The 115,343-nt window shown below is 66.4% G+C and carries 93 protein-coding genes (1 of these 93 running past the window's edge); 55 read left to right on the top strand and 38 right to left on the bottom strand.

Features of this window, described 5'->3' with window-relative positions:
• Together ACY65G_RS06570 and ACY65G_RS06565 are read right to left on the bottom strand one after the other, a co-directional pair.
• Positions 1-918: the 5' portion of a glycoside hydrolase family 88 protein gene (locus tag ACY65G_RS06570; RefSeq protein WP_464996565.1), read on the bottom strand. Its footprint begins 309 nt before the window's first position; the window shows 918 of its 1,227 coding nt (coding positions 1-918); its start codon is at positions 916-918; its stop codon lies off the left edge, out of view.
• Positions 919-1,299: 381 nt separating this feature from the next.
• Positions 1,300-2,151: an alpha/beta fold hydrolase gene (locus tag ACY65G_RS06565; protein WP_464996564.1), complete on the bottom strand. Its 852-nt coding sequence runs from the start codon at positions 2,149-2,151 to the stop codon at positions 1,300-1,302.
• A 110-nt stretch (positions 2,152-2,261) separates the two neighbouring features.
• On the opposite strand from ACY65G_RS06565, the gene ACY65G_RS06560 reads away from it, so the two are divergent.
• Complete coding sequence (locus ACY65G_RS06560; protein WP_464996563.1) at positions 2,262-3,113, top strand: LysR family transcriptional regulator; 852 nt, start codon at positions 2,262-2,264, stop codon at positions 3,111-3,113.
• Positions 3,114-3,148: 35 nt separating this feature from the next.
• Here ACY65G_RS06560 and ACY65G_RS06555 read toward each other — a convergent pair whose 3' ends face one another.
• A complete protein-coding gene (locus tag ACY65G_RS06555) occupies positions 3,149-3,391 on the bottom strand; it encodes a hypothetical protein (RefSeq protein WP_464996562.1) in 243 nt (80 codons plus the stop codon).
• Between the two features lie 119 nt (positions 3,392-3,510).
• Between ACY65G_RS06555 and ACY65G_RS06550 the strand changes: the two genes are divergently transcribed.
• A complete protein-coding gene (locus tag ACY65G_RS06550) occupies positions 3,511-4,911 on the top strand; it encodes an aminotransferase-like domain-containing protein (protein ID WP_464996561.1) in 1,401 nt (466 codons plus the stop codon).
• A gap of 129 nt (positions 4,912-5,040) precedes the next feature.
• Here the strand turns inward: ACY65G_RS06550 and ACY65G_RS06545 are convergent, their stop codons facing one another.
• Positions 5,041-5,925, bottom strand: a complete 885-nt coding sequence (locus ACY65G_RS06545; RefSeq protein WP_464996560.1) for an MBL fold metallo-hydrolase — start codon at positions 5,923-5,925, stop codon at positions 5,041-5,043.
• A gap of 122 nt (positions 5,926-6,047) precedes the next feature.
• Between ACY65G_RS06545 and ACY65G_RS06540 the strand changes: the two genes are divergently transcribed.
• Both ACY65G_RS06540 and ACY65G_RS06535 read left to right on the top strand, forming a co-directional pair.
• The gene (locus ACY65G_RS06540) at positions 6,048-7,007 is read left to right on the top strand and encodes a GlxA family transcriptional regulator (protein ID WP_464996559.1); all 960 of its coding nucleotides are present in this window, start codon (positions 6,048-6,050) and stop codon (positions 7,005-7,007) included.
• Between the two features lie 99 nt (positions 7,008-7,106).
• Entirely contained in the window at positions 7,107-7,742 is a 636-nt protein-coding gene (locus tag ACY65G_RS06535; RefSeq protein ID WP_464996558.1) for a PEPxxWA-CTERM sorting domain-containing protein, read from the top strand.
• A gap of 106 nt (positions 7,743-7,848) precedes the next feature.
• Here the strand turns inward: ACY65G_RS06535 and ACY65G_RS06530 are convergent, their stop codons facing one another.
• Genes ACY65G_RS06530 through ACY65G_RS06510 form a run of 5 tightly spaced genes read right to left on the bottom strand, consistent with a single transcriptional unit; the run spans position 7,849 to position 13,501 of the window.
• The gene (locus ACY65G_RS06530) at positions 7,849-9,198 is read right to left on the bottom strand and encodes a sigma-54-dependent transcriptional regulator (protein WP_464996557.1); all 1,350 of its coding nucleotides are present in this window, start codon (positions 9,196-9,198) and stop codon (positions 7,849-7,851) included.
• 28 nt (positions 9,199-9,226) lie between these two features.
• Complete coding sequence (locus ACY65G_RS06525) at positions 9,227-9,757, bottom strand: sensor histidine kinase (protein ID WP_464996556.1); 531 nt, start codon at positions 9,755-9,757, stop codon at positions 9,227-9,229.
• Complete coding sequence (locus ACY65G_RS06520; protein ID WP_464996555.1) at positions 9,733-11,154, bottom strand: cache domain-containing protein; 1,422 nt, start codon at positions 11,152-11,154, stop codon at positions 9,733-9,735. Before ACY65G_RS06520 ends, ACY65G_RS06525 begins: the two co-directional genes overlap by 25 nt.
• Before the next feature lie 35 nt (positions 11,155-11,189).
• Complete coding sequence (locus ACY65G_RS06515; RefSeq protein ID WP_464996554.1) at positions 11,190-12,188, bottom strand: porin; 999 nt, start codon at positions 12,186-12,188, stop codon at positions 11,190-11,192.
• Between the two features lie 26 nt (positions 12,189-12,214).
• Complete coding sequence (locus ACY65G_RS06510; protein ID WP_464996553.1) at positions 12,215-13,501, bottom strand: dicarboxylate/amino acid:cation symporter; 1,287 nt, start codon at positions 13,499-13,501, stop codon at positions 12,215-12,217.
• 484 nt (positions 13,502-13,985) lie between these two features.
• On the opposite strand from ACY65G_RS06510, the gene yddG reads away from it, so the two are divergent.
• From yddG to ACY65G_RS06450, 12 genes are all read left to right on the top strand, one after another.
• On the top strand, positions 13,986-14,891 hold the full coding sequence (gene yddG, locus ACY65G_RS06505; protein ID WP_464996552.1) for an aromatic amino acid DMT transporter YddG: 906 nt from the start codon (positions 13,986-13,988) through the stop codon (positions 14,889-14,891).
• Between the two features lie 338 nt (positions 14,892-15,229).
• A complete protein-coding gene (locus ACY65G_RS06500) occupies positions 15,230-16,624 on the top strand; it encodes a hypothetical protein (RefSeq protein ID WP_464996551.1) in 1,395 nt (464 codons plus the stop codon).
• 84 nt (positions 16,625-16,708) lie between these two features.
• Entirely contained in the window at positions 16,709-19,780 is a 3,072-nt protein-coding gene (locus ACY65G_RS06495; RefSeq protein ID WP_464996550.1) for a patatin-like phospholipase family protein, read from the top strand.
• Positions 19,781-20,051: 271 nt separating this feature from the next.
• Complete coding sequence (locus ACY65G_RS06490) at positions 20,052-20,963, top strand: LysR substrate-binding domain-containing protein (RefSeq protein WP_464996549.1); 912 nt, start codon at positions 20,052-20,054, stop codon at positions 20,961-20,963.
• Positions 20,964-21,074: 111 nt separating this feature from the next.
• The gene (locus ACY65G_RS06485) at positions 21,075-22,277 is read left to right on the top strand and encodes an aromatic ring-hydroxylating oxygenase subunit alpha (RefSeq protein ID WP_464996548.1); all 1,203 of its coding nucleotides are present in this window, start codon (positions 21,075-21,077) and stop codon (positions 22,275-22,277) included.
• Positions 22,278-22,286: 9 nt separating this feature from the next.
• Positions 22,287-23,732, top strand: coding sequence for an aldehyde dehydrogenase family protein (locus ACY65G_RS06480; RefSeq protein WP_464996547.1), 1,446 nt, complete (start codon positions 22,287-22,289; stop codon positions 23,730-23,732).
• Positions 23,733-23,754: 22 nt separating this feature from the next.
• Positions 23,755-25,149 carry an FAD-dependent oxidoreductase gene (locus ACY65G_RS06475; RefSeq protein ID WP_464996546.1) on the top strand — a complete coding sequence of 465 codons (1,395 nt, stop codon included), beginning with the start codon at positions 23,755-23,757 and terminating at the stop codon, positions 25,147-25,149.
• Positions 25,150-25,158: 9 nt separating this feature from the next.
• On the top strand, positions 25,159-26,487 hold the full coding sequence (locus ACY65G_RS06470; RefSeq protein WP_464996545.1) for an NAD(P)/FAD-dependent oxidoreductase: 1,329 nt from the start codon (positions 25,159-25,161) through the stop codon (positions 26,485-26,487).
• 41 nt (positions 26,488-26,528) lie between these two features.
• Positions 26,529-26,867, top strand: coding sequence for an ethanolamine utilization protein EutQ (locus ACY65G_RS06465; RefSeq protein ID WP_464996544.1), 339 nt, complete (start codon positions 26,529-26,531; stop codon positions 26,865-26,867).
• 40 nt (positions 26,868-26,907) lie between these two features.
• On the top strand, positions 26,908-28,077 hold the full coding sequence (locus tag ACY65G_RS06460) for an MFS transporter (protein WP_464996543.1): 1,170 nt from the start codon (positions 26,908-26,910) through the stop codon (positions 28,075-28,077).
• Positions 28,078-28,227: 150 nt separating this feature from the next.
• Complete coding sequence (locus ACY65G_RS06455) at positions 28,228-29,802, top strand: BCCT family transporter (protein WP_464996542.1); 1,575 nt, start codon at positions 28,228-28,230, stop codon at positions 29,800-29,802.
• Between the two features lie 89 nt (positions 29,803-29,891).
• Positions 29,892-31,103, top strand: coding sequence for a hypothetical protein (locus tag ACY65G_RS06450; protein ID WP_464996541.1), 1,212 nt, complete (start codon positions 29,892-29,894; stop codon positions 31,101-31,103).
• Between the two features lie 24 nt (positions 31,104-31,127).
• Here the strand turns inward: ACY65G_RS06450 and ACY65G_RS06445 are convergent, their stop codons facing one another.
• The gene (locus ACY65G_RS06445) at positions 31,128-31,691 is read right to left on the bottom strand and encodes a sugar O-acetyltransferase (RefSeq protein WP_464996540.1); all 564 of its coding nucleotides are present in this window, start codon (positions 31,689-31,691) and stop codon (positions 31,128-31,130) included.
• Between the two features lie 111 nt (positions 31,692-31,802).
• On the opposite strand from ACY65G_RS06445, the gene ACY65G_RS06440 reads away from it, so the two are divergent.
• Entirely contained in the window at positions 31,803-32,576 is a 774-nt protein-coding gene (locus ACY65G_RS06440) for a DeoR/GlpR family DNA-binding transcription regulator (RefSeq protein ID WP_464996539.1), read from the top strand.
• 52 nt (positions 32,577-32,628) lie between these two features.
• Positions 32,629-33,774, top strand: a complete 1,146-nt coding sequence (locus tag ACY65G_RS06435; RefSeq protein WP_464996538.1) for an MFS transporter — start codon at positions 32,629-32,631, stop codon at positions 33,772-33,774.
• 199 nt (positions 33,775-33,973) lie between these two features.
• Here ACY65G_RS06435 and ACY65G_RS06430 read toward each other — a convergent pair whose 3' ends face one another.
• Positions 33,974-36,991: a sensor histidine kinase gene (locus tag ACY65G_RS06430; RefSeq protein WP_464996537.1), complete on the bottom strand. Its 3,018-nt coding sequence runs from the start codon at positions 36,989-36,991 to the stop codon at positions 33,974-33,976.
• 794 nt (positions 36,992-37,785) lie between these two features.
• Between ACY65G_RS06430 and ACY65G_RS06425 the strand changes: the two genes are divergently transcribed.
• From ACY65G_RS06425 to ACY65G_RS06415, 3 genes are all read left to right on the top strand, one after another.
• On the top strand, positions 37,786-37,995 hold the full coding sequence (locus tag ACY65G_RS06425; RefSeq protein ID WP_464996536.1) for a response regulator transcription factor: 210 nt from the start codon (positions 37,786-37,788) through the stop codon (positions 37,993-37,995).
• A gap of 195 nt (positions 37,996-38,190) precedes the next feature.
• Positions 38,191-39,525, top strand: coding sequence for an amidase family protein (locus ACY65G_RS06420; protein ID WP_464996535.1), 1,335 nt, complete (start codon positions 38,191-38,193; stop codon positions 39,523-39,525).
• 228 nt (positions 39,526-39,753) lie between these two features.
• Complete coding sequence (locus ACY65G_RS06415; RefSeq protein ID WP_464996534.1) at positions 39,754-40,200, top strand: Rid family hydrolase; 447 nt, start codon at positions 39,754-39,756, stop codon at positions 40,198-40,200.
• Positions 40,201-40,661: 461 nt separating this feature from the next.
• On the opposite strand, the gene ACY65G_RS06410 is transcribed toward ACY65G_RS06415, so the two are convergent.
• Together ACY65G_RS06410 and ACY65G_RS06405 are read right to left on the bottom strand one after the other, a co-directional pair.
• Complete coding sequence (locus ACY65G_RS06410; RefSeq protein WP_464996533.1) at positions 40,662-41,198, bottom strand: gamma carbonic anhydrase family protein; 537 nt, start codon at positions 41,196-41,198, stop codon at positions 40,662-40,664.
• 115 nt (positions 41,199-41,313) lie between these two features.
• Entirely contained in the window at positions 41,314-42,702 is a 1,389-nt protein-coding gene (locus ACY65G_RS06405) for an MFS transporter (RefSeq protein ID WP_464996532.1), read from the bottom strand.
• A 318-nt stretch (positions 42,703-43,020) separates the two neighbouring features.
• Here ACY65G_RS06405 and andAc point away from each other — a divergent pair, with 318 nt between their 5' ends.
• The 4 genes from andAc to ACY65G_RS06385 are packed head-to-tail and all read left to right on the top strand — an operon-like array spanning position 43,021 to position 46,356.
• Positions 43,021-44,310, top strand: a complete 1,290-nt coding sequence (andAc, locus tag ACY65G_RS06400) for an anthranilate 1,2-dioxygenase large subunit AndAc (protein ID WP_464996531.1) — start codon at positions 43,021-43,023, stop codon at positions 44,308-44,310.
• A gap of 1 nt (position 44,311) precedes the next feature.
• Positions 44,312-44,788 (top strand): anthranilate 1,2-dioxygenase small subunit AndAd, encoded by a 477-nt coding sequence (andAd, locus tag ACY65G_RS06395; protein ID WP_464996530.1) that lies wholly within the window; start codon positions 44,312-44,314, stop codon positions 44,786-44,788.
• Positions 44,789-44,798: 10 nt separating this feature from the next.
• A complete protein-coding gene (andAb, locus tag ACY65G_RS06390) occupies positions 44,799-45,128 on the top strand; it encodes an anthranilate 1,2-dioxygenase ferredoxin subunit AndAb (RefSeq protein ID WP_464996529.1) in 330 nt (109 codons plus the stop codon).
• Positions 45,129-45,138: 10 nt separating this feature from the next.
• Positions 45,139-46,356 (top strand): NAD(P)/FAD-dependent oxidoreductase, encoded by a 1,218-nt coding sequence (locus ACY65G_RS06385; protein ID WP_464996528.1) that lies wholly within the window; start codon positions 45,139-45,141, stop codon positions 46,354-46,356.
• Between the two features lie 24 nt (positions 46,357-46,380).
• Here the strand turns inward: ACY65G_RS06385 and ACY65G_RS06380 are convergent, their stop codons facing one another.
• The 5 genes from ACY65G_RS06380 to ACY65G_RS06360 all read right to left on the bottom strand — a co-directional run bounded on the left by ACY65G_RS06380 (position 46,381) and on the right by ACY65G_RS06360 (position 50,750).
• A complete protein-coding gene (locus ACY65G_RS06380) occupies positions 46,381-47,373 on the bottom strand; it encodes an AraC family transcriptional regulator (protein ID WP_464996527.1) in 993 nt (330 codons plus the stop codon).
• 175 nt (positions 47,374-47,548) lie between these two features.
• Positions 47,549-48,367 (bottom strand): 3-oxoadipate enol-lactonase, encoded by an 819-nt coding sequence (gene pcaD, locus ACY65G_RS06375; protein ID WP_464996526.1) that lies wholly within the window; start codon positions 48,365-48,367, stop codon positions 47,549-47,551.
• A gap of 9 nt (positions 48,368-48,376) precedes the next feature.
• Entirely contained in the window at positions 48,377-49,297 is a 921-nt protein-coding gene (gene catA / locus ACY65G_RS06370; protein ID WP_464996525.1) for a catechol 1,2-dioxygenase, read from the bottom strand.
• A 36-nt stretch (positions 49,298-49,333) separates the two neighbouring features.
• On the bottom strand, positions 49,334-49,624 hold the full coding sequence (gene catC, locus ACY65G_RS06365) for a muconolactone Delta-isomerase (protein WP_464996524.1): 291 nt from the start codon (positions 49,622-49,624) through the stop codon (positions 49,334-49,336).
• A 16-nt stretch (positions 49,625-49,640) separates the two neighbouring features.
• Entirely contained in the window at positions 49,641-50,750 is a 1,110-nt protein-coding gene (locus tag ACY65G_RS06360) for a muconate/chloromuconate family cycloisomerase (RefSeq protein ID WP_464996523.1), read from the bottom strand.
• Positions 50,751-50,851: 101 nt separating this feature from the next.
• Here ACY65G_RS06360 and ACY65G_RS06355 point away from each other — a divergent pair, with 101 nt between their 5' ends.
• The 9 genes from ACY65G_RS06355 (at position 50,852) to ACY65G_RS06315 (ending at position 64,695) form a co-directional block, all read left to right on the top strand.
• A complete protein-coding gene (locus ACY65G_RS06355) occupies positions 50,852-51,772 on the top strand; it encodes a LysR family transcriptional regulator (protein WP_464996522.1) in 921 nt (306 codons plus the stop codon).
• A 238-nt stretch (positions 51,773-52,010) separates the two neighbouring features.
• Complete coding sequence (locus ACY65G_RS06350; protein ID WP_464996521.1) at positions 52,011-54,062, top strand: phosphocholine-specific phospholipase C; 2,052 nt, start codon at positions 52,011-52,013, stop codon at positions 54,060-54,062.
• A 102-nt stretch (positions 54,063-54,164) separates the two neighbouring features.
• Positions 54,165-55,397, top strand: coding sequence for a LacI family DNA-binding transcriptional regulator (locus ACY65G_RS06345; RefSeq protein ID WP_464996520.1), 1,233 nt, complete (start codon positions 54,165-54,167; stop codon positions 55,395-55,397).
• 2 nt (positions 55,398-55,399) lie between these two features.
• Entirely contained in the window at positions 55,400-56,347 is a 948-nt protein-coding gene (locus tag ACY65G_RS06340) for an ABC transporter permease (protein ID WP_464996519.1), read from the top strand.
• 8 nt (positions 56,348-56,355) lie between these two features.
• Positions 56,356-57,297 carry a carbohydrate ABC transporter permease gene (locus ACY65G_RS06335; protein ID WP_464996518.1) on the top strand — a complete coding sequence of 314 codons (942 nt, stop codon included), beginning with the start codon at positions 56,356-56,358 and terminating at the stop codon, positions 57,295-57,297.
• Positions 57,298-57,320: 23 nt separating this feature from the next.
• Positions 57,321-58,973 carry a type 2 periplasmic-binding domain-containing protein gene (locus ACY65G_RS06330; protein ID WP_464996517.1) on the top strand — a complete coding sequence of 551 codons (1,653 nt, stop codon included), beginning with the start codon at positions 57,321-57,323 and terminating at the stop codon, positions 58,971-58,973.
• Positions 58,974-59,102: 129 nt separating this feature from the next.
• A complete protein-coding gene (locus tag ACY65G_RS06325; protein ID WP_464996516.1) occupies positions 59,103-60,323 on the top strand; it encodes a glycoside hydrolase family 88 protein in 1,221 nt (406 codons plus the stop codon).
• Between the two features lie 93 nt (positions 60,324-60,416).
• The gene (locus tag ACY65G_RS06320) at positions 60,417-62,825 is read left to right on the top strand and encodes a TonB-dependent receptor (RefSeq protein ID WP_464996515.1); all 2,409 of its coding nucleotides are present in this window, start codon (positions 60,417-60,419) and stop codon (positions 62,823-62,825) included.
• A 109-nt stretch (positions 62,826-62,934) separates the two neighbouring features.
• A complete protein-coding gene (locus ACY65G_RS06315; RefSeq protein WP_464996514.1) occupies positions 62,935-64,695 on the top strand; it encodes a glycoside hydrolase family 35 protein in 1,761 nt (586 codons plus the stop codon).
• A 38-nt stretch (positions 64,696-64,733) separates the two neighbouring features.
• Here the strand turns inward: ACY65G_RS06315 and ACY65G_RS06310 are convergent, their stop codons facing one another.
• The gene (locus tag ACY65G_RS06310; RefSeq protein ID WP_464996513.1) at positions 64,734-67,694 is read right to left on the bottom strand and encodes a polysaccharide lyase family 8 super-sandwich domain-containing protein; all 2,961 of its coding nucleotides are present in this window, start codon (positions 67,692-67,694) and stop codon (positions 64,734-64,736) included.
• A 149-nt stretch (positions 67,695-67,843) separates the two neighbouring features.
• Between ACY65G_RS06310 and ACY65G_RS06305 the strand changes: the two genes are divergently transcribed.
• From ACY65G_RS06305 to ACY65G_RS06295, 3 genes are all read left to right on the top strand, one after another.
• On the top strand, positions 67,844-68,941 hold the full coding sequence (locus tag ACY65G_RS06305; RefSeq protein ID WP_464996512.1) for an ABC transporter ATP-binding protein: 1,098 nt from the start codon (positions 67,844-67,846) through the stop codon (positions 68,939-68,941).
• Entirely contained in the window at positions 68,938-69,774 is an 837-nt protein-coding gene (locus tag ACY65G_RS06300; protein WP_464996511.1) for a WD40 repeat domain-containing protein, read from the top strand. The genes ACY65G_RS06305 and ACY65G_RS06300 overlap by 4 nt, the downstream gene beginning before the upstream one ends.
• Positions 69,775-70,090: 316 nt before the next feature.
• Positions 70,091-70,687 carry a hypothetical protein gene (locus ACY65G_RS06295; RefSeq protein WP_464996510.1) on the top strand — a complete coding sequence of 199 codons (597 nt, stop codon included), beginning with the start codon at positions 70,091-70,093 and terminating at the stop codon, positions 70,685-70,687.
• Positions 70,688-70,886: 199 nt separating this feature from the next.
• Here ACY65G_RS06295 and ACY65G_RS06290 read toward each other — a convergent pair whose 3' ends face one another.
• The 3 genes from ACY65G_RS06290 to ACY65G_RS06280 form a co-directional block, all read right to left on the bottom strand.
• Positions 70,887-72,128 carry a metallophosphoesterase family protein gene (locus ACY65G_RS06290; RefSeq protein WP_464996509.1) on the bottom strand — a complete coding sequence of 414 codons (1,242 nt, stop codon included), beginning with the start codon at positions 72,126-72,128 and terminating at the stop codon, positions 70,887-70,889.
• A gap of 16 nt (positions 72,129-72,144) precedes the next feature.
• Positions 72,145-72,882: a hypothetical protein gene (locus tag ACY65G_RS06285; protein ID WP_464996508.1), complete on the bottom strand. Its 738-nt coding sequence runs from the start codon at positions 72,880-72,882 to the stop codon at positions 72,145-72,147.
• Between the two features lie 168 nt (positions 72,883-73,050).
• Positions 73,051-73,941 carry a LysR substrate-binding domain-containing protein gene (locus tag ACY65G_RS06280; protein ID WP_464996507.1) on the bottom strand — a complete coding sequence of 297 codons (891 nt, stop codon included), beginning with the start codon at positions 73,939-73,941 and terminating at the stop codon, positions 73,051-73,053.
• A gap of 93 nt (positions 73,942-74,034) precedes the next feature.
• Between ACY65G_RS06280 and ACY65G_RS06275 the strand changes: the two genes are divergently transcribed.
• The 14 genes from ACY65G_RS06275 (at position 74,035) to ACY65G_RS06210 (ending at position 92,327) form a co-directional block, all read left to right on the top strand.
• Complete coding sequence (locus ACY65G_RS06275) at positions 74,035-74,520, top strand: (2Fe-2S)-binding protein (RefSeq protein WP_464996506.1); 486 nt, start codon at positions 74,035-74,037, stop codon at positions 74,518-74,520.
• Positions 74,517-76,763 (top strand): xanthine dehydrogenase family protein molybdopterin-binding subunit, encoded by a 2,247-nt coding sequence (locus ACY65G_RS06270; RefSeq protein WP_464996505.1) that lies wholly within the window; start codon positions 74,517-74,519, stop codon positions 76,761-76,763. Before ACY65G_RS06275 ends, ACY65G_RS06270 begins: the two co-directional genes overlap by 4 nt.
• Positions 76,760-77,335, top strand: a complete 576-nt coding sequence (locus tag ACY65G_RS06265; protein WP_464996504.1) for a UbiX family flavin prenyltransferase — start codon at positions 76,760-76,762, stop codon at positions 77,333-77,335. Before ACY65G_RS06270 ends, ACY65G_RS06265 begins: the two co-directional genes overlap by 4 nt.
• A 15-nt stretch (positions 77,336-77,350) precedes the next feature.
• Positions 77,351-78,544: a CobW family GTP-binding protein gene (locus ACY65G_RS06260; RefSeq protein ID WP_464996503.1), complete on the top strand. Its 1,194-nt coding sequence runs from the start codon at positions 77,351-77,353 to the stop codon at positions 78,542-78,544.
• A complete protein-coding gene (locus ACY65G_RS06255) occupies positions 78,545-80,215 on the top strand; it encodes an ABC transporter ATP-binding protein (RefSeq protein WP_464996502.1) in 1,671 nt (556 codons plus the stop codon). It abuts the gene before it with no gap.
• Entirely contained in the window at positions 80,208-81,296 is a 1,089-nt protein-coding gene (locus ACY65G_RS06250; protein ID WP_464997051.1) for an ABC transporter permease, read from the top strand. Before ACY65G_RS06255 ends, ACY65G_RS06250 begins: the two co-directional genes overlap by 8 nt.
• Positions 81,281-82,213, top strand: a complete 933-nt coding sequence (locus ACY65G_RS06245) for an ABC transporter permease (protein WP_464996501.1) — start codon at positions 81,281-81,283, stop codon at positions 82,211-82,213. The genes ACY65G_RS06250 and ACY65G_RS06245 overlap by 16 nt, the downstream gene beginning before the upstream one ends.
• 25 nt (positions 82,214-82,238) lie before the next feature.
• Entirely contained in the window at positions 82,239-83,372 is a 1,134-nt protein-coding gene (locus ACY65G_RS06240; protein ID WP_464996500.1) for a BMP family ABC transporter substrate-binding protein, read from the top strand.
• Between the two features lie 17 nt (positions 83,373-83,389).
• Complete coding sequence (locus ACY65G_RS06235) at positions 83,390-84,814, top strand: amidohydrolase family protein (protein WP_464996499.1); 1,425 nt, start codon at positions 83,390-83,392, stop codon at positions 84,812-84,814.
• A gap of 312 nt (positions 84,815-85,126) precedes the next feature.
• Positions 85,127-86,059, top strand: coding sequence for an amidohydrolase family protein (locus ACY65G_RS06230; protein WP_464996498.1), 933 nt, complete (start codon positions 85,127-85,129; stop codon positions 86,057-86,059).
• A 25-nt stretch (positions 86,060-86,084) separates the two neighbouring features.
• Positions 86,085-86,999: an amidohydrolase family protein gene (locus ACY65G_RS06225; RefSeq protein ID WP_464996497.1), complete on the top strand. Its 915-nt coding sequence runs from the start codon at positions 86,085-86,087 to the stop codon at positions 86,997-86,999.
• 81 nt (positions 87,000-87,080) lie between these two features.
• Positions 87,081-88,445, top strand: coding sequence for a UbiD family decarboxylase (locus ACY65G_RS06220; RefSeq protein ID WP_464996496.1), 1,365 nt, complete (start codon positions 87,081-87,083; stop codon positions 88,443-88,445).
• Positions 88,446-88,700: 255 nt separating this feature from the next.
• Positions 88,701-89,972, top strand: coding sequence for a glucan 1,4-alpha-maltotetraohydrolase domain-containing protein (locus ACY65G_RS06215; protein WP_464996495.1), 1,272 nt, complete (start codon positions 88,701-88,703; stop codon positions 89,970-89,972).
• A 1,674-nt stretch (positions 89,973-91,646) separates the two neighbouring features.
• Positions 91,647-92,327: a DMP19 family protein gene (locus ACY65G_RS06210; RefSeq protein WP_464996494.1), complete on the top strand. Its 681-nt coding sequence runs from the start codon at positions 91,647-91,649 to the stop codon at positions 92,325-92,327.
• Positions 92,328-92,522: 195 nt separating this feature from the next.
• Here the strand turns inward: ACY65G_RS06210 and ppc are convergent, their stop codons facing one another.
• The gene (gene ppc, locus ACY65G_RS06205; RefSeq protein WP_464996493.1) at positions 92,523-95,495 is read right to left on the bottom strand and encodes a phosphoenolpyruvate carboxylase; all 2,973 of its coding nucleotides are present in this window, start codon (positions 95,493-95,495) and stop codon (positions 92,523-92,525) included.
• A 351-nt stretch (positions 95,496-95,846) separates the two neighbouring features.
• Between ppc and ACY65G_RS06200 the strand changes: the two genes are divergently transcribed.
• Positions 95,847-97,433, top strand: a complete 1,587-nt coding sequence (locus ACY65G_RS06200; protein ID WP_464996492.1) for a sensor domain-containing diguanylate cyclase — start codon at positions 95,847-95,849, stop codon at positions 97,431-97,433.
• A 24-nt stretch (positions 97,434-97,457) separates the two neighbouring features.
• Here ACY65G_RS06200 and ACY65G_RS06195 read toward each other — a convergent pair whose 3' ends face one another.
• The 4 genes from ACY65G_RS06195 to ACY65G_RS06180 are packed head-to-tail and all read right to left on the bottom strand — an operon-like array spanning position 97,458 to position 100,063.
• Positions 97,458-98,180, bottom strand: a complete 723-nt coding sequence (locus ACY65G_RS06195) for an MOSC domain-containing protein (RefSeq protein ID WP_464996491.1) — start codon at positions 98,178-98,180, stop codon at positions 97,458-97,460.
• Between the two features lie 13 nt (positions 98,181-98,193).
• Positions 98,194-98,949 (bottom strand): glutamine amidotransferase-related protein, encoded by a 756-nt coding sequence (locus ACY65G_RS06190; RefSeq protein ID WP_464996490.1) that lies wholly within the window; start codon positions 98,947-98,949, stop codon positions 98,194-98,196.
• 11 nt (positions 98,950-98,960) lie between these two features.
• On the bottom strand, positions 98,961-99,509 hold the full coding sequence (locus ACY65G_RS06185; RefSeq protein ID WP_464996489.1) for a peroxiredoxin family protein: 549 nt from the start codon (positions 99,507-99,509) through the stop codon (positions 98,961-98,963).
• Complete coding sequence (locus ACY65G_RS06180; protein WP_464996488.1) at positions 99,506-100,063, bottom strand: carboxymuconolactone decarboxylase family protein; 558 nt, start codon at positions 100,061-100,063, stop codon at positions 99,506-99,508. Before ACY65G_RS06180 ends, ACY65G_RS06185 begins: the two co-directional genes overlap by 4 nt.
• A gap of 231 nt (positions 100,064-100,294) precedes the next feature.
• On the opposite strand from ACY65G_RS06180, the gene ACY65G_RS06175 reads away from it, so the two are divergent.
• Together ACY65G_RS06175 and ACY65G_RS06170 are read left to right on the top strand one after the other, a co-directional pair.
• Complete coding sequence (locus ACY65G_RS06175; protein WP_464996487.1) at positions 100,295-101,830, top strand: family 43 glycosylhydrolase; 1,536 nt, start codon at positions 100,295-100,297, stop codon at positions 101,828-101,830.
• A gap of 170 nt (positions 101,831-102,000) precedes the next feature.
• Entirely contained in the window at positions 102,001-103,263 is a 1,263-nt protein-coding gene (locus tag ACY65G_RS06170) for a GGDEF domain-containing protein (protein ID WP_464996486.1), read from the top strand.
• Between the two features lie 7 nt (positions 103,264-103,270).
• Here the strand turns inward: ACY65G_RS06170 and ACY65G_RS06165 are convergent, their stop codons facing one another.
• The 7 genes from ACY65G_RS06165 to ACY65G_RS06135 form a co-directional block, all read right to left on the bottom strand.
• Entirely contained in the window at positions 103,271-103,783 is a 513-nt protein-coding gene (locus ACY65G_RS06165) for a ferritin-like domain-containing protein (protein WP_464996485.1), read from the bottom strand.
• 118 nt (positions 103,784-103,901) lie between these two features.
• The gene (locus tag ACY65G_RS06160; protein ID WP_464996484.1) at positions 103,902-105,353 is read right to left on the bottom strand and encodes an ABC transporter ATP-binding protein; all 1,452 of its coding nucleotides are present in this window, start codon (positions 105,351-105,353) and stop codon (positions 103,902-103,904) included.
• The gene (locus tag ACY65G_RS06155; RefSeq protein ID WP_464997050.1) at positions 105,350-106,183 is read right to left on the bottom strand and encodes an ABC transporter permease; all 834 of its coding nucleotides are present in this window, start codon (positions 106,181-106,183) and stop codon (positions 105,350-105,352) included. The genes ACY65G_RS06160 and ACY65G_RS06155 overlap by 4 nt, the downstream gene beginning before the upstream one ends.
• 5 nt (positions 106,184-106,188) lie before the next feature.
• Positions 106,189-107,157: an ABC transporter permease gene (locus ACY65G_RS06150; protein WP_464996483.1), complete on the bottom strand. Its 969-nt coding sequence runs from the start codon at positions 107,155-107,157 to the stop codon at positions 106,189-106,191.
• A complete protein-coding gene (locus ACY65G_RS06145) occupies positions 107,154-108,737 on the bottom strand; it encodes an ABC transporter substrate-binding protein (RefSeq protein ID WP_464996482.1) in 1,584 nt (527 codons plus the stop codon). The genes ACY65G_RS06150 and ACY65G_RS06145 overlap by 4 nt, the downstream gene beginning before the upstream one ends.
• 115 nt (positions 108,738-108,852) lie before the next feature.
• Positions 108,853-109,995 (bottom strand): branched-chain amino acid ABC transporter substrate-binding protein, encoded by a 1,143-nt coding sequence (locus tag ACY65G_RS06140; RefSeq protein WP_464996481.1) that lies wholly within the window; start codon positions 109,993-109,995, stop codon positions 108,853-108,855.
• 79 nt (positions 109,996-110,074) lie between these two features.
• The gene (locus ACY65G_RS06135) at positions 110,075-111,301 is read right to left on the bottom strand and encodes an acyltransferase family protein (RefSeq protein WP_464996480.1); all 1,227 of its coding nucleotides are present in this window, start codon (positions 111,299-111,301) and stop codon (positions 110,075-110,077) included.
• A 243-nt stretch (positions 111,302-111,544) separates the two neighbouring features.
• Between ACY65G_RS06135 and ACY65G_RS06130 the strand changes: the two genes are divergently transcribed.
• Positions 111,545-111,994, top strand: coding sequence for an FKBP-type peptidyl-prolyl cis-trans isomerase (locus ACY65G_RS06130; RefSeq protein ID WP_464996479.1), 450 nt, complete (start codon positions 111,545-111,547; stop codon positions 111,992-111,994).
• A 136-nt stretch (positions 111,995-112,130) separates the two neighbouring features.
• Here ACY65G_RS06130 and ACY65G_RS06125 read toward each other — a convergent pair whose 3' ends face one another.
• The 4 genes from ACY65G_RS06125 to sdhC form a co-directional block, all read right to left on the bottom strand.
• On the bottom strand, positions 112,131-112,841 hold the full coding sequence (locus ACY65G_RS06125; protein ID WP_464995882.1) for a succinate dehydrogenase iron-sulfur subunit: 711 nt from the start codon (positions 112,839-112,841) through the stop codon (positions 112,131-112,133).
• An 11-nt stretch (positions 112,842-112,852) separates the two neighbouring features.
• On the bottom strand, positions 112,853-114,631 hold the full coding sequence (sdhA, locus tag ACY65G_RS06120) for a succinate dehydrogenase flavoprotein subunit (RefSeq protein ID WP_464995883.1): 1,779 nt from the start codon (positions 114,629-114,631) through the stop codon (positions 112,853-112,855).
• Between the two features lie 3 nt (positions 114,632-114,634).
• The gene (sdhD, locus tag ACY65G_RS06115) at positions 114,635-114,997 is read right to left on the bottom strand and encodes a succinate dehydrogenase, hydrophobic membrane anchor protein (RefSeq protein WP_130188206.1); all 363 of its coding nucleotides are present in this window, start codon (positions 114,995-114,997) and stop codon (positions 114,635-114,637) included.
• 1 nt (position 114,998) lies between these two features.
• The coding region (gene sdhC / locus ACY65G_RS06110; protein WP_464995884.1) for a succinate dehydrogenase, cytochrome b556 subunit at positions 114,999-115,343 on the bottom strand (345 nt) is incomplete at its 5' end.

The raw sequence follows: 115,343 nt of genomic DNA, 5'->3' as shown, positions 1-115,343 counted from the left end.
GTCGAAGTCCCAGTAAGGTACCTTGTCCGCCGGCAGGCGCGGGTGGTTCATGATGAACGCGGCGATGCGGTGCGCCTGTTGCAGATACGCTTCCTTGCGGGTTTCACGGTACATCATCGTGTAGCCGTACAGTCCCCAGGCCTGGCCGCGCGCCCACGCCGAGGTGTCCGCCTTGCCCTGCACCGTAACGCGATTGCGCACGGCGCCGCTCTGCGGATCGTAGTCGACCAGGTGGTAGCTGGAATGATCGGGGCGGAAATGGTTTTTCAGCGTCGTATCGGCATGCGCGATGGCGATGTCGCGGTAATGCGGTTCGTTCGCCGCCCGGGACGCCCACGTCAGCAGCTCCAGGTTCATCATATTGTCGATGATGACGGGGAAGGCCCACGTGCTGTCCTTCCACAAGTCCCACGACTGGATGCTGCCCACCTTCGGATTGAAGCGGGTGATGAGCGTGGTCGCCCCGGCGAGCAGGGCATCGCGGTACGCAGGATCGCCGGTAAGGCGATAGCCGTTGCCATAGCCGGCACCCAGCATGAAACCCAGGTCGTGCTGCGTCTTGTCGAATTTCGCCGGTGCCGTGCGGGCCGTGTAGTCGATGGCGGCGGTGCGCCACCTGGCTTCGCCGGTCGCTTCGTGCAGGTACCACAGCGAGCCGGGGAAGAAGCCCGCGGTCCAGTCTTTCACGTCGACGAGGCGCACTTCGTTGTTTTCCACCGTGCGGGGGAGGCCGGGCTTCTGCTGCACGTTCGCCAGCAGCGCGCCGTAGCGGTTGGACGCGGCCGCGATGGTAGCGCCGACAAACTCGTCGGCTGGCTGTTCTGCTGTCGCCGCGCCTGCCATGCCGATGAGCGGCAAGGCAAGCCCGATGGCTTGCAGGGCCCTGGCGAACGTGCCGGTAAGCGGGGAATAAACCATGGTGATTGTCTCCTGTACGTTCTTCTGATGCATCGATCGTAGGCAGGGGACGGGGCGAAGTCAACTGGAACGGGTAAACGATTAACCTAAAGCAGACTGACTGTTGTATGCGGTACTAACACGATTGGAAACGATTCCCACCGCCACAATAACGGTGTATTATCGGAAAGTTAGAAAACGTTTTCGTTTCCTCGACCTGATGTTACCCGCTGTGAGGGGGCGGCCGGAATGCCGTGGGCGTTAAGGGAAGCAGCAATCTGCCACGATGATGCAGGTGGCAGGTTCCTGTGGACGAAAGATTACGGATGTGGGAGCGAAAGGGCAACCCGCAATCGGGGGATGGACGGGGCGGTTCGCGCGCTGCGCGGGTGGCCCCGGCTTTCAGGCTTCGACGAATCCCTGCACGAGCCGGCTGAACGCCGCCGGATGCGTGGCCACCATGCCATGCGATGCGCCCGCAATGGTGTGCTTCCCGGCGCGCCCGCACCATTCCATGAGCTTTGCGACATTGTCGCGATACATGCGCGGACTGCGCTCGCCTTCGATCAGGAGCACCCTGCAGCGCAGGCTGGCGGCGGCGGACTGCGTGTAGGCCGGCAGCGGGTCGCGGAACTGCTTGGGCAGCGTGGAGGCATTGTCGATCGCCATCGTGCGGAAGCCCGAAGGGCTCTTGCGCCAGGCACCGGGCATGCTGACGGAATCGACGAACAGTTCGAGCCCCGCGTCGATCTCGCCCGCCTCGATCAGTTCCGCCACCTGTGCGCGCACGGCGATCGTCGCTGCCGGCATCTGCGCTTCGGCAGTGCCATCGACCTGCAGCGGCCCGCCCGGATCGGCAAGCGTCAGCGACTTGACCAGGTGCGGATACTCGCGCGCCAGCTGGAAGGCCACGCAGCCACCGCGCGAATGGCCCACCAGGTGCACGGGGCCCGTGCCCATCATGGCGATGAAGTCGGCAAGCTCCTCGACATGCGTGCGCCAGCCGAATTCGCCGGGCATGCGGTCCTGGTCGTCCGGCCAGTAGTGGCTCAGGCTCACCGCCATGCAGAAGAACCGTTTCGACAGCGCGGCTGCCTGCGCATTCCAGTAGCGGTAGTCGCACAGCGAGCCGTGAATGAACACCAATGGTTCGCCGTAGCCGCTGGCCACGTACGGCACCCGCGTGCCGGACGGCAGCGTGGCGAAGTACACCTCGGGGGTGGAAAGACCTGGCAGGTTGGTTCGTGCGTTCATGGGTGGGCTCCTTTCCAATACTATGCACCACGCACATCTTCAAGAAAATCGCATAATATTGAAGGTGGCTATCAGGTTTTCTGATACCGATATCTTCGAATAAAGACCTCATGAAAGCACTCGACCTCGATGTCCTGGCGATGATCGTCGCCGTCGCCGATACCGGCAACATCAGCCGCGCGGCCGAAGTCGTGCACCGCTCGCAATCGGCGGTGAGCATGCAGATCAAGACGCTCGAGGCGGCGCTGGGCAAGCCGCTGTTCGTGCGCCGGCCGCGCAGCGTCACGCCCACGCAGGACGGCGAAGTGCTGCTCACCTATGCGCGGCGCATGCTGGCGCTGCGCGACGAGGCGTGGGCAGCAGTGGTGCGGCCCGACATCACGGGCCGCGTCGTCATCGGCGTGCCGGACGACTATGCTTCGTCGCTGTTCCCGTCGATCCTGAAGAAGTTTTCCGCCACGTATCCGAAGGTCGAGATCCAGGTGGTCGGACTGCCCAGCGTGGCGCTTGCACCGATGGTGAAGGATGGCTCGGTCGACCTGGTCTGCGCCACGCGCGTGAAGGGCCTGTCGGGAGAGTTCGTGCGCTTCGAACCGATGGTGTGGGCGGCGGCGCCCGGCGCGGAGGGCATCTGGCGCGAAAGGCCGCTGCCGATCGCCGTCTTCCTGCCCGGCAGCGTGGCGCGCGAAAACGCCATCCGCAGCCTGGAACGGGCGAAGATCGGCTACCGCACGTCGTTCGAAAGCCCGAGCCTGATGGGGTTGCTCAGCATGGTGGAAGCGGGCCTCGCCGTGGCGCCCCTTGCGCAATGCGCGGTGCCACGGCACTTCACCCTGCTCGGGCAAGGGCAGGGCTTGCCGGAGATCGACGCGCTGGAAGTCATCCTGGCGCGCAGCGCCAAGTCGAAGCGGCCGCCGTGCGATTTCCTGGCCGAGCGGATCATGGCCGAGCTTCGGCGCTGAAGGTCAGCTCGATACTGTCCGGCGATGCTTTGCCATCACGGGAAGTTCAAGTCGTTCCCGAGCATCCTGAGAAGGGCGAAGGCGACAAGCCCCAGCCCCAGCAGCAACAGCACGAAGATCGCGGCCACCTTGCCGGCCGTGCGCAGCACGGCGCGCATCTCCTCTTCCGTCTTGTTTTTCTTCTTCCCCTGGTCGTAATGCCATTTGACGGCGAAGAACATGCCTATGCCGAGCACGAGCACCTTGAAGGTAAAGGCAACTACAGGGAACCATTCCATGATTGAGTATCCAGGCTATGACTTGACACGATCCGCTTCGGGGAACACTACCTCGAAACGCCGTGCAGGGTCGTTCCGAGGCATACTACGCGAAAGCAATATCCATACATCGAGACAAAATGTCCCAGTTGAAAACCATACAAGATGACGATTTGCCCATCTGGTTGCCGCGACTGGCCGGGAACAAAGGGCCACGTTTCCTGCAAATCGCCGATGCGTTGCAGGCGGCGGTGGAAGACGGTTCGCTGAAGCCGGGCGACCGCCTGCCTCCGCAGCGCCGGTTGGCGGCGCAGCTGGACGTCGACCTGACGACGATCACGCGTGCCTACGACGAAGCCCGCCACCGCAACCTGCTGGAGGGCCGCGGCGCCCGGGGCACGTATGTCGCGGCGCCGAAAGTCGAATTGACCTCGATCCTCGACCTGAGCATGAATACCCCGCCACCGCCCGATGGCGTGGACTTCGACGACATGCTGAAACAGGGCTTGTCCCAGGTGCTGATGCGGGCGGACACGGCGTTGCTGATGACTTACCACCTGGGCGGAGGCAGCGACTCCGAACGCAAGGCTGGCGCCAGGTGGCTCGAGCCGATGTTTGGCCAACTGGATCCGGGGCACGTCGTCGTCTGCCCGGGTGCGCAGGCAGCGATCGCCGCGTTGATCCTGGCGCTGACGGCGCCTGGCGATGTCATCCTGGCGGAGCCAGCGACGTATCCCGGCTTGCGTGCGGCGGCGACCCAGTTCGGCCGGCGCATCGTTGCGGTGGAAGCGGACAGGCATGGCATGGTGCCCGGGATGCTCGAGCAGGCGTGCCGCCAGCACCAGCCCGCGCTGGTCTACCTCAATCCGACACTGCAGAACCCGACCGCCATCACCATGCCGGAACGCCGGCGCAGGGAGCTCGCCGGCATCGCGAAGCGTTGCAACGTACGCATCGTCGAGGACGATCCCTACTGGCTCCTTGCCGATGCCCCGCCGCCGCCCATTGCCACGTTCGCCCCGGACCAGGCGGTCTACATTTCGACGCTGTCGAAATGCCTGACGCCGGGCTTGCGGGTCGCCTTCGTGCTCCTGCGCGACCCGCACGATCGCGAACGCTTCCTGGCCGCACAACGGTCGTTCGCCCTGATGGTCGCGCCGCTGACGGCCGCACTGGCCACCCAGTGGATCCTCGACGGTTCGGCCTGCCGGTTGATGGAAGGCGTACGCAGCGAGGCGCGCCTGCGCCACCGGATGGCGCGCAATATCCTGGCGGGGCGGTACAGCGGCGCTGGGGATGGGCTGCATGTCTGGCTCGAGTTGCCGGCTTACTGGAACTCGTCGCAGCTGGCGCGTGAGGCTGAAGGTGAGGGCATCGCAGTCACGCCGGCGGAGGCCTTTGCCACCGGCAGCGGTTCGGTGAATGCCATCCGCATCTCGTTGGGCAGCATCAGGGACCGGGGGCGCCTGCAGGCGGGGCTGCAACGACTGTCGCATCTGCTTGCCCGGCGGCCCGAGTCGTTCGGTGCTGCCGTGGTTTGACCGGCCAGGGAACACGCTGTTTTATCCGGGACTTCCCGATGCGGTTCCACATGCGCCCGTGGCGGACAATGGCTCCGCTTCCGACTGGGCTGATCCGCCCCGGGATTCGGCGTCCAAGGAAACCGGCTCTCAGAACTTCAATATCTCGCCATCGGCAGGAATGCGCACGCGGTCGCCGATCTTGTGCTCTTTCACGTGGTCGCGCAGTTCCTTGCGGCTCAGCGTCATGTGGTTGATGGCATCCATGTGGGTGGCGATGATGGTCGCGTGGGGCATGGCCTGCCAGGCGTGCAGCACGTCGTCCTTGCCCATGATGATGGCGCCGGTGTAGCCCGGAATGCGCGCGTCGCCCGCGTTGAGGATGACCACGTCGGGCTTGAACCTGGCCAGCGTGCCATCGACTGTTGCGTTCCATACCGTGTCGCCCACGATATAGACGGTCTTGGCGCCCGGTGCCTGGAACACGACGCCCATTGCCTCGCCCAGCAGGTCGCCCAGCGGCTTGGCGCCGTACATCTGTTCGGTACCGTGCCGGCCACCCGTTCTGGTCAGGCGCACGCCCTCGAACTCGGTGCTGTCGGTCATGACGCGGACATCGGTATAACCCTGGCCGCGGATCACCCTGGCGTCGGCTTCATGCTGGACAAACAGCGGCATCGCTTTCGGGATGAACTGGTGGTCGCCGCCGTCCCAATGGTCGAGGTGGGTATGGGTGACGATCACCGCGTCCACGCCGCTCATGATGTCCTTCACGGGCAGTGGTAACTCGACTGTGGGGTTGCGCACCTCGCTGTGGAAGGTGCCTGGGAAGCCGGGGTAGGTTCCTTTCTTTGCCAGGAAAGGATCGACCAGGAAGGTCTTGCCGGCGTATGTGATCTTGGCCGTGGCATTGCGGATCTGCTGTACCTGGACCGATGCCTTGGCAGTGGCGACGCCAGTGGCGGCGTGGGCGGTGCCTGCCACATTGCCGGCAGCCAGTGCCATGACGACGACCAGGATGTTGAGGTTTTTCATTGTGTTGCTCCCGTAATGAGTATCGACAGGCCGCATTGTGGCGTGGGCGGTGCGAATGTGAAATCGACCCGGATGCCAACTATCGAAACTTTTGGGCCAAAACCGTCTATCATTCGACCACCATGCAAAAGAAGCCTCCCGTCGTTGCCCTCATCCTCTATGCCGATTTCAGTCCGTTTCACTTCTCGGTGCCTTACCTGGTATTTGGCGCCGGACAGCCTGAAGCACCGCTGTTCGATCTGCGCATCGTCTCGTCGGGTGCGGGGTCGCTGCGCGCCGAGCGTGCCTTGACGGTGGATCCCGATGGCGGGCTGGAAATGGCGGAAACGGCGGATATCCTGGTGGTGCCCGGGTGGCACGACCTGGACGCCCGTCCGGCTGACGATCTGGTGGGCGTATTGACGCGAGCCCACGCCAGGGGAGCGCACGTGGTCGGGCTATGTTATGGCGCCTATCCGCTGGCGTATGCCGGCCTGCTCGACGGCAAGCGGGCATCCACGCACTGGATGGCGGAGCAGGATTTCTCCCGACGCTTCCCGCGTATCAAGCTCGACATGAATGCGCTGTATGTCGACGAGGACAAGCTGATCACCTCGGCGGGCACCGGCGCCGGACTCGATTGTTGCCTCTACCTGGTGCGCGAATACTACGGTGCCCGCATCGCCAACAAGGTGGCGCGCACCATGGTCATCCCGCCTCACCGCGAAGGCGGCCAGGCCCAGTTCATCGAGCAACCGGTCGCCGCGTCCACCCAGGATGCGCAGCTCAATATCCTGCTCGACTATCTGCGCAACAACCTCGACCGCACACACAGCATCGACGACTTGGCCGAGCGCATCGCCATGAGCCGCCGCACCTTTACCCGCCACTTCAGCAAGGCAACCGGCATGACGCTGGTCGACTGGCTGGTCAATGAACGCCTCCGCCTGACGCGCGAACTTCTGGAAAGCACATCGCTGTCGATCGACAGGATTGCGGGGTTGGCGGGATTCCAGACGCCGACCTCATTCCGCCAGCACTTCAAGCGGCGGTTCCAGGTCAGCCCCAGCGACTGGCGCAAGACATTCAGTTCCATGCAATAGCCGGCATGCAGGAAAAGTTGTAAATCTTTCATCCGGCTGATTACAAAACTCGGCCTTGTGCGGTAAGTTAAGCCACCCATTACCTCATGAGGAACTGAAATGATCCGAAAAGTATTGCTGGCAATCGCCACCGCCATCCTGGCAAGTTCCGCAACCGCGGAGACGCTCGACTTCGAGTCGCAGGACGGCGGTTACGGCTTCTCGACGTACAGCTTTGTGGAAGACGGGTTCAACGTAACGTACTCCCCGGTCAGCATATTCGGATTCTATCTTCTCGATGATCCTGCGGACCACTTGGGACAGTGCAGTCCCGCGTGCGCGTCCAATGGCACGACCGCTTTTTATCTTTTCAACGAGAGCAGTGTCACGATCGATCGCGAGAACAAGGGCCTGTTCTCCCTGACATCGCTGGATGTCGCCAAGACTTTTACCGGAGACGGCGAACCCCTTACGCTGACGCTGACCGCGATGGGCGTGAATGGCGTCGTGACGACCACGATCTCCCTGGAAGCAGACCAGGGTGAAACCTTCTCGACTCATGCATTCAGCGACTTCGTCAACATTTCGTCCTTGACGATCGTGGGTGGGCAAGCGTTCCCTGAATTTGCCATCGACAACGTCATCCTCTCCCCGGCGCCAGTTCCAGAACCGGAATCCTGGGCAATGCTGATTGCCGGTCTCGGACTCGTCTGCAGCGCAGTTCGGCGCCGACGTTTAGCCGGCGGCTTTGCCTGACCAAACCTTGGTTCGGTAGTCGAATCGAACCTGCATTGCCCAGGCTTGCGTGGCGGACTGCCGGCAGCCGGTCTGCCACATCACCAAATCGCATCTATACCCGTAACTACCGATAATCCTCCGCCACCAGCCCATATTTCTGCATCTTGTGATACATGGTCTGCTTGGGCAGCGCCAGGGCCGTGCAAGCCGCGCTGACATTGCCGCCGGCATCGCGCAACGCGAGCTCGATGAGCGACCGTTCGAAGGCGCTGACCTGGTCCGCCAGCGACGCCGATGGCGGATCGGCGGTATCGGGCGAGGCGAGGGCGCCGGCAGCGCCGGGCAGGGCGCCGCCCAGGCCCAGCACATAGCGGTCGGCGGCGTTGCGCAGCTCGCGCACGTTCCCTGGCCAGTCATGCCGCATCAGCGCCTGCATGTGCGCGGCGGGTACCGTGGGGGCGGGTTTGCCGTAGCGGCTGGCGGCATCCAGCATGAAGTGCTCGAACAGCAGTGGAATGTCCTCGCGCCGCTCGCGCAGAGGCGGAATGCGCAGCACGATGAGGTTCAGCCGGTAGTACATGTCGGCGCGGAATTCGCCTGTCTTCACCAGTTCCTGCAAATCCGCCTTCGACGCGGCGATCACGCGCACGTCCACCGGCAACGGCTGCACCGAGCCCAGTCGCTCGATGTAGCGTTCCTGCAGCACGCGCAGCAGCTTGACCTGCATGGCCAGCGGCAGGCTCTCGATCTCGTCCAGGAACAGCGTGCCTTTCGACGCGTGCTCGATCTTGCCCACCTGGCGCTTCGCCGCGCCCGTGAACGCGCCGGCCTCGTGGCCGAACAATTCGCTTTCGAAGATCGTTTCCGGTATCGCCCCGCAATTGACGGCCACGTAGTGGTGCCGCGCCCGCTCGCTGAACTCGTGCAGGCAGCGCGCCACCAGCTCCTTGCCGGTGCCCGTCTCGCCGTAGACCAGCACGTCGGCGGGCTGGCTGGCCACTTCCAGGATCTGGCGGCGCAGCTCGCGCATGGCGGGCGCGTTGCCCAGCAGCGCGGCATCGATGCCCTGGCTGTGCGCCAGGCGCTCGCGCAGCGCGCGCACTTCCAGCTGCAGGCGGCGCTTGTCGGCCGCGCGCCGCACCACGTCGGCCAGTTGCGCGGACGAGTAGGGCTTTTCAATGAAATCGTAGGCACCGTCGTGCATCGCCTGCACCGCCATGGCGATGTCGCCGTGCCCCGTCACCAGGATCACCGGCAGGCCGGGATCGATGGCGCGCGCGGCGGCCAGCAGTTCCAGGCCGCTCATGCCGGGCAGGCGCACGTCGCTCACCAGCACCGCGGGGCAATGCGGGTGCAGCAGGTCGCGCGCCGGCTCGGCGCTGTCGAAGGCGCGCACGGCAAAGCCGGCCAGGTCCAGCGCCTGGGCGCTGCCCTCGCGCACGGCGGCATCGTCCTCGACGAGGATCACTTCCATCGCCGTCTCCATCACATTGTTTTTTATCTCATCCATCATGTTTGACCGATGCGGGTTTGAGTTCGATGACGAAGCATGCGCCGGTATCGGCCGACTCGGCGCGCAGGCTGCCGCCGAAGTCCCGGATGATCTGCTCCGAGATCGCCAGGCCCAGCCCGAGGCCTTCGCCCTGCGGCTTGGTGGTATAGAACGGCTCGAACAGGTGACTGCGCGCCTCGTCCGACAGGCCGGGGCCATTGTCGGCAACGCGGATCAGCACCGACCCGGGCGATTCCGCCACGCTCACGGCCAGTGCGCGGGGCGCGCCGCGCGCCAGCGTGCCCAGCGCGTCGAGCGCATTGCTCATCAGGTTCAGCAGCACCTGTTCCAGCCGGTTGCTGTCGCACAGCGCATAGATGTCGGCCTGGGGGATGTCGAGCGTGAACGCCACCTTGTCCAGCTCCAGGCGGCGTTCCACCAGCACCAGCGCATTCGACACCGCGGTGTGCACGGACGCGGGCGCCAGCCCGGCGCTGGACTTGCGCGCAAAGCTCTTCAGCTTGCCCGTGATGCCGCCCATGCGCGCCACGATCTGCGAGATCTTCGCCAGGTTCTGCCGCGCTCGTCCATGCGGCCCCGCTCGAACAGCAGCACGGCATTGTCGGCCATCGTGCGCAGCGCCGTCAGCGGCTGGTTCAGTTCATGCGTGATGCTGGCCGACATCTGTCCCAGCACCGCCATCTTGCCGGCCTGGTACAGCTCGTTCTGCGTGCGGTGCAATTGCTGCTCGGCCTGGCGCCGCACCGCCATCTCGTCGATCAGGCTCTGCGTGGTGCGCTCCAGCCGCGCGGTGCGTTCCGCGACCATCAGTTCCAGGTTGTTGTTGGCGTGAAGCAGTTGCGCCTTGGCCTTCAGGCGCTGCCGCACGTACAGGATGAGCAGCACCAGGAAGCCATAGGCCACGCAGGCGAACAGCGCGGCGGCGCGGGCGCTGGCCTGCACCTGTCCCAGGTCCGAGAGGTAGATGAACGTCCAGTCGCGTGGCGCCAGCGAGCGCGTCTGCAACAGCAGGCGCTGCGCGTTTCCAGCCCCTGTGCCGGCACCGGCAGCGGGGCCGTCGGGCTCGCCGATGGCCACCACGCGCGTGCCGTCGCCGCGCGCCTCTTCACGGGCAATGTGCAATGGCGGCAGCGGCAGGCCGTGATACTGGCGCGTCTGTTCGAGGCGGGCACGCACGGCGGCGGACAGCGGCCGCAGCGTGCGGTACTTCCAGTCCGGTGCCGACGACAGGAACAGCACGCCGTTCGCGTCCGCCAGCATCACCTTGTCCGTGCCTTGCACCCAGCCGCGTTCCTGCTCTTCGATGTTCACCTTCACGACGGCCACGCCCAGCATGCGGCCGTTGCGGTGCACGCCGCGCGCGTAGAAGTAGCCAGGCTCGCCGCTCGTGGTGCCCACGCCGTAGAAGCCGCTCGGGCGGCTGCGCAGCGCGTTCTGCAGGTAGGGCCGGAAGCCGATGTCGTCGCCCACGAAGCTGCCTTTCTGGCGCCAGTTGCTGGCCGCCAGCGTGCGGCCCTTCAGGTCGACGATATAGATGATGCGCGAGCCGGCCTGCCTGGACAGGCGCTCCAGGTAATTGTTCACCTCCTGCCGGCGCGCGCCGTCGGCCGGCTGCTCGAGCAGGGCCAGCACGTCCTTGTCCAGCTCCAGCATGTGGGGCAGGAAGTCGTATTTGTCGAGCAGGTTTTCCAGGCTGGCCGCATACACTTCGAGGCGCTGGGCGCCTGCCGCGCGCAGCTTTTCCGTGCTCACTTCCTCGGTCCACCAGTAGGCGGCATAGGCCAGCGCCAGCCCGCCCGCCAGCACCGCGCACCACGCCAGGCGCACGAGACGACGCCGGCGCGGGCGTGGCGCGGCCGGCCGCGAGGCGGGTGCCTCGCGGGCCTGGCTGGCAATGGTTTCGGACGGGGCTGACATCGCGGCCACTATAGCAAACCGGTGCCCCGGGCGGCTTAGAACGTGTGGCGCAGGCCGAGGTTGAGGGCGGCATTGCCGCGGCCGTCGTCGGTGGCATTGCCCACCTTGAACGCGGCGCCGTTGTCGTTGTCGATATGGCCGTAGGCCGCGTACACGTCGGTGCGGCGCGACAGCGCGTACAGGTAGCCCACGCCGAACTGGCGCGCATCGCGCCGTGCCGCCGCGCCGTCGTCGTGCCGCACGGCGGACAGCAGCACGCGGTGCGGGCCGCCCGTCCAGGTCATGCCGAGCAGGGCGTCGCGGCTGCTGTCGCCGCCCACGGCGCGGGCACGCACGTAAGCCGCGTGCGCGGTGATGGCGCCCAGCGTGTAGCGCGCCGCCAGCAGCGTGTTCTTCGCGTGCTCGGGCAGCAGCGCGTCTTCGCGGCGGTGGTGGGCCAGCACCACGGCCAGCGCGCCGGGCGCATAGCTCAGCGAGGCGCTGATCACGCGCTTGCGGGTGGCGTCGCCCGCCACCTCGCCCGCGCCGTAGGCCATGTCTGCCGACCAGCCGGCCACCTTCGGCGTGGCGTACACCACCGAATTGTCCATGCGGCGGAACCCCGAAATGATGTTCATGGCCTGCCCGGCCAGGCCGTCGCAGAACGGATCGGCCACGTCGCGCAGCGCCTTGTAGTAGGGCGACAGCTGGCGGCCGGCGCTCACGCTGCCGAACGCGCCGGAAAGGCCCACCCAGGCCTGGCGACCGAACAGCACGCCGCCCTGGCCGGACGTGCCGGTGTCGAGGTTGAAGCCGCTCTCCACCACGAAGTTGGCGGACAGGCCGCCGCCCAGGTCTTCCGTGCCCTTGAAGCCCAGCCGGGAACCGGAGGCGACGCCGCCGGAAAGGCCCGTGCTGCTGCCGTCGGGGGTGCCGTATTCCTTCACGAGGCCGGCATCGAGCACACCGTAGACCTTTACCTGGCTCTGTGCGTGGGCCGGGACGTGGGCGGCCGCGCAGGCCAGTGCCAGCGCGGCGGTTACTGCATGTTTCATGGAGTCTCCTGTTGTTATTGGTTGGTTCAGGCGGCGTGGATGCCGCGGGTCTGGTCGCGTTTCTCCTTGCCTTCCTGTGCCGGGTCTTCCAGCGCGCCTTCCCACTTGGCCACCACGGCGGTGGCCACGGCGTTGCCGACGGCATTCGTGGCCGAGCGGCCCATGTCCAGGAACTGGTCGACGCCCATCAGCAGCAGCAGGCCGGCCTCGGGAATGTTGAACTGCGTGAGCGTGGCGGCGATCACCACCAGCGATGCCCGCGGCACGCCGGCCATGCCCTTGGAGGTCAGCATCAGCAGCAGCAGCATGGTGATCTGCGTGCCCACCGACAGGTCGATGCCGTAGGCCTGGGCGATGAACAGCACGGCGAAGGTGCAGTACATCATCGAGCCGTCCAGGTTGAACGAATAGCCCATCGGCAGCACGAAGCTGGAGATGCGGCGCTCCACGCCGAACTTGTCCAGCGCGACCAGCAGCTTCGGATACGCGGCTTCCGAGCTGGCGGTGGAGAAGGCCAGCAGGAACGGTTCGCGGATCAGGCCGACGAGGCGGAACACGCGCGGGCCCAGCGCCAGGAACCCCGCGCCGATCAGCAGCAGCCACAGGCACAGCAGGCCCAGGTAGAAGCCGCCCATGAACTTGGCGAACGTGGCCAGGATGCCCAGGCCATTCGTGGTCACGACCGATGCCATGGCGGCGAACACGGCCAGCGGCGCCATGGTCATGATGGTGCCGGTAATGCGCAGCATCACCTGCGCCAGTTCGTCCACCACGCCCACCAGGCGCTTGCCGGAATCACCGAGCGCGCCCAGCGCGGAGCCGAAGAAGATCGAGAACACCAGCACCTGCAGGATCTCGTTGTTGGCCATCGCCTCGATCGGCGACTTGGGCACCACGTGCGTGATGAAGTCCTTCAGCGTGAAGGCGGCCGTTTTCAGGCCGGTGGTGGCGTCGGCGGCCGGCAGCGGCAAGCCGAGGTTCGTGCCGAGCTGCAGCAGGTTCGACAACGCCATGCCCAGCGCCAGCGAGACCAGCGAGGCGATGAGGAACCAGCCGAACGCCTTGGCGCCGATGCGGCCGGCGGCCTTGCCGTCCGCCAGGTTGGCGATGCCCACGGTCAGCGTGGAAAACACCAGCAGCGCGATGATCATCTTGATCAGGCGCAGGAAGATATCCGTTACCAGCGAAATGTGGCCCGAGATTGCGGCGGTCATTCCCTTGTCGGGGAAGACGGTGTGGCAGGCATAGCCGACGGCGATGCCGAGCAGCATCGCGATCAGGATGTATAGAGTCAGGGGGCGCTTTTTCTGCATTGCAGTCTCCGTTTTTAGAAACCGCGGCAGGCCACCGCGGGTGGCTCTTTGATAGCAAGCGCTATGCCAAACTGATTGAAATGCTAAGTGTTTGTTCTAGCTATGGATTTTTCGCCGGAGCGCGAGATGGTGTCCAAGAACTTGGACGGGGTGGCGGGAGGCCTGTCCAATGCATTGGACGGGCGAATTGGTGAGCGCTACAGTCGGCAACGGATTGCGGCGCTCGTTTTGTATCCTCGCGAGGGGGCCGTCAATCCGGAGAACTGCTCTTCGAGAAGCGCCGCGCTGGCGGCGATGGCAGTATCGTGCTGAAGCGGTTGCTTTCGCCAACGCCCCGTTGTATGGTCTGGCCCGGTCCTCAAACGGACGACCTGCGCGTCCGACGGAAGCATGCGGTCCAGTTCCTGCGGCCGTGTACAAGCCCGGGCGTGCGGTCACCCTGCTGGAATGAAAACGGGCGCCAACAGGCGCGATCGGCACCACCATGAAAAACACGAACAAGGCCACCCTGATCGGATTGACGGCCGTCCTGCTGTGGAGCGCCATCGTCGGCCTGATCCGCAGCGTCAGCGACCACCTGGGGCCCACGGGCGGCGCGGCAATGATGTACAGCGTCGCATCGGTCTTCCTGCTGCTGTCCGTGGGCTGGGTCAAGCCCGGGGAATTCCCGCGGCGCTACCTGGTGTGGGGCAGCCTGCTGTTCGTGGTCTACGAGCTGTGCCTGGCGCTGTCGATCGGCCATGCCAACACGGCCCGGCAAGCCATCGAAGTCGGCATGGTCAACTACCTGTGGCCCACTTTCACGATCGTTGCCGCCATCCTGTTCAACCGCCAGCGAACCAACTTCCTGATCGTGCCGGGGTTCTTGCTGTCGATCGCCGGCATCTGCCGGGTGCTGGGCGGTGAGCAGGGCTTCGATCCGGCCGGCATGCTGGCGAACGTGCGCGACAATCCGTTCAGCTATGGCCTGGCCTTTGCCGGTGCCCTGATCTGGGCCGGCTATTGCACGGTGACGGCGCGCATCGCCGGGGGCAAGAACGGCGTGACGCTGTTCTTCATCCTCGTGGCCGCAACGCTGTGGGTCAAGTACCTGCTCGAAGGCGGCGGCCGCATGGAACTGGGCGCCGAGGCCATCGTCTATCTCGTATTGGCCGCGGGCGCCATGGGCTTCGGCTACGGCGCCTGGAACGTGGGCATCCTGCACGGCAACGTCACGATCCTGGCCGGCGCGTCATATTTCATTCCCGTGTTTTCCGCAGCGCTGTCGTCGCTGCTGCTCCAGGCACCGCTGTCGCTGGCCTTCTGGCAAGGCTCGGCCATGGTGAGTGGCGGCGCGATCCTGTGCTGGCTGGCGACCCGCACCAGGCGCACCAGGCCGGCCATGCGCTGAGCGCCTGGCGCGAGTGCGTTGCTGCGCGATGGCGATTCGACCGCCGTCCAGCGTCCATGCTGCGCCGGCATTCGAGGCACGTCTGTCGTCATTTGTCCCGCAGTTGTCACCATTCGTCGCCCGATGAGCCGCAGGCGCGGATGCTTGCTGGGCGCCCGCGTTTTCATGCCGGATCACGGCTTCTGGCCACCGTTGCTTTCCTGGCGACGGGAAAAAATCCCGGCGAAATATCGTTTGGATTGTCCCGCCCGCTTCGGCTATCTTCTACTGGGTAGCAGAGGAAAAGTCAGCGAAAAGCGTAGCGCATCGGCTCTGCCGGCGGGCAGCGGGAGGCACACATGAAGAAGCACGGGATTGGTCCGGCGCTCCAGGCGCTGCAGGTGCTGGCTGGGCGCCTTCGCCGTGTCGCCATGCCTGTGCTCCTTGCCGGCATGCTGGCGGGCTGCGTCGCCGACCGGCCGTTCCGGAACGGGCCGGAAGGCTCGATCTCGGCATCCGTCGAAGACGCGGGGGGCGCCGGGCAAGCCGGCGGGCCCGCCTATGTGCTGGCGCACGTGGAATTCGACGACCAGGGCTGGTTCCACGATGTGCGGCAACGGCAGGCGCTGTTCACGAAACTGCGTGCGCTCAAGGACGACGGCAAGGCCATGCTGATCGTCACGTACACGCATGGCTGGAAGCACAACGCGGGCGAGGGCGACCCCAACCTCGCCAATTTCCGCAAGCTGCTCGCGTCCCTGGCCGGGATCGAGCGCGCGGCCCATCGCGCGAACGGCCCGCGCACCGTGGTCGGTGTCTATGTCGGATGGCGCGGCAGTTCCATCCCGGTGGCCTATCTCGACAACCTCACGTTCTGGACCCGGAAGAATGCCGCCGAACGGGTCGGGGCCCGCTCCGTGAAGCAGCTGTTCATCGAATTGAACCAGTTCCGGGTGGTTGCAAATGGCTGGGAGTCGCCGGACGAGCTGGCGGAAAGCCACGAAACGCAGCTGGTGTTCGTCGGCCACAGCTTCGGCGGGCTGATCACCTATCACGCGCTGTATTCGGACATCCTGGCGCGCGGACTGCAGATCAACAGGGAAGGGCAGTACCGCATGGCGAAGAGCTTCGGCGACTTCGTCCTGCTGGTCAATCCCGCGTTCGAGGGCGCGTCGTACGAACCGATCTGGCGTGCCGCCAGCCTGCGCGGCTGCTATTCGCAGTGGCAAAAGCCCGTGATGGCAATCGTGACGTCGACCGCGGATGCCGCCACCAGGGTCGCCTTCCCGGCGGGGCGCCTGTACACCCTGTTCCAGTCGGCCCCGCAGGAGGGCGAGCGCGAAACGGTCATGCACACCGTCGGCCACCTGGACCGCTACCGAACGCACGTGCTGATGGAACGCCCCGCCGGGTCGACAGTGCCGCTGTCCACCGCGGAAGACCAGCGGGACCGCGCCGAAGCGGCCGCGCGCCCGAATGCGCGGCAAGCCACGCCGGTCGGCCGCTTCCAGCTGGTGAAGACATCGAACGCCGCCCCCGAACGGATGCCCTATCTCGTCATCCAGGCCGGGCCTGAACTGATTTCGGATCATAACGATTTCTGGAACGACAGCTTCCGCGAATTCACGGTCGATTTCATTTCCAGCCAGATCCTCGCGCCCGTTGCCGCGGGATCGAAGGACCGCTCCGTGCAAGGCGGCGAGTGCCCGGGTTTCGTCGCGCCGACCGCACTCCCGGCCTTGTCCGGGAACTGACCCACCAGCGTTCCACGGCGCCTGTCCGCGCCGGAACCATCCCGGCCGCAGGATAGTGCAACGTGGCGTATCGAGGAGGCTCCCATGTCCGACCAACCCGCAAGACCCGATGACTGCCAGGCGGATTTGCAGCGCAAGCTGGAGAATCTCGATATCGACTGCGCCGATGGCCTGGAGAAGGCCCTGGAGCGGTTCCGCAAGGCACATGGCGTGGCGGAGGGCGACGAGTGGCGGGCGGCGTCGGAACTGGCCGGCTACACCTTCAGCGAAGCCTTCCAGTTCGAGCTCGATGCGCTGGGTGGCAAGAAACCGGCGGCGTATCGCCCGGCCAGCCCGGACGCGGTGAACCGGGAAGCGCACGAAGCCTGCCTGTCCGGCCTGGCGCTGTCCGGCGGCGGGATCCGCAGCGCCACGTTCAACCTGGGCGTGCTGCAGGCGCTGGCGGAGATGAAGCTGCTGCGCCATGTCGACTATCTTTCCACCGTATCGGGCGGCGGCTATATCGGTGGCTGGCTGTCCAAATGGATCGCCGAACTTGGCGGCGACGTCCGCGAGGTGGAAGAGCGGCTCCGGGGCAAACCGGATGCGTCATTGCCGCGCAGGCAGCCCTGGCCCGTGCAGTTCCTGCGCCGCTACAGCAACTACCTCACGCCGAAGACGGGCCTGTTCAGCGCCGATACCTGGACGGTCATCGCCACCTATTGCCGCAATACGGGGCTGAACATGACGATGCTCTTTGCCTGGCTCGGGCTAATCTTCCTGCTGCCGCGCCTGGTGCTGCACATCGTTCCGCCGAATGCGGAAGCGGCCCGGGCATCCGCATGGTGCTGGGCGGCGATCGTATCGTTCCTGTGGGTCGTGTTCGCCATCGCCATGAGCATTTCCCGGCGCGGCAAGCTGCCCTGGCGCGGCCTGGCGTCGCAGAGCCAGTCCGCCGTCCTGCTCGGCATCTGCCTGCCATTGATGTTCGCGGGGTTCACCGGGGCGGTCGCGGTGTGGGCTCACCGGCGCACGCTGGCCGGCTTCTGGGATGGCCTGCCCGCCACCCTCTGGAGCAGCGCCTACCTGATGTTCGCCGTGCCCGGCTTGCTGTACTTCGGCGCGTGGGCGGCCGGGTGGTGCCTGGCGCAGTGGCTGAACGCGCGGACAGCCCGGCGCTGCGGGACGCAGGCGCAACGCGAGTCCATTTTCGAGATCGGTACCCAGGGCAGCGGCCACTTTGCCAGCGCCCTGACCGCGCTGGCCGTCGGCAGTGCGCTGCTGCTGAAAAGCGCTTCGCTGTATGTCGCGCTGGAGAAGAGCCGGCTGGCGCAAGGCCTCGGCGCCGGCGCGGGGGGCATCAATGCCGTGCAGCTGGCCACGTTCGGCATGCCCGTCATGCTGGCGCTGTTCGGCGTCACCATTACCCTGATGATCGGCCTGGTGGGGCGGCTCTACCGCGACCAGAGCCGTGAATGGTGGGCGCGCCAGGGCGCATGGACCATCATCGGCGCCATCGCCTGGCTGGCCGTCTTCGCCAGCACGTTCTACCTGCCCGCGCTGCTCGACTACGCATGGCGCAACGCGCTGGAGGCCACCACGATCGGCGGATTGCTCACCGCGCTCGCCACCGCGGTCGGCCTGCGCACGGGAAGCGGCAAAAGTACCGGCGGCACCGGCGGCTCCGGCGCCTCCAGGCCCAAGGAGCTGGTCGCCCAGGTGGCGCCCTACGCTTTCACCATCCTCACCATCGCCGGGATCACCACGCTGTTGCAATGGCTCGTCGCACCGCAGCCCTTCATTCCCAAAGGCGGACTGGCACACGTGGGTACTTATGTATTCCAGTACGACGCCAGCAATATCGCGGCGGCACGGGCGCTCGACCTTGCCGGTGTCACGGCGGGCATGAAGGTGCAGCTGCTTACGCTGATGCTCGGCCTGCTGGCGACCGCCCTGGTGCTGGGCTGGCGGGTGGACGTGAACAAGTTCTCGCTCTACATGATGTACCGGCTGCGGCTGGTGCGTGCCTACCTGGGCGCGAGCACGCCGAAGCGCGCCCCGCATCCGTTTACCGGCTTCGATCCGCTCGACGATCGCAAGCTGGCGGACCAGTTCGAACGGAAGGATGCCGCGGGCAAGCCGACGGGCGAGGTGCAGCGGCCTTTTCACCTCATCAATGCGGCCGTGAATATCGTTGGCGGCAAGGAGCTCGCGTGGCAGACGCGCAAGGCCGGCAACTTCTGCTTCTCGCCGGCGTCCTGCGGTTATGAATTCCCGCAGATGCCGCCGGACGGCGCACGCAGCCGCTCGCCCCGCGGCGCCTACCGGCCGACGGAAGACTACGCGTCCCACGCCACGTTCTTCAAGGATGACGACGCGGGTGTGCACCTGGGCATGGCCATGGCGGTCTCCGGCGCGGCCGCCAGCCCGAACATGGGCTATCACACGTCGCCGCCGCTGAGCTTCCTGATGACACTGTTCAACCTGCGGCTGGGACGGTGGTCGCCCAACACGGCGCGCAGGAACGCATGGCAGCGCACGGCGCCGCGCATCGGCATTTTCAGCATCCTGGCGGAACTGTTCGGCATGACGGATACGACGGCGAACTTCCTGTACCTGTCGGACGGCGGCCACTTCGAGAACCTCGGCATCTATGAACTGGTGCGGCGGCGCTGCCGCCTGATCGTCGCGATCGATGCGAGCGCCGACAAGGATTACCAGTTCGGCGACCTGGGCAACGCCATCCGGCGCTGCCAGACCGATTTCAACGTGGGGATCGCGCTCAATGTCGCCGAGATCCGCTCGGTCGGCGACGCGACAGCCCAGCGGGTATCGTTCATCACGGGGACGATCGACTACCGGCAGGCGGACGGCGACAAGGCGGAGCAGGGGACGCTGCTCTACATCAAGCCGATGATCGTGGGCGATGAAAATGCCGACATCGTAAACTACAGCAAGATGCATCCGGAGTTTCCCCACCAGTCGACGGCCGACCAGTGGTTCGACGAGGACCAGTTCGAAAGCTACCGCATGCTCGGGCGCAGTTCGGCGCGCGCGGCATTGCTGCCGATTTCAAGCAGCTTGCAGGAAGCCTATGGCGACAATGCGGCCGATGCGCCATTCCGGAAAGAGAGCCTGGCGCACATCTGCAAGGGGCTGCGCCCGCGTCGTCCGTAGAGCATTTCCATTGGACCTGGTTGCGTGACATGGGACGGTGCCTTCGTAGGAGACCTTCCCTGAGCTGTAGTGTCGCGAGCCGGGAGGGCGTGGTGAAAGAAGAACTGGACTGAATTCCACCGGGACGTCCGAAGCCTTGGGCCCGGCGGCGTGGCGGTGCCGGCACCGACACCGTGCGACCCGCTGCGGGGCCCGATGCGCCGGGCATCCTTTGCAGCTGGCTGGCGCGTGGTATCTTAAAAAAAACAACCATACCGAGACACGCGACATCATGAAGATCGACCCGATGCCACCCCTGAACAGCCTGGTGGCGTTCGAGGCGGCCGCCCGCCACCTCAGCTTTACCGTTGCCGCGGCGGAGCTGAACGTCACCCAGGGGGCGATCAGCCGCCAGGTGCGGCTGCTGGAGGATTACCTCGGCACCCCGCTGTTCGAGCGCACCACCCGCCGCATCGTCCTCAGTTGCAAGGGCGAGGAATATTACCGCTCCGTCCACGACGCGCTGACCCAACTTGCGCGCGCCACCGGCGAGGTGCGCCACTGGAAAGGCGCTCAGCAGGTCACGGTGTTCACCAGCACCGCGCTGGCGTCGATGTGGCTGTTGCCGCGCGTGGCGCAATTCCAGCGGGAGCATGAAGAGGTCGAATTGCGCATCATCGCCAACGACCAGGCCAGGGATTTCAGTCGCCTCGACTGTGACCTGGCCGTGTTCTTCTGCGGCCGCCCGCCCGAGGGCATCCGCGCGACACCGCTGTTTCCCGAAGAGATATTCCCGGTCTGCAGTCCCGCGTACCTGGCAAAGCATCCCGGCCTGACAGGGCCCGAGCAACTGCGCGACGGCACCTGGCTGTGGCTGGAGGATCCGCAAAGTGGCTGGATCGGCTGGCCCGAATGGCATCGCCGCGTGGGCCTGGCGCCGGTCGAGCCGCGCCGGCGCATCAACATCAACAGTTACGCGATGCTGATCCAGTCGGCCGTCGCCGGTCAGGGCATCGCGCTGGCGTGGGCCAACCTGGTGGACCGGCACATCGAGACGGGCGCGCTGGTGCGCCCGGTCGACACGGCGCTGCGAACGAACGGCATGTTCTACCTGCTGGAACCGGAAGACAGGGGAGCGTGGCGGCAAAGTGTGCGGCGCTTCCGCGCCTGGCTGCTGGAGCAGGGCGCCACCGTCGATTCATGATAAAAACTCACAAATAGGCGTCTAAAACTCGTTTGTCGATGTTCCCCCTGCAGCCCGAAACTAGGTGCCACAACACCAGGGCATTCGGGCCCGCAGACAAAGGAGATCGACATGAGCACTACCCCTTCCCGGCGCATCGCATTCCACAAGCTCGAAGACGTGCTGCGCCCGATCCACGAGGCCAGCGGCCTGGGCAACGAGTTCTACACCGGGCAAGCCGCATTCGAGCTGGAACGCGACCAGGTGATGGGCAAGACCTGGGCCTGCGTGGGCTTTGCGAGCGACCTGCCGAAGAACGGCATGGTGAGCCCGGTCGACTTCATGGGCCTGCCGCTGCTGCTGATGCGCAACCGCGACGGCGTGCTGCAGGTGTTCCACAACGTGTGCAGCCATCGCGGCATGAAGCTGGTCGAACAGCCCGGCGAAGTGCAGGGCGTGATCCGCTGCCCGTACCACTCCTGGACGTATGACCTGAACGGCAGCCTGAAGGGAACGCCGCACATCGGCGGCATCAACCAGCACAAGGATGAGCGCTTCGCCTGCGAAAAGCATGGCCTGAAGCCGATCCGCAGCCAGGTCTGGATGGACATGGTGTTCGTCAACCTGTCCGGCGACGCGGCGCCGCTGGAGGACATGCTGGCGCCGCTCACCGAGCGCTGGTCGCGTTTCCTCGGCCGCGACGGCATGGGCCTGCTGCGCCGCAAGGGCAGCGGCGATGCCACGAGCATCGAGGTGAACTGCAACTGGAAGCTCGCGGTGGAGAACTACTGCGAGGCCTACCACCTGCCGTGGGTGCATCCGGCGCTGAACAGCTATTCACGCCTGGAAGACCATTACAACATCCTGTTCGCCGGGCACTTCGCGGGCCAGGGCAGCTATGCCTACAACCTGTCCGACGTCGCCGGCACCAATCTGCCCACGTTCCCCGACTGGCCGGAGGACCGGCTGCGCAACGCCGAATATGTGGCCTTTTTCCCCAACGTGCTGCTGGGCATCCAGGCCGACCACGCGTTCGCCATGCAGCTGCAGCCGATCGCACCGGGCAAGACCATCGAACACCTGCGCCTGTTCTACGTGGGCGACGAGGCGCTGGACGACAAGTACGCCGCCTGCCATGCCGCCGTGCTGGAAGCGTGGCGCGTGGTGTTCGCCGAAGACGTGGCCTCGGTCGAGGGCATGCAGAAGGGCCGCTCCTCGCCGGGCTACCAGGGCGGCGTGTTCTCGCCGGAGATGGACGTGCCCACGCACTATTTCCACCAGTGGGGCGCGCGCCAGCTGCTGGCCGCGGCGCAATCCGGCGCGGCCGCGGCCTGAGGAGCGGCCATGTTCCCGATCAAGCCGCACTGGCTGAACTACATCGATGGCGAATGGTGCGACAGCACGCGTTCGCTGACCGTCGGCAATCCGGCGACCGGCGAGCCGCTGGCCACCATCGCGGAAGCGGGCAGGGACGATGCCGAGCGCGCGCTGGCGGCGGCACGCCGCTGCGCCGACCGGGCCGAGCTGACCCGCGTGCGCCCTGCGCAGCGCGTCACCTGGCTGCTGCGCATCGCCGACGAAATCCGCGCGGTGGCCGACGAGGGTGCCTGGGTGCTGTGCCACGAAAACGGCAAGAGCCTGCGCGACGCCAGGGAAGAATTCACCGAAGCGGCCCGTTATTTCGAGTACTACGCCGGCATGGCCGACAAGATCGAAGGCACCTCGATCCCGCTGGGCGACGGCTACATGGACTTCACGGTCTACGATCCGATGGGCGTGTCGGCGCAGATCGTGCCGTGGAACTTCCCCGTGTCGATCTGTGCCCGTTCGCTGGCGCCGGCACTCGCCGCCGGCAACGCGGTGGTCGTCAAGTCCCCGGAACTGTCGCCGCTGGGCATGTGCGTGCTGTTCCAGGCGATCGCCAAAGCCGGGTTGCCGAAAGGTGCCGTGAACCTGCTGTGCGGCCCCGGGCGCCAGGTCGGCGCGCACCTGGTGGAGCACCGCCACGTCGACCAGATCGTGTTCACCGGCTCGGTGGCCACTGGCCAGTCGATCCTGCGCGGCGCCGCGGCGCGCGCCATCCCCAGCGTGATGGAACTGGGCGGTAAATCGGCCGCGCTGGTCTTCGCCGATGCCGACCGCCAGCAGCTGCTCGACAGTGTGAAGAGCGGCATCTTCTTCAACGCCGGGCAGGTATGTTCCGCCATGTCGCGCCTGCTGGTGCAGCGCGCCGTGTACGACGAGGTGGCCGATGCCGTGGCCGCGCTTGCCGATGGCCTGCGCATCGGCCCCGGCTGCGAGAACCCCGACCTGACGCCCGTGATCAGCGCCGGCCAGCTCGAACAGATCGAAACGATGTGCCGCAAGGCCGTCGATGACGGTGCGCGCCTGGCCGCCGGCGGCGCCGCATGCCGCGAACGGGCCGGCTGGTTCATGCAGCCGACCGTGTTCCGCGATGTCACACCGACCATGCGCATCGCCCGGGAAGAAGTCTTCGGCCCGGTGCTTGCCGTGATCCCGTTCGACACGGAAGAGGAAGCGCTGGCCATTGCCAACGGTACCGAGTTCGGCCTGGTCGCCGGCGTCTTCACGCAGGACATCAGCCGCGCCCTGCGCTGCGCGCGCCGGCTGAAGGCGGGCCAGGTGTTCGTCAACGAGTGGTACGCGGGCGGCATCGAGACCCCGTTCGGCGGCGTGGGCCTGTCCGGCTTCGGCCGCGAGAAGGGGCAGGAAGCGCTGTACAGCTACGTGCGCACCAAGAACATCGGCATCCGCGTGGCCGGCGAATAAACAGCAGCAGGAGGAGACGATCATGAAAACATGGCTGTGCATTATCTGTGGCCTGGTCTACGAAGAGGCAAAGGGCTGGCCGGAGGACGGCATCGCGCCGGGCACGCGCTGGGAAGACGTGCCGGACGACTGGCTGTGCCCCGACTGCAAGGTGGGCAAGGCGGATTTCGAGATGCTCGATGTCAGCGTGCCGGTGGCCGCCGTGGCCGCGGCGCCATTGCAGGAGAAGGCGCTCACTGCGGCAGTCGCGGCGGTGGTGCCGCGCCAGCCGATCGTCATCGTCGGCAGCGGCCATGCCGGCTACGGGCTGGCCGCCGCGCTGCGCAGGAACGATCCGACCGTCGAGATCCGCGTGGTGACGGCCGACGACGGCTTCGTGTACTCCAAGCCGGCGCTGTCGATCGGCATGGCGCAGGGCAGGGCCGCAGATGCCATGGCGACCGAGTCGCCGCTGGCGATCGAACAGCGCCTCGGCATCCGCGTGTATCCGCATTGCCGCGTGGAGCGCATCGATGCCCAGGCCCGCCGCCTGCACACAAGCCTGGGCGAGATGACATACGGCCAGCTGGTGCTGGCCTGCGGCGCGCGGCCGGTGCGGCCCGCCATCGACGGCGAGGCGGATGCGGTGCTGAGCGTGAACGACCTGCAGGAATACCGCCGGTTCCGCGAGCAACTGGCCGGCGCGCGCCGCGTCGCCATCCTGGGCGATGGCCTGATCGGCTGCGAATTCGCCAACGACCTGGCCGCCGCCGGCATCGAGGTCACCATGGTGGGGCTGGGCCGCTGGCCGATGGAACGCCTGCTGCCGGCACAAGCCGGGCAGCGGCTGCAGGATGCGTTGTCGGGCCTCGGTGTCCGCTGGCGCCTGAACACCACGGTACGGCGCATCGACCGCGCGGCCGATGGCTATCGGCTGGCGCTGGCCGATGGCCGGCAGGTTGACGCGGACCTGGTCCTGTCGGCGATCGGCCTGCGCGCCGACGTGTCGCTGGCCGCGGATGCCGGCATCGCCACCGGTTGCGGCATCCAGGTCGACGCACACCTGCGGACGTCGCAGCCCGGCATCCACGCGCTGGGCGACTGCATCGAGATCGACGGCTGCCTGCTGCCCTACCTGGCGCCGATCAACCAGGGCATCCAGGCCCTTGCCCGCACGCTGCTGGGCCAGCCAACGGCCGTGGCGTACCCGTTGATGCCGGTGACGGTCAAGACGCCGGCAATGCCGCTGTGCCTGCTGGCCCCGGCACATGGTATGGCCGGCGCATGGCGCTGCACACCCACCAGCGATGGCCTGCAGTGCGCCTTCCACGATACGCAAGGCGCGCTGCGCGGCTTCGTGTTGCTGGGTGCCGCGGCGCAGGCCCAACGCAATGCCCTCCTGCAAACCTGCCAGCAAGACCAACGCGCCGCCGCCTGAAAGCACATTATGACCAAGCACATCAATCTTCCCTTCGACGACGGCGGCTGCGGCTGGTATGCGGCCCTCGCCCCGCGCCCGGCCGTGCGGCGCCTGCAAGGCAGGCAGCAGGCCGACTATGCGGTGATCGGCGCCGGCTTCGCCGGCCTGGCCGCCGCGCGCCGGCTGGCCGAACGCCTGCCCGAAGCACGCATCCTGCTTGTCGATGCCCAACGGGCCGGCTTCGGCGCCTCGGGCCGCAATTCCGGGTTCGTGATCGACCTGCCCCATAAATTCGCGCTGGAGCATCCCGATCCTGCCCACAAGCAGCGCCTGCTGCGGCTGAACCGGGCCGCCATCGGGCAATTGCAGGGCCTGGTTGATAAACACGGCATCGACTGCCAGTGGTCCCATGCCGGCAAGTACCAGGGTGCGGTGGGGCCGCGCGGCCAGGCCTACCTGAACCATTTCGAGCGCCTGCTGGGCGAACTGGGTGAGCCGTTCCGCCGGGCCGGGCCGCAGGAGCTGAAGGCGGTGCTCGGCACCGAGCACTACAGCGATGCGATCTTCACGCCCGGCTGCTACCTGATGCAGCCGGCCGCGCTGGTCACCGGGCTGGCGCGCTCGCTGCCGCCCAATGTCGAACTGCTGGAAGAGTCGCCGATCCGGCGGCTCGAGCGCGACGGACAAGGCGGCTGGACACTGCATGGCGACGAAGGCAGCATCGGCACGCCCACGCTGCTGCTCGGCACCAGCATCTTCACGCAGGAGTTCGGCTACCTGCGCAACCGCCTGCTGCCGGTGATGACCTTCGCCAGCTGGACGCGGCCGCTGACGGATGCCGAACTGGCGCGCCATGGCGGGCAGCTCGACTGGGGGCTGACGCCGGCCGACCACGCCGGTACGACCGTGCGCATGACGCAGGACCGCCGGCTGATCATCCGCAACACATACAAGCACGTGCCGCGCTACGGGCGCAGCACCAGCGATGCGATGCGCGAGCAGGTGCGCGCGAAGCACCGCGCCGCCTTCCTGGCCCGCTTCCCGCAGCTCACCGACGTGCCCTTCAGCCACACGTGGGGCGGGGTGTACGCCATCTCACGCAACTTCACCAATTTCTTCGGTGAGCTCGACCAGGGCGTGTACGCCACGGCCTGCGACAACGGCGTGGGCGCGGCCTGGGGCACCATCTCCGGCACGCTGCTGGCCGACCGGGCGATCGGCGCCGGCTCGGACCAGCTGCGCGATATCGAGGCCGTCACCGGCATGCCCTCGCGCAATCCGCCGGAACCGTTCCTCGGCATCGGCGTGCGTTCGCGCATCCAGCTGGCGGCCTGGTCGAGCCGGAGCGAGCTGTGAGCCCGGGTGCCGGGGCCGGCACGGCGGGCAGGCGTCCGGTCGTGCTGGTCGACCATGCATCGCTCGACTACACGCAGCGCGGCGGGCCGCCCGGCGCTGCGTGGGTGGCCCGCGCGGTATCGAACGAGGTATCGCCCCATATCGGCTTCGGCTTCGCCCGCTGGGAAGGAGCCGAGGTGGAATGGACGGTGCTGTACGACGAGCTCATCTTCGTGATCGATGGCACCCTCGAGCTGAGGGCCAATGGCGAGCCGTTGCGCATCGTGCCCGGTCAACTGCTGTGGATACCCGAGGGCACCGAATTGGTCTACGGCGGACACGCGCTGTTCGGCTATGTGGTGCGACCGGCGAACTGGAGAGAAGTGCATGGGCTCGCTTGATGGCGTTTCGCGTGCCGGCGACGCACGGGGAGGCTGAGCCATGCCCGTCATCGGCAAGACCTTTGGCGCGCTATATCTCTCCGCCGCAGTGCTGCAGTTCGCCGCCACGCTGCTGATTTCCCATCTTGCGCTGCGCGTGGGCGCCGGGGGCGCCTCCGAACTGCATATCGGTGCGCTGATGGCGGCCAATGCGCTGGGCATGGCCATCGGCGCAAGCGCGGGCCGCACGCTTATCGAGCGGATCGGCCATGTGCGGACATTCGCGGCGAGCACCGGCATCATGGTTGCCGCCGTGCTGGCCCATGAGCTGGGCGCGGCGCTGTCGTTCTGGATCGTGCTGCGTGCCGTCGCCGGCATCGCGCTGATGAGCCAGGTGATGGCGCTGGAAAGCTGGCTGAGCGACAGCGCGGAAGCGCAGCAGCGTGGCCGCGTGCTGGCGGGGTACATGATCGCTACCTATGCCGGCATGATGCTGGGGCAGGTCGGCGTCGCGGCCGGGCCTGGCGGTGGAGCCGGGGCCGTCATCGTCGTCGCCATCGCGTTCGCCTGTTGCGTGATTCCGGTGGCGATGACGCGGATGCCGCCGCCGCCGGCGTTGCCGCAGGCAGGCATCACGTCTGGACAGATCGTGCGCCGGGTGCCGCGGCCACTGGCCACGGTCTTCGTATCGGGCATGCTCAACAGCAGCTTCTTCGGGCTTGCGGCGATCTATGCGGCGCAGCACCGCATGAGCCCGGGCTGGACGGCAGTCTACCTGGCATGCCCCGTGATAGCCGGGCTGCTGGCGCAGTTCCCGCTGGGACTGCTGTCCGACCGGCTGCCGCGGCCCGCGCTGGTCCGCGGCGCGGCGGTCCTGCTGGCGCTGGCCAGTGCTGTCCTCTGCATGCGAGACAGCATGCCCTTGGCGGCCCTGCTGGCGTTCGCCTGCTGCGCCGGCGCGCTGCAGTTCTGCCTGTATCCGCTGGGCGTGGCATGGGCGAACAGCGTGGTCGACCCGGCGATGCGCGTCGGCCTGGCCGGTGTGCTGTTGACGGCCTTCGCCATCGGCTCCTGCATCGGGCCGCTGGTTGCCGGCGCGTGGATGAGTGAAGGAGGCGCATCTGGCCTGTACGTCTTCTTCGCCGCGTGCGCTGTCGCGCTGGTCCTGGTTACCGGTGGGGAACGGCGTGGAACGACGCTCGGTCCCGCCATCGGCCATGCCGATTCATGACAAAAGCTGATGGCACGACGATTTTTCATGATTTGTCGTTGATGCAATGCGGTCCGAAGATGGCTACCAGCCATCGGCCTTCGCCGCGCTGAATTTCCGCACCAGACGGGAAGCGCGCGGCGACCTATAGTGAACAACAATGGAGACAATATGAAGCAGATCGCCTCAGGCCTTCCCGCAGCCGCCCGCGCGGCTACCCGCTCACCCGTGGATTTCAAACTCGAAGTGCTCGGACTGAAAGTGCACCGTGTCATCTTCCCGCTATCGATCCTGATCGTACTGGCGCTCGTGCTCGGCGCGCTGTTCGACCCGCCGGCCGCCGCCGCGGCGCTGGAAGGCCTCAGGACGGCAACCCTGAAACACCTGGACTGGCTGATCATGATCGGCGGGAACGTGATGGTGCTGTTCTGCGCCGTGCTGGCGGTCTCCCCTTATGGAAAGATCCGGCTGGGCGGCAAGGATGCCCGGCCCGAATTCCGCACGCTCTCCTGGTTCTGCATGATGTTCGCCGCGGGCATGGGCGTGGGGCTGCTGTACTGGGGCGTCGCGGAACCGGTCGCGCACTACACCGCATGGTTCGAGACGCCGTTCAACGTTGCCGCACGCACGCCCGGGGCGGCGCACGCGGCGATGGGCGCGACGATCTTCCACTGGGGCTTCCATCCGTGGGCCATCTACCTCACGGTGGCCATCGTGGTCGGCTACTTCTCGTACAACAAGGGCCTGCCGTTCTCGCTCAGCTCGGGCCTGCAACCGCTGCTCGGCAAGGCGCACAAGGGTCCCATCGGCCACGCCGTGGACATCTTCACCGTGGTGCTGACCGTCTTCGGCCTGGCGACGTCGATCGGCCTGGGCGCCATGCAGGCGACCGCCGGCATCACCCACGTGCTCGGCCTGCCGAACACGATCATGCACCAGATGCTGTTCATTGCCGTCGTCACGCTGCTGGCTGCCGTGTCGCTGTGGCGGGGCCTCGATTCCGGACTCAAGCTGCTCAGCAACGTCAACATGCTGCTGGCGCTGCTGCTGTTCGCGATCGTGGTGGCCGGCGTGGGCGTGATGGCGTTTTCGTCGGGCGTGCTGGGCACGACGATCGACTTCGGCCGGTACTTCCTCCCGTTGAGCAACTGGATCGGCCGGACCGACCAGGACTGGTACCACGGCTGGACCGTGTTCTACTGGGCATGGTGGTGCACGTGGGGCCCGCTGGTCGGCGTGTTCGTGGCGCGGGTGTCGAAAGGCCGCACACTGCGCCAGCTGGTCGGCGTGGTGCTGCTCGCGCCGACGGCCGTGGCCATTCTCTGGTTCACGGCGTTCGGTGGCGGCGCCATCGCCAGCGTGGCCTCGGGAACCGGCGCGCTGGCCAGTGGCACGATGAACGTCGACATGGCGATCTTCCATTTCCTCGAAACGCTGCCGATGTTCGGCGCCACATCGATGCTCGTCGTGGTGCTGCTGGTGATCTTCATGGTCACTTCCGTCAACTCGGGCGCCATGGTGGTCGACAGCCTGGCCGCCGGCGGCGACACGGACACGCCGGCCGCGCAGCGGGTGATCTGGCTGCTGATGATCGCATTCGTGACGGTGATCCTGTTCGTCATCGGCGACAACACCGCCCTCAAGGCCATCCAGGCCGGGGCGGTCGCCATGGGGCCGCCCTTCATCGCACTCATGCTGCTGCTCATCGCTGGCTTCGTCAAGGCCATCGCGAACGAGCCGCGCTGACCTTTTCGCGGACGTATTACCTCTGCGCGAGAGCTATCGGGACAATCGACGTTACGGAAAGGCCGGTGCCCTGGGCACCGGGAAGGAACATGATGATCAGCATTCAACTGCGGCACGCATGTGCCGTCGCCCTGCTGGGCCTCGCCGTGCTGGCGGGCGGGCATGCCCATGGGGGAGAGCCCGAATCGCCCCTCACGATCGGCGGCGCGATCCGCTTCAATTACGTGCACAAGGGCTGGCAGCCGGAAAAGCCGCGCGGCTTCGTCGGCCTCGATACCGCGCGCCTGGAGGTGAGGTATGACGACGGCACCCGTATCGCCTCGGCCCAGTACCGGTACAACCGCTTTCCGGCGGGACAGGGCGGCTACTGGCAGCATTTCCTGCATCATGGCTGGGTGGGCCTGCGCTTTGCCGACCGCAGCACCCTGCAGGCGGGCGTCACCAAGGTGCCGTTCGGCCTGCTGCCGTTCGCGTCGAACAACTTCTACGAGTCCATCGCCTTCTATGCCGGTTTCGAAGACAAGTACGACGCCGGTATCTCCTATGCCAGCGCCCCCGGCAGGCTCGAATGGCAGCTGGCCTTCTTCCCGCGCGATGGCGGTTCCTATGGCGGCGGCGACAACACGGCGCCGGCGTCGAACCGCTATTCTTACAACATCGTGCGCGACGATGACGAACATGGCTACGGCACGGGCCAGCGCGACAGCGAGCGCAACACGCTGGTCGCCCGCGCCGCATGGCATGCCGGTACCGCCATCAAGCAGGAGTTCGGCGCGTCGGTGCTGGGCGGCGACATCCGCAACGGCGCCGGCGAGAACACCCGGCGCCATGCCTTCGCCATCCACTACCGCGCGACGCCGGGGCCGGTGACCGTGATGCTGCAGGCAATGCGCTACCGGTACAAGACCCGCCACGCCCCCACCGAGACCTATGGCGGCCTGGATGCCAACAGCTTCGTGATGGTCGGCGGCTTCGGCTACCCGTATCCGGTGGCGACGAAAGGGGACATTTATATCGCCAACGTGAGTTATGACATCGCCGGCACCGTCGGGCCGTTCGGCGCCTTCAAGGTGTACAACGACTACAGCGCCCTGCACAAGCGCATCGGTGGCTACGGCCCTTCGCGGCAGAACGTGACCGGCTTGTCCTTCTCGGCGGGCAAATGGTTCTTCCAGGCGGATCTCATGCTCGGGAAGCACCACCCGTACCTGTCACCCGATTTCGGCGGACTGGCCTCGACCGCCGGGCAGCACGACAGGTATTCGCGGCGCATCAACCTGCAGGCGGGTTACTACTTCTGATCCGGCCCGATGCGCGTCCCGGAGTCAATCGGCGCGGCGGCCGGCAAGGGGCCGCGCCGGGTTGCCCGCGACCGTCACGCCGTCCGGCACATCGCGCGTCACGACGCTGCCCGCGCCGACCAGCGCATTGTCGCCGATCGTCACGCCGGGCATGATCAGCGCGCCGCCACCGATCCACACGTTCTTGCCGATGCGGATCGGGCGGCCGAATTCGAGCCCCTGTGCCCGCAATGCCGGGTCGCGCGGATGGTCGGCCGTGAGGATCTGCACGCCGGGGCCGATCTGCGTCATGTCGCCGATCTCGACGCCCACCACGTCGAGGATCACGCAGTTGAAGTTCATGAATACACCCGCGCCGAGCCTGATGTTGTAGCCATAGTCGCAATGGAATGGCGGGCGCACCACGCAGTTGTCGCCCACCTGGCCGAAACCTTCGCGCAGCAGCTCGCGGTAAGCTTCGGTCGGCATATCCTGGCCCGTGTTATAGCGGCGCATCCAGTCGCGCGCCGCGGCCTGGTCGGCCTGGATTTCGGCATCGCCGGCGTGATAGAACTCGCCGGCCAGCATTTTCTGTTTTTCCGTTTTCATGATCGATCTCGCAGTTTGTGTGGCTCGACAGTCTTTGGAGCCACCGGTTCGACTGAAGTGTACATCAACGTACAAGTTTACTTTGACGTTTGTAGACGATATTATCCACTCATGAACGATATTCCCTTTGCCAGGCGCGACGTCATCGTCCACCGGCTCGACCAGGGCTTGCCGGTTGTCGCAATCGACCTCGCTCTCGAATTCGGCGTGTCCGAAGCGGCCATCCGGCGCGATCTGCGGGCGCTGGCCGCCGAAGGGCGCTGCCGCCGCGTGTATGGCGGCGCCTTGCCTACCTCGCCGGCATCGGGGCCCATGGCGGTGCGCGTGGATGAATCGCGCGAGCGGAAGCAGGCGCTGGCGCGGGTGGGCGCGTCGCTGGTGCAACCCGGCCAGCTTGTGTTCCTCGACAGCGGCAGCACCAACCTGGCCGTGGTGTCGTTCCTGCCTGCCGGCAGCGGCGTCACCGTGGCCACGAATTCGATCGCGATCGCGGCGGAAGTGGCCGGACGCAAGGACCTGCAACTGCTCATGGTCGGCGGCTTCGTGGACCAGCACGTAGGCGGCTGCGTCGATGCGGGCGCGATTGCCATGGTGTCGTCGCTGAATGTCGATCACTGCTTCATCGGTGCCTGCGCCGTGTCTTCCGTGACCGGCGTGAGCGCGTTCAGCATGGCCGATGCGCTGTTCAAGAAGGCGCTCGCCGCGGCCGGCCACCACACGGTGATACTGGCGACGAGCGAAAAGCTGGAGTCGCGCGCGCCGTACCGGATCGGCGCCGTCGGCGATATCGACCACCTCGTCGTCGAACATGATGCGCCTGACGAACAGGTGCGGTTGCTGGCCCAGTGCGAGACGACCGTGCTGCGCGCCGCGGCGCCGCCCTGACCGACGTCGTTTTCCACCTCATTTTCCACACTGTTCAACCGTCATTCACACCATGCACCTGCCTTCCGCCGACAGCCCCGCCAGCCGCCTCGCGACACGCCTGTTGTTCCTCGTTGCCGGCTTCGGCTATTCATGCTGGGCGCCGCTCGTGCCCTTTACCAAGGCCAGTCTCGGGATCGACGAACACGTGCTTGGCCTGCTGTTTCTCTGCATCGGCACGGGTTCCATCGGCGCGATGGCGGTGACCGGGCCGCTCTCGGCGCGTTTCGGCAGCAAGCCGGTCATCGTCGGCAGCGGCTTCGGTTTCGCGGCATCGCTGGTGCTGCTGCCGCTGTCCGACACCACGTTCGCGCTTGGCCTCAACCTTGCCGCCTTCGGGGCGACGCTGGGCGCGCTGGACGTGGCGATGAACCTGCATGCCGTCGAGGTCGAACGTGCGGCCGGCAAGCCTCTCATGTCGGGTTTCCACGCCCTGTTCAGCATCGGCGGATTCTCCGGCGCGGCCTTCATGACCTTCCTGCTGTCGCAACAGTTCGAGCTCCTGCAAGGCACGTTGCTGTGCGCCGCATTGATGGTGGTGCTCATGGTCGTGGCGACGCCGCGGCTGCTGCGATCTGGCGAACGGCAGGAGGGACCGCTGTTCGTGCTGCCGCGCGGCCTGGTGCTCGTCATCGGCGCCCTGGCATGCATCACCTTCCTCGTCGAAGGCGCGCTGCTGGACTGGAGCGCGCTGCTCATCACCGACAATGGCCTGTTCCCCGTGGCGCAGGGCGGCCTTGGCTACATCTTCTTTTCGGTGGCGATGACCGCCGGCCGGCTGACCGGCGACGCCATCGCCGCCCGCATCGGCGATCACAAGACCATGCTGTATGGCGGCGGCATCGCGCTGGCCGGCTTCGTGGTGCTGCTCACCGCATCGACGGGTACCATCGCGCTGGCGGGCTTCGTGCTGATCGGCCTGGGGTGCTCCAATATCGTGCCCGTGCTGTTCCGGCGCGCCGCGGCGCAGAAGGCCATGCCGCCGGGGCTTGCCATCGCGGCCATCTCCACGACTGGCTACGCGGGCATCCTGGCCGGCCCGGCCGGCATCGGCTTCGTGGCCAAGGCCACCGGATTGCCGGCCGCCTTCTGGATGCTCGCCGGCCTGCTGGCCCTCGTGCCCTGTTTGGCAAACGTTGTCACGTCGGATCGGCATTGATGGCACGCCTCCCCGCTGAATACCCCAATTGAGACCTGCAACTCTGACTAGAGCGAATAAAGTTGGTCGGGGCGGAATAATGTTGGTCGGAGTGGGTCTCTGCCAGTCGCCAACCCAATGGTGGCAGTAGGCATGCTCATGTACAGTGGCCCTGCTTCTGGCCGGTTTCGGCCAGAAGCAGTCATTGCCTAGCACTTCTTCAGTCTAACGAGTGCCTATCCGAGAAACCCATGGTGGAGTAGCGGCTTGCCGTCCGGATAGGCAGTCGCAGCGTCCAAATTGTGCCCTGCGCAGACGTCGCCAATGCAAGCGCGCCACCAACCTTCGCAGCCCGTTCGTGCATACCGGGAATACCCCAATGGCCGGAGCGCCCGCCCTCATCGACGATTTCGCGCGGCATGCCGCGGCCGTCGTCCACGATGGCAATGCTCAGCTCGGCCGCCGCGTAGGACAGCGTGACGGTGACTGTGCGCGGCTGCGCATGGACGAAAGCGTTCCACACCGCCTCGCGCGCGATCGCCAGGGCCTCCTCGGCAATGGTTTGATCGAGCGGTATCGCTGCCCCTTCGGTGACCACGCTAAAGCGCACGCCATAGTCGCGTGCCAGCGGCTCACCATGGGTGGCGATGGCTTGCGCCAGTCCCCCCGCCGGCAGAGCCTCGCCACGCAGGCCGGCCACTCGATCGCGGCCCTCGGCCAGCACCCGATTGGCCTGGTCCAGCGCTGCCTCGAGCGGCTCGCGCTCGCCGTCGCGCAGCCTGTGCACGACGGCAGTCATCCTCAAGATTAGGCCCTGGATCGACTGTAGAAGCGTATCGTGAAGTTCGCGGGCAATGCGCTCACGCTCGGCATGGCGCTCGCTTAAACGGGCTGCCAAGCCGCGGGCCACGCGGCGCAGTCGCATACGGTGCAGCAGCCATAGCGCCACCGCAGCGCCGAGCGTACACAGCATGCGGAACCATAGCGTTTGCGTGAGGCTTGGTTCGATCCCGAACGACAGCGCGGCGCCTTCTTCATTCCACACGCCATCGTCGTTCGAAGCGATCACGCGGAAGCGGTAGCGTCCTGGTGCCAGGTTGGTGTAATGAGCCGCGCGGCGCCCATCAGCCTCTTGCCAGCCCTGGTCGACGCCTTCAAGCTGATAGCGAAAGCCCATGCGCTCGGCTGAACGGTAGCTCAGCGCCGTGAAGTTCACCTCCAGCGCACTTGTGTGCGGCGGCAATTGCATACCCTCCCGCACCGGCCAGGCTTTACCGCCGGTTTTCAGGGCGGTAACGTACACCGGCGGCACCAGCATATTGCGCGGCAGCCGCGCCGGGTCGAATGCGAACACGCTCGCCATCGTCGAGAACCATAGCGTTCCGTCATTGGCGCGAATCGCCGACGGCAGCGGCGTGATGGAGCTGGCGGTCCCGACCAGGCCATCGCGGTAATCGAGGCGCCCGAAGCGCACCCGGTGGGCCGGATCGGCGACCGCGCGCTGCAGCTCCGGCGGCGCGATGGCGGACAGGCCGGCGCCGCCATTCATCCACAGAGTGCCGTCGCGCGCGAATACGAGCCCGGTGATGCCAGTGAACGGTTCTCCGCCATGCCCCATGATCGACGCGAAGCGCTGGCCATCGAACCATGCGAGGCCGTTTTCGCCACCGATCCACGCCCCGCCCGCGACCGGCAGGATGGCCAGCACCGTGCCGGTGCGCAGTCCGTCGGCACGGCCGAATCTGCGCACATTGCCGCGCTCCAGGAGCGCAAGCTGGTCGTCCGTGGAGCCGAACCACATGCGCCCGCGTGGACCGGCGGTCATCGCTGTTACAGCGAAGCCGGCCAGCCCTGCCACGCCACCATGCGCGCTCCAGCGGCCATCGCGCAGCGTGTACAGGCCGCGGCGGCCCATGCTGGCCCACAGCGCGCCGCTGCTATCGGTGGCCAGCGAAAATATGGCGATCCGCTTCGAGTCGGCGAGTCCAGCCGGCAATGGCACCGCTTCGCGTTCTCCGCCGCGCACTCTCCACAGGCCGCCGATGCCACCGCTCCACAGCGTGCCATCGGCGCCGGCATGCAGCGCGGTTGTCAAGTCGAGGTTCGACGATGGCGGCGCAAATGGTGCCGGCGCCGCAGCCGGGCTGGCCAGCGCTGAGCGGTCGACCCACGCGCCCCCATCCAGGCGCGGCGCCAGTGGTCGGGCACCGGCTGTATAGCGCGGCAGATCAACGGCCTTCAGGCGCGCCGCCCGGAATCGGTCCAGGCCATTCTCGGTGCCGACCCAGATATTGTCCTCGCGATCCTGGAACACGGTAAAGCCATGCAGGCCGGAGAGCCCATGTTCGGCATCGGTGCGCTGCTGCGGCGCCTGGCGGGTTGCGGAATGACGCAACACGCCGCGGTAATCCGGCTGCCACAGGTTTCCGGCGCGGTCGAAGAGGAAGGCATTGAGGCGGTCGTCGATCTGCCACGTCTTCGGGTCGGTGCCCGGTGCGCCCGCCAGCAGGTGCAGGCCGGGGCGCATCAGGTCGGACGTCCAGATACTTCCGTCCGGGTGCTCCGCCAGTATGCCTGTGCCCGTGACATCAAGCTTGCGCTCGAAGCGGTTAGCACCCTTCGGCAGCGAAAATACGCCCTCACTGGTGCGCACCCAGAATATTCCGTCGCGACCGCGCAGCATCGCCTGGACGGCCCCGCCAGGTGCCGCCATCACCGCCGCCGGCTTGCGCCACACGCCATCGGCGCCCATTTCTCGCAGACCACCGCCGGACGTGCCCAGCCAGAGCCGGCCTGCGCCATCCTGCCCGAGACCGGAACTCGCACCTGCGGGAGTGCCATGTTCGCCGACCCGGAAGTGGCGCATGCGGCCATTGGCCACTAGGCTGACGCCACCGTACTTGTAGGCGAGCCAGAGCGTGCCGTCCGGCAGCACGCCCACGTCTGTAATGCTCGACGACAGCAGCTCCATGCCGATGTCTCGTGCCCTTTCGAAACGGGCTCCGTCGAAGCGAAACAGGCCTGCGGCACCGCCGATCCAAAGCCATCCGTCTGGCGTTTGTGCGATAGCCAGGATTCCAGTCGGCGCACCATCTCTGGCCGTCCAGCTGGTGTGCTGCATCGCGATAACAGGCTGTTTCGCTGCCGGCTCGGCCGGCGCCGCGATGGTTGTCGCCAGGTGACAGACGAGTGCTGCAGCGGCGAGGGACTTAACGAATACGCGAAGGGTTGGGAACATGTACGACCTGATCAGTAACGCGCGCAGTGTAACCGAAACGTCGCGCCAAGGTCTTGGCGCGGCAGCGGCCCACCACGACTTGCCATTACCTCGTCACGGGATTCCCTCGATCATCATATCGGCGCTGGCCAGCGCCTGGCCTGGCTGTCTTTCTTCTGGTGTGCCCGTGGGCATACGCATGAGGATTGCGTGACAGCTGAGAATCAACCCCTGAACTCCCTGCAGGAGATTGTCATGCAGGCTGCGGCCTCTGCGTTCGCGCTCTTCCACGCGTGCCTCAGTTTTCTCCGCAGACCGGTGGGCTAGCGCAGTATTTCGGAGGAGACCGTCAAGTTGAATATGCGCGCTGTTCTGTTCAAACTGGAGGCACGCGACCGAACGCATGTTGTGGCAATCGCTTTCCGGCGCGCCATGCATTCTTCCAAGACTTGACCAAACCCATAGCTCCAGAGAGTCCGAAGGGTCATTTCTTCAGGATCGTTACCCCATATCGGGTACCTCTTTGTGACATTTCTGAACTAGCAGGAACTCAGCCCAACTGGTGTTCCTTCGGCAGGGGTGGTGCCTCATTATGGGATTTTTTTAAGCCGAGATGCCATGCCATCTGAACGCCCCCTGATTAGCGTGACGCCTATCGACCAGATCATGGCTGCGGGAGTATTCGCCATCCTTGGACCGTCGCCGAATTTTGCGGTCGTGGCTAGCCGAAGCAGCCCGACGATACCTGCAAACGTCAGCGTTATCGTCGCCGACTACCTCGCATTCCCATTGCCGCCTGAGTGACAGGCACATCATTGACGCTCCGGGAATCGGACGTCTTCCAACTTCTGGGCAACGGTTACTGCAACAAAGTAATCGCGAGGGAACTCGATATTGGTGTAGGGAGTGAAAAACCATATCAAGGGGTGATGACAAAGCTCAACGCCAAAGCCCGTACTGAGGCCGTGGTCATAGCATGGCAGCGTGGATTGATTTCTGCAAATGTCGATTTTCTGCCCGGCTGATAGCCAATGAAACTTGGCCCACATGGTGACACGGCGTCGGCCTCTCTTATACATACGCCTGCTGAAAAACTCATAATCTACTCATCTCCGAATATGTCATCCATCTCCGAAATCCTTCAGTCGGGCACAGCACGGTCTATCGGCGAAGCGATAGCTGCGGGCAAAATCACCTCAACCGAAGCCACGAACTGGTACATGGCACGTATCGAACGTTTGAGCTGTGGCGAGGGCGGACTCAACTGTGTACGCAGCATTTCGCCTTTGGCTCTTGCTGCTGCCCAGCGTGCCGATGCCGAGCTCGCAGCGAACCTCTCGCGTGGCCCGCTTCACGGCGTACCCTACCTTATCAAGGATAACTTTTTTACCGCCGACGGCACCTATGCTTCCGCGGGATCAAAGGCACTTGAACACTTCATACCGCCGTACGAAGCAACCGTTGTACAACGGTTGCACGACGCCGGCGCCGTGCTTCTCGGGAAGACCCATCTCACCGAGTTTGCGGACTTCGTCTCCGATACGATGCCCGCCGAATTCAGCGGCGTAGGCGGCGTCGTTCGGCACCCCTTGGACTTGCAGTTCGGCCGGGGTCAAGGGTCCAGCGTGGGCTCCGCGGCAGCAGTCGCGGCAAGGCTTTGCGCCTTCGCTATCGGTTCCGAAACACAGAATTCGATCCAGGCCCCTGCAATTTCGAGCTCGATCGTTGGCTTCAAACCATCAGTGGGATCCGTGAGCCGGCATGGCATCATTCCCTTGGTGCCTAGCCAGGATTCACCTGGCCCTTTGACACTCAACGTCGATGATGCGGCTCTCATCTTCGAATTGCTGCAAGGCCCGGATATGAATGACACGGCGACCTTGGGTTCACATTTGACTGCGAGCCAAGGCGGTACGCTGCACGGTCTTCGCATTGGTGTGCCGCGCCGCTTCGTGGCCGACAAGATATTGAACGAGGATAGCGAACCTGCGTTCGAAGATGTCCTCCGCATGCTGGCGGCAGCAGGCGCCGTCATCGTCGATCCATGCGATTTTCCAAGCGCCGAGCAACTTGCCGAAGTGCGCTCATGCGTGTTCCGTACCGAGTTCAAAGCAAGCCTCGACGCTATGCTGCAGGCGCTGGTGCCATGCGGCATGTCATCAATGGCAGACATCATCGCCTGGAATCGTGAGCACCCAGAGGCAATACCTTACGGCCAGTCACTCCTTGAAGCGGCGAATGCTTCGACCGGCGTCCTATCGCCACAATACATCGATGACCGAAGACGCGATATCGCCTTGAGTCTGCACGCTGGCATTCGTTCAGCGCTGATTGCCGGGCGCGCGGACGTACTGTTGTCGCCCATGACGGCCGCAGCCAAGTGCAGCGGCAAAGCGGGCGCGCCAGTCGTAGCAATCCCGGTTGGAGCTGACAGGTCCGGCAATCCGTTCGGTGTAACCGTTATTGCGCAACCGGGTCACGATTTTTCATTACTCAGGGCAGCGCTGGAAATCGAGCGAGTGATTGGACAGCGTGTCGAACCCAACCTGGACTGACGTTTCGTTGATAGGTGTTACCCGTTGATGACGGGCCCGCCCGTCACCGACCAAAGCTGGAGGTCAGTTGGATACCGTAGCAACGATCATCAGGCCCCGATCAGGGGAGCCAATCGCTGCCATACGAGAGAAGCGTAGCAGGCAGAGCAAGGGTTATCCTCCAGATACCAATTATTGGCAGTCCCCTGCCATTCCTATTATTTATCTGAGACCTTGAAAGAGAGAAAAATGTCAGTTGAAAAAAAAGTCGAAAATCTCGGCGTTGCTTGGGAAAAGCTCTTTGGTTATGTGCAGGCCGTCCAGGTGAAGGACACGATCTATATCTCTGGACAGTTAAGCCATGATGGCGAAGGCCAGCTGATAGCGCCGGCGGAGGTCGACACCAACGGGAAGCCAGTCGATTTCTCGCAGATGGAAGCGCAATTGCGCCAGACCTATGTCAATGCGATAGCTTTGCTCGCCCGCTACGGCGCTACCCTTGAAGACGTCGTGGAAGAAACGCTCTATGTTCTCGATGTCGATGCCGCCTTCACTGCTGGTGGCAAAGTCAGGAAAGAAATGTATGGGGTCGAGCAGCCGCAGTGCGCGAGCAATCTGATTGGCGTTTCGCGCCTCGCGTTTCCTGCACAGCTGGTTGAAGTCACATTTCGGGCCGTCTTGTCGAATCGCACTTGAGCAATTCGCTGGCTGCTCGCGCGTCGCGGTGTGAACAGCGCGAGCGAGCTGGCTCCCCAAGTGGTCATCGTGCAGTGGCCGGGATTCTAACTGTCATGTGGCTGCAAGCAGTTCGGCCATGACAATGTCGAGCCAGCCCGGCTACTTTAAAGGACCCAATAAAGAGCTGCGTGCGCAATTCAGCATGCTCACTAACGTCCGCTCTGCGGTGAAAGCAGCCGTTACCGACCAACTTTATTGTCAGCGCCGCGCAGCTCTGCCGAATCGGACACGGCCCGACCAACTGTCGGAGCGGTGCCAGGTCCACACGAATCAAAGACTTACGGCTTCCGGTTCCGACTAACTTTATTCGTTCTAGTCAACACGTGTATGTCAATACCGGTCAAAGACACGCCAGCCAGTACCAGGAGCCGCTGATATCGCTGGGCGGAGCGTCATTTCCTGCATACCGTGTATCGCGTTCACGGCCGGCCTTGCAGGTAGTTGTCCTTGACCCGCACGTAGTGCTCGGCCGAATAGCGCAGCCAGGCGATTTCCTCGTCGGTCAGGGCGCGCACTTTCCTGACCGGCCGGCCTACATAGAGGAAACCACTCTGCAGCGTCTTGCCAGGCGGGACGAGGCTGCCGGCACCGATCATGGTCCGATCTTGAACGATCACGTCGTCCATCACGATACTGCCCATGCCGACCAGGCATTCGTTACCGATGCGGCAGCCATGCAGGATCACCGAGTGGCCCACGGTAACGTAATCGCCGATGTGCAGGGGCGAACCCTGCGGTTTCCCGGGGGGCCGGTGCGAGACATGGCCCATCGAGAAATCCTGGATGTTGGAACAACGTCCGATGACGATGTCGTTGACGTCGCCGCGTAGCACGGCATTGCACCACACCGAGCTGTCGGCACCGACGCGCACGTTACCGATCACCTGGGCCGTTTCGTGAATGTAGACGCGCTCGGCAAGTTGCGGAGCGACATCGAGATAAGTGGATAACGGCATATTGATGAGACGGTTTGTCTGGAATTGGACATTGTGCCAATTCCAGACGTGCAGTGCAAGCTGCTCGTCAGCCGGTCAGCCGGTCAGCCGGTCAGCCGGTCAGCCGGTCAGCCGGTCAGCTCGCTGCGCCCCTGGCGCCCACGCCCGCCGGCACCGTGCCGGTCGCTGCTTCCATCCCGATACCGCCGACCGCCGTATCCGCCATGGCCGAGCGCCGGTTGTCGATCAGCGACACGGTGACGGCGGCCAGCAGCGAGGGCAGGGCGATCGCCACGAAGTTGTACTGCAGCGGCAGTTCCATGCCCACGAGCAGGCCGATGACGATCGGCGCCGAGATCGCGCCGATGCGGGCGAAGCCCAGCATGAAGCCCACGCCGGTCGAGCGGATCGCCATCGGGTAGTACTGGCCGCAATACGCGCAGATGACGATCTGCGTGCCAATGGTGGTGGCGCCCGCCAGCGCGACGACGATGTACAGCGCTTCCGTCGGCAGCCTGAAGCCGAGCAGCGTGATCGCCACGGCGGCCAGCAGGTACATGCCAACCAGCACGCGCTTGATCGGCAGCCTGTCCGCCAGCGCGCCGCCGCCGATCGCGCCGGCGATGGCGCCGGCATTGAGGACGAGGACGAACGTGAGCGCGGAGCCGAGCCCGTAGCCGGCGCTGGCCATCAGCTTCGTCAGCCAGGAACTCAGCGCATACACCATGAACAGCGTCATGAAGCACGTGAGCCAGAACATCAGCGTGCTCATGCCGCGGCCCTGCGCGAACAGCGCGCTGAGCGGGGCACTGCCGCGGGCGCTGCCCGGTAGCTCCAGCTGGTCGCCGGCTTGCGGCACGTACGAGGGCTCCATGCGCGCCGCGATGGCCTGCAGCTCGGCGGTGCGGCCGCGCTTGGCCAGGAACGCCATCGATTCCGGCAGCGACGCCAGCAGGAACGGCAGCAGCAGCACGGGCGCGGCGGCCGCCAGGAAGACGGATTGCCAGCCATAGCTCTCGATCAGGCCCTTGCCCAGCAATGCGGCCAGCATGCCGCCCACTGAATAGCCGCTGAACATCAGCGTGACCATCGTGGCGCGGATGCGCTTCGGCGAGTATTCGGTCATGTGCGCGATCACGTTGGGCATCACGCCGCCGATGCCCAGGCCCGCCAGGAACCGGGCGATGCTGAACGTGACCGGGTCGCTTGCCAGGCCGGCGGCCGCCGTGAACACGCTGAAGAGCACCACGCACAGCGTGATCGCCCAGCGCCGGCCGATGCGATCGGCGATGGTCCCCAGCAGCACGTTCCCGAACATCATGCCGAACAGCGCCGAACTGACCATGAAGCCGGCACTGGTGGCATTCACCCCCATCTCCTTCATGATCGACGGCAGGGCGATGCCCGACACGGCCAGGTCGTAGCCGTCGCAGATGATGATGACGCTGCACCATAGCAGCACGCCCAGGTGGAATTTGTTGAACCGTGCATTGTCGGCCAGGCCGTTCAGATCGATATGTCGCATGCTTGTCCCGTTGATTGTCATGGCCGTGTGAGCCTTTGTCTGCATGGGTAACCCCGCCATGGCGTCGATGCCCGGATCCCGCGACGGGTGCTGTGATTGCACGCCAATCCTACCGAAGTGCGCCCGCCGCGACTATCCGTATCTGGCCGCATGTGCCGGTGTTTTTGGTCGTTTCTGGCAGGTGCCGGTGCGTTTCGGCCGTCCCTTCCTGCCGCGCATCGGAACGGATGATTTTTCGCCGGCCGGGTGCAGGAACCGGATAGTCCGGGCCGGTGTCGCTCGCTAGACTGCGTTCACATTGTGGAACCAGGAACGGAGATGACGATGACCGAAACCCCCAGCACCGCCAGCGGCACCCAGGCCGCGAATCGCGATGTGTTCTTTCCCCAGCCGGACGGCTCCCGCGTGCCCTACGCGGTCTTCAGCTCGCAGGAAGTGTATGACCGGGAGCAGGAGCGGATCTACCGCGGCCCGCACTGGAGCTTCGTGGCGCTGGCCTGCGAGATCCCGAACCTGAACGACTTCAAGAGCACGTTCGTCGGCGATACGCCGGTCGTGGTGACGCGCACCGCCAGCGGCTATGCCTGCTGGGTCAACCGCTGCGCCCACCGCGGCGCGATCGTCTGCCGTGAAAAGCACGGCAATGCGGCATCGCACACCTGCGTGTACCACCAGTGGAACTACAACTGCGAAGGCGACCTGCAGGGCGTGCCGTTCCGGCGCGGGCAGAAGCAGGGCGACATCATGCTGGTCGGCATGGCCAAGGCCTTCGATCCCGCGCAGCACGGCCTGCAGAAGCTGCGGGTCGCCGAGTACAAGGGCCTGCTGTTCGCCACCTTCAGCGACGATACGCCCGACATCGAGGACTACCTGGGACCGCAGATGCTGCCGTGGGTGGACCGCGTGTTCCACAAGCCGATCGTGTACCTGGGCTGTACGAGGCAATATTCGAAGTCGAACTGGAAGCTGTACTTCGAGAACGTCAAGGACCCGTACCACGCCAGCCTGCTGCACCTGTTCCACACCACGTTCAACATCTTCCGCGTGGGCATGAGCGCGCGGTCGATCCCCGATGCCGCCCACGGCCTGCACAGCCTGATCACGGTGACAAAGCCGAATGTGGACACCAATACCGCTTCGGCCTACACGGACCAGAAGATCCGCTCGATGCAGGACGGTTTCGCGCTGGAAGATCCCTATGTGCTGGGGCAGATCCCGGAATACGAGGAAAACTGCACGAACCAGATCCAGCCGATCTTTCCGCAGCTCGTGATCCAGCAGATCCACAACACGCTGGTGGCGCGCCAGCTGCTGCCGAAGGGGCCGTCGAACTTCGAGCTCGTATTCCACTTCTTCGGCTACGAGGACGACACGCCGGAGCTGCGCGAGCTGCGCCTGCTGCAGGCGAACCTGGTCGGGCCGGCCGGCTACATCTCGATGGAAGACACGGAAGCGACCGAGCTGGTACAGCGCGGCACGGTGCGCGACGGCGACAAGACATCGTTCATGGGCATGGGCCTCGACGCCCCGGACCAGACGAACAGCAACATCACGGAAAACCTGATCCGCCGGTTCTGGGCGGGCTACCAACAAGCGATGGGGTACTGAGATGACGGATCAACTGCGCTTGTGGCTGGAGGTGTGCCAGCTGCAGAACAACTATGTCCACGCGATCGACAGCGGCCGCCTGGAGGACTGGCCCCGCTACTTCACCGAAGATGGCCTCTACACGATCATCTCGAAGGAAAACGAGGACCGCGGCCTGCCGGCCCCGATCCTCCACTGCCGCAACCAGCGCATGATGCGCGACCGGATCATGGCGCTGCGGCACGCCAATATCTACGAGGCGCACAGCTACCGGCATGCGCTCGGCGGCATCGTCGTCGAATCGGCCACGGACGATGAAATCGTGACGGTATCGAGCTACATCGTGGTCAACACCGGCGCGGCAGGGGAGTCCGTCGTGTACCAGGCCGGCATCTATCGCGACCGCATCGTGAAGCAGGACGGCCGCTGGCTGTTCCGTGAAAAACGGGTCGTGTACGACACCTCGCGCGTCCAGACCCTGCTGGCCACCCCGATCTAGGAGAAGCACCATGAGTACCTGGCACGATGTCGGCACCCCCGACGATTTCAATGAAGACGAACCGCGCGCCGTGATGGCGGCGGGCGAACCGGTCGCCGTCTTCCGGCTCGGCGACGAGCTGTTCGCACTGCACGACCTGTGCACCCACGAGCGGGTGCCGCTGTCCGAAGGCTTCATCGAGGACGGTTGTGTCGAATGCCCGCTGCACCAGGGCCTGTTCGACATCCGCACCGGCGCGCCGCGCAAGGCGCCGTGCACGGTACCCGTGCGCACGTATCCGATCCGGATCGTCGCCGGGCGCGTCGAAGTCGACGTGGCCGGCGCCGAGGCGCTGGCCTGAAGGAGCGGCGATGACCGGCACCATGGAAACCATCGTTGTCATCGGCGGCGGCCAGGCGGGCGCCTGGGCCGCGCGGACATTGCGTGACAAGGGCCACGCCGGCCGGATCGTGCTGGTGGGCGCCGAGCCGCACCTGCCGTACGAACGCCCGCCGCTGTCGAAGGCGATCCTGCTGGGCGAGGCCCTGCCCGAGTCGGCGCGGCTGCTGTCGATGCAGGACATCGACAAACTGCGCATCGAATGGATCGGCGGCGTGGCGGCACGGCGCATCGACCGCGAACGCCGTATCGTCGAACTCGACAACGCTGCCCAGGTCCCCTACGACAAGCTCATACTCTGCACCGGCGGCGTTGCCCGGCCGCTTCCCCAGGACGGCGCGGGCCATGTCCACCTGCTGCGCACGCTGGACGATGCCGCCCGGCTGGGCGCGTCGCTGCGGCCGGGCTTGCGGATGGCGGTGATCGGTGGCGGCTGGATCGGTCTGGAAGTGGCGGCCAGCGCGGTGAAGAAGGGCGCCAGTGTCACGCTCGTGGAGGCGGCCACACGGCTGTGCGAACGCAGCGTGACGCCCGGGATGTCGGCGATCCTGCATGGCCTGCACGTGCGGCAGGGTGTCGATGTGCGCCTGGACGCATCGCTGGAACGGCTGCACTGGGCCGGGGACGGTTCCGCCCTGCTGCACCTCGGTGACGGCACGGCGATCGAAGCCGACGTGGTCGTCGCCGGCATCGGCCTGGTGCCGAACGATGGCCTGGCGCGTGCCGCGGGCCTCGCGTGCGATGGCGGCGTAATCGTCGATGCGGCGTGCCGCACGAGCGACCCGCGCATCTTCGCCGCCGGCGACCTGGCCGTGGCGCCCAACAGCTGGTATGGGCGTTCGCTGCGGCTCGAATCGTGGCAGAACGCGCAGGAGCAGGGCATCGCCGCGGCCGAATCGGCACTCGGGCTGCCGGTGCGATACGATCCGCTGCCGTGGTTCTGGTCCCACCAGTTCGACTGGCACATCCAGCTTGTCGGCGTGCCGGCCGGGCATGACAGCGTGGTGGTGCGGGGCGATCCCGCCGGCGGCAACGGGCTGCTGTTCCACCTGCGCGACAGCCGCCTGGTCGCCGCGGTGGGCATCAACGCCGCCCGCGATCTGCGCTTCGCGCAGCGCCTGATCCAGCGCGGCACACCCGTCACCGCCGAGGCGCTGGGCGATCCCTCCGTGCCGATGTCCAGGATGTGATCATGGCCGGCCCGCCGCGGCCGGTCAGTTGCGCCGGCAGGCGCGCTGCGTCTGCCGCGGCAGTTCCTTGAAGCGCGCTTCGTAATAGGCGGAGAAGCGGCCCAGATGCCCGAAACCGAAGTTCATCGCCGTCTCGGTCACGGATGCGTGCGGATCGACGAGCAGCCGGCTGTGCACGGCGTCGAGCCGCTTGTTGCGCACCACCTCCATCGGCGTCATGCCGAAATGCCGCTGGCACAGCGCGTTGACGGTGCGGATGCCCAGGCCCGTGGCCAATGTCAGGTCCTGCAGCGAGATCGGGCCGCCCAGGTGCCGGTCGATATAGCTGGCGATCGCATCGATGGCGCCCGCACCTGCAGCTGCGTGGGCGTCCAAGGCGTGCCCTGGTGCGATGCCAGGCGCCGGCGCGGTTTCCTGCGCCGGCTTGTGCAGCACGATGAACGCGGCGATCGTCTGCTCGAGGTGGGACGTCCATTGCCGCTGGGGCGACACCTGGTCGGCGCTGGCCAGCGTGGTCTGCACCAGCAGCTTCCATTGCTCGTCGAGCACCTGCGGCAGCAGGAAGCCCGGTTCCGCTGCCACCGCGCCGATGCCGGCACGGGTTGCCGCGCTGTCGAGCAGGCGGCGCGGCACCTTGACGATCATCTGGCGATTGCGCGGACTCCACCGCAGCTGCAGGTTCTTCCTGGGCGCGAGCACGGCGCTGCGTCCTTCCCGTATCCACAGCTTGCGGCCGTCGCAATCGATCTCCATGCCGCCGTGCAGCGACGTATGGACCAGCACGAAATCGTCGAAGGGATGGGCGCGTACTTCGACCTCGGGGCCGTAGCGCAGCATGTACACGCTGATGTCGTCGAGCACCGACTTGTGCATCGCCGCGTCCGGCGTGCCGGGGCGCCAGTGCAGCGTGTGTTCGGCGAATTCGCTCGCTACCAGGTCGTGGGCCTCGGCCCTGGTATCCGAGCGGAACAGGGGTTTGCTGTAAAGCGCCGCCAGCGCCTTGTCGTGGAACGCCATCTTGTCTCCTGGCTTGCTAAGCTGGGTGAAGTTATGTCACGAAAAATAAGGCATGCTCAGCAAATAGCATGCCCATTCCATCGAAGCGTTGTTTTATTGTTTATTCAGTATAACCCGTTGTGAAGGCGGAACCGCCGGCCGGCGACCATGACGATCATGGTGCGCCGACGGCTGTTCACGGTGCGTCGTCCCGTGGCGATGGGGCGGTTTCGTTGCGGCGATCGAGGAACTTGCGCAGCGCGGCCGTGAAGGCGACGTCGGCTTCGATGTTCGAGATGTGCGACGCGGGCAGCGTGGCGAGCACGGCGCCCGGTATGTGCTCGCGCAGCCATGCGCCGTCGGCGACCGTGGTCACGGGGTCGTGCTCGCCGGCGATGACGAGCGTCGGCACGCGGATATCGGCGGCCTGCGCGCGCAGGTCCGCCACGGCCAGCGCCTCGCAGCACGCGGCATAGCCTCGCGGGTCCTGTGCGCGCAGGGTGGCCGTGAGGCGGGCCACCGTGGCGGGCTCCCGTGCAGCGAAGCCTGGCGTGAACCAGCGTGCCGCGGCGCCATCCGCGACGCCCGCCAGGCCTTCCCCGCGCACGAGGCTTGCGCGTGCCAGCCAGCCGTCCGGGGTGCCGATGCGGGCCGCCGTATTGGCCAGCACGAGGTGCGTCAGGCGCCCGCCCGCATGGATGCCGAGCCACTGGCCGACCATGCCGCCCATCGAGATGCCGCAGAACGCGGCACGTTCGATGTCCAGGTGGTCGAGCAGCGCCAGCACGTCGCGGCCGAGGCGGGCGATGTCCGGCGCGCCATCGCCGGCCGTGGACGATCCGTGACCGCGCGTGTCATGGCGCACCACGAAATGATCCGGGGCCAGCGCGGCGGCCTGCGCATCCCACATCGACAGGTCCGTCCCCAGCGAATTACACAGTACCACGCAGGGATTGGCGGGGTTGCCGTCGACGCGGTAATGCAGCCGGGCGCCATCCAGGTCCAGGAAAGGCATGCGGGCCTCTCAGGCCGCGGCGCGCGGGCGTTCGACTTCGCTGGCCGGCGCCGCCGCGCTCTCGCGCTTCATGTGGAAATCGAAGTCGATCGAGGCGAACGGCCTGTCGAGCCGCTGTGCGTCGATGCGGGCCGGATCGGCGACGCGCGTGATCGGCGGCACCAGGCCTTCGCGCGTCGCGAACGCGAAATCGTCCCACAGGTAATCGTCGCCCTCGATGTTGATCTGCGTGGTCAGCTTGCGGTGGCCGGGGGCGCTGACGAAGAAGTGGATGTGCGCGGGGCGCTGGCCGTGGCGGCCCAGCAGGTCGAGCAGCTGCTGCGTGGTGCCGTCCGGCGGGCAGCCGTAACCGACCGGGATAATGGACTGGAAGCGGTAGCGGCCCTGGTCGTCGGCGACGATCGTGCGGCGCAGGTTGAAGTCGGACTGCGTGCGGTCGAAGAACGAGTAATTGCCCAGCAGGTTCGCATGCCAGACTTCCACCTTCGCGCCGGGCATCGGCTTGCCGTCGTCGTCGTACACGGTGCCCTGCATGACGAGCGGTTCGGCGCGGTCGCTCTCGGTGCCGTCGTCGAGGCGCGCAAAGCCCACGGTTTCCGGCGCGCCCGCCACGTACAGCGGCCCCTCGATGGTGCGCGGCGTACCGCCTTCCAGGCCCGCCTTCGCTTCCGCTTCCTCGGCGCGCAGGTCGAGGAAGTGCTCGAGGCCCAGGCCCGCGGCCAGCAGGCCCAGTTCGTTCGCCGCACCGGCGGCGGACAGGTACGAGACGCCACTCCAGAATTCGCTCGGCGTGACGTCGAGGTCTTCGATGGCCTTGCACAGGTCGCCCAGCAGGCGCACCACCACCTGCTGCACGCGCGGGTCGGCGGGGCGGTCGGCGGCTTGCACCACCCACTGGTTGACGAGGGTTTCGATTGCTGCGTGGTTCATGGTTGTCTCCTTTGATCTTGCGCTTTTGTGGATGGCTTACGAATCGTTGTCGCGGATCGACGAAGGATGCCGGCACAGCGGCATCACGTCGATCTGCATGTAGGGGAACAGCGGCAGCGACGTGAGCAGCGTGTGCAGTTCGTCCACGCTGTCGACATCGAACACGCTGATATTGGCGTACTGGCCCGCGATGCGCCACAGGTGGCGCCACTTGCCCTGGTCCTGCAGGCGCTGCGCCAGCGCCTTTTCGTCGGCCTTCAGTTGCATGGCCTGGTCGGCCGGCATCGCGGCCGGCAGGTTCACGTTCATGCGTACATGGAAAAGCATGTCTCTCTCCTTGTCGTCAGTGGCGGCGCAGCGACTGCAGCCGGTCGGTATCGATTTCCACGCCCAGGCCTGGACCCGTGGGCACCTGCAGCTGGAAATCGCGGTAGACGAGCGGTTCGCGCAGCACTTCCTGCGTCAGCAGCAGGGGGCCGAACAGTTCGGTGCCCCATGCCAGTTCCGGGAACGTGGCGCACACGTGCGCGGTGGCGGCGGTGCCGATGCCGCCTTCGAGCATCGTGCCGCCATACAGGCCGATGCCGGCCAGCCGGGCCACCGTGGCCACTTCCAGTGCGGGCAGCAGGCCGCCGGATTGCGTGATCTTGACGGCGAACACGCCGGCGGTATCGCCACGGGCCAGCGCCATCGCATCGTGCGGACCGTGCAGCGCTTCGTCGGCCATGATCGCCACGTCGAAGCGCTTGGTCAGCCGCGCCATCGCGGCGTTGTCATGCGCCTTGACCGGTTGCTCGACGAGGTCGACGCCGCCCGCTTCCAGCGCCGCGATCGCGCGCACCGCGTCCGTTTCGTTCCATGCCTGGTTGACGTCCACCCGAACGCTGGCCCGGTCGCCGAGGGCGCGCTTGATCGCCAGCACATGGGCCACGTCCGCCATCGGCTCGCGCAGGCCGATCTTCAGCTTGAAGATGTTGTGGCGGCGCAGTTCGAGCATGTGCTCGGCCTCGTCGATATCCTTTGCGGTGTCGCCGCTGGCCAATGTCCACGCAACAGGAAGAGCGTCGCGCACGCGTCCCCCCAGCAGGTCGGACAGCGGCACGCCCAGGCGGCGCGCCTGCGCATCCAGCAGCGCGGTTTCGATGGCGCACTTGGCGAAGCGGTTGCCCTGGATGGCCTTGCGCAGCTTCGCCATCGCCTTCGCGACGCCGCCGGCGTCCATGCCCACGAGCAGGGGAGCCATGTACGTGTCGATATTGGTCTTGATGCTTTCCGGGCTTTCCTCGCCGTAGCTCAGGCCCCCGATGGTGGTGGCTTCGCCCCAGCCCGTGATGCCGTCGCCGCAGCGAATGCGCACGAGCACCAGCGTCTGCGTGTTCATCGTGGCGACGGAGAGCTTGTGCGGCCGGATGGTCGGCACGTCGGCCAGGATCGTCTCGATCGATTCAATCATATGTATTCCGTATCTTGAGCAGGGTTGGACATACGATATTCCCCGCGAGTCATCCAGTCCAACACCGAATTGGTATCATCAAGATACTTTGGAGGTATCGAATGGAACTAAGGCACCTGCGTTACTTCGTCGCGCTGGCCGAGGAGCGCAACTACCGGCGCGCGGCCGAGCGCCTGCACATCGCCCAGCCGCCGCTGAGCCGCCAGATCCAGCAGCTCGAGGAAATGCTGGAGGTGGCGCTCGTTGAAAAAGGGTCGCGCCCGCTCCGGCTGACCGAGGCCGGCGCGTTCTTCCTCGTGCACGCCAGGCAGGTGCTCGACCAGGTGCGCGACCTGCACACGATGACGCAACGCGTGGGCAAGCTGGAACGCAGGCTGTCGGTGGGCTTCGTTGCCTCCACCCTGTATGGCGAGCTGCCCGACATCATGCGGCGCTACCGTGAGCTGTATCCGCAGGTGGAGGTGACATTGCACGAGATGACGACGGTGGAGCAGCTGGCGGCGCTGAAGGAAGGGCGCATCGACGTGGGCTTCGGCCGGCTCAAGAGCGAGGATCCCAGCATCCGCCGCATCGTGCTGCGCGAGGAGCCGCTGGTGGTGGCGCTGCCGCCGGATCATCGCTTTTCCAGCCGCGAAGAACGCCTGCGCCTCACGGAACTGGCGCACGACACGCTGCTCGTCTATCCGAAGGCCCCGCGGCCCAGTTTCGCCGACCAGGTGCTGGCCATCTTCGCGCAGGCGAACGTGACGCCGGCCATGGTCACCGAAGTGCGCGAACTGCAGATCGCGATGGGTCTCGTGGCGGCCGGGCAGGGCATCGCGATCGTCCCCGAGAGCGTGCAGGCGATGCACCACCGCAATGTCGTGTACCGCCGCCTCGCGGACCAGCATGTGCTGTCGCCGATCCTGTTCAGCGTGCGCAACGGCGACCGTTCGCCCGAGCTGGAAAACCTGCTGGCGGCCACGTATGCCATCTATGATGAGCTGGGCATTGCCTATGCGGCGGAGAGCCTGGCGGAGTGACGTGGATCGCCGCTGCATTGCATGTTCGGTGATTTCATATCCGGTAATGTCGTATTCCGGTAAAAAACCCGGGCTATCATCGGCGGACCGCTTGGCGTCCGGGCGCCGCGCGTCGTCCATGTCGTTGCAACAGGATTTCGTTGCATGCCGCCCGCGAGTAATGATAACGTTAACGCTCCCGCTTCGATCCCCGTCGCGGGAGCGCCGGGTGGCTCCCACCCACCGTCACGGAGGATGCATGACCCGACTTTCCCGCCGCCGCTTCCTGGGCACCACGGCCGCCGCCGGCGTGCTCGGCGCCATGCCGCCACTGCTGCGCGAAGCGCTGGCCGTGCCGGCGCGCCGCGGCACCGGCACGCTCGACGACGTGCGCCACGTCGTCATCCTGATGCAGGAAAACCGCTCGTTCGACCATTATTTCGGCACGCTGGCCGGCGTGCGCGGCTTCGGCGACCGCATGACGATCCCCGTGCGCAATGGTCGCAGCGTCTGGCAGCAGCACAATGGCCGGCGCATCGTCATGCCGTACCGGCTCGATGCGGGCACCGGCAATGCCCAGCCGGCGCTGGACCTGCCGCACACCTGGCCCGATGCGCAGGCGGCGTGGAGCGATGGCCGCATCGATGCGTGGCCGCGCGCAAAGACCGATGCTTCGATGGCGTACTACGCCCGCGCCGACCTGCCGATCCAGTTCGCGCTGGCCGACGCGTTTACGCTGTGCGATGCCTACCACTGCTCGCTGCAGGGTGGCACGAATCCGAACCGGCTGTTCCTGATGACTGGCACCAACGACCCCTCGGGCCGGCACGGTGGCCCGGCGATCGACAACCGCATGGAAGGCTTCGGGCCGCCCGGGCAGGGTTTTACGTGGACCACGTACCCCGAGCGGCTGGAAAAGGCCGGCGTCAGCTGGAAGGTCTATACGGACATGGCGGACAACTACGACTGCAACATGCTGACGACGTTCCGCAGTTTCCGGGAAGCCCACGCCGCGCGACCGAACCCGCTGGCGGACAAGGGCGTCAGCAGCACCCTGGGCAATGCCACGCTGGACGGCCTGCGAGAGGATGTGGTGAACGGCCGCCTGCCGCAGGTGAGTTGGGTGATTGCCCCGCGCCTGTATTCGGAGCATCCGGGGCCGTCGACGCCGGTGCAGGGTGGCGCCTACACGCTGCAGGTGCTCGAGGCGCTGCTGGCCGATCCCGAGGTGTGGAGCGGCACCGTGTTCCTGCAGATGTACGACGAGAACGATGCCTTCTTCGATCACGTGCCGCCGCCGGCGCCGCCCGCGCTGCTGGGCGACGGCAGCCGGTCGGGCAGGTCCACCGTCGACTTCGCGGACGAATGCCATCGCGACGGCCTGCTGTATGGCCTGGGGCCGCGCGTGCCGATGGTCGTCATGTCGCCGTGGAGCAAGGGCGGCTGGGTGAATTCGCAGGTGTTCGACCACACGTCCGTGCTGCGCTTCCTCGAGCGCCGCTTCGGCGTCGTGGAACCGAACATCAGCGCCTGGCGCCGGGCCGTCTGCGGCGACCTCTCGAGCTGCTTCGACTTTGCCTCGCCGGATGCCGCCACGCCGCGCCTGCCCGCCTATGGCATGGCGCAGGCCGACGCCGAGCGGGCGCGCCAGCGTGCCACGCCCGCCATCGACGTGCCGGCCGAACGGGCGCAGTCCGCGCCCCGGCAGGAGGCGGGCACGCGGCCGTCGCGCGCGCTGCCATACAAACTCGAAGCGCGGCTGGAAGTCCCGACCGGGCCGGGCGGCGATGGCGTGGCGCTCACCTTCGTCAACAGCGGCACGGCCGGCGCGGTGTTTCACGTTTACGACCGGCTGCGCCTGGGCCGCGTGCCGCGCCGCTACACGGTGGAAGCGGGCAGGGAGCTCGTCGACCGCTTGACAGCACCGGCCGGGGAACGCGCCGTGGTGCCCGGTGCGTATGACCTGTGGATCCTCGGCCCGAACGGTTTCCATCGCGGCCTGCGCGGCAGCGGCAGGCCGGGCATCGCGGTGCGTGCCGTCACTGAAGGAAACCGCCTCGTGCTCGAGTTGCACGGCGGCGAGGGCGTGCGCGAGGGTGTGCACGAGGATGTGCACGATGCAGCGGTGACGCTGCTGGCCTATGGCGACCCGGCGCCGCGCCTGCTGCGCGTGGCCGCGGGCGGCACCGAACGCATCGCGCTGCCCGGGCCCTGGTATGACGCCCAGGTGGAATGCGACGGCGCCGTGTGGCGTTTCGCGGGCCGCATCGAGACCGGTTTCGACGGCACCAGCGACCCGGCGCCGGCGTGACATGACATTCATGACGGAATAACTTCCGATGCAAAAATAGCTTCCTATGCCGGATCGAAAATGGTAACGTTAACGTTATCAACCCTGGACATGATGCAGACCATGAAAAATCTTCCCGTAACCCTGATCACGATCGCCGAGAAAGCGGGCGTCTCGGTCATGACCGTGTCGCGCGCGCTGAACGACGAAGGGTCGGTTGCCGCCAAGACCCGCGCGAAGGTGCGGGCGATCGCGGCGGAACTGGGCTATTCGCCCAACCTGTCGGCCAAGATGATGAAGGGCAGCCGCACCAACGTGATCGGCATCCTCGTCAACGACCTGCAGTCGGCCGTGATCAACGAGATCATCGGTGCCGTCAGCGTCGCCGTGCGCAAGCTCGAGATGGACCTGGTGATCTACAACTCGATCAGCGACACGGACAACGCGCCCAGCCGCGGCCTGGGCCACATGCTGCAGGGCCTGTGCGACGGCCTGCTGCTGATCCTGCCCCGCATCAGCGACACGCACCTGCGCCAGCTCGAGCAGCGCGGACTGCCCGTGGTGCTGGTCAATTACTGGCGACCAACCGACTTGCCCGTCGTCCGCGGCGGCAACAGCGATGCCGCCGCCGCGGCCACGCGCCACCTGCTGCAGCTGGGGCACCGCCGGATCGGTTTCATCACCGGTTCGGCGTTCACCGGCCAGAGCCAGGAGCGCCAGCACGGCTACGAATCCGCACTGCGGAGCGCCGGCATCGACGTGGACCCGAAACTGGTCGCGGCAGGCGACTTCGGGCGGCGTTCCGGCTATGAGGCCGCATCCGCGCTGCTGACGGCGGAGAACGCGCCGACGGCGATCTTCGCGGCCAACGACGAGATGGCGTTCGGCGCCATCGACGCCGTGCGCGCCTGCGGCCTGCGGATGCCGCAGGACGTTTCCGTGATCGGCTTCGACGACATTCCCGCCGCGGCCCAGGTGCATCCGGCGCTGACGACGGTGCGCCAGCCGCTGGCCGCCATCAGCGACGCGGCCGTGCGCGAACTGCTGCTGCGTATCGCTGGCAGCGGCGGCGAACAGCAGCGTGTCGAGTTCCCGTCCGAGCTGGTGCTGCGCGATTCCACCGCCAGGGCGCCGGTCCGCGCCGATGCCGCGCCGGACCGTGCCACCGCGCCACGGCGCTCCGGCGGCGGCGCCGCGAAACCAGCGGTCCCGAAACCAGCGACCACGAAAGCAGCGACCGCGAAACCAGCGACCACGAAACCAGCGACCACGAAACCAGCGACCACGAAACCAGCGACCGCGAAGCCGGCAGCCGCCGCGCGCGCCACGCGCAAGCGCCCGGCCGGAAAGGCCTGAGCATGACGGCCCCAGCCATTCCTGCCGTCCGTCCGCCGGTCCCGTACCTGCGCCGCCTCGGCCGCGACCTGGCGCGCAACCGCGTCGCCTACCTGATGCTGCTGCCGGTCGTGGCGTACTTCGCCGTGTTCCATTACGTGCCGATGTACGGCACGCTGATCGCATTCAAGGATTTCAACCCGGCCGCCGGCATTGCCGGCAGCGAGTGGGTCGGGCTGGAGTGGTTCAGCCAGTTCTTCAATGGCCTGTTCGTGGAACGCCTGATCGTCAACACGCTGCTGCTGAACATCTACGACGTGCTGTTCGGCTTTCCCGCCCCGATCATCCTGGCGCTGCTGCTGAACGAGCTGACGAGCGAGCGGTTCCGCCGCCTCGTGCAGACCATCACGTACCTGCCGCACTTCATTTCCGTCGTCGTCGTCGCGGGCATGCTGCTCGACTTCGCCGCGCGCGACGGCATCCTCACGCAGATGGCCGTGGCGCTGGGCGGCACGCCCGATCCGCTGATCAACGACCCGTCATGGTTCCGCACGCTGTTCGTCGGTTCCGAGATCTGGCAGAGCGTGGGGTGGGGCTCGATCATCTATCTGGCCACGCTGTCGGCCATCAATCCCTCGCTGTACGAGGCGGCCCGCATCGACGGCGCGAACCGCTGGCAGCGCATGGTCCACGTCACGCTGCCCGGCCTGCTGCCCATCGTCAGCACGCTGCTGGTGCTGCGGCTCGGCCAGCTGATGACCGTGGGCTTCGAGAAGGTGATCCTGCTGTACAACCCGGGCACGTATGAAACGGCGGACGTGATCTCCACCTACGTGTACCGGCACGGCATCCTCGATGCGAACTACAGCTATGCGGCCGCCGTCGGCCTGTGCAATTCCGCGGTGGCACTGCTGCTGCTCGCGGCCGCCAACCGCCTCAGCCGCAAGCTGACCGGCAACAGCATCTGGTAGGAGACGCCATGCAAACCCCCACGATCTCCGACATGGCCGCGCTGCCGGCGCCACGCCTGGGCCTGCGCGCCTGGCGCCCGCGCCAGGGCTGGGCCGGCGCAGCGTTCGACACGGCCAACGTCACCGTGCTGTCGCTGCTGTGCTTCATCACCTTCTACCCGTTCTGGTATGTGCTGATCGCCTCGCTCAGCGACCCGCTGGCACTGGCGGCGCACCAGGGCCTGATGCTGCTGCCGCAAGGCCTGTCGTTCGAGGCGTTCGAACGCGTGTGGCAAAACCCGATGGTGCGCAGCGGTTTTTTCAATACGCTCGTCATCGTGGTGGGCGGCACGGCGCTGAACCTCGTGCTCACCTGCTGCGGCGCGTATGCGCTGTCGCGGCGCCGCCTGATGCTGGAAAAGCCCGTGATGCTGATGATCATCTTCACGATGTTCTTCACCGGCGGCCTGGTGCCGAACTACCTGCTGGTGCGCGACCTGGGGCTGCTGGACAGCCGCTGGGCCGTGATCCTGCCGTTCGCCGTCAGCGCCTGGAACCTCATCATCCTGCGCTCGGCGTTCAACGCGGTACCGAAGGACTACGAGGAGGCGGCCCGCATCGACGGTGCCGGCGATGTCACCATCCTCACCCAGGTCTACGTGCCGCTGTGCATGCCCACGCTGGCCGTGGTGGCCATGTTCTACGCGGTGGCGCACTGGAACGGCTACTTCTATTCGATGATCTACCTGTCCGACCGCGAGCTGTTCCCGCTGCAGCTGGTGCTGCGCGAGATCCTCGTGTCCAGCAGCACGGACTCGATGATGACGGGCGAAGCAGCGGGCCGCGAGGCGCTCAGTACCACGATCAAGTACGCCACCGTGATCGTGGCCACGCTGCCGGTGCTGGCCGTCTACCCGTTCCTGCAGCGCTTCTTCGCCAAGGGCGTGCTGGTGGGAGGAATCAAGGAATGAAGGCGATTTTTCCGGACCTGAGAATGTTAACGTTATCTAATGCGTTGTCCCTGGCATTGCTGGCGATGCCGTTCGCGGCGATGGCCGCACCCGATGCGCCGGCCCTGCCGATCGTGCAGGCGCCGCTGACGCTGACGTGGTTCGTCAACTTCAACGCCAAGGCGGCCGTGTCGATGAACAGCTATGCCGAGCAGACGGCCTACCAGGTGCTGGCCGAGCGCACCGGTATCCGCGTGCGCTTCGAACACCCGCCGCTCGGCGCGGAAAAGGAACGCTTCAACCTGCTGGCCGTCTCCGGCAAGTACCCGGACGTCATCGAGGCGGACTGGTTCGGCTATCCGGGCGGTTCCGAGAAGGCCTTGCGCGACGGCGTCATCATCCCGCTCAATGACCTGATCCGGCGCCATGCGCCGAACTTCCAGGCGCTGCTGGATGCAAATCCCGAAGTGTTCCGCCAGGTGTCGACGGCCGACGGCCGCATCTACGCCTTCCCGATGCTGCGGCTGGACCCGGAAGTGCGCAATGTCTGGGGGCCGCAGATCCGCGCCGACTGGCTGGCGAAGCTGGGCCTGGCCGCGCCGGAAAGCATCGACGACTGGTACCGGGTGCTGAAGGCCTTCCGCACGCGCGACCCCAACGGCAACGGCAAGCCTGACGAAATCCCGTTCTCCGTGCTGACGATCAACGGCGACCGCGCCGTGCCGGGGCTGCCGGCGCCCATGTGGGTCTTTCTCGGCGGCTTCGGGCTTGCCCCGGAATTCTTCCGCAAGGATGGCCGGGTGCGCTACAGTCCCGCCGAACCGGCCTACCGCGAATTCCTCACCACGATGCGCCGCTGGTATGCGGAAGGGCTGATCGATCCGGATTACGTGTCGCAGACCGAGCGCCAGTTCGATGCGCGCATGACCAACAACCTGGTGGGCGCATATGCGGGGTTCAATGGCGGCGGGCTGGCCCGCTTCACCAGCATGAACCGGCAGCGCTTCCCGGGTTTTCGCCTCGTGGCCGTGCCGTATCCCAGCGGCCCGGGGAGCGGCGGCCGGCATTTCCTGACGTGGCCCGAGGCGGGGCAGCTCTATTCCGGCCTGGGCGCCGCCGTCAGCAGCCAGAACCGGCACGTGGTGGAAACCGTCCGCTACCTCGACTATGGCTACTCGAAGGAGGGCGGCAGGGTGCTGTCCTATGGCCGAGAAGGGCTCAGCTACACGATGGTCGATGGCCGGCCGCGCTATACGGACCGGGTGATGCGCCACCCGAAACTGTCGGTGGCCGAGGCGATCTACGTGCATGCGCGCGTGCAGAGCGCCCCGCTGGTGCAGGACGCGAACTACCTGCAGCAGTTCTACACGATGCCCGAGCAGCGCGAGGCCGTGGCCATCTGGGCCGGCGCGTCGCCGGACCTGCTGCTGCCGGCGCTGGAAGTCGACCCGGCGGATTCGCGCAAGTTCAACGCCATCATGAGCGACCTGAAGCTCTACATCGCCGAGATGACGACGCGCTTCATCACGGGCCGCGAGCCGATGGAAAACTTCGACCTGTACATCAAGCGGCTCGAACAGGCCGGCGTGCGGCGGGCGACCGCCTACATGCAGAAGGCATACGACCGCTACCAGTCGAAATCCCCCGCGGGACTGTCCGCTCCCGCTTCACGCAGCCCCGATGCCGCGCAACCCTGACGAGGACGACATGCCCCGACATTTCCACTACGTGCCCGCCAATCGGGCCATGCGCATCGAACGTTCGGCCAGAAATGTGAACGTTAACGCCGCCATGCCGCGCCGCTGATTTACTTAACAAAGATAACCATGACGTCATCCATTTCTCTCTCATCCGCGGCCGCCACGGCCGGCGCGGGGTCGGACAACGCACCAGGCCAGGTGCCAGCTACTGCGCTCGATAATGCGCTCGAGCTGGCGCTCGGCCAGCTGGCCGCCAACGTCCGGCGCTTCGCCGAGTGCTTCCCGGACGACACCACCACGGGCAACCACTACACGCTGCGCCAGTTCGACGGCCACCCGCCGGGCGTGAACGCCGGCTGGACCAGCGGCTTCTGGACCGGCATGTTGTGGACCGCCTACGAACTGACGGGCGCCACGGCATTCCGCCAGGCCGCGGCAAGCCAGCTGCCCAGCTTTGCGTGGCGCCTGGCGGAACGGGTCCAGATCGATCACCACGACCTGGGCTTCCTGTACACGCTGTCCGCGATCGCCGCGTGGCGCATCACGGGCGATTCCGAGGCACGCCGCATCGCGCTGCAGGCGGCGGACTGCCTGATGCAACGCTACCTGCCCGGCGCCGGCATCATCCAGGCCTGGGGCGACCTCGACGATCCGGCCCAGCGCGGCCGCATCATCATCGACTGCCTGATGAACCTCCCGCTGCTGCACTGGGCCAGCGCGCAGAGCGGCGACAACCGCTATCGCGACGCCGCGCTGTCGCACGCAAGGCAGTCCCGCAAGTACCTGGTGCGGCCCGACCATTCCAGCTTCCACACGTATCACTTCGACCCGGTGACCGGCGAAGCGCTGGGCGGCAGCACGGCCCAAGGAGCGTCCGACGATTCCTGCTGGGCGCGGGGCCAGGCCTGGGGCATCTATGGCTTCGCCCTGAACCACCGGCACGCGCCGGACCTTGGACTGCTCGACATCGCATGCGCCCAGGCCGATTACTTCCTGGCGCGGCTGCCGGAGCATGGCATCGCCTGCTGGGACCTGGCCTACGGCGACGGCAGCGGCGAGCCCTGGGACAGCTCGGCCTCCGCCATCGCCGCGTGCGGGCTGCTTGAAATCTGCGGCCAACTGCCCGACGGCGAGGCGCGGGCCCGCTACCGGGCCGCGGCACTGCACCTGCTGGGCAGCCTGGCCCGGCGTTGTGCGGCGCGCCAGCCCGGCAGCGACGCGCTGCTGCTGCATGGCGTGTACAGCAAGCCGCATGGGCAGGGCATCGACGAGGCGAACCTGTGGGGCGACTTTTTCTATCTGGAAGGACTGGCCCGGGTAACGCGCGGCTGGACCAGCTACTGGTAAGGAGAAGGCGGAAGAGACAAACAAGGCAAGGCACGCGAATCGGCTTACATCACAAGCAGTCAATAAAACAGGCAGTTCTCATCAGGAGAAAACATGATTACGCATTTCAGCAACCAATCCACCGGCCCGCGCCTGCGGCCCATCGCCGCCGCCATCGCGCTGGCCACCCTGGGCGCCGTGCCCGCCCAGGCGCAGGCGCAGCAAGCCGACAGCGCCAAGCTCGAACAGGTGGTCGTCACCGCCAACAAGCGGGCGCAGAACCTGCAGGACGTGCCTGCGGCCATTTCGGTCATCAACGATGCCACGCTGCAGCGCGCCAACGTGCGCGACATCGACGACCTGCCGTCGCTGTCGCCCGCGCTGACGATTTCGTATGGCTCGCAGCCCGGCAACAACAGCATCAACATGCGCGGCATCGGCACGTTCTCGCTGGGAATCGGCACGGAGTCGGACGTGGCCGTGATCGTCGACGATATCCCGATGGGCATGCAGGCCGGCGCCTTCAAGGACATGACCGACATCTTCCGCGTGGAAGTGCTGAAAGGCCCGCAAAGCACGCTGTTCGGCAAGTCGTCGATCGCCGGCGCGCTCAACATCACGACGAAGCCCATTGCCGGCACGCGCAAGGCCAGCACCAGCTTCCTGCTGACGGACGACAAGGAATGGCGCGCGACCGCCAGCGTTTCCGGCCCCGTGACCGACACCCTGCGCGGCCGCGTCACCGTCAGCAAGACGGGCTTCGGCGGCGTCGTGGACAACCTGTACGACGGCTCGAAGCTCAACGGCAGCCGCGGCGAGACCATTATGGGCAAGTTCGAGTGGAATCCGACGGACCAGTTCCAGGCTGTGTTCTCGCCGCACTACAACCGCACGAACCGCAACTGCTGCGTGAACCCGTACACGTCGATCACGCCGGGCGGGTATTACCAGAACGTGCCGCAACTGCCGGCCTCCGTGCTCAATGCCGGCGTCCCGATCGGGCCGGGCAATACGGTCGTCAGCAACGATTACCCGGCCGGCGGCAAGTTCCGCGACGCCGGCGCCGGCCTGCGCCTGAACTGGCAGTTCGGCGACGATTCCGTGCTGGCGGGGCACAACCTCACGTCGATCACGTCGTTCGGCAATTACCACATGGATGACTTCCAGGACGGCGACGGCACCAGTTCCGATATCCTCACCTACCTGCCGGTCAATGGCCGGCCGTCGGGGCTGACCGGTGGCCTGTACAGCTTCGGCACGTTCGACGTGAAGTCGATCACGCAGGAAGTACGCCTGACGTCGCCGGACAGCGGGCGGTTCCGCTACGTGGCGGGCCTCTGGTATGGCCGCAACATGCTGAACCGCCTGCTGGTGCGGGCGCCAGTGAGCAGCTATGTCACCGCCTATGAAGCGCAGGCCTGGAACACGAACTATGCGCTGTTCGGCCAGGGCAGCTTCGCCTTCACGGACAAGACAAGCCTCATCGCGGGTCTGCGGCTGAACCGCGAGGATTCCGGCTACGGCTTTACCCGCTACACGCCGCCGCCGGCCGCCCGCGTGCCCACCGAGTTCTATACCGACGACCATTCGGACAATGCGGTGACCGGCAAGGTGGGTATCGAGCACCATGTCAGCCGGGACGCGATGGCCTACGCCACGTTCTCGACCGGCTACAAGGGCGTGGCCTATGACCTCACGAGCGGCTTCAACGCGGCCGTGGCGCGCAAGCAGCCCGTCGATCCGGAGAAGGCGAAAAACTTCGAGCTGGGGCTGAAGACCACGCTGCTGGACAACCGCGCCACGCTCGACATCGCGCTGTTCAACACGAATTTCCGTGGCTTCCAGCAGGCGGCCGGCTTCACGGACGACGACAACGTCTTCCGCACCACGCTGCACAGCATCGGCGGCCTGCGCACGCGCGGCCTGGAAGTGGACGGCACGCTGCGCGTGAGCCGCGCGCTGCTGCTGAACGGCAGCTTCGCGTGGACGCAGGCCACGATCACCGAGTTCGAGAACGGGCCATGCCACTGGGTGCTCAACGCGGCGGGGACCGGCGCCATCGTGGGCGGCAACTGCGCGCCGAACCCGAAGTACGCGAACAGCAACGTGCAGAACCTGGCCGGGGCCACGCTGCCGAACGCACCGAAGATCAAGGTGAACCTGGGCGGGCAGTACGACCTGCCACTGCGCGAAGCCGGCTTCGACCTGTTCGTCACGGGCGCGTACCGCTGGCAGAGCCGCACGCAGTTCGCGCTGAACCAGGACCCGATGACGGTGCAGGGCGGTTATGGCATCGCCAACATCGGCTTCGGCATGAAGGACAAGCGCGACCGCTACAAGCTGTCGTTCTTCGTCAACAACCTGTTCGACAAGTCGTATGCGATCGGCCTGGGCAACTCGGTGGCCACGGGCACGTGGAGCGCCAGGGCACCGAACCCGGTGACGGTGGTGAGCACCACGTCGTGGCTGCCGCCGCGCGACTACACTCGCTACGTTGGCGCCCGGCTGGACCTGAACTTCTGACGATCCGTGGGCGGCGCGCACCGGCTCCCCCTGGTGCTCATTCGTGCGTTGCCGCTCTTTCGAAGGGACGCCGCCACAGGCGGCTCCCTTCTTTTTTTATTTCACCACCATGCAAAACGACCTTTCCTTCACGATTTCCGGCGATCGCTTCCTTTTGAACGGCGAACCCCTGCGCGTGCTGTCCGGCGCGCTGCATTACTTCCGCGTCGTACCAGGCCAGTGGCGCGACCGCCTGATGAAACTGCGCGCCATGGGCCTGAACACCGTGGAAACCTACGTCGCCTGGAACCTGCATGAGCCGCGGCCCGGCGAATTCCGTTTCGACGGCGGCCTGGACCTTGCCGCCTTCGTGCGGCTGGCGCAGGAACTGGGCCTGTACGTGATCGTGCGCCCCGGGCCCTACATCTGCGCCGAATGGGAATTCGGCGGCCTGCCGGCCTGGCTGCTGGCCGACCCGGCGATGGAAGTACGCTGCTGCTATCCGCCTTACCTGGAAGCCGTGCGCCGATTTTATACGGCGCTGCTGCCGCAACTGCTGCCGCTGCAGGTGCAGCACGGCGGGCCGATCCTCGCCATGCAGGTGGAAAACGAATACGGCAGCTATGGCAGCGACCGGCGATACGTTGAGTGGGTGCGTGCCCTGATGGTGGAGCTGGGCGTCGGGACGCTGCTATTCACGTCCGATGGCGCCACCGATCACATGCTCACGCATGGCACGCTGCCGGACGTCTTCAAGACGGCGAACTTCGGCTCGCGCGCGAACGGCGAATTCGCCAAGCTGCGCGACTACCAGCCGCACGGTCCGCTGATGTGCATGGAATTCTGGAACGGCTGGTTCGACCACTGGGGCGAACCGCACCACACGCGCGACGCGGCCGACGCCGCGCAGGCCCTCGACGAAGTGCTGGCCAGCGGCGCCTCCGTCAACGTCTACATGTTCCATGGCGGGACGAACTTCGGCTTCATGAACGGCGCCAATACGGACCTGGACACGCGCGCCTACCAGCCCACCGTGAACAGCTACGACTACGATGCGCCTTTGACCGAGGCGGGCGAGCCGGCCGCCAAGTTTCACGCCTTCCGCCAGGTTATCGGCAAGTACGTGGACCTGCCGCCGCTGGACCTGCCGCCACCCACGGTGAAACTTCCGCGCACTACACCGCGGTTTGCCGGCGTCGTCGCGCTGGCCGACGCGTTGCCGGTCCTGTCGGCGCCGCGCCACGATATCGTGCCGCGCACCATGGAAAGCCTGGGCCAGGACTATGGCTTCATCCTGTACCGCACGACCGTGAACCATCCGCCCGGCAGGGTCACGCTGTCCGCCGAGCGCGTGCACGACCGCGCCCAGGTATTCGTCAACGGCGTCGAAGCGGGCGTCCTGGCGCGCGACGGCGACGGCAAGCTGGAGATCGACGTCCCGGCCGGCCCCGTCACACTGGAGCTGCTGGTCGAAAACATGGGCAGGGTGAGCTACGGGCCGGACCTGCAGGACCGCAAGGGCTTATTGGGCTGGGTGCGGCTGGGCAGCAACAAGCTGTATCACTGGACGATGTTCCCGCTGCCGCTGGCCGACCTGTCCGGCCTGCGGTTCGCCGACGCAGCATTGGCCGACCCGGCCGGTCCGGCCTTCCACCGCGCCGTTTTCACCGTCGACGCGCCGGGCGACAGCTTCCTCACGCTACCCGGCTGGACCAAGGGCGTGGCCTGGATCAACGGCTTCAATCTCGGACGCTACTGGGAACGGGGCCCGCAGCACGCCTTGTACGTTCCGGCACCCTTGCTGCGCCACGGAGAAAACGAGCTGATCGTCTTCGAACTGCACGGCCACGCGCCCCTCACGCCCAAGCTCGCCGAATTGAGCCCTCCGTAACAACAGCGGGCTCGGCAGTAGGGTGCGCCGGTGGTAACTCAGTAGTAGTCGACCACGAGTGCGGGCAGCGGGGCGGTGCCGTTTTCGCGGCTCGAGTATTCCACCCAGCCATTGGCGCCGTAGTTCGCGGCCGCCTCGACCCGCACGGACAATCGCTTGCCGCCGCCCAGCGCGGCGGCGGCGGCCGACGTCACGTCGAGCGTGGCGTAGCTGTTGGCGGCGGGTACGGTCCACGCGCCCAGCGTGGCGATATCGGCCGGCCGGGTGTTCCACGTGACGCCTGTTTCGCTCCAGGCGTCGGCGACCTGCAGCACGTTGTGCGTCATGGCGCTGGCCTGGCCCACGAAGCGGGGTGCCAGCTTCAGCGTGGCCGCGCCGATGGTGCCGTCGATGGACGACAGGTCGAAGCGGGTCAGTGCCTGGCGGGCATAGCCGGCGCCATCGTTCTTCACGATTACCGTCGCCGTGCCGCCATAATTGGTGGCGCCATAGCTGCCGTCACGCAGCGTGGCGTCCGCGACCGGCCGCAAGGTCTTCGTGCGCAGCAGGCTGAAACTGGCGTTGAAGGACTTGCCGGCCGCCGCGCGCACGTCGACGGTGAGGCGGATCGTCGGCTTGAGCTGGTTTACCGTCACGCCCGGCGACGTGGCGATGGCGGCACCGGCCGCGCGCGCGATTTCTACCGTGATGGTGCCGGTGTTCGTCTGCGTGGGATCGGCCACGGCGACCTGCAGCACATTGTCCGCCTCCTTCGTGAGGACCGCCGCCTTGCGGTTGCTCGTAACATAGGGCGCGCCGTCGACGTTGACAGTTTTCGGCGCGTCGGTCCAGAAGTGCGCGCCAACGAGGCCGAGGGCCGTGTCGCGCACGGCGGTGGCCGCGGCCGACCGTTCCAGGATCGTCACGGCCGGCGCCGCCGCATACGCCGCCGCTTGCGCCGCGCTGCGGCCCGGCAGGATGACATAGGCATAGGTGCCGGCCGTCGGGTTCGCGCCGTGCGGCAGGGCCAGGCTGTGGAAATGGTTCGACACACTGGCCGTGCCGGCGCCGCTGTACATCGTCCGCCACGTGGCGGTGCGGGTCTCGCGCAGGCTGTTTACCGTGGGCGCGTCGGGGAAGTGCCACGCCACGTCGGCGCCGGGCACGTTGCCGGCCAGATGAGCCCAGCGCACGGCGCCCAGCGCCGCGCCGGTGCCCGGCGTTGCCGGTTGCGCCACGCCGTTGACCGTCAGCGCATTGCTGCCGTCGGCATTGAGCTTGCTGTTCTCGACGATCGTCTCGACCGCCGCGCCGCCCGTGCTGGCGATGCCGGCGCCGACCGCGACGATCCGGTCGCCGAACAGGAACCACGATTTCCTGCCCGTCAGCGCGCTGCCCGTGACGGCCGACGTCGCGAAGTCCATGCCGACCGCCGCGTACAGGCCGCCCAGCTGCGCGCCCCCGACCCAGTTGCGCGTATTCGGATAACCCTTCCACGCCACCGGCGTGCCGCTGCCGGAACGGTCGGTGGTCGTGCCGGGCAGGCGCAGCTTGTCGACGGTGGGCCAGTAGCCGTCCAGGTAGCGGGCCTGGTCGGCGTCATAGAGTGCCAGCATGCCCATGCCGGTCCACCAGCCTGCCAGGTTCTCGCCGTTGCCGTATTCGAAGGCCGAGATCCGGTTCGAGAACAGCGACAGGCTCGCGGCGAAGCCGGGGCCCCGCTGCATGACGCGGTCCATGGACGCGAACACCCGTACGCCCGCCGGCTCCGGCGCAGCCGGCACGTCCGGGTCGTTCGCGAGGCCCTTCATCAGCGTCATTTCATAGACGGGCAGTGGCGAATATACGCCGGCCACCGCGGTGGGCGTGGCCGCCAGGTAGCTGGCGCCGAACGTGGTGTCGCGCGCCATCCAGCCCTTGACGGCGGCGTTGATGGCGGCGCTCTGCTGCGGCCATGCCGTGGCGCCGGCCTGCGCCAGCCGCACCAGCGCCGTGACGACGCTGCGCCCGGCCGTATGGTCGGTCGAGTACTGGCGTGCGATGCCGCGGCCGCGCACCGCGTCCATCATCGCGCCGTCGTGGATCAGCGGTGCGAAGGCATCGATGGCCCAGTCGTAGACGTTGGCCACGTTCGCGTCCGTGAACGCCCACGTGGTGCCGGTCAGCAGGTACAGCAGCTTCGACATGTCGTCGATCATGGCCGGTCCATAGGAACCCGTGTAAGCGATGTTGCCGTGCTGGATGAAGGAGCCGTCGACATAGAAACCATCGCCCTGCGTTACGTACAGCAGGCCGGGGCCGATCGCGTCGCGGCCCTGGATGATCTTCGCCGACGACTTGCCCAGCACGCCGCGCACGATGACGGCCAGCGCCTTGTCCAGCAGGTTGGCGCCCGTTTCCGTCGTCAGCGCGGTGCCGTCCGGCTTCAGGCGCACCGCGGGGTCGGGCACGAACTTGTCGATCGCTCTCAGCCAGGCGGCGCGCTGGGTGGCCGACAGCCGGTCGTACATCAGCGTCATCGTATTGGTCAGCGAGTGCGGCGTGCCGATGTGCCAGTCCCACCAGTTGTCGTAGTACGTCACGTTCTCGTTGTAGCGCCGTGCGTAGAGCCACTCGAGGCCCGCCACGATGTCGGCCGCCAGCGCCGCGTTGCCTTGCAGTGAAGACCCCTTGGTGGACCAGGCCAGCGCCATCGCGTGCAGCCGGCCGTAGCTGTTGGTAACGTGGGAAGACGTCGTCGCCGACGCCAGGTCGCTCCACAGGAACGTGCGGCCGGCACCCTTGTCCATCGCACTCCAGTGCACCTGCGCGTTCGCGGCGATCGTCGCCACGGCCTGGGCGATGTCGGGATCGGCCGTGTCGATGGCGGTGCCGCCGGTCAGGCGGGTCTGCCATTTCGTGCGCAGCGTGTCGTATTCGTCGGCGCTGGCCGCGTGCGGCGCAAGCGCCAGCGTGGCCGCGCACAGGAGCAGCAATGCCTGCGTGCGGGGGAGGGAGGTGCTGGATGGTCGGGTCTGCATGGGATCTCCATTCTCGGCGGTGATGCATTCGGGGGCAATCGTCGTTAACGTTATCACTCCGGGATCCATGTAACCGTTGCGCCGGCGGATAACTGCAGCTACTATAGCTCTGAAAAGAGATAACGTTAACATTTTTAAGGCGAACCAGCATGGCGGCGATCTCGTTACAACAGGTGCGCAAGTTCTACGACAATGGCTTCCATGCCGTGCGCGATTTCAACCTCGATATCGGCGACGGCGAATTCGTCGTCTTCGTCGGCCCGTCCGGCTGCGGCAAGTCGACCACGCTGCGCATGATCGCCGGCCTGGAAGAGATATCGGACGGCCAGTTGCGCATCGGCGGCACGGTCGTCAACGACCTCGAACCGAAGGCGCGCGATATCGCCATGGTGTTCCAGAGCTATGCGCTGTATCCGCACATGACGGTGCGCCAGAACATGGGCTTCGCGCTGAAGCTCGATGGCGTGCCGAAGGCCGCGATCACGCAGCGGGTGGACGAGGCGGCGCGCATGCTGCAGCTCGATCACCTGCTCGACCGGCGGCCGAAGGAGCTGTCCGGCGGCCAGCGCCAGCGGGTGGCGCTGGGCCGCGCCATCGTGCGCAAGCCGCAGGCGTTCCTGATGGACGAGCCGCTGTCGAACCTCGACGCCAAGCTGCGCGTGGAAATGCGCGCCTCGATCCTGAAGCTGCACCGGCAACTGGGCGTGACCACGGTGTATGTGACGCATGACCAGGTGGAGGCGATGACGATGGGCGACCGCATCGTCGTCATGAAGGGCGGCGAGATCCAGCAGGTGGCCAGCCCCATGGAACTATACGAGCGGCCCGTCAACGTGTTCGTCGGCGGCTTCATCGGCTCGCCCGCGATGAGTTTCCTGGACGGCGAGCTGCGTGACGGCAGCGTCACGGGCGACGGCTACGCCTTGCGCCTGCCGGACGCGCTGGCCGCCCGGGTGACGGCGCAGCCGGAGCGCGCCGTGAAGCTTGGCCTGCGCCCCGAAATCTTTTCACTCGATCCGGCCGCAGGCGAGCCGCTGCCGGCAATTGTCGACGTGGTGGAGCCGCTCGGCGCCGAAACGATCGTCACATTTCGCGTGGGTGGCGGCACCGTCGTGGCCCGGCTGTCCGGCAACGCGAAACTGCTGCCCGAACAGCCCATTACGCTATACCTGGACACCGCCCGCGTGCACGTGTTCGACGCCGCCACGGAAGCGAACATCGGCCTCGGCCCCCGGGAGGCCGCATGATGTCCGCGCCTTTCGCCCCGCCTCTCGCCCTGACACTGCTGGCGATCGACGAAGGCCGCCAGCGCCTGCACCTGGTCGATACCGCCGACGCGCGCGCCGGCTGGCAGCGCGACCTGGCTGACTTTCCGCTGGCGCGCGACCTGCAGCGCCTCGGGCACGACCGCGCGCTGGTCGGCTTCGAGCGCGGCTTCATCGAGATCGACATCGCCACCGGGGCGGTGCTGCGCGCGTGCGACCGGTGGACAGGCGTGACGGCCGCCCGCCGCCTGCCCGATGGCCGCACGCTTGTGACGGGCATGAACCTCGACGGCGGCACGGAGGGTATCAACGTGGTGACGCTCGACGCGGACCTGCGCGAGATCGCGTCCGTCCGCCGCGACGGCGACTACGTCCGCGGCATGCGCCCCGCCGGCGACGGCTACCTGTTGTGCACGAACGATCACATCCTCGAGACGGACGCCATGCTGCGGCCGCTGCGCAAGCTGGCCGCGCCGGGCTTCGAGCACGCGTGGAAAGCCGAACGGCTGTCCGGTGGTGACACGCTGGTGTCGGCCGGCTATGGCGCCTTCATGGCCCGTTTCGATGCCGACGGCATGCTGATCCACACGTTCGGCGGGGCAGGGCAGGTGCCGGAAGCGGTGGCGCCATTCTTCTACGCGACGTTCCAGGTGCTGGACGATGGCCGGATCGTCGTGGCGAACTGGCAGGACCATGGGCCGGACAATGGTGCCAAGGGGCGGCAGCTGCTGGTGTTCTCGCCGGACGGAAGCTTGCTGGGCACGTGGTCGGATGCCGGGCGGATCTCGTCGCTGCAGGGGATTCTCGTGCTGTAGGCAAATTTGACTGCACTGTCGGCCACGTTGTTGCGCCCCGGACGCAAGTGGCGCAAGCAACAATGATTTTCTATCTTGGCAAGCCAGATGTGGGTTTCCGCCATGTTGGCGTGGATGCTTGGCTCATCTGGAACCATGTCAGCGCGGGACTCGGAATGTGCTGCTCCCAGGAATGTTGTCAGTTCACAAGAAATCATCTAGAGAAATCTTCGTCGCTGGTGTCACGAAACCGGCGGAACTTCGATAGAGAGGTAGTCAACGGATCGGTGATCACCGGGCATTGGCATTTCTTTGACAATATAAATGGGGGTAATCGATGAAACCAAATGTGACTGATCCTTTTTTGACGCATAGTCCGACCGCGCTTTCACGGCTGGACAAGGAGATGGCCGCGCTGTGCGAGAGCATTCTCGGCATTTCGCAACTGCTCGTGCGTGAGGGAGTTGCGTTTCACATGACGCAGGCGGCCAAAGCCGTGGAGATCGGCGAGGCCGAGCTGTTGCTGAGATCGATGCTTGCAGAACTGAACGACAGCGACAGTGTCGCGCTTTCAGCAGCATTAACGAGCGATAATCTCGAGTTTCATCATCGACAGGTCGACAGTGAACTGCCTGGATGGGCCGACAAGATGGGACAAGACTTCGCGCTCGCTGCCGCTGCTTTCTGGCTCAACTATAAGGAGGGCAGGCAGGCATCGGACGCCACGAGCGATAGTGGTGGCGATGTCCCGGAAGCGAATAAGGCCTTCGCCGAGTTCAAGTTTCTGGCCTCCCGATACTATGTCACCAAGCCCGATGTGCTCTGGACTGTTTTGCATGGTAATCATGGCACGCCTGTCACGGATAACTCCCGCTCCGCGCAACGCTTGATCCGCAAGGAGGCACAGACGAAAGTGCTCGAGCCACACGGTTAGCAAATGATCTGGTAGCCGGATTCGCATGTGGCGCTGCGGTGCCATTGTCCCACGCCTCGGTTTGCCACATTCATCGATGTCGGGCGTCTGCTGTGCCATGATACGCAGCCTGGGACGCCCGCGCTTCTCCTCCTTTCAATGCCATTGCAAGGCCGCCCTTGCGTGCCGGCAGCGCATTCCCGGTCCGCGCCGAGCGGGTTCAATATCCCCATACAACCGATTCGACCTGGTGCAACCTGCCCGGAATAGGCAAGACCTTGTAGGGCCCGGTGCCCGCCCTCCCGACGATTCGGCGTTCCATCAGCAGCCTGCCTTGACGCGAGCTCGCTGGCGACGCGAAGAATGTCAGGATCTGACACTGTTGCGGCACATAGGCCATGTTCGTTCCGTTCGTCTGTACCGCCAGTTTTTGCCTGGTATGAAAGCGGGGCAATTGCGACAGCGATCCGGCGATGAGCTGGATCTGCCCCTCGTACAGCGGCGGATATTGCTTGCTCCTGGATGTGGGAGGCAGGTCGCCATTCGCGGGATACGTTTCATGGGTATGGCCACTGAGGATCAGGTGGGCCAGGGGCCCGTGCTCGTGTTCGGCGAACCTTGCCAGCGCGTCGGCCACTTCCTTGTCGTTCTTCATGCTCATCTGGGTGACCGGGCGTGGAGGCGGGTAGTGTACCGGGTGATGCACGGCCAGTATCCTGAAGTCGCGCGCCGACTTTTTCCGAAACTGCTGCCGGGTCTGCTCGGCCAACTGGTCAAGTTGTTTCAGCGCATTGTCGCAAGGCCATGGCGGGTCCATGTCTACGATTCCCCGCGCAAGCGTATTGTTGATCCGGTCGCCCGTGGTGCTGTTGATGGCGTTGAGCCTGATCGCCGAGTCGGAATATGGAATCGCCGTCGAAATGGCTGTATGGGGCCATGTCGTCTGGATGATTTCGCGCAGGGCGAGTTGTTGCGCAACGATTTCCGCTTCTGTCGCATAGAGGGGGAATCTTGACGGCCATGCATCATGGTTACCATGGAGGACCAGGGTCTTCTGTGCTTTCAGCAGTCGGGAATACTCATCCACCCATCCCAGTGCCGTGCGTAGCGATCCAGAATCGCCCAGCGCGCTCAGATCGCCAGTATCCACGAGCCATGTTGGAATGCCGGAAAATCTGGATCGCTGCGCAAAGTGATCCAGAAACCTGCACATGGAGTCGTGAGCAAGCGGGTCATGCCCGGCCAGCCCGCTTTCCCATCGTTCCTCGACTAACTCTGCCCAGCCATTGAAGCCTGCTTTCTTGAGCAGCGACACCCATCCGCGAACTTTTTTCTCTGAACCGATGTCGATAGGCAGGCCCGCTGCCTTGCAATGCATGTCGGATATATGGACGATATGCAGGAATGCTTCCAGATCCGGATCAGCATCCGTGGAAAAGTCAGTGTCGGTAAAGGCAGGCATGATTCATCCTAGAAAATCAAACATCGCGTAACAAGCGGTAGGCGTCGTCGCCCAATTCTTGCTGTATTGCCGCCGCAAGACGCTTGCGAACGCGGCTCAGGCGCTGGCGTTCCGCAGCGGTCATCGCGACATCGGTTCCGGGAGCCAGGCCGGTCGCGATGGCGATGGCCGTGCGGTCCTGCTCGGGAAGCGCAGCGAGCTCGGAAACGCATATCGCCAGCATGCGGCGATAGAGCAGGGTTCTCGGCAGATCGCCAGTGCTTTCATCGGCGTACTCATCGACGAGTGCCGCGTCCCCTTGACCGCTCAGCTGCAAGGCCGATTTTCGATATAGGTCGGCCGCGCGGCGGTTGAAGATCGCGTAGCCCAGCCGAAGAATGGATTCGCCGTCCAGCAGGGGTTCGGATGACCTATCGTCCAGAAACTTCCACAGCTCCCCAATTGCGACGGCGGCCAGGTCGTCGATTTCGGCACGTAACAGGGGGAACTTTGTATGCCCGTGACGGCGCAGCCTGCTGCCCAAATCGGCGATTTGCTTGTCAGTGAGAAGCTCGGCCATAGTGAATGTCCGGGTAAAACGGCGGATCGAACGGCGGATCGAACTGCGGATCGAACTGTGGCTCGAACGATTCCTTGCACTCTGGTTCGAATGGCGCGGATCGGGCTGCACGGTCCGATCAGGCAGGCAATGCAAGCGCAAAGCGAGATTGCAGGGCTGGATGAGTCCGGCATAGCCGCTCAGCCAGCCCTGCATGGTGCCGTGTACCTTGCATCTTGCGCCGCCGTTAGCCGAAAATCCAGCCCGATCTGGCCACGATGGAAAAATAGATCCGCTTACAACAGCCTCAATGGCGGCGGGCCGGCGGCACCGCCGACAGTGCTGCAAGGCAGCCCGCAACGAGCCTGCGAAATGTCCTCGCCATCAGGACGCCGGCCCGTCGACCAGCTCGCGCATGATGGCCAGGAACACCTGCAGCACGGGCGAGGGATCGTCCTTGCGATAGGTGGCATGCAGCGTGGTGTCCGGCGCCGGCCCCGCCAGGTTGCGGTACACCACGCCCGCATGCCCGAACTGGCCGGTGGAGGCGGGCAGCAGGCCGATGCCCAGGCCGGCGCGCACGAGGCCCAGCAGCGTCTGCACCTCGACCACCTGCTGGTAGATGTTCGGGGTGAAGCCCGCCTCGATGCAGCTCTGGTACAGGTAGGTGGCGAAGCGCGACTGGTCCAGCTTGAACGAGATGAAGCGTTCGTCGGCCAGGTCCTTCAGCGCCACGCGCGCGCGCCGGGCCAGCCGGTGCTGCTGCGGCAGCACCACGGCGATCGGTTCGCTCGACAGCGGCTCGCTGGTCAGCTCCGGATCGCTCGGCCCCATGCGATAGAAGCACAGGTCCAGCCTGCGCTCCTTCAGCGCCGCCAGCTGGGCGGCCGGCTGCAGCTCGTGCAGCGTCCATTTCACGTCGGGATAGCGGTCCTGCAGGATGCGCAGCGCCTGCGGCAGCAGGCCCACCATCAGCGAACTGATCATGCCGATCTCCAGCGTGCCCCAGTGGCCCCGGCCGGCCTGGCGCGCCAGGTCCACGGCGCGCGCCATCTGCGCGAACACGAGGGCCGCCTGTTCCTTCAGCGCGACACCGGCCGCCGTCAACTCCACGCGGCGCTGCGTGCGCGTAAACAACGGGGTGCCCAGTTCGGTTTCCAGCAGCTTGATCTGCTGGCTGAGGGGCGGCTGCGACATGTGCAGCCGCGTGGCGGCGCGGCCGAAGTGCAGTTCCTCGGCCAGCACGGTGAAATAGCGGAGCAGGCGCAGATCCATATTCTCCCGATATCAATCGACACGTAAGAATATATTGTACAAATTACCGGGCCGTTTCCATACTCATTTCAACAACGAGAACAGGAGACCCCGATGCGACTGAACGTCAACAACGAGGAACGAAGCGTGGCCGTGGCGCCGGACACGCCGCTGCTGTGGGTGCTGCGCGATCACCTCGATCTCACCGGCACGAAATTCGGCTGCGGCGCCGCCCTGTGCGGTGCCTGCACCGTGCACCTCGATGGCGAAGCGGTGCGCTCGTGCAGCGTGCCGGTATCGGCCGCCGTGGGCCGCAGGATCACCACCATCGAAGGCCTGTCCGCCGCGGGCGAGCACCCGCTGCAGCAGGCCTGGCTGCAGGAAGACGTGCCGCAGTGCGGCTACTGCCAGTCCGGCCAGCTGATGTCGGCCGCCGCGCTGCTGCGGCAAAACCCGGCACCCGGCGACGACGACATCACCAACGCCATGTCCGGCAACATCTGCCGCTGCGGCACCTACGGGCGCATCCGCCGCGCCATCCACGTGGCCGCCGCGACGATGGCCGCCGCGAAGGTGGCCGAACATGGGGAGGGGTCATGAACAAACGCGACATCACGCCGGAATCGATGCCGGCACCGAAGCCGCGGGCGTCGCGGCGCATGTTCCTGCAATCCGCAGCGATGCTTGGCGCCGGCCTGGCCGTGGGCTTCGTGCTGCCCGGGGCGGGTGCCGCCGCGGGCGCTGAGCCGGCGGCCGGCATGCTCGCGCCGAACGCGTTCGTGCGCGTCTTCCCCGACGACACGATCCGGCTCGTCGTGCACAAGCACGACTCCGGCACGGGCACCCGCACGGCGCTCGGCCTCGTGCTGGCCGAGGAACTCGAAGTGACGCTGGAGCAGGTGGAGATCATCACGCCCGAACACCCGTTCTTTAAGGATTACATGCACCCGCAGTGGCACGTGTTTTCGACCGGCGGCAGCACCAGCGTGATGCTGGAATACGACACGCTGCGCAAGGCCGGCGCCAGTGCCCGCACGATGCTCGTGCAGGCCGCCGCGGCGCGCTGGCAGGTGCCGGTGGACGACTGCCACGCACGCGACGGCAAGGTGATCCACGCGGCCACGGGCCGCCAGTTCGGCTACGGCGCGCTGGCGACCGAAGCGGCGCGCCTGGCTCCGCCGAAGGAGCCCCGCCTGAAGGACAAGAAGGATTTCCGGCTGATCGGCAAGCTGCACCGCAAGCTCGATGCGCAGGCCAAGGTGACGGGAAAGCAGACCTACGGCATCGACGTGAAGCTGCCCGGCATGCTGGTCGCCGTCATCCTGCGCGCGCCCGTCATCGGCGGCCGGGTCAGGCGCTTCGATGCGCGCAAGGCGCTGGCCGTGCCCGGCGTGCGACAGGTACTGAAAGTGCCCGCCGCGCCGGCCGGCATGCTGGGCGGCCACCAGGAAGGCGTGGCCGTGCTGGCCGATACCTACTGGGCGGCGAAGCTGGGCCGCGATGCGCTGCAGGTGCAGTGGCGTAACGGCAGCTTCGCGCGCTTCGACAGCCGCGACGTGCCGGCCCTGCAGCGTGCCCACCTGGCGCGCAAGGATGGGCCGCTGGTGCGCACCATCGGCAAGGGCGATGCGGCGCGCGCGCTGAAAAGCAGCGGCAGGGTGCTGCGCGCCGAATACACGATGCCGTACAAGGTGCCCAATCCGCTGGAGCCGGAATGCGTGGTCGTCGAGATCGTCGACGGCACCATTACCTACTGGGGCGGCCTGCAGGTGCCCAGCAACGCGCAGTTCGCGGCCGAAGCGATGGCCGGCATCGGCCAGGACAAGGTGGTGCTGCGCGAGCTGGTGGGCGGCGGCAGCTTCGGGGCGCGCGAATCGCGGCACTGGCTGCTGGAGGCGACGTGGCTGGCGAAGGCCAGCGGCCGGCCGGTCAAGCTGATGTACAGCCGCGAGGACGAGGTGCGCGGCCTGTACTACCACGCCGCCACCTATACCAAGGTGGCCGGCGCGCTCGATGCCGAGGGCAGCCTGTCCGCGCTGAAGCTGCGCGCCGTGTCGCCGGCCTCGCCGGAAGAGTGGGAGCCGGGCTACACGGACCGCAAGGACCGCATGGACTACAGCACCACGGAGGCGATCTGCCGCTGGGACTTCGCCTACCAGCCCGACCACCTGGACGTGGGCTGGGTCAGGCACGAGACGGGCCTGCCCACGGGCTGGTACCGCGCGGTCAGCTTCATCCCCAACGTGTTCGCCATCGAAAGCTTCATGGACGAACTGGCGCATGCGGCGCGCAGGGATCCGCTGGCGTTCCGCATCGGCCACATGAAGGGGCGCCCGCGCCACGTGGCCGTGCTGGAACAGGCCGCCCTCAAGGCCGGCTGGGACAAGCCGCGTGCGCCCGGCCGTGCGCTGGGCATCGCCACGAACCAGGCGTACAACAGCTATATCGCCATCGTCGCGGAACTGGAGAAGGTCGACGACGCGGTCAAGGTGCGGCGCATCACCTGCGTGGCGGACTGCGGCCTCGCCGTCCACCCGGGCAGCGTGGAAGAACAGCTGTATGGCGGGCTCATGTGGGGCCTGGGCCACGCGCTGCATGACCGGCTCGATATCGAGAACGGGCGCGTGGTGCAGTCGAACTTCCACGACTACCCGGTGATGCGCATGGCCGACATGCCGGAAATCGACATCACCATCGTCGAGGGCGACACCGACAAGCCGAGCGGCGTGGGCGAGTTGTCCAATCCCGGCGTGGCGCCGGCCATCGCCAACGCGCTGTTTGCGCTGACCGGCCGGCGCCAGCGCAGCACGCCGTTCGACTTCTCGGCCGGGGGCGACGCATGACGAAGCGCCTCGTCATCGCCATCACGGGCGCCAGCGGTGCGGTCTACGGCGTGCGCATGCTGCAGGCGCTGGCCCCGCTCGACGGCTGGGAAAGCCACCTCGTGCTGTCCGCATCCGGCGCGCTGACCGCCATGCACGAACTCGAGCTGCGCAAGGGCGACATCGAAGCGATGGCGGACGTGGTGCACAACGTGAAGGATATCGGCGCCACCATCGCCAGCGGGTCGTTCCAGTGCGAAGGCATGGTCATCGCGCCCTGTTCGATGCGCACGCTGGCGGCGGTGGCCCACGGCCTGGCGGACAACCTCGTTACCCGCGCGGCGGACGTGATGCTCAAGGAGCGCCGCCGGCTCGTGCTGCTGGCGCGGGAAACGCCGCTGAACCTGGCGCACCTGCGCAACATGACGGCCGTCACGGAGCTGGGCGGCATCGTCTGCCCGCCGGTGCCCGCGTTCTACCAGCATCCCCGATCGATCGAAGACATCGTGGCCCACACCGTGGGCCGCACGCTGGATCTGTTCGGCGTTCCGCACGAAGGCCTCGTGCGGCGCTGGCAGGGTATCACTGCATGACAACACGGAGACAATATGAATCAAACAACAATGATGCATGAAACCGGCGCGGCAGGAACCATCCCGGTGACGATCCTGACGGGCTTCCTCGGCGCGGGCAAGACCACGCTGCTGAACCACATCCTCACGGCGCAGCACGGCATGCGCATCGCCGTGATCGAGAACGAATTCGGCGCGGTGGACGTGGATTCCGACCTGGTCCTGGCCTCCAGCGAGGAAATCTTCCAGATGACGAACGGCTGCATCTGCTGCGTCGTCGACGTGCGCAAGGATCTCGTGCGCATCCTGCAGGCGCTGCTGGCGCGGCCGGAACAGTTCGACCACATCATCGTCGAGACCAGCGGCCTGGCCGACCCCACGCCGGTCGCGGCCACCTTCTTCATGGACAACGACGTGGCGCGCCGGCTGCGGCTGGACGGCGTGGTGACGCTGGTCGACGCGCTGCACATCGAAGGCCACCTGGACGATCCGGCGCTCGCCGGCATGGACAACCAGGCCGTCGACCAGATCGTCGCGGCCGACCGCGTCATCATCAACAAGACCGACCTGGTCGAACCCGCCAAAGCACGGGCGCTGGAAGAACGGATGCGCGCCATCAACCAGGGCGCCCGCATCCTGTACTCGTGCCATGCGCAGGTGGACCTGGGACAGGTGCTCGGCATCGGCGGCTTCGATTCCGGCGCCGCGCTGGTCGATCCGCATTTCCTCGACGAGCATGAAGCTCACGTACCTGACCACGCACATGCCCACGTCCATGCATGCGGTGGCGACGAATGCGATCACGCGTCCCATGCCCATGCCCATGCGCACGGCTCTCACGCCGATATCCCGGCGGGCGTTTGCGAGACCCCCGGCAACGGCGCCGCGGCGCACGGCCATTCCCACGATCCGTCGGTGGAGTCGGTCTCGCTGACGTTCGCCGCGCCATTCGACCGGCGCCTGCTCGATGCCTGGCTCGCACAGCTGCTGCAGGCGCAGGGCGACGACCTGTTCCGCCTGAAGGGCATCCTGGCGATCGCCGGCGACGGCCGCCGCCACGTACTGCAGGCCGTGCACCGCGTACTGGACCTGCGTCCGGCCGACACGTGGCCCGCCGGCGGGTCGCGCGTGAGCAAGCTGGTCTTCATCGGCCGCAATCTCGATCGCGACACGCTGAAGTCCGGCCTCGACTGGTGCCTGGCCATGCCCGCAACCGCCGTGGAGGCCTGAATGACCGATCTCATGGCGCAGGGCGTTGCCCGGCTGGCGCTCCGGGGCATACGCAAGGTCTACCCGTCCGTGGTGGCCAACGACGGCATCGACCTGCAGGTCATGCCCGGTGAAATACACGCCGTGCTGGGCGAGAACGGCGCGGGCAAGTCCACGCTGATGAAGATCATCTACGGCGTCACGCAGGCCACCGAGGGCGAGATCGCCTGGGAAGGGCAGCCGGTGCGGGTGATGAGCCCCGCGCATGCCCGCAGCCTGGGCATCGGCATGGTGTTCCAGCACTTCTCGCTGTTCGAGACGCTGACCGTCGTGGAAAACGTGGCGCTGTCGCTGCCGGGCAAGCCGGACCTGGACGACCTGGCCTCCCGCATCCGCGCCGTCTCGATGCGCTACGGCCTGCCGGTCGACCCGTGCCGCCTGGCCCACGGCCTGTCCGTCGGCGAACGGCAGCGGGTGGAAATCATCCGCTGCCTGCTGCAGAACCCGAAACTGCTGATCATGGATGAACCGACGTCGGTGCTGACGCCGCAGGCGGTGCGCACGCTGTTCACCACGCTGCGCCAGCTGGCGGCCGAGGGCTGCAGCATCCTTTACATCAGCCACAAGCTCGACGAGATCCGCGAGCTGTGCCACGGCGCCACCGTGCTCCGGGCCGGCAAGGTCACGGGCGCCTGCATCCCGGCCGAGGAAACGCTGGCATCGCTGGCGCGGCTGATGATCGGCAAGGAACTGCCCAAGTGCACGCGGGGCGCCGCCCGGGAGGATGGTGAAACAAGGTTGGCCGTGCAGGGCCTGTCGCAGCAATCGCCCGATCCGTTCGGCGTGGCCCTGCGGGACATCCGGCTCGACGTGCGGGCCGGCGAGATCGTCGGCATCGCGGGGGTGTCCGGCAATGGCCAGCAGGAGCTGCTGTACGCGCTGTCGGGCGAGGCGCCGCTGGAAGCGCGGGAAGCCATCCGCATCTGCGGCACCGCCGCGGGGCACCTGTCGCCGGGCCGGCGCCGCGCACTCGGCCTGTGCTTCGTGCCGGAGGAACGGCTGGGGCGGGGCGCGGTGCCGCGCATGTCGCTGGCCCGCAACGGCCTGCTGACGGCCTACGGCAGCGGCCTGCTGAAGTTCGGCCTCGTGCGCATCCAGGCCATGCACGAGCTGGCGCGCCACTGCATCGAGAAGTACAACGTCAAGTGCGGCGGTCCGGAATCGCAGGCCCGCTCGCTGTCGGGCGGCAACCTGCAAAAGTTCATCGTCGGGCGCGAGATCATGCAATGTCCGAAAATCCTCATCGTGGCGCAACCCACGTGGGGCGTGGACGTGGGCGCGGCCGCCTTCATCCGCCAGGCGCTGCTGGACCTGCGCAGCAACGGCACGGCCGTGCTGGTGATTTCCGAGGAACTCGACGAGCTGTTCGAGATCACGGACCGTATCGCCGTCATCGCCGGCGGCCGCCTGTCACCTGCCACGCCCACCCGCGACACGAGCGTCGAGGAAGTGGGCCTGCGCATGAGCGGGGTATGGCATGACGACGGCAACGTGTCCGATGCGGTCGATGCGGGCGGAGACTGTCCGGACGATACATCGGACGATACGCCGTCGGCGGGCGACCTGGAACCGTGGGCCCATCGTGCAACCGGCGCGGCCTGCTCGCACAAGGGGCACAGCCATGTTGCTTAAACTGGAACCGCGCCCCAGCGCATCGGCCACCATGCGCTACGTGTCGCCGCTGGCCGCGGTGGCGCTCACGCTGTTCGCCAGCCTGTTCCTGTTCGCCGCGCTGGGCAAGGATCCGTTCACCGCCTTCCGGGTGTTCTTCCTCAACCCGCTGCGCGACATGCACGCGCTGACCGAGCTGCTGCTCAAGGCAACGCCGCTGATGCTGATCGGCATCGGCCTCGCCGTGGGCTACCGCGCCAACGTGTGGAACATCGGCGCCGAAGGGCAGTTCGTCATGGGCGCCATCGCGGCCACCGGCTTGGCCCTGCAGGCGGGCGACGGCGGCCCGTGGACGTGGGCGCTGATGCTGGTGGCCGGCGCCTTCGGCGGCAGCATGTGGGCGGCCGTGCCGGCCCTGCTGCGCACCCGCTGGCGGGCCAACGAGATCCTCGTCACGCTGATGATGGTCTACATCGCGCAGTTCGCCGCCTCGTGGCTGGTGCACGGGCCATGGAAGAATCCGGACGGGTTCAACTTCCCGCAGACGCGCATGTTCGCCGATGCCGCGCTGCTGCCCATCCTCGTCGAGGGCACGCGCCTGAACGCGGCGTTCCTCGTGGCGCTGGCCACGCTGGGGGTGGGTTACGTGTTCCTCGAACGCAGCTTCTATGGCTACCAGATGCAGGTGGCCGGCGAGGCCGACGCGGCGGCGCGCTACGCCGGCTATTCCGCCAGCCGGGCCATCTGGATCGGCATGCTGGCCGGCGGCGGCATGGCGGGCGTGGCCGGGGTGGCCGAAGTGGCCGGCCCGATGGGCCAGCTGACGGAGTCCATCTCCAGCGGCTACGGCTTCGCCGCCATCATCGTCGCCTTCGTCGGGCGGCTGCACCCGGTGGGCATCTGCCTGGCGAGCCTGCTGATGGCGCTGCTGTTCCTGGGCGGAGAACAGGCGCAGCAGTTCATCAACCTGCCATCGTCGATCTCGAAGGTGTTCCAGGGATTGCTGCTGTTCTTCCTGCTCGGCGCGGACCTGTTCATCGGCTACCGCATCCGTTTCGATCGCACCGTCAACCCGGGGAAACTGCCATGGAAAACCACCTGATCGCCTCGATGCTGGCCGCCACCATCGTCTCCGGCACGCCGCTGATCCTCGTCGCCATGGGCGAACTGGTGACGGAGAAGGCCGGGGTGCTGAACCTGGGCGCCGAAGGCATGATGTCCATCGGCGCCGTGACGGCCTTCGCCGTGGCGCTGTCAGGCGGCGGCCCCGTGCTGGCCGTGCTGGCCGGCATGGCGGCGGCCTGCGTGATGGCGCTGGCGTTCGGCTTCCTCACGCTGACGATGATGGCCAACCAGGTGGCTTCCGGCCTGGCGCTCGCGCTGTTCGGCGTGGGGCTGGCCGCCTTCATCGGCAAGCCGTTCGAGTCCACGCCCTTGCCGATGATCGCCCCCGTGCCGGTACCGCTGCTCGAGCACATTCCCGTGCTCGGCCCCGCGCTGTTCAACCAGCAGGCGATGGTGTACCTGTCCTGGGCGATCGTGGCGGCGGTGCTGTATTTCCTGTACCGCAGCCGCTGGGGGCTGGTGCTGCGCGCGGTGGGCGAATCGCCGTCGTCGGCCCATGCCGTGGGCTACCGCGTCATCACGCTGCGCTATGCCGCCGTGGCGTTCGGCGGCGCCATGGCCGGCATGGGCGGCGCGTTCATCTCGGTGTTCTACACACCGCTGTGGGCGGAAGGCATGGTCGCCGGAAGGGGCTGGATCGCGCTGGCGCTGGTGGTGTTCGCCACCTGGCGGCCGCTGCGCGTCGTGCTGGGCGCCTACCTGTTCGGCGGCGTGATGATCGCCCAGCTGTTCGTCCAGGGCTCCGGTGTACAGCTCGACATGCCGGCGCAGCTGATGTCCTCGCTGCCGTACATGGCCACCATCGCCGTGCTGGTCCTCATTTCACGCAATGCCCACACCATCAGGCTGCATTCGCCCGCATCGCTGGGGCAGCCATTCCGGCCCGACGCCTGAATCACGACAATAAAGGAGACGCAACATGCCATACGATTCGCGCAAGGATGTTCCCGAGAATGGAAGTCGACCCGCACGGCTGGCCGCCATGGCGGCGCTGCCGGTCCTGCTGGCCATGTCGGCCGGCGCGGCCACCGCGAGCACCGCCACGCCCGCCACGCCCATGAAAACCTGCTTCCTGTACTCGAACCCCATCGGCGAGAGCGGCTGGACCTACCAGCACGAGCAGGCGCGCAAGGCCATCGCCACGAGCATGGCGGGCAAGGTCACGACGAAGTACGTGGAAAACGTGGCCGAAGGGCCCGACGCCGAACGGGTGATCCGCAACTTCGTGCAGGAAGGCTGCAAGCTGATCTTCACCCCCTCGTTCGGCTTCATGGAACCGACCATCAAGGTGGCGCGCCAGGCGCCGAAGGTGATCTTCATGAACGGCACCGGCTACCGCACGGCGCCCAACGTGGGGGCCTACAACGCCCGCTACTACGAGGGCCGCTACCTGGAAGGCGTGCTGGCCGGGCACCTCAGCAAGAAGGGGCTGGCCGGCTATGTCAGCGCCTTCCCGATTCCCGAGGTGCTGCAGGGCCTGAACGCGTTCACGCTGGGCATGCGCAGCGTGAACCCGAATGCCCAGGTCAAGCTGATCTGGGTGAACGCCTGGTACGACCCGGGCAAGGAACGCGCCGCCGCCAACACGCTGCTCACGCTGGGCGTGGACCTGCTGACGTACGACACGTCGTCCGTGGCGGTGGTGACGGCCGGGGAGGAAAAGGGCGTTCCCACGGTGGGCTACTACTCCGACATGAGCCGCTTCGGCCCGAAGACCAACCTGACCTCGGTGGTGCAGACGTGGACAGGTTTTTATACCAAGACGATCGAGGACGTGCTGGCCGGCCGCTGGAAGGCGGCGCACACGGTGGGCGGCCTGCGCGAGGGCATGATCAGGATGGCCCCGCTCAACGCTTCCGTGCCGGCCGACGTGCGGGAAAAGTTCGCCGCCGCCGAGAAGGACATCACCGAAGGCAGGCTGCACCCGTTCGCGGGCCCGATCCTCGACCAGTCCGGCAAGCAGCGCGTGGCCGCGGGCCAGGTGCTGGGCGCCGCGGAGCTGGACAAGATGAATTTCCTCGTCAACGGCATCGACGGCACGCCACCCAAATAGACCAGACAGGATCGACCATGAGCAACAAATTACTGATCAGGGATGCCCACAGCATCCTTACCGGCGCCCGCGGCGACGCGGCGCGCAGCACGGCCACCGATGTGCGCATCGCGGACGGCGTCATCACGGAAATGGGCCGCGCGCTGGAACGCCAGCCGGACGAACGGGTGCTCGACGCGCGCGACTGCGTGATCTATCCGGGCTGGGTGAACACCCACCACCACCTGTTCCAGTCGCTGCTGAAGGGCGTGCCGGCCGGGATCAACCTGACACTGAGCCCGTGGCTGCAGGCGGTGCCGTTCATCTACCGGCGCGCCTTCGACGAAGACCGGCTGCGGCTGGCGGCAAGGATCGGCATCGTCGAGCTGATGATGTCGGGCTGCACGACGATCGCCGACCACCACTACATCTACCACCCGGACCTGGGCTACGACCCGTCGGCCGCGCTGTTCGAGGAGGCGGACAAGCTGGGCGTGCGCTTCATGCTGCAGCGGGGCGGCGGCACGGTGACCCGCAAGCTGGAAGCGGATGCCAGCACCTACGTGCCGCCGGAAACGCTGGACGGCATGGTGGCCGACGTGGAGCGCATCGCCGGGCGCTACCACCAGGTCGGACCCCGACCGCGCACCCGCGTGGCGCTGGCACCCACCACCGCCACGGTCTCGGTGGCGCGGGGCGAGTTGCGCGAAATCGCCCGCGCCGCCCGCCGCATGGGCGTGCCGCTGCACACGCACATGTCGGAGACGGTCAGTTTCATGGAGCACTGCAGCGCCGAATTCGGCTGCCTGCCCATCGAATTCCTGGCCGAGCACGAGTGGCTGGGGCCGGACGTGTCGCTGGCGCACCTGACCCACCTGGCCGATGCGGAACTGCGGCTGCTGGCGCAGACGGGCACCGGCATGGCGCACTGCCCGCAAAGCAATGCGCGCCTGGCCGATGGCGTGGCGCGGGCGCCGGCGCTGCACCGGCTGGGAGGCGCGGTGTCGATCGGCGTGGACGGCGCCGCGTCCAACGAGGCGGCCGACATGCTCAGCGAAGTGCACTTCTGCTGGCTGATGCACCGGGCCCACGCGGGCGCCGCCACGCGCCCGCGGCCGGTGGGTGATGGCGAAGCCGGGGCCGACACCGTGTCGGTCGAGCAGGTCGTGAACTGGGCCAGCGAGGGCGGCGCGCGCGTGCTGGGCTTCGATGGCGTGGGCACGGTGGCGGTGGGGCAGGCGGCGGACCTGGCGGTCTACGACCTCGACGCGCCCCGTTACTTCGGGCTGCACGACATGGCGATCGGCCCCGTGGTGGCGGCCGGCAGGCCCCGGCTGAAATGGCTGCTGGGGGCAGGGCGGGTGCTGGTGGAGGACGACGCCATTCCCGGCCTGGACATGGCGCAGCTGCGTGCCGAAGCCAGCGCCGACGTGCTGCGCCTGGCGCGGACGATCGGGCAGTGACCGGCGCGGCGCGGCAACCGTAGCGACATACAAGGCAATGAAGCAGTAAAGCAGTCACGCGGTAAAGCAATCAGGCAGCAAGCAGTAAAGCGGCAAAGCAGTAAAACAAATCAGCAGTACCAGTAGTGGGTAGAAGCGTTCAACCGGTGCACCTGGCGATGCAGGGCCAGCGACCCGGTGGGAGATTGCTCACTGGCGGAGGAACCGCCAGCGGCCATTCGTCCCATGAATGCGCCCCTGGCAATTCTCCAGTTAAGCGAGGCGTGGATTACCAAGACCGCCTTTTACCTGAAGCAATTGTGAGGAGATCCCATGATCATCGACACCAGCTGTTATCCGACCAACCTGGTCGACCTGGCCTGGCGCCACGATGGCGACCCATTCAGCGGCGAACGCCTGATCCGCATGATGGACGGCCCGTACATCATCAACGGCAAGCCGCGCCGCATCGACAAGGCGTTCATCCAGCCGCCCCAGGGCAATACCATCTACACATACACGGACGGCGAGAAATCCGGCACGGAATCGATCGATGCCTACATGGCCTACACGCTGGAGATGGTGCGCAAGTACCCGGACCGCCTGATCGGCTGCTTCGTCTACAACCCGCGCTGCGGCGTGCAGAACGGCGTGGGCGCCATTGAGCGCTATGTGCGCGAGTACGGTTTCAAGATGGTGCAGTTCCAGGCCAATATGCACGCCTACCGGCCCGACCGCGCGCTCGACTGGCTGCGCCCCGCGCTGGAGAAATGCGCGGAACTGGGCGTGCTGGTCAAGCTGCACACGGGCGACGGCCCGTACAGCATCCCGACCGAGTGGGTGCCGATGATCAAGGAGTTCCCGACCGTGAACTTCATCATGGCGCACTTCGGCGTGCAGACGGGCGGCGTGTACTGCTTCGAGCCGTTCCAGCTGGCGATGGACTTGCCGAACGTGTATTGCGAATCGGGCTGGTGCCTGCAGTCGCGCATCGTCGAATTCGCCAAGGTGCTGCCGAAGCACAAGATCCTGTATGGCTCCGACACGCCGCCGAACGAACCGGGCATGTGGCTGCGCCTGCTCGAGGTGCTGTGCTTCGAACCGCCGCAGGGCCTGAACCTGGACGAGGACACGCTCGAGGACTACCTCGGCAACAACGTCGCGCGCATGGTCGGCCTGGAACCGAGCCCGCCGCCGCGCACCGTGGCCGAAGCCCAGGCGCGCCTCGACATCGGACACCCCATCACGCGCATCAACGACCGTTGAGCGGCCAACATCACAGGAATTTGACATGATCATCGATACCCACCTGCACCCCACCAACCTGGTCGACGAGGCATGGCGCCACACGGGCGAACCCTTTACCGGCGAACGCCTGCTGAAGATGATGGACGGCCCCTACATGATCAACGGCAAGCCGCGCCGCATCGACATGGGCTTCATCCAGCCGCCGCCCGGCAACACGGGCTACCGCGACGGCAACCGGCGCGGCCGCGACGGCATCCGCGACTACATGGCCTACATCGCGGAACTGTGCCAGAAGTACCCGGACCGCTTCATCGGCAACTTCACGTTCAATCCGCGCTGGGGCCCGGAAGAGGGCGCGCTGGAGCTGGAGTACCACGTGAAGGAATACGGCTTCAAGATGCTCAAGCTGCACGCCAACATGCACGGTTACCGGCCCGACCGCGCCCTCGATTGGCTGCGCCCCGCGATGAAGATGTGCGCCAAACACAACGTGGTGGTGCTGATCCACACGGGCGACGGGCCGTACACGATACCGACGATGTTCTACCCGATCATCCGCGAATTCCCGATGGTGAACTTCATCATCGGCCACTTCGGTATCCAGACGGGCGGCAACTACTCGTTCGAGGCGTTCTGGATGGCGATGGACACGCCCAACGTGGTGTGCGAATCCGGCTGGTGCTTCCAGTCGCGTATCGTGGAATTCGCCAGGCAACTGCCGCGCAACAAGATCGTGTTCGGCACCGATTCGCCGCCGAATGAACCGGGCATGTGGCTGCGCGAACTCGAAGTGCTGTGCTCCGAGCCGCCGCACGGCATGGGGCTGGACGAGGATGGGCTGGAAGACTACATGGGCAACAACATCGCCCGCCTTTGCGGCATCGAGACGACGCCGCCGCCACGCACGCTGGAAGAGGCGCAGCTGCGGCTGACCGATACCTATGCGGGTCTGAGGTAAGCGCCGGCAGGCAGCAAGCAGCAACCGAAGGCGGCGCGCCCGGCAAGGGCGCGCCGCCGCAACCAATGAAAGAGGGCAGACATGATCCCCCAGGACTTCCATCAATTCCTCAGCCATTACCGCGAACTGTACCCGCAGGACGTGCTGGCCGTGCGCGAGGAGCTGGCCGGCGGCGAAGACGTCACCGCGCTGGTATGGCAGCTTGCCGCGCAGGACCGGCATCCGCTGCTCGTGTGCGAACGCGTGCGCGGCATCGACACGGCGCTGGTCACCAACATCTTTGCATCGCGCGAGCGGGTCGGGCGCATGCTCGGCGTGCCGGCCGCGCAGATCCATGCCGAATACCAAACGCGCAGCCTCAGGCTGGTGCCGCCGCTGCTGGTCGACAGCGGCCCGGTCACGGACAGCGTGCAGGAAAGCGGCATCGACCTGCGCAGCGTGCCCGTCGTGCAGCACTTCGCCACCGACCGCGGGCCGTACATCACCAACGCCATTCTCGTGGCCGAGCATCCCGATACGGGCGTGGGCAATATGAGCTATCACCGCTCCACGCTGCACAGCCCCACCGAGATCGCCACCAGCCTGCATTCGCGCGGCCACCTGTGGCGGCTGCTGCAGATCGCGCGCGAGCGGGGCAGGCCGCTGCCGGTGGCGATGGTGATCGGTGCGCACCCGCTGTTCATGCTGGCGGGGGCCGCGCGCCTGCCGTTCGGCGTCGACGAGCGCCACGTGGCCGGTGGCCTGCTGGGCGCGCCGCTGCAGGCCGTGCGCACGCCGAAGTACGGCATCGCGGTGCCGGCCCACGCCGAGTTCGTGCTGGAAGGCGTGATCGATCCGGAGGCACATGTGCCGGAAGGGCCGTTCGGCGAATTTTCCGGCTACTCGTCGGACCGTTCCACGAACAACCTGCTGCGCGTCGAGTCGATCCTGCGCCGGCGCGACGCGGTGCTGGTCGATGTGGTGGGCGGCAATTCGGCCGAACACCTGAACCTGGGCCGCATCCCGCGCGAATCGGAGATGGTGGAAAAGCTGCGCGAACGCTTTCCCGGCGTGACGGCGGTGCATTACCCCAGTTCCGGCACCCACTTCCATGCCTATGTGGCGGTGCGCCAGAGCCGCCCGGGCGAGGCACGCCAGGTCATGCTCGGCCTGCTGGGCTGGGATCCCTACCTGAAGACGGTGGTCGCGGTGGACGACGACGTGGACATCACGCGCGACAGCGAGGTGCTGTGGGCGATGGCCACGCACATGCAGCCGCACCGCGATGTCGTGATCGTCGACGGCCTGCCCGGCAGCGCGCTCGACCCGTCGGCGTCGGGCATCGGCACGACCTCGCGCATGGGCCTGGACGCCACGCGGGGACCGGACTTCGATGGCACCCGCGTGCGCATCGCGCCCGACGCGATGGCGCGGGCCGCCGCCGTGCTGGCCCGGACACTTGCCTGACGGTCCTGCGCGGCCGGATCGCGGGCTGGCAGCGTTCATGACCGCATATCACAAACTCGTCAGGAAAAATGTATGTAAACTACATCGCTAACCAAGAATACCGTTGACATGCCTCCTCTATTGCTGAAGACTGCGTTTACCGCAGATACAAGATCCTATCACTGGACTACAAGCGGTATGTAGTCAGACTACTCGCCTGCCGCGTGCGGGCATGTCCGGCGCGGGCAGGTCTGATCATTCTTGGAGGAGATACCAATGAAGAAACGCATCGTTACCACCATCGTGGCGGCGGGCCTGATGGCGGCCATGGCCCACGCAGGAGCGGCAACGCCGAAGCAGCAGGCCGGTGGCAGCAAGGCCATCCTGCTGCAGGGGTTCCACTGGCATTCGGCCGGCTACACGCGGCCGGACTGGTACAACACACTGTCGGACCGTGTCGACGACGTGGCTGCGCTGGGCATCACGCACGTGTGGTTCCCGCCGCCATCCGATTCCAGCGCGAAGGAGGGCTACCTGCCGCGCCAGCTCAATTCACTGATGTCCGCCTATGGCAGCCCGGCCGAGCTGACGGGCGTGGTGGGCGCGTTCAAGAGCCGCGGCATCCAGTCGATCGCCGACATCGTCGTCAACCACCGCGTGGGCACGAACGGCTGGTCCGACTTCACCAATCCTACCTGGACCACGCACGCGGTCGTCAATGGCGACGAGTGCAACTGCGGCCTGGGCAGTGCCGACACGGGCGACGGCTTCAACGCGGGGCGCGACCTCGATCACACCAACGTGGCCCAGACGCAGAACGGCATCATCACGTGGCTGAACGGCCCGATCAAGCAGGCTGGTTTCACGGGCCTGCGCTTCGACTACGTAAAGGGCTTCAACGCTTCGTACGCCGGCAAGTATGCGAACGCGTTCGCGCCGGACTTCTGCGTGGGCGAACTGTGGGGCGATTTCAATCCCAACGACATGAATGCCCACCGCCAGTCGATCATGAACTGGATCGACGGCACGGGTTCGTCATGCGGCGCGTTCGACTTCACCACGAAGGCGATCCTGAACGACGCGCTGGCCAACGGCAATTACTGGCGCCTGAAGGACAGCGCCGGCAAGCCGCAGGGCGCGATCGGCTGGTGGCCAGCGATGTCGGTCACCTTCGTGGACAACCACGACACGGGGCCGGCGGAAAGCTGCGGCACGGGCCAGAACCACTGGCCGGTGCCGTGCGGCAGCGTGATGGAAGGCTATGCCTACGTGCTGTCGCACCCGGGCATTCCGACGGTGTTCTACCCGCACGTGTATGACTGGAACCTGAGGGCGCCGATCGCCGCGCTGATCAACGCGCGCAAGGCGGCCGGCGTGCACTCGACGTCGGCGGTGACGATCCAGCAGGCGACGCAGGGCCTGTATGCGGCCATCGTCACCGGCACGTCGCGCCAGCTGGCCATGAAGATCGGGCCGAACAGCTGGAGCCCGGGCAGCGGCTGGACGCTGCAGGCGTCCGGCACCAACTACGCTGTCTGGATGAAGTAGTTTGGCGCTGTCAGCGTTAGCTATGTGAGGTCGGGGAAGGCAGAGCTTTTCGCCAACCCGACCTGGAATTGTTGTTTATGGCGACGCTGACAATCAGCCAGCCGGCTCGATGCGGCAGGGTTGTCGCATCGAGCACCCGCAGCCAGCAGGTGTAATTGGCCAGGTAACGGCTGGCCATGCCGTTGAAGCGGCCATGCCAGCCGTTCACCTTATCGAGTTGAATCGTGCCGCGTTTCCGAGACCGGCGCACGTTGATCGCTTCGTGCGGGATCCGGTGCTGCGCGCAAAAGCATCGTAGGCCTTGGCCCTATCGCTGATCAGCAAGACATCGGGACCCCGCACGGGCGCCAAGGTGCAGTGCCAACTGGCTTGCGCGGACCGGCCCGCGGCCCGCGGCCCGCGGCGAATTCACGCGTCGTCTTGCTCCTGTCGCGTGCGATGAGGATGCAACCAAGCTCCCTGCTGATGCCGCGCCGAGTGGCCTTGTCGCCGCGCCGCCGGACCGGGCGATCCAGGTGGCGCGAGCCCTTTTGCCATTCGCGACCATAGGGCGGAGCAGGGGTTTCGACGAGCACTGTTCGCTGCCTACGTAGCGGTGCTCGCTTGCAAGCGAGCATTCTTCTTCATCGGCTTCGGCCATGCCCGGCACGATTGCCGGCCGCTCGCGCCGTACCCCGGGATTAAAACCAAAGCCTGCGCGGGGAGCGCCCAGTGGCCGCCAGGTAGGCGGCGACTGACAGCCTCGGTCCTGCAATGCATCCCATAGTCTGGCAAGGGAAAGGCCCGAGCAGTAGCGAGTGGTGCGCACTCGACCGCGGCGCAATGCCGGGAATGGAAAGTAGCGGCTGCGCCAGCAACCCGGATATCATTTAGCGTCCTCGGAAGGGTGCCGATACCATCGATTAGCGCAACTGCAGGAAATTATGTGCGACTGGAGAAGGGAGGGCCCGTGACCTTGCCTTTTAGGCATGATAGGCCGCCATAAGGTCCGATCTGGGGCGGGAGCCGCGTGTCGTGGCATTTCAAAAAGTTTTCAACTTGGCAACATGGTATGCTAGCTCGGGTGGCTGGAATTAGCCAAGAGCGGACACTGGTCCTTACGCACCTTATGAAATTTTTTCGCAATACTATGTCAAAGTTCGTAAGCGAAATTAGTTCCTGCAAATGGCTTTTCCTGAATAGTATCAGTGAGCCCGAAGAAAACACTTTGCGCCTCGAAATATTGGAAGCTGCGACACTGCATGATCCTGAGCCCAAAGCGCGTCCACTTAACGAATCCCTAGAGCGCGGTCTACCTTTGGGGAGCCCAATCAGGCATGTCGCTGGTTGCAGGATTTTCACTGTAGATTGGCCAGATTATGTAGCCTATTCAGTACGAAACGAAAGCTATGTGACCACGGATGAGTATGAGATTTTTGAGGGACGTAACTTCGTCAAATATACGAAATCGCGTTACTTAGATTTTGTCGAGCAGGCGACGTTTGCAGGTGACAGTTACCCTGGTCCAATGACTCATTGGGGAATATTTTGCTTGAATCACATTGTTGATGTGGTGTCATGTAGCGAGCCTGCTTGGCAAGTCTCTGTCGCCGAGTAAGTGGCCTCAAGTGTCCGCTTTGGGGGCGGGAGCTGCCTGTCCTGACGTTTGATGCTTTTGGGGTTTAGCCACCTGCAATGCTGCGGCGAACGGCGGAGTTCGGCCAGGAATTGCCGCTCCGCCGCTCTGTTGAACTGACCGCGAACCCACAAATCGAAATGTGTACAAATTTGAAGATTCAATGCTCAAGTTGCCCTGCTTTGATCATGACGGAAACTGCGGCACGAACGGGAGGACTTTGCATGCCATGCAAGTCAGGAACTCGCGCCAATATCGAAGCCTTGAAGGTTGCAGCGAAAAAAGAGAAGGGGCTCGATGCCACCGGTCCATTTCGAATCTACTGGCGCGAACTTGTTAACCGCGTGCACAAATCGTCTGCTGGATTAACTCAGCTCTCGGACGTCGAGCGCCAATACTGGGCAGTTGGATGCTTATCTGGCGAAGTGTACAACGGTGGTTTCGAACAATATTTTCATAACAGTTCTGGCGCAACCTACTTCGCTGCGATTGAAGGCCTGCAAGCCATGGGGGCTTCTACAAGTCTGCTGCTGCTTCAAAAATCAAAGCAAATGATCTTTGGATTTGCAGAGGTTCCTGAAGAGTCATATGCCAGGCGAACAATACTTGTTGCGGTCGAGAGTGATTCGCTGCACCGGCGTCTGGATGAGCTTGATAAGCAGTTCTGGGCCGACCCTGATGAGCTAGCGGTGCGAAGCGAAGCATTTGCAGTGACGCATGGCCTCGTGCGCCTTGTATAGACAGAAAGCTCTTCGCCGGTTTTCGGCGAACGTCGGCCATGGTCAGGAGGGACTGGCAAGCCAGTCCCGCTCCGTCGGCAAGTGGCGATGCTCCTTGAAACCCCGGCCCCGCCCCGCCGGGCCTGACCCGGCGTCTTGCTTTGAGTGTCCGCATGCGGCTCGGCATGTCGGCCGAGCGCACACCTGACGGCATGGTCAACCCGTATTGCGCAACCCCGCCGCCACGCCGTTGATCGACAGGTGGATGCCGCGGTGCACGCGGTTGTGGCGGTCTTCCGGCGCCGCCGGGTGTGCCCGGTTGCGCCCGATCAGCTCGACCTGCAGGTGGTTCAGCGGGTCGAGGTAAGGGAAGCGGTTCCGGATCGACCGCGCCAGGCTCGGGTTGTCGACGAGGCGCTCGCCGTTGCCGGTGATGAGTTCCAGGCAGCGCAGCGTTGCCGCATGTTCGCCGGCGATGCGGTCGAAGATGCGCTGGCGCAGGCCGGCATCCGGCACGAGCGCGGCATAGCGGGAAGCGATCGCCAGGTCGGTCTTGGCCAGCACCATGTCCATGTTCGACAGCAGCGTGGCGAAGAACGGCCAGTGCTCGCCCATCTCGCGCAGGGTGGCCAGGCGCGCCTCGCGGTCGCCGCCATTGCCTTGGTCACCATCGTCGAGCCATTGGGAAATCGCGGTGCCGAAGCCGAACCAGCCGGGCAGCAGCACGCGGCACTGGCCCCACGAGAAGCCCCATGGAATGGCGCGCAGGTCTTCGATGCGCCGTGTCGACTTGCGCGATGCCGGGCGCGAGCCCAGGTTCAGTTCCGCGATCTCGGCGATCGGTGTCGACGCGAAGAAGTAGTCGGTGAAGCCCGGCGTTTCGTACACGAGGCCGCGGTAGGCATGGTAGGCCCGTTGCGACAGGTCGGCCATCACGCGTTCGAACGTCGCAAGCTGCGCCGCCGCCTGGGGATCGTTACGGGCAGGCAGCAGACCGGCTTCGAGGGTGGCCGCCACCAGCAGCTCCAGATTGCGGCGCCCGATCTCCGGGTTGGAAAACTTCGAGGCGATGATCTCGCCCTGTTCGGTCAGGCGGATCTGGCCGTTCACGGTGCCCGGCGGCTGCGCCAGAATCGCCTCGTAGCTCGGGCCGCCGCCGCGGCCCACGGTGCCGCCGCGGCCATGGAACAGGCGCAGGCGCACGCCGGCTTCGGCGAACACGTCCACCAGTTTCAGCTCCGCCTGGTACAGCTCCCAGTTCGACGTCAGGAAGCCGCCATCCTTGTTCGAGTCGGAATAGCCCAGCATCACTTCCTGCAGCCGGCCCTGGTGGCCGATGAGCTGCGCCACCTGCGGCAGCGCCATCCAGTCGGCCATGATGCCGGCTGCGCGCTGCAGGTCGGGAATGGTCTCGAACAGCGGCACCACCATCACGTCGCCGCGCATGTCCTGCGGGCGCAGCAGGCCCGTTTCCTTGTGCAGCACGAGCACTTCGAGCAGGTCGGACACGGTTTCGGTGTGCGAGATCACGTACTGGCGGATCGCCCGCGCGCCGAAGCGCTGGCGCAGCTCGCGCGCCGTGCGCAGAATTTCCAGTTCGGACGCCGTCGTATCGGAGTAATCCAGGAACGGCGAGAAAAGCAGGCGTGGCCTGGACAATTCGGCCAGCAGCAGCGCCACCTTGCCGTCTTCCTCCAGCGCGGCGTAGTTTGCCTCGACGCCGCCGCGGGCGAACAGTTCGGCCAGCACCGCCTCGTGCACGTCCGAACCCTGGCGCATGTCCAGCGAGGCCAGGTGGAAGCCGAAGATGCGCACCGCGCGCAGCAGGCCGTCCAGGCGCGGCTCGGCGAGGATCGCGCCGTTGTTGGCGGCCAGCGACTCGGCAAGGACCGCCAGTTCCGCCTGCAGCTCCGCGGCGTCGCGGTAGGGCGTGGCGTGGGCCGTTGCCTTGCGCTGCGCGTCCGATACGCCGAGTTCGCGCGCAGTGGCGGCCAGGCGCGCATGGATGCCGATGAGGGCACGGCGGTACGGTTCGTCGTTGCGGTGCGGCGAATCGTCGGGCGACCGTTCGATCAGCGCCAGCAAGGCGTCGCTGGCCGGCACCAGCAAGGTCGACGTGGACAGCTCGGACCCCAGCGCCCGCACTTCGTCGAGGTAGAACTCGAAGATGGTGCCGGACTGGCGCAGCAGCGCATGGCGCATCGTGGCGGCGTTCACGTTCGGGTTGCCGTCGCGGTCGCCCCCGATCCAGCTGCCCATCTGCAGGTAGTCGGCATCGGCCAGGTCCAGCGCGGCGCCGCCATAGCCGTGCGCGATCTCGCGCTCGACATCGTCGTACAGCGCGGGCAGTTCACGCAGGAACGTGGTGCGGTAGTAGGACAGGGCGTTCTCGATCTCGTCCGCGACCGTCAGCTTTTCATAGCGCAGCATCCGGGTCTGCCACAGCGTGGCGATGCGCGCCTGCAGCAGGCGCACGTTGCGTTCGCGCTCGCGCGGCGTGAGCGGCAGGTCGCGTTCGGCCAGCAGGGCCGCGATCGCGTGGCCGGCATCGAGGATGCTCTTGCGCTGCGCCTCGGTAGGGTGGGCGGTCAGCACGGGTGCGATCAGGGCCTCGCGCAGGAACGACGCCACGGCGGTGCTGTCCACGCCGGCTTCCTTCAGGCGCATGACCGCATGCGCCACCGTCGATGGCTGCGGCGCCGAGCCGCCCAGCAGGTGGGCGCGGCGGCGACGATTGTGGTGACGGTCCTCGGCGATATTGGCCAGGTGCGAAAAGTAGGAAAACGCCCGCACCACGGCATTGGTCTGCTCGGGCGCGAGGTTGGCGAGCAGCGCGGACAGTTCGGCGCCCGCGGCAAGGTCGTCTTCCCGCCGGAAGCGCACGGCGCTCTGGCGGATCGCTTCCACCACGTCGAACACGGTGTCGCCTTCCTGTTCGCGGATCACGTTGCCGAGCAGGCGGCCGAGGAGGCGGATGTCTTCCTTCAGCGGCGCATCCTTGTCGGCAAGGTCCGGTGAAGGGGAAATGGCAGCGGATTCGCTGTAGTCGTGCAGGGCGCTGGTTTGCATGGCGATGGATTGAATTGGTTTTGGGTTCATGGCCGGCATGCCGCCCGCGTGCAGGGATCGCACCGCGGCGCCGAGATAAAAATCGGCGAACGCAGAGCTTTTCCGCCGCGCGAGCGGCATGCCGTGACTTTTCCAAATATTGTTCAATCGCCAAGCGGCTGTCAATGAAAATGTAGCTCACAACAAAATTACAACGATAATTACGTAAATTTCCTACGTGCCATCCGACTACATGCGCGTGTAGTTGACTTTGGCGCCTTGCACCGGCTAATTTTCGTGCGTGCCAGGCGCGGTTACCGAAAGCCCGGTTGCACGAAACGCACCTGGTCCGCTCCCGCTGTGATCGGGCACGCCTGCCGCAACGGGACAGGGTGCGGTGCCCGTGCATTGCCGGGACGGCATGCGCCGGCACTTTGGAGGCGGTGGCACAATACGGCCACGCGGACGGCACCGAGTCCGTGGAAAGGCGCCTTGTTGCACGACTTACACCATACGACTATCAATTTGCAGCCGTCCGGCGTGGGCGTGGATGACCATGCGGGCCCACTGCCCGCACTGCGCCACCCGGTCATACGGCTCGTGGTGCTGGCCACGGCCTTGTCCTGCCTGCTGGTGATGGGCTTTTCGGCGTGGTTCGTCTGGTCGTCGCGGCAAATCCAGATCCGCCAGACCGAGGTCGCCACGTCGAATGTGGCCCGCATGGTCGGCGCGCAGGTCGAATCCGCGATGAAGATCGCCACCATGGCCCTGGCCGACATTACCGAGCATGTCGAGCACGATGGCACGGACGGCCCCGCGCTCGAACGGCTGAAGGACAATCTCCAGACCCTCGCATCCACCTCGCCCGAGCTGTATGGCCTGTTCGTCTACGGGGCGGATGGCAGGTGGCTGGCCACTTCGCTGGCCCGGGCCGTCGAGGGAAACAATGCCGATCGCGCCTATTTCCGTTACCACCGCACGCATCCCGGGCGCGGCGTCCACTTCGGCGTTCCCGTGAAGAGCCGTTCGACAGGGGTGTGGATCATCCCCGTTTCGCGGGCGTTCTACGATGCCGGCGGCAAGTTCGCCGGCGTGGCGCTGGTGACGCTGCGGATCAATTTTTTCGAGCGCATCTACGACGAGCTCAATATCGGCGAGACCGGGACCGTGCTGCTCATGCTGTCGGACGGCACCGTCGTCTATCGCAGGCCGCTCGACGAAACGCTGATCGGCACCGACCTGTCGAACGGCAATATCTACGCCGAACTGCGGAAGCGCGACATCGGCTCGGCCATGCTGATGGCGAAGGTGGACGGTATCGAGCGGCTCTACAGTTTCCGCCGCATGAAGGCATTTCCCTTCCTCGTGGCGGTCGGGCAGACAAAGGGCGAGCTGCTGAACAACTGGCGGCGTTCCAGCCTGCTCATCGGCGCGGCCGCCTTCCTCATCAGCGCGGTGTTCGTGGCGTTCGCGACAAAGCTCGTCATGCAGATCCGCATCCGGGACACGCTCGACGAACAGCTGCGCCGCCATTCCGAGCAATTGCGGGAACATAACGAGGGCCTGCAGGTACTGGCGCATACGGACAAGCTCACCGGGCTGGCCAACCGGCGCCGGTTCGACGAGGTGCTGGACCTGGAGCTGAAGCGCGCAAAGCGCGCGGGAACGCCGCTGTCGCTGCTGATGATGGACCTGGACTATTTCAAGCACTACAACGACCATTATGGTCACCGCGCGGGCGACGAATGCCTGCAGGCCGCCGCGCAGGTGCTGGCGGGCCACATCGCCCGGGCCGGCGACCTCGCCGCGCGCTATGGGGGAGAAGAGTTCGCCATCATCATGCCCAATACCGGCCAGCCGGGCGCGATGGCCGTCGCCGAGCGGGTGCGCACCGGCATCCAGGCGCTGGCCAGGCCCCACCAGCCGTCGCCGTTCCACATCGTCACCGCCAGCTTCGGCCTGGCGACACTGGTGCCGCATGCCGATCGCGACATGACCGCGAGCGCGCTGATCGATCGCGCCGACGGGCAGCTGTACCGGGCCAAGGAAGCGGGGCGCAACCGGATCGGCGCCGCGTAGGGCGTTGCGCGCCAGGGTGCGCGGTCAGGGTTCCCTTAGCCTCCGGCTCCAGTCCTCGATGCGGCCGGTCTCGAGGCGCCGTGCGAACGCCGTCTTCCAGTTGGCCGACAACGGCGCCAGCGCCGCAGCCAGTGCCCATTCCTCCCGCAGGCCGGCATCGGATGCATCCGCCCCATCGGGCCTGGGGAAAAGCGCGCGGACCAGCCGCTCCAGCGGCCAGGCGGGGCAGGGCCGGTCCACGAGTGCGAACGTGCCGCCGCGCTCGACCAGGCCTTCCTCCAGGACCCGGTAGTACCAGCCGGTGCGGCCCGAATCCTGCATCGACGCGGCGGCGCGCGGCCGTTCGAAGCGGCGGTTCAGCTTCCAGCACGGCTGGCGGCCCTGCGACACCTGCAGCAGCGCGGTGCCGAGGCGGAACACGTCGCCGATGCAGACGTCCCGCTCCGTCATGCCGGACGTTGAGAAATTTTCGCCGAACGCGCCGGGCACCAGCGGCACGGGACTGTCCGGCCAGCGCGCGGCCCACATGGCGTAGTGGTCGGCGGCATAATGGTGCACGGCCTTTTCGGGGCCGCCATGGTAGACGCGGTCGCCCTGCTCGTCGCCCTCCAGTCCCGTGAACGACAGCCGTACCGCACCCGGCCGGGGGGCCTTGACGATGCCGCTGTCCACGGCGGGATGGCCGGGCCGCGCGAGCGGGCGCGCGGCGCCGGTGAACAGCGCGGCGAGCGGGATCGATGGCAACATGGCGTGTTCTCGTTCAGGGTTCGAAAGCGATGCGCGGCAGGCCGGCCAGCCAGCCGCGCAGCAAGTCCTGGCCCGCCTGTTCCAGCGCGCGGCCATGCCGGGCCGTGTCGCGGCGCAGGTCCGCCAGGTCGGCGCCGGCCTGCGCCAGTTCCACCGCGTGTCCGGCCAGCCATTCCTCCAGCGCGTGCGCCGGGAACTCGGCATGGAACTGCAGGCCCAGCGCATGGGGGCCGGCGAAGAACGCCTGGCAGGGCGTGCCCCCGGTGGCCGCCAGCGCGGCGATGCCGGCCGGCGGCACGATATTGTCGCCATGCCAGTGCAGCACAGGAATGCCGCGCAGCGCGCCGAGCGGGCCGGCATCGGCCGCCATGTCGAGCGGCGCCCAGCCGATCTCCTTGGCCGGCATGCCATCGGCACGGGTGCGGTGCTCGATGCCCCCGCCGAGCGCGACGGCCATCAGCTGGGCGCCCAGGCAGATGCCCAGGGTAGGGCGGCCGAGCACCAGCCGCTCGCGCAGGCCATCGATTTCCGCGCCAAGCCATGGATATGCGGCAAGGTCGCCGGCACCGAGCGGGCCGCCGAGCACGACGACCAGCGCCGCTTCGCGCCACTCGTCCGGCGCCAGTGGCTGCGCGCCGCCATGGCGGTATTCGATCAGGTAGCCCGCGCGCTCGAGGGGCGCGGCAAAACTGCCGAGCTCCTCGAAGCGCACGTGATACAAGGCGATGCAGGTCCTGTCCAGGTTGTTTTTGCGATCGTTTGCCGGCATTGCCTTTCCTTTCAGGTGACGGACGACAGCGGGATGCGGCAGCCGCCATCGTCGCATTGCGACGCGTCGTCGACTTCCTCTTCATGCACGAGCTCCGCAATGAGGGCGCCCACCTGCATGTCGTCGGCCATGCCGAACACCTGGTGGCGCAGAATGCCCCGGCGGTCGATCAGCAGCAGCGTGGGCGTGCCGCGCATGCGGTACTTTGCCATCGTCCGCGGTATCGGGCCACTCTCCGACGGCAGGTCGATGCCGACCGGGAAACCGATCCGGTATTCGTGGACGAAGGCTTCCAGCGCCTCCCTGCCCATCACCGCATGGTGCTCGAACACCGTGTGCAGACCGAGTACCGCGACGTCGCCGCGGTCGAATGTGGCGGCGATCTTCTTCGCCTGCGGAATGCCGTGCGACACGCAACCGGGGCACAGCATCTGGAACGCGTAGACCGCGACCACCTTGCCGCGCAGGGCGGCAAGGCTTACGGGGCCGTGGGCGTTCAGCCAGGCCGCCACCTCGAATTCGGGCGCGACGCTGAAGTTCGTCACGGTCCCGGCGCTCATTTGGCGCGCAGCTTCACTTGCGGGAAATCGACCGGCACGGCCAGCGCCACGTTCACATAGTTGGTGAACAGGTTCAGCGCCACGTGGGCCACGATTTCCACCACCTGGCCGTCGTCGAACCCGGCTTCGCGCAGCGCGTCCACGTCGCCCGCGCCGATCTTTGCACGGTTGCGCACCACGCTGGCCGCGAACTTCAGCGCGGCGGCCGTCTTCGGGTCCTGCGACTGGCCGGCCTGGGCGGCGGCCATCTCGTCACCCGTGGCGCCGGCCTTGCGGCCCAGGGCCGTGTGCGCGGCCAGGCAGTATTCGCAGTCGTTGATGTCGGCGATCGCCACGGCGATCTGTTCGCCCAGCTTCGCGCCGAGCGTGCCGTTGCCGAGGGCGCCGAATGCCGCCCACATGCTGGCCAGCGCGGCCGGGGAGTTGGCGACGGCCTTGAACATGTTCGGCGTGACGCCGAAGGCGCCGTGGATCTGTTCGAGCAGCGGTTGCGATGCGCCCGTCGCGGTGTCGCGGGTCTGCAGGGCTACGCGGGCGGTGGTGGTCGAGGTCATGATGTTTCCTTTCGGGTCAATAAAGTTAGGAATCCTGATTAATGTGCGGTAGAAACCTGGCTGGCGTTTCGAAGCGTGCCTGACGCGCCGTCCATGGAAAGCATCATAGCAGTATAAGCATAGGAGTCCTATGAATTAATTTCTATTGCTGTTTTAGCCCGGCGCTATGGCATCATCGGCACGCCACGGCAATGAGGCCATGGCCAACCCGAGTCCGAATCCACTGTCCACATGCCACCAGAAAAACACACCGGAAACCCGCCGTTCCGCATCCTCCTGCCCCTGCTCTACGCCTTCGGCATCGCGACCGCGCTGCCCGCGCATGCCGCCGAGCTCACCATCGACAACGGCACCTTCTGGAAAGACACGGCCGGTACGCCCATCTATTCGCAGGGCGGCGGCATCCTGAAGGTGGGGGACACGTATTACTGGTATGGCGCGAAGTACGAGGAAGCCGTCAGCTATGCCAGGGATCCGTCGTCGTTCACGACGCAGCCGCATTTCAGCGCGGTCACGGCCTATTCGTCGAAGGACCTGGTGAACTGGAAGTTCGAAGGCAACGTCGTCGGCGCCGCCGCTCCCGGCAAGATCTTCGAGCGTGATGCGTGGCTGGGCCGCATGGGCGTGGTGTACAACCGGAAGACACGCAAGTATGTGCTGATCACCCAATATGGCAGCAAGAGCGCCGGTGCCGGCGTGCTGTTCGCCACCAGCGACAGTCCGTCCGGCCCGTTCGTCTACGCGCACCTGCAGCCGCGCATCGACAACGTGGCATCGCCCACGTCCGGCGACCAGACCGTGTTCATCGACGACGATGGCCAGCCGTACCTCATCTTCAGCAACAACGGCAATCGCCGGCACCTGTACGTGGCGCCGCTGCGCGCCGCCGATTACCTGCACGTGGAGCGGGCCACGGAGATCTACCGGGCCCCCGCGGGCGGGCGCGAGGGCAACGCCATGTTCAAGCGCGACGGCCTGTATTATTTCTGCTCGTCCGACCTGCATGGCTGGAACGCCTCGCGCAGTTTCTACATGACGGCCACGAAAATCACGGGTCCGTATTCGGCCGAGAAGCTCATCGCCGGCACCGATGCCGATTTTTCGCACGTGTCCCAGAACGGCTTTTTCATCCCCGTGCAGGGCAGTGCCGGCACGACCGTGCTGTATGCGGGCGACCGGTGGAGCAATTTCGCCGGCAATGGCCTCGGCTACAACATCTGGACGCCGCTGTCCTTCGATGGCCAGGCACCCGTGTTCAATTCGCTGAGCCAGTTCCGGCTCGATGCGGCGAAGGGCACCTGGACAGTGGGGCCGGCCAACAACTACGTGCTCAATCCCGGCTTCGAAGCGGACCGCGTCGAGCAGACGGGCGTCACCGGATGGATCACCAGCTGGACAAGCATCAAGGGCCCGAGCCCGTTCGTCAATGCGCCGGGCGGCCGCACGGGCCGCTGGGCACTGCGTCTCGCGCATGCGGGGCAGACGATGGGCAGCGCGATCCAGAACGTCACGCTGCCGAACGGTACGTACACGCTGCGCGCATGGGTCAGGAGCAGCGGGGGCCAGGGTGTGGCGAGGCTGTACGCGCTTGCCGATGGCGGCACGGAGATCGCGCACGACGTGAAGGCGGCCAGCCAGTGGGCCGAGATCACGCTGCCAGGCATCGTCGTCACGGGAGGCCGGGTACAGGTCGGCGCTTATTCGGAAGGAAGCGATGGGCAGTGGCTCGCCATCGACGACGTAAGCCTCGTGCGGAACCGGCCGTGAGCGGTTGATGCGTATGCGCAACATATCGATCGTCGCGCGGTATCAGCAAGGCAACGTACAAAAACAATGTCTGTTCGCATGATATAGTTCTCTGCATCAATTGTTGCAGGCCTCTGTTTCAATGTCACCTTTGCAAGCGCATCGGGCGGCGCGCCTGCGGGATCGATATCGTGAACGCCACCAGCATCCATACCGCGAGAGCGCCCGGCCAGCCAGCCGGGCAGCGGGTGCCGTTCGATGCCTTTCACCTGCCGGACGGTACGGCATCCACACGCCCGAACGCCATCGTGGACATCCCTGAACCCGCATCGCCAGCAAGAACGGCGCTGCAACGCGCATCGAAGCGTATCGCCGATGTGATCCTGCCCGGCGATTTCAAGCAGCGCCGCCGGGCGATCGTCGCCCTGATGACGGCGGGCATCTACGCGGTCTGCATCGCCATCCTGTTCTACGGCAGCGAACGGGGTATCTTCCAGCGCAGCTGGATCGGCGCGCTGGCCCTCGCTTGCGCCGTGGTGGTTTCGGGATTCTTCGCCGCGATCCGCAGCGGTTTCAACCTGCGCTTTGCCGCGCCGTCGCTGGCGCTGCCCCAGGCGATCTGTGCGCAAACCCTCATCGCGGCGGCCTACATGATCACCGGCCCGGCGCATCCGGCCATGCTGTCGCTGGCGGCGATGGTACTGGTGTTCGGCATGTTCGAGATGCGGCCCAGGTATGTCTGGCTGCTGGTGCGCTATACGCTGGTGCTGATGGGGGCCGTCATGCTCTGGTGCGCCAGCGACGATCCGCTGACGTACCGGCCGGACGTCGAGGTCATCTACTTCGCCATGCTGGCGGCCGTGCTGACCGCGATCTCGTCGCTGTCCGTCCAGCTGAGGGCCATGCGCGAGCGGGTGCGCAGCCAGAAGGCGGCATTGCAGGTTGCGCTGGAGGAGATCCAGCGCGTGGCCACACTGGATGAACTGACGGGGTTGCCGAACCGGCGCCACTTGCGCGACCTGCTGGCGCAGCACATCGAGCGTTTCGACCGGGGCGGGCCGGCCTTCGCGGTGGCGCTCGCCGATCTCGATCATTTCAAGAACATCAACGACCGGTACGGGCATGCCATCGGCGATGCCGTACTCTCCGGTTTCGCCGACCGGGCCCGCGCACACTTGCGCAGTACCGACGTGGCCGGGCGCTGGGGCGGAGAAGAATTCGTCCTCATCCTGGCCGGCCCCGCCGCGACCGATCCCCACCTGGGCATCGAACGGCTGCGGGGCTCCCTGCTGCAAACCCCGGTCTGCGCGGAAGCGCCGGATATCCGGCTGACGTTCTCGTCGGGCATCACCGCTTACCGGAAAGGCGAGGCGATCGACGACGTGATCGAGCGCGCCGACAAGGCGCTCTACGAAGCCAAGGATGCCGGGCGCAACCGCTCGGTCAGCAGGTAAGGCAGTCTTATACCTTCGCTTCCAGGCCCGGGGTGGCCGACCGCACGAGGAACGCCTGCGTCAGCTGCGGCAGGTGGTCCAGCAGCCAGGCGGCCATTGCCTTTTCCTGCACGATGATGCGCTCGCACGCCGCCTTCGTGGTGGCATCGCCGGCCTGCTCGGCCGCGGCGATCAGCGCCGTATAGCTGGCGATTTCCAGGTTCTCGAACACATAGCCGGCCATTGCGCCCTTGACCACTTCATCGCTGACCGTCATGCCGCCGACCGCCTGGCCGAACGCCGCCAGCTTGCCGCCCAGGTCCTTGATGATCGAGTTGCTGACGCCACGGCGCGCCATGGCCTCGTCGAGCAGGCTTTGCTGCCCACGGGTTTCCTCGATGTGCTGGACGATGCGCGCCTTCAGTTCCGGATAGTGTTCCAGGCGGTCGGCCTGCGCCGTCAGCATTTTTTCCGCCTGCTGCTCCATCGCGTGCGCATCGCGCAGCCAGTCGTTCAGGTTCTCGTTCACATCGGTGCTCATGGTTTCCTCCATCGGTGGTTGGTGGGTGGGGGGAAACCGTATGGTAGCCAGGCCCGCCTGGCGGATCTGTCAGGGCAGGGCGCTGGTCCGTGTAGGACCACGCCGCACCGGTGCGAAACTACAGATCGATGCGGCGGTCGGCGATGGCTTGCACGATGTCCTCGTCGTGCGTGACCAGCAGTACCGCGCACCCGGTGGCCCGCACATGCTCGGCCAGCAGGCCGATGACTTCCTGCTGGGTGACCGGGTCCAGGCGCGACGTGGGTTCGTCGGCGAAGATCAGCGCGGGCTTCATCAGCAGCACGCGGGCCAGCGCGATGCGTTGCAGCTCGCCACCCGAGACCTGGTGCGGCAGCCGGTCGAGCAGGGCGGAGGACAGCCGCATGCGCGCCAGCAGCGCTTCCAGCGCTTGCCAGTCCAGCCGGTGCAGCGTCACCAGGTCGCGCAGCGACTGGTGCAGGGTGACGCGCGGCGCAAAGGCGGCGCCGGGATCCTGCTGGATTTTCTGGAAAGCCGTCGGCGGCAGGCCGGCCGCGCGCGCCACCCTGCCGGCATCGGGCGCAAGCAGGCCCACGACGATATTGCCGAACGTGGTCTTGCCCGACCCGCTCGGCCCGGCCACCGCGACGATCTCGCCGGCGGCGACATGGCCATCGATGCCGGCGAACAGGGCCTGCCGGCCGAACGACTTGGCCACGCCATCGATGGCGGCGACGATGCGCGGCCCGCCGGAACGGTCAATGTCGCCGGCCGGGCGCCGGGGCCAGTGCGCCGGGTCCGCCGCCAGCAGCCGCCGCGTGTAGTCGTGCGCCGGCGCCGCCAGCACCCGCGCCGCCTCGCCCTGCTCGACCATGGTGCCGTCGAGCAGGACCGCCAACTGGCCGCCCAGGGCCCGCGCCAGCCAGATATCGTGCGTGATGCACAGCAGGCTCATGCCCTGCGCCTGCGCGGCGCGCAGCAGCGACAGCACTTCGCCGCGGCGGTCGGCATCGAGCCCCTTGGTCGGCTCGTCGATGATCATCAGCGGCGCGCCGGCCGCATGCGTGGCCAGGAACGCCACCCGCTGCGCCATGCCGCCGGAAATCATGAACGGATACTTGTGCGCGGCATTCTCCAGGCCCAGGCCCGCCAGTGCGGCGTCGGCCAGCGCGCGCGCATTGGCGCGGGCGGCGCGCCGGCTGTCCTCATGGTGGTCGGGCGCCGGATGGGCAACGAGTTCGTAGGTCTCGGCGACCTGCTCCCGCACCTCCATCGTGGGATCGAGCGCCAGCCACGGCTCCTGCGGCAGCAGCGCCAGCTGGCGCCCCCAGCCCGCATGGCGGGCGCGCTGGTCGGCGGCATCCGTTTCCTGGCCGGCGATGGCCACGCGGCCGGTACAGCGCAGCGTGGCGGGCAGGTTGCCCATGATGGCCTGCGCCAGCAGCGATTTGCCGGAACCGCTTTCGCCCAGCAAGGTCAGCACGCCGCCGGCGGGAATGGCGAACGACACGCCGCGCACCAGCGCCCTGTCGCCATGGAGGATGGCCAGGCCGTCCACGGCCAGCGCGGGGAGGATGCCGGGGGCGTTCATGCGGCCTCCTTTTCAGGAGACAGCAGCAGGAGGCCGAGCAGCGTGAGGAACAGCACCAGCACGGGTGCGCCGACCAGCCAGGGCGCCTCGCCGTAATACGGCAGCAGTTCGATCATCATCACGCCCAGTTCCGGCGTGGGCGGCTGCAGGCCGACGCCGACGAAGCCCAGCGCGGACATCGCGAGCACGGCGCCGGCGAAGCCGAAGCGCATCAGCGTGAACAGCCGCGGCAGCAATTCGGGCAGCAGGTGGCGGCGCACGATGTAGGCGGGGCCGAAGCCCAGTAGGCGCGACGCTTCCACATGGGGGCTGGCCAGCTGGATGCGGCTGGCCGCGCGCACCACGCGGAAGTACTCGACCCACAGCGCCAGCGAGATCCCCACGTACAGCGGCCAGAAGCCGCCCGGGGTGAACGCCGCCAGCAGCAGCACGAGCAGCAGGCCCGGCAGCGCGAGCACGGCATCGGCGAACGCGGCCAGCGAGCGCTCGAACCAGCCGCCGCGCCACGCGGCCAGCAGGCCGATGAGCGTGCCGGGGATGGCCGCGGACAGTACGCTGACGAGCGCCAGCGACAGCGACAGCCGCGTGCCGTGCGCCAGCCGCGCCAGCATGCTGCGGCCCAGCTGGTCGAAGCCCAGCGGGTGGGCCAGGCTGGGCGCCTCGAGGAAACGGTCCAGCTGCTGCCGGGCCGGATCGATGCCGGTCAGCCAGGGAGCGATGAGGGCAAACGCCGCGATGACGGCCAGCAGGCCGATGCCGGTGGCCTGGCCTGCCGTGGGGCGCCAGCGCGCCGGCGGCGTGTCGGGGAAATACTCGGAAGGGGAAAGCATCGGGGTCATGGCCGGCGGCGCGGATCGATGAAGGCGCAGGCCGCGTCGACCAGCGCGTTGAAGAGGACGAACATCAGGCCCAGCACCAGTGCCGTGCCCTGGATCATGGGCACGTCGCGGCTGAAGATCGCATGCACGAGCGCGTGGCCGATGCCGGGCCAGGCGAAAATCGTTTCCACGAGCACCACGCCTTCGACGAGGTAGACCAGTTGCACGCCCAGGTAGGCCACCACCGGCGCGGCCACGTTGCGCATGCCGTGGCGCAGCAGTGCCTGGTGCGGCGACAATCCTTTCGTCAGCGCGAACGCGAAGTAGGCGGCGCCGCGCACCTGCACCATCGCATCGCGCGCCACCCGGCAGGACACGGCCGCCATGCCCAGCGCCAGCGTCAGCGCGGGCAGCATGATGCTGCCGTGGTCGTCGTGGCCGGCGGCCGGCAGGACGCCCAGCTGCACCGAAAAGACCAGCACCAGGATAAGGCCGAGCAGGAACGAGGGCAGGGCACGCAGCACGACCGAGACGGCCAGCGTGGCGCGGTCCAGCAGGCCACCCGGCTTCAGGCCGGCCAGCACGCCCAATGTCGGGCCGATCAGCAGCGAAAAGGCCATCGCCAGCAGCGACAGCTTCAGTGTGGGACCGAGCTGGCGGGCGATTTCCAGCACGACCGGCTGCGCGGTGACCTGCGAGACACCGAGGTCGAACTGCAGCAGCCGGCTCCACCAGTCGGCCAGCGCGGCGATCCACGGACGGTCCAGGCCCAGTTCCTGGCGCACGGCATCGGCGGCCGCCGCCGTCACCATGTCGTAGCCATACCTTCCCGCGGCGATACGGTAGGCCATGTCGCCGGGCAGCATGCGCGTCATGAAGAAGCACAGCGTGCCCACCAGCAGCGCGACCAGTGCTGCCTGCAGCAGGCGGCGCGCCAGTGCCGGAGCGAGGCGGCGCCATGCCGGCCGGAAATCGGAATCCATCATGCCCATCTGATGCCTGAAATCCTGTAACTGCGTTCGTAGGGATCGATGTCGGCGCCGGCGATGCGCCGGCTGGCCGCGCACACCTGGCGATACCAGACCACGGGAACCACGGGCAGCTCCGCCTGCAGCACGGCGGCCACCCGGGCGCGGTCGGCGCGGCGGTCGCCGGGCGTGCCCTGCGTGGCGGCGAGGCGCACCAGCGCGTCGGCCACTTCGCTGTTGCGCCAGCCCATGGCGCCCCAGTCGCCGCCATCCTGGCCGAAGTCCTGCAGCAGCGTGGCCACGGGGTCGGGCACGTTGCCGAAGTTGCGGGCGACGAGGCCCATTTCCAGCGTGCCGCTGCGATGGCCCGCGGGGATATCGCTGGAATTGCCGATCACCACGCGCACGGCGATGCCGACCTGGCGCATCTCTTCCTGCAGCGCGGCGGCGATCACGGGCAGTTCGGGCCGGTCCACGAACGTGGTCAGCGCCAGCGCCAGGCGCTGGCCGCCGCGGCGGCGGATGCCGTCGGAGCCGGGCAGCCAGCCGGCCTGGGAAAGCAGGCGGCGCGAAGTGTCCGGATCCGTGCGCAGCGGCGCGAGCGCGGCGTCGTGCCACGCGGTCATCGACTTCGGGAACAGCTGGGTAGCGCCCAGGCCGGGATCGCGCAGCAGCGCCCGCGCGATGCCCTCGCGCTCCACGCACAGCGCGATGGCCCGCCGCACGCGCACGTCGGCCAGGAACGGATGGCCGGCATTGAGCTTGATGAACGTGGTGCGCGGCAGCATGGCCGACATCAGCACGGCCTTCGGGCTGCGCTGCAATGCGCGGATGCTGGGCGGGTCGAGCGAGAACGCCAGGTCGGCCTGGCCGCTCTGCACGAGCAGTGTGCGCGTCTCGGACCTGGCCACGCTGATGTAGCGGGCGCGCCGCACGCGGCCGGTGGCGTCGCCGCCATACCCATCGAAACGCTCGACATCGAACTGCTGCGGCAGCGACAGCGCGGCGATCCGGAACGGGCCGCTGCCGACGATGCGCACCACGTTGCCGCGCGCATCGAACGAGGAGGGCGCCAGGATCTGCACGGAGTAGTGCGTGAGCAGGTGCGGCAGCGGGCCGAACGGCCGGTGCAGGCGGATCACGATGTCGGCGCCCTCGGCCGCCATGTCGCGGATGTCGGCCAGGCGCAGCACGCCCGGGCGGGCATGGGCGCGCCGCAGGCACGCGAGCACGCTGGCCGGTGTGACCGGCGTGCCGTCGTGGTAGCGCCGGCCGGCGCGCACCGTGAAACGCCATTGCAGGCCGTCGGCCGTCGCATGCCATGCCGATGCCAGGCCGGCCAGCAGGCGGCCGCGGTCGTCCACGTCGAGCAGCGTCTCCACCACTTCCATGCGCGCGAACATGTAACCGGCGCGCGATGGATCGAGCCCCGTCATCTCCCACGGGCCGACAACCGTCAGCACATCGGCAGCCGCTGCCGTGATGGCATGCGGATGCGCGCCGTCGTGCGCACGGGCGCCGGGCCAGGGGAGCGGCGACAGGGCCGCCGTTGCGAGCATGGCGCGGCGTGCGCGCGAAGGTTTCAGTGCTGACGTCATGGTCGCTGCTGCCGGCGCAGGCGAAGGGTTTCGGGATGGCTGCGCCGTCATCGACGGCCGCCGCGGGGCATGAGTGTGCGGCATTTCCCCGCCCGGGGCAAGGTTGCGGGAGGAATTACTGCCCGCGCACCACCTGCAGTTTCACCTTCTTGCCCTGCCGGTAGGTGAACATCGTCATGGCCGCCTCGCGCAGGTCGCCCCTGGCGTCGAAGCCGATGTCGCCGGTAATGCCCTCGTGGCGCACCTTCGCCAGCGCAGGCAGGAATTTCGCGGGTGCGACGGACTGCGCCTGCTGCATGGCCGTGGCGAACACCATCACGGCATCGTAGGCATAGGGCGCATAGCTTTCCACGGGCAGGTCGAAGCGCTCGCGGTAGCGCTGCGTAAACGCCGCATGGCTCGCTTCCTGCGGGCCGTCGATGCCGCCGGCCACCACGCAGATCACCTTGTCCTCGCCCAGCGCATCGCCGGCCAGCAGCGGCAGGCGTTCGGAGCAGATGCCGTCGCCGGACACGAGCCGCGCGCCGATCCCCAGCGTCTTCATCTGCTTGAGCATCGGCCCGGCCACGGCATCCATGCCGCCGTAGAAGATCACGTCCGGTTTCTTGCCGCGGATCTGCGTGAGGATGGCGTTGAAGTCCACCGCCTTGTCGCTGGTGAACTGGCGGCTCACGATGACCCCGTTGCCAGCAATGGCGCGCACGCCCTTGGCGAATTCGTCGGCCAGCCCCTGGCCGAACGCCGTGCGGTCGTCGATGATGGCGATCCGCTTCGCCCGCAGCGCCTTGATCGAATAGGTGGCCAGCGTGCGGCCGATCAGGTTGTCGTTCGCGACCACGCGAAACGCCGTCCTGAACCCCTGGTGCGTGTAGACGGGCGTGGTGGCGGCCGGTGAAATCTGTGGAATGCCCGCCGCCGCATAGATTTTCGATGCCGGCACCGTGGTGCCCGAGTTCAGGTGGCCGACCACGCCGGCCACGCGCGCGTCGACGAGTTTCTGCGCGACGGCCGTGCCGGCCTTCGGATCGCTGGCATCGTCTTCCGCCATCAGCGCCCATTGCACTTTCCGGCCGCCGATGACGATGCCTTTCGCGTTCAGGTCGTCGATGGCCAGCCGGGCGCCATTCTCGATATCCTTGCCCTGGTGCGCGCCGGGACCGGACAGCGGCGAGGCCGTGCCGATGGTCACGGTGGTCTGGGCGCAGGCGCCGGTACCGAGAAACCAGGCGGAGGCGAGGAGGGCAAGGCGGCGAACCATGACGGCTTTCAAGATGGAAAGCGCCGATTGTACTGCCGGGCTCGCGGAGGCGGCGCGCGGCAAGGCAGGCGGCAGTGCACTACTTCGCCACCGCGGCCGGCCGCGGCTCGGCATCGGGCGCCGCATCCGCCTGCGTGGCATGCACCGGCCCGATGCCGAGGAACGGCCGCAACGGCGCCAGCCGCCGCGCCGCTTCGAACACGGCAAAGCTGCCGGCGAAGGTAAGGACGATGATGACGGCGGCTTCCGTCACGGGCGGGATGCGCAGCGGCTCGAGCACCGTCGCCGTGACGACGATCAGCGTCTGGTGGACGATATACACGCAAAAGACCGCTTCGGTGAGATAGCGCCGTACCCCGATATCGCGGTTCAGGTGACGGTACCCGAAGCCGCATATGGCGAGGATGGCGCACCACTGCTGCGTGCCGCGCGCGCAGGCGTCGGCCATCGCGACGTGAGGCTCGAGCTGCGACGCCTCCGGCAACGCGTGCAGGCAGACGAGCACCGTCCAGCCGCCCAGCGCCAGTGCCAGCGTGAGGAAGCGCAAGCGCGACAATTCTTCCCAGAAGCACTGCCGCCTGGCGACCAGCACACCCACCAGGAAGATGGGGAAGTACACGGCATGGTTGTACCAGTCGTCGACCAGCGCGTGGGTATCGCCGAAGCGCGGATGGAGGACCGCGCGCGCCGCGGCCAGGGCGACGACCGGCAGCAGCACGGCGCGCCAGCCCGTCAGCACGGCAGCCAGCCGCTGGCCGGCGGCGGCAAGGCGATCGTTTCCGGAAAAAGCGACGATCGCCCACAGCGCCAGCGTGTAGACCCACAGGTAGGCAACGAACCACAGGTAGTTCCAGGCCGGGAGCACGAGGCAATTCGTGTCCCTGCAAAACCCCGCGTCGGCCGACAGGTAGCGCTCCATGAACTGTCCGTAGCTGCCCTGGTAAGCCATCTTCTGCGCCACCTCGCAGAACGTTTGCGGCGGCACGACGACCAGCATGCCGAACAGCAGCGGCACCAGCAGGCGCATGCTCCGCTCGCGCAGGAACCGGGCACCCGGGACGCTTCTCAACAGCAGGCCCGACGCCGCGCCGCTGACCAGGAACAGCAGCGACATGCGCCAGGGCGATGTGAGCAGCAGCAGGGGCTCGACCGCCGTGCCGGCATGTGCGCTTTTCACGTGCCATTCCCATGGCCCGTAGTACAGGCCCGTATGAAAACAGATCAGGACGCAGAGCGCACCGATGCGTATCCAGTCGAGGAAGTAATGCCGCTGGGTGTCCGGCAAGCTGGAAGTACCGGCAGGCATCGGCAAGCCAGGATCGCCTCCATGCATCGCATTGCCCATCGCGCCTCCGTCATGCCATGGTTGGTGTGCCACCAGCTTAGGCTGGGCGCTCGCCGATGCAAGCGGCGTGAAGAAGTTGCGACAATTGATGAAGCATCCTTACATGCCTGCCGGGCCACGCCAGGCCGGACGGGGGGTGTTGGCAGGACGGCGGTCGCCCTGTATGCTGCGGCGGCATCGGACAACCACTACAGAAAGAACACCATGAAAAAGATGATTTCCTCCTGCGTGCTCGGCGTGGCGCTCACGCTGGCCCTGGCCGGCTGCGACCGGGCCAAGGAAGCGCCCGCGGCCGGCGCGGCGCCCGCCGCCGCCGTGCCGTTCCAGAAGATCGATACCGTGGCCGGCACCGGCAAGGAAGCGGTGGCAGGCAGCACCGCTGTCGTCAACTACACGGGCTGGCTGTACGTGCCCGCCGCGCCGCAGCAGCGCGGCGAAAAATTCGATTCCTCGATCGGGCGCGGCCCGTTCACATTCCAGCTGGGCGCCGGCCAGGTCATCAAGGGTTGGGACGAGGGCGTGCAGGGCATGAAGGTGGGCGGCAAGCGCACGCTGATCGTGCCTGCCGACATGGGATATGGCGAGGGCGGTGCCGGTCCGATCCCGCCGAACGCCACGCTGAACTTCGAAGTGGAACTGCTGGACGTGCGCTGAAGCGAGCGCTGATCCAGACACCTTACGAAAAGAAAGCCGCGCAGTGTGCGGCTTTTTCATTGATGGGTGGTACGTCAACGAAAAACGCCCCGGATGCAGCGCATCCGGGGCGTTCCTCGAACGGTTCAGCCGGCGATCAGATCGCGCGGCGGACCATCAGTTCCTTGATCTTGCCGATGGCCTTGTTCGGGTTCAGGCCCTTCGGACAGACGTCCACGCAGTTCATGATCGAGTGGCAGCGGAACAGGCGGTACGGGTCTTCCAGGTTGTCCAGGCGCTGGCCGGTGGCTTCGTCGCGCGAGTCGGCGATGAAGCGGTAGGCCTGCAGCAGGCCCGCCGGGCCCACGAACTTGTCCGGATTCCACCAGAACGACGGGCACGACGTGGAGCAGCACGCGCACAGGATGCATTCGTACAGGCCGTCCAGTTCCTCGCGCTCGGCCGGCGTCTGCAGGCGTTCCTTCTCGGGCGGGATCGACTCGTTGATCAGGAACGGCTTGATCGACTCATACTGCTTGAAGAACTGCGTCATGTCCACGATCAGGTCGCGGATCACCGGCAGGCCCGGCAACGGGCGCAGGATGATCGGTTCGGACAGTTCGTTCAGGTTCGTCGTGCACGCCAGGCGGTTCTTGCCGTTGACGTTCATCGCGTCCGACCCGCACACGCCTTCGCGGCACGAGCGGCGCAGCGCCAGCGAATCGTCCACGTCGGACTTGATGCGCTGCAGCGCGTCCAGCAGCATCTTGTCGGTGTCCTTCAGCTCGACCGTCAGGTCCTGCATGTAGGGCTTGGCATCCTTGTCCGGATCGTAGCGGTAGATCTTGAATTTGAGAGTACGTGCCATGTTTTGCTACCTTAGAAAGTGCGTGCTTTGGGCTTGAAGGTTTCCACCGTCAGCGGCTTGGTGACGACCGGCTTGTACTCCAGGCGGCAGCCTTCGGAGAACCACAGCGTGTGCTTCATCCAGTTTTCGTCGTCGCGGTTCGGGAAATCGCTGTGCGCGTGCGCGCCGCGCGATTCCTTGCGGGCCACCGCGGAGGTGATCGTGGCCTTGGCCGTCTCGATCAGGTTGTCCAGCTCCAGCGCTTCGACGCGGGCGGTATTGAACACCTTCGACTTGTCCTTGAACGACACGTGCTTGCGGCGCTCGTCGAGCTTCATGATCTCGTCGAAGCCCGCTTTCAGCAGCTCGTCGGTACGGAACACGCCGCAGTATTTCTGCATCGTGGCGCGGATGTCGTTGGCCACGCCCTGCACCTTTTCGGAACCGGTCGAGGTTTCCAGGCGGTTCAGGCGGTCCATCGCGAAGTCCGATGCGTCCTTCGGCAGATCCTTGTGTTCCTTCGCCTTCAGGTTCGAGGCGACGACATGGTTGCCGGCCGCGCGGCCGAACACCACCAGGTCGAGCAGCGAGTTCGTGCCCAGGCGGTTCGCGCCGTGCACCGACACGCAGGCGCATTCGCCGATCGCGTACAGGCCGCCCACGATCTTCTGCGAGCCGTCGGCCGACGGTGCCACGACCTGGCCATGGATATTGGTCGGGATGCCGCCCATCTGGTAGTGGATCGTCGGCACGACCGGGATCGGTTCCTTCGTCGCATCCACGTTGGCGAACTTGTGGCCGATTTCCAGGATCGACGGCAGGCGCTTCTCGATCGTCTCCTTGCCGATGTGGCGCAGGTCGAGCAGCACGTGGTCCTTGTTCGGGCCCACGCCGCGGCCTTCCTTGATTTCCTGGTCCATCGAGCGCGACACGAAGTCGCGCGGCGCCAGGTCCTTCAAGGTCGGCGCATAGCGCTCCATGAAACGCTCGCCCTGCGAGTTGATCAGGATGCCGCCTTCGCCGCGCACGCCTTCGGTGATCAGGACGCCCGCGCCGGCCACGCCGGTCGGGTGGAACTGCCAGAACTCCATGTCCTGCAGCGGCAGGCCGGCGCGTGCCGCCATGCCCATGCCGTCGCCGGTGTTGATGAACGCGTTGGTCGATGCGGCGAAGATACGGCCGGCACCACCGGTGGCGAAGATCGTCGTCTTCGCCTGCAGGATCATCACGTCGCCCGTTTCCATTTCCAGCGCGACCACGCCGATCACGTCGCCTTCGCTATCGCGGATCAGGTCCAGCGCCATCCATTCGACGAAGAAGTGGGTGCGCGCGCGGACATTGCGTTGATAAAGCGTGTGCAGCAGCGCGTGGCCGGTACGGTCGGCCGCGGCGCAGGCGCGCTGCACGGCCTTCTCGCCGAAGTTCGCGGTATGGCCGCCGAACGGGCGCTGGTAGATCGTGCCGTCGGGGTTGCGGTCGAACGGCATGCCGAAGTGTTCGAGTTCATACACGACCTTCGGGGCTTCGCGGCACATGAATTCGATCGCGTCCTGGTCGCCCAGGTAGTCGCCGCCCTTGACGGTGTCGAACATGTGCCAGAACCAGTTGTCCTCGGCCATGTTGCCCAGCGAAGCACCGATGCCGCCCTGTGCGGCCACCGTGTGCGAACGGGTGGGGAAGACTTTCGACAGCACGGCCACGTTCAGGCCGGCTTCTGCCAGTTGCAGGGAGGCGCGCATGCCGGAACCGCCGGCGCCGACGATCACCGCGTCGAAGCGGCGTACCGGGATGGAAGATTTGATTGCTGCCACGATTTACACACTCCAGAGGATCTGCACCGACCACACGGCGCACGCGATCAGCCACATGGCCGACGCGGTTTGAATGAGGAAGCGAACGCCCACGTTCTTGATGTAGTCCTGGTAGACGGACACGACGCCGACCCAGGCGTGGTAGAACAGGCCGATCAGCGTGGCCAGGGTGAACAGCTTGAACCATGTCTGGGCGAACAGGCCGGCCCAGCCCTCGTAGGAGAAGTTATTGCCGGTCAGGAAAGCGCCCAGCAGCACGACGGTGTATACCACCATCACGATGGCGGTGGCGCGCTGCGCGAGGAACTCGCCCAGGCCGTAGTGGGCGCCGACGACGAGGCGCTTCGGTCCGATATTGTTTTTCATCTCAGAACACTCCGAACAGTTTCAGGGCGACCAGGAACGTCACGACCAGGCTGATGGCCAGCACGGCGACCGACGTCTTGCGGGCGGAATCCTTGTCCAGGCCCACGTGGGTATCCATCACCAGGTGGCGGATGCCGGCGCAGAAGTGGTGCATGTAGCCCCACACCATGGCCAGGATGACCAGCTTCGTGAACGGATGCTGGGCGATGCCCTGGAAGTGCGCGAAGGAGATCTCGGAACGGATGCTTTCCTGCAGCAGGTACAGGATGAACGGCAGCAGCACGAACAGCAGCATGCCGCTGATGCGGTGCAGGATCGACACGATGGCCGACAACGGCATGCGGTA

The sequence above is a fragment of the Pseudoduganella sp. jia 12 genome (assembly GCF_055502675.1).
This window is presented reverse-complemented; position numbering and strand designations above follow the sequence as displayed.

Bases quoted from the DNA above. Each gene is read 5' to 3' on its own strand.
- ACY65G_RS06565 (WP_464996564.1), bottom strand. From the start codon at position 2,151: ATGAACGCACGAACCAACCTGCCAGGTCTTTCCACCCCCGAGGTGTAC.
- ACY65G_RS06560 (WP_464996563.1), top strand. From the start codon at position 2,262: ATGAAAGCACTCGACCTCGATGTCCTGGCGATGATCGTCGCCGTCGCC.
- ACY65G_RS06555 (WP_464996562.1), bottom strand. From the start codon at position 3,391: ATGGAATGGTTCCCTGTAGTTGCCTTTACCTTCAAGGTGCTCGTGCTC.
- ACY65G_RS06550 (WP_464996561.1), top strand. From the start codon at position 3,511: ATGTCCCAGTTGAAAACCATACAAGATGACGATTTGCCCATCTGGTTG.
- ACY65G_RS06545 (WP_464996560.1), bottom strand. From the start codon at position 5,925: ATGAAAAACCTCAACATCCTGGTCGTCGTCATGGCACTGGCTGCCGGC.
- ACY65G_RS06540 (WP_464996559.1), top strand. From the start codon at position 6,048: ATGCAAAAGAAGCCTCCCGTCGTTGCCCTCATCCTCTATGCCGATTTC.
- ACY65G_RS06535 (WP_464996558.1), top strand. From the start codon at position 7,107: ATGATCCGAAAAGTATTGCTGGCAATCGCCACCGCCATCCTGGCAAGT.
- ACY65G_RS06530 (WP_464996557.1), bottom strand. From the start codon at position 9,198: ATGGAAGTGATCCTCGTCGAGGACGATGCCGCCGTGCGCGAGGGCAGC.
- ACY65G_RS06525 (WP_464996556.1), bottom strand. From the start codon at position 9,757: ATGGGCGGCATCACGGGCAAGCTGAAGAGCTTTGCGCGCAAGTCCAGC.
- ACY65G_RS06520 (WP_464996555.1), bottom strand. From the start codon at position 11,154: ATGTCAGCCCCGTCCGAAACCATTGCCAGCCAGGCCCGCGAGGCACCC.
- ACY65G_RS06515 (WP_464996554.1), bottom strand. From the start codon at position 12,188: ATGAAACATGCAGTAACCGCCGCGCTGGCACTGGCCTGCGCGGCCGCC.
- ACY65G_RS06510 (WP_464996553.1), bottom strand. From the start codon at position 13,501: ATGCAGAAAAAGCGCCCCCTGACTCTATACATCCTGATCGCGATGCTG.
- yddG (WP_464996552.1), top strand. From the start codon at position 13,986: ATGAAAAACACGAACAAGGCCACCCTGATCGGATTGACGGCCGTCCTG.
- ACY65G_RS06500 (WP_464996551.1), top strand. From the start codon at position 15,230: ATGAAGAAGCACGGGATTGGTCCGGCGCTCCAGGCGCTGCAGGTGCTG.
- ACY65G_RS06495 (WP_464996550.1), top strand. From the start codon at position 16,709: ATGTCCGACCAACCCGCAAGACCCGATGACTGCCAGGCGGATTTGCAG.
- ACY65G_RS06490 (WP_464996549.1), top strand. From the start codon at position 20,052: ATGAAGATCGACCCGATGCCACCCCTGAACAGCCTGGTGGCGTTCGAG.
- ACY65G_RS06485 (WP_464996548.1), top strand. From the start codon at position 21,075: ATGAGCACTACCCCTTCCCGGCGCATCGCATTCCACAAGCTCGAAGAC.
- ACY65G_RS06480 (WP_464996547.1), top strand. From the start codon at position 22,287: ATGTTCCCGATCAAGCCGCACTGGCTGAACTACATCGATGGCGAATGG.
- ACY65G_RS06475 (WP_464996546.1), top strand. From the start codon at position 23,755: ATGAAAACATGGCTGTGCATTATCTGTGGCCTGGTCTACGAAGAGGCA.
- ACY65G_RS06470 (WP_464996545.1), top strand. From the start codon at position 25,159: ATGACCAAGCACATCAATCTTCCCTTCGACGACGGCGGCTGCGGCTGG.
- ACY65G_RS06460 (WP_464996543.1), top strand. From the start codon at position 26,908: ATGCCCGTCATCGGCAAGACCTTTGGCGCGCTATATCTCTCCGCCGCA.
- ACY65G_RS06455 (WP_464996542.1), top strand. From the start codon at position 28,228: ATGAAGCAGATCGCCTCAGGCCTTCCCGCAGCCGCCCGCGCGGCTACC.
- ACY65G_RS06450 (WP_464996541.1), top strand. From the start codon at position 29,892: ATGATGATCAGCATTCAACTGCGGCACGCATGTGCCGTCGCCCTGCTG.
- ACY65G_RS06445 (WP_464996540.1), bottom strand. From the start codon at position 31,691: ATGAAAACGGAAAAACAGAAAATGCTGGCCGGCGAGTTCTATCACGCC.
- ACY65G_RS06440 (WP_464996539.1), top strand. From the start codon at position 31,803: ATGAACGATATTCCCTTTGCCAGGCGCGACGTCATCGTCCACCGGCTC.
- ACY65G_RS06435 (WP_464996538.1), top strand. From the start codon at position 32,629: ATGCACCTGCCTTCCGCCGACAGCCCCGCCAGCCGCCTCGCGACACGC.
- ACY65G_RS06430 (WP_464996537.1), bottom strand. From the start codon at position 36,991: ATGTTCCCAACCCTTCGCGTATTCGTTAAGTCCCTCGCCGCTGCAGCA.
- ACY65G_RS06420 (WP_464996535.1), top strand. From the start codon at position 38,191: ATGGCACGTATCGAACGTTTGAGCTGTGGCGAGGGCGGACTCAACTGT.
- ACY65G_RS06415 (WP_464996534.1), top strand. From the start codon at position 39,754: ATGTCAGTTGAAAAAAAAGTCGAAAATCTCGGCGTTGCTTGGGAAAAG.
- ACY65G_RS06410 (WP_464996533.1), bottom strand. From the start codon at position 41,198: ATGCCGTTATCCACTTATCTCGATGTCGCTCCGCAACTTGCCGAGCGC.
- ACY65G_RS06405 (WP_464996532.1), bottom strand. From the start codon at position 42,702: ATGCGACATATCGATCTGAACGGCCTGGCCGACAATGCACGGTTCAAC.
- andAc (WP_464996531.1), top strand. From the start codon at position 43,021: ATGACGATGACCGAAACCCCCAGCACCGCCAGCGGCACCCAGGCCGCG.
- andAd (WP_464996530.1), top strand. From the start codon at position 44,312: ATGACGGATCAACTGCGCTTGTGGCTGGAGGTGTGCCAGCTGCAGAAC.
- andAb (WP_464996529.1), top strand. From the start codon at position 44,799: ATGAGTACCTGGCACGATGTCGGCACCCCCGACGATTTCAATGAAGAC.
- ACY65G_RS06385 (WP_464996528.1), top strand. From the start codon at position 45,139: ATGACCGGCACCATGGAAACCATCGTTGTCATCGGCGGCGGCCAGGCG.
- ACY65G_RS06380 (WP_464996527.1), bottom strand. From the start codon at position 47,373: ATGGCGTTCCACGACAAGGCGCTGGCGGCGCTTTACAGCAAACCCCTG.
- pcaD (WP_464996526.1), bottom strand. From the start codon at position 48,367: ATGCCTTTCCTGGACCTGGATGGCGCCCGGCTGCATTACCGCGTCGAC.
- catA (WP_464996525.1), bottom strand. From the start codon at position 49,297: ATGAACCACGCAGCAATCGAAACCCTCGTCAACCAGTGGGTGGTGCAA.
- catC (WP_464996524.1), bottom strand. From the start codon at position 49,624: ATGCTTTTCCATGTACGCATGAACGTGAACCTGCCGGCCGCGATGCCG.
- ACY65G_RS06360 (WP_464996523.1), bottom strand. From the start codon at position 50,750: ATGATTGAATCGATCGAGACGATCCTGGCCGACGTGCCGACCATCCGG.
- ACY65G_RS06355 (WP_464996522.1), top strand. From the start codon at position 50,852: ATGGAACTAAGGCACCTGCGTTACTTCGTCGCGCTGGCCGAGGAGCGC.
- ACY65G_RS06350 (WP_464996521.1), top strand. From the start codon at position 52,011: ATGACCCGACTTTCCCGCCGCCGCTTCCTGGGCACCACGGCCGCCGCC.
- ACY65G_RS06345 (WP_464996520.1), top strand. From the start codon at position 54,165: ATGAAAAATCTTCCCGTAACCCTGATCACGATCGCCGAGAAAGCGGGC.
- ACY65G_RS06340 (WP_464996519.1), top strand. From the start codon at position 55,400: ATGACGGCCCCAGCCATTCCTGCCGTCCGTCCGCCGGTCCCGTACCTG.
- ACY65G_RS06335 (WP_464996518.1), top strand. From the start codon at position 56,356: ATGCAAACCCCCACGATCTCCGACATGGCCGCGCTGCCGGCGCCACGC.
- ACY65G_RS06330 (WP_464996517.1), top strand. From the start codon at position 57,321: ATGTTAACGTTATCTAATGCGTTGTCCCTGGCATTGCTGGCGATGCCG.
- ACY65G_RS06325 (WP_464996516.1), top strand. From the start codon at position 59,103: ATGACGTCATCCATTTCTCTCTCATCCGCGGCCGCCACGGCCGGCGCG.
- ACY65G_RS06320 (WP_464996515.1), top strand. From the start codon at position 60,417: ATGATTACGCATTTCAGCAACCAATCCACCGGCCCGCGCCTGCGGCCC.
- ACY65G_RS06315 (WP_464996514.1), top strand. From the start codon at position 62,935: ATGCAAAACGACCTTTCCTTCACGATTTCCGGCGATCGCTTCCTTTTG.
- ACY65G_RS06310 (WP_464996513.1), bottom strand. From the start codon at position 67,694: ATGCAGACCCGACCATCCAGCACCTCCCTCCCCCGCACGCAGGCATTG.
- ACY65G_RS06305 (WP_464996512.1), top strand. From the start codon at position 67,844: ATGGCGGCGATCTCGTTACAACAGGTGCGCAAGTTCTACGACAATGGC.
- ACY65G_RS06300 (WP_464996511.1), top strand. From the start codon at position 68,938: ATGATGTCCGCGCCTTTCGCCCCGCCTCTCGCCCTGACACTGCTGGCG.
- ACY65G_RS06295 (WP_464996510.1), top strand. From the start codon at position 70,091: ATGAAACCAAATGTGACTGATCCTTTTTTGACGCATAGTCCGACCGCG.
- ACY65G_RS06290 (WP_464996509.1), bottom strand. From the start codon at position 72,128: ATGCCTGCCTTTACCGACACTGACTTTTCCACGGATGCTGATCCGGAT.
- ACY65G_RS06285 (WP_464996508.1), bottom strand. From the start codon at position 72,882: ATGCAGGGCTGGCTGAGCGGCTATGCCGGACTCATCCAGCCCTGCAAT.
- ACY65G_RS06280 (WP_464996507.1), bottom strand. From the start codon at position 73,941: ATGGATCTGCGCCTGCTCCGCTATTTCACCGTGCTGGCCGAGGAACTG.
- ACY65G_RS06275 (WP_464996506.1), top strand. From the start codon at position 74,035: ATGCGACTGAACGTCAACAACGAGGAACGAAGCGTGGCCGTGGCGCCG.
- ACY65G_RS06270 (WP_464996505.1), top strand. From the start codon at position 74,517: ATGAACAAACGCGACATCACGCCGGAATCGATGCCGGCACCGAAGCCG.
- ACY65G_RS06265 (WP_464996504.1), top strand. From the start codon at position 76,760: ATGACGAAGCGCCTCGTCATCGCCATCACGGGCGCCAGCGGTGCGGTC.
- ACY65G_RS06260 (WP_464996503.1), top strand. From the start codon at position 77,351: ATGAATCAAACAACAATGATGCATGAAACCGGCGCGGCAGGAACCATC.
- ACY65G_RS06255 (WP_464996502.1), top strand. From the start codon at position 78,545: ATGACCGATCTCATGGCGCAGGGCGTTGCCCGGCTGGCGCTCCGGGGC.
- ACY65G_RS06245 (WP_464996501.1), top strand. From the start codon at position 81,281: ATGGAAAACCACCTGATCGCCTCGATGCTGGCCGCCACCATCGTCTCC.
- ACY65G_RS06240 (WP_464996500.1), top strand. From the start codon at position 82,239: ATGCCATACGATTCGCGCAAGGATGTTCCCGAGAATGGAAGTCGACCC.
- ACY65G_RS06235 (WP_464996499.1), top strand. From the start codon at position 83,390: ATGAGCAACAAATTACTGATCAGGGATGCCCACAGCATCCTTACCGGC.
- ACY65G_RS06230 (WP_464996498.1), top strand. From the start codon at position 85,127: ATGATCATCGACACCAGCTGTTATCCGACCAACCTGGTCGACCTGGCC.
- ACY65G_RS06225 (WP_464996497.1), top strand. From the start codon at position 86,085: ATGATCATCGATACCCACCTGCACCCCACCAACCTGGTCGACGAGGCA.
- ACY65G_RS06220 (WP_464996496.1), top strand. From the start codon at position 87,081: ATGATCCCCCAGGACTTCCATCAATTCCTCAGCCATTACCGCGAACTG.
- ACY65G_RS06215 (WP_464996495.1), top strand. From the start codon at position 88,701: ATGAAGAAACGCATCGTTACCACCATCGTGGCGGCGGGCCTGATGGCG.
- ACY65G_RS06210 (WP_464996494.1), top strand. From the start codon at position 91,647: ATGCTGCGGCGAACGGCGGAGTTCGGCCAGGAATTGCCGCTCCGCCGC.
- ppc (WP_464996493.1), bottom strand. From the start codon at position 95,495: ATGCCGCTCGCGCGGCGGAAAAGCTCTGCGTTCGCCGATTTTTATCTC.
- ACY65G_RS06195 (WP_464996491.1), bottom strand. From the start codon at position 98,180: ATGTTGCCATCGATCCCGCTCGCCGCGCTGTTCACCGGCGCCGCGCGC.
- ACY65G_RS06190 (WP_464996490.1), bottom strand. From the start codon at position 98,949: ATGCCGGCAAACGATCGCAAAAACAACCTGGACAGGACCTGCATCGCC.
- ACY65G_RS06185 (WP_464996489.1), bottom strand. From the start codon at position 99,509: ATGAGCGCCGGGACCGTGACGAACTTCAGCGTCGCGCCCGAATTCGAG.
- ACY65G_RS06180 (WP_464996488.1), bottom strand. From the start codon at position 100,063: ATGACCTCGACCACCACCGCCCGCGTAGCCCTGCAGACCCGCGACACC.
- ACY65G_RS06175 (WP_464996487.1), top strand. From the start codon at position 100,295: ATGCCACCAGAAAAACACACCGGAAACCCGCCGTTCCGCATCCTCCTG.
- ACY65G_RS06165 (WP_464996485.1), bottom strand. From the start codon at position 103,783: ATGAGCACCGATGTGAACGAGAACCTGAACGACTGGCTGCGCGATGCG.
- ACY65G_RS06160 (WP_464996484.1), bottom strand. From the start codon at position 105,353: ATGAACGCCCCCGGCATCCTCCCCGCGCTGGCCGTGGACGGCCTGGCC.
- ACY65G_RS06155 (WP_464997050.1), bottom strand. From the start codon at position 106,183: ATGCTTTCCCCTTCCGAGTATTTCCCCGACACGCCGCCGGCGCGCTGG.
- ACY65G_RS06150 (WP_464996483.1), bottom strand. From the start codon at position 107,157: ATGATGGATTCCGATTTCCGGCCGGCATGGCGCCGCCTCGCTCCGGCA.
- ACY65G_RS06145 (WP_464996482.1), bottom strand. From the start codon at position 108,737: ATGACGTCAGCACTGAAACCTTCGCGCGCACGCCGCGCCATGCTCGCA.
- ACY65G_RS06140 (WP_464996481.1), bottom strand. From the start codon at position 109,995: ATGGTTCGCCGCCTTGCCCTCCTCGCCTCCGCCTGGTTTCTCGGTACC.
- ACY65G_RS06135 (WP_464996480.1), bottom strand. From the start codon at position 111,301: ATGCCTGCCGGTACTTCCAGCTTGCCGGACACCCAGCGGCATTACTTC.
- ACY65G_RS06130 (WP_464996479.1), top strand. From the start codon at position 111,545: ATGAAAAAGATGATTTCCTCCTGCGTGCTCGGCGTGGCGCTCACGCTG.
- ACY65G_RS06125 (WP_464995882.1), bottom strand. From the start codon at position 112,841: ATGGCACGTACTCTCAAATTCAAGATCTACCGCTACGATCCGGACAAG.
- sdhD (WP_130188206.1), bottom strand. From the start codon at position 114,997: ATGAAAAACAATATCGGACCGAAGCGCCTCGTCGTCGGCGCCCACTAC.